The organism is Bradyrhizobium sp. Kon10 (genome assembly GCF_055807395.1).
Genome location: NZ_JBVVOZ010000013.1, coordinates 57202 through 172544, shown reverse-complemented (window position 1 = coordinate 172544; position 115343 = coordinate 57202). Strand labels below are relative to the sequence as shown.

Genomic DNA, 115343 nt, shown 5'->3' with positions numbered 1-115343 from the left:
GTCGCGGATGAAAGAAAGGCCGAGCACCGGTGCGTTCTTGCGATCGTCGGTGCATTTCGCGCAGACCTCGTTCGGATCGTCGCCGGGACGCGGAAAGGTTTTCGCGATCACGCCTTCGAATACGCCGTTGTGGTCGATGAAGAGGAACCATCCGACCGTTTTGCCGTCTTCCACCTTCTGCCAGAGGCCTGCGGCGGTCGGCTGGGCCGGCGCTTGCGCCGCGGCCGGGTTCGTCGCACCGAGCGACAGCGCGAGCGCGAGAAACGGAAGCAGCCGAATGCCGGTAAAGAGAGTCCGCATTATGATCACCCTGCTGAGCCAACGACCTTGCTAGCCAAGACTGAATGGCCGGACACTACGGCGATTTCGCGAACGATTCCAGCACCCGAAACATGGGGCGTGCCCTCTCGCTCCCGCGGCGGTTAGTTGACACCAAGCTTCTTTTGCAGGCTGGACGACGAGGTCGTGTACTGGAACACCAACCGCTTCTCCGGATAGACGTAGCGGTGGGCTTTTTGCGACATCAGCGCGCCTTCGTGGAAGCCGCACAGGATCAGCTTGATCTTGCCTGGATAGGTGTTGATGTCGCCGATCGCGAAGATGCCGGGCACGTTGGTCTCGAACGCTGACGTCTCGACAGGCACCAGATTATTTTCGAGCGCGATGCCCCAGTTCGCGACCGGACCGAGCTTCATTGTCAGTCCGAAGAACGGCAGCATGGCATCGCAGGCGACCTCGGTGATCGCGTTGTCGTTGCCCTTGACGGTGGCGCCGGCCAGCTTGCCATCGGCGCCGGAGAGCGCAGTGACCTGGCCTATCCGGAGATCCATCTTGCCGGCCGCGACCAGCGCACGCATCTGCTCGACACTGTGGGGAGCCGCGCGAAAATCGTCGCGCCGATGCAGGAGCGTGATGCGCTTGGCGAGCGGATGCAGATTGAGCGTCCAGTCGAGCGCGGAATCGCCGCCGCCGACGACCAGCACGTTCTTGTCGCGGAAAATCTCCATCTTGCGCACCGCGTAGTGCACCGAGCTTCCTTCATAGGCCTCGATGCCGGGCACCGGCGGGCGCTTGGGCTGGAACGAGCCGCCGCCGGCCGCGATCACCACCACCTTGCACTCGAACACCTTGCCCGTGTCCGTGGTGCAGCGAAACAGGGGATCGCCGATCTTCTCCACGGTTTCGACCATCTCGCCGAGATGGAAGGTCGGGTGGAACGGCTTGATCTGCTCCATCAGCGCATCGGTGAGGCCCTGGCCGGAGACCTGCGGAATGCCGGGAATGTCGTAGATCGGTTTTTCCGGATAGAGCTCGGCACACTGACCGCCGACCTTGTCGAGGATGTCGATGAAATGCACCTTCATGTCGAGAAGGCCAAGCTCGAAGGCGGCGAACAGACCGCAGGGGCCGGCGCCAATAATCAGCACATCGGTTTTGATCACGTCGCTCATCTCGTCTCTTTATCGGTCATTATCGGTTGGACGGCGCCCGGCGGGCAGAGGTGACCCTGCCTGTCTAACCAACGGGGATGGATCAGGGAAGGCATAAAAGCAGGAGCGCCCCGCAACCGCCCCCACTTGCCCGCTCAAAACAACTGGGATGTAAGGTGGATGGATATGACGGAGATCAATCGGTGAACGCACCAAGCCGCCTCGATACGACGCCGCGCCTGGAGGACTTTCCGTTTCGCCTCAGCGACAACGTCCGCTTCGGCGACCTCGACCCCAACCAGCACGTCAACAACGCGGTCTACGCCACCTATTTCGAGACCGGCCGCGTCACGCTGATGAAGCTTCCCGAATACGGGCTGACCCCGCCGGGCCTCGCCTGGATCATGGTGCGGCTCGACATGCATTTCCGCGCCGAGCTGCGCTGGCCGGGCACGATCGAGCTCGGCCTCGGGGTGGTGAAGCTGGGACGAACGTCCGTGACCTTCGAGCAGGTCGTGTTTTCGGAAGGCAAATGCATCGCGTCGGCGGTTTCGGTCGGCGTCATGCTCGACGAAGCGACACGGCGGCCCGCGCCGCTCACCGCAGAGGTGATCGAGAAACTGAGACCCTGGCACAAGCGCGGCCTCGAGGTCGCGCCGCCAGCCGCATAGAACGGAAGAGAGGCGTGCTCAGGCCTGACGTTCCGGCGTCGACACCACGAGCCCGTCGAGCTCGTCGCTCACCTTGATCTGGCAGGACAGCCGCGAGTTCGGGCGCACGTCGAAGCCGAAGTCGAGCATGTCCTCTTCCATCGGCGTCGGGCTGCCCACCTTCTCGCGCCAGGCTTCGTCGACATAGACATGGCAGGTCGCGCAGGCGCAGGCGCCGCCGCATTCGGCTTCGATGCCGGGAATGCTGTTGCGGATGGCGGCTTCCATCACGGTCGCGCCGTTCTCGACGTCCACCGTACGGGTTTCGCCCTTGTGATCGACAAAGTGAATTTTGGCCATGTGTGCTCGTGCTGCCGCGATCTTGGGAAAAAGGAGGGTCCGGGCTGTCCTATAACGGGTCGGTCAGGCCGGCGCTAGTGCGCAAGCCATCCGTACACGGCGGGTCGCCGGCCTAATGCTTCAGGATGGCGGCGATCGCGGCGCGGACCTCGGCCACCGCCTCTTTCAGCGCGGCGAAGGCATGGGGCCGGTTGTGGCCGGTCCGGATCGCGGTCTCGAGGCTTGCGGCCGCATCGGCGACTGCAAAGGCGCCGATCCCGCGCGCCGAGCCCTTGAGCTTGTGCGCGAGCGCGCCGGTCTCGGCCGGCAGTGCCGTCATCGCCGCAAGCAGGCGGACCGCCTGCTCGGCGAACATCGCAAGCACTTCCTGTTCCAGCTCGGTGTCGCCAAGCGTCATGCGCGAGAGGTGGTCGAAATCGAGCGGGCGGTCGATGGGCGCAAGCGGGGGCGAAGGCATCCAGTCCATCCGTTGCAGTTCAGGCGTCATGGCGCGGGCCCCGGCATCGCGGATGTCCGCCGGTCCGGCGGTGAGCTTTGGCCTCACCCAAGCATGGAAATGGTTAACGAAGCGTTGGGGCGGTTTTACTCAATTCCGCCGGTTTATTGACGAAAAGTTGCCGCAATCCGCCGAGTTCGGTGGAAAATTTCATTCAGGGCTAAGGCGTTACGGCCCGATCCTGTTAACGATGATTAAGATTGTCTTAATCGCAGCCATTTCATTCGCGACGCTCTGCCAATAGGATGTTGGAGAAATTGGCGGACAAGCCGTCCGGGTGGGGACGGCTCGGAGATCCGCGCAAGCGGCATGATCCGGTCTGTGGGCTTGCGTAGCGCGCAGGGCTCGCGGGGGGACGCGTACAAGTAACGAGGGCTCGGACTGAACATGGCGAACACTCCGAAAAAGGTCAAAGACCCCACAGAAGTTGCGCTTTCTGCGATCCAGGAAGCTCTGAACATCAGCGACACGGCCGCGGATACCAGCCGCAGCGCCTCGGCGCGGAACGAATCGGCGCCCTCGGTGGCGCCGCCGATGCCGCCCGTATTCGACGAGCCGGCGTTCGACACGCGGCCTGCCGCGAACGAGCGCAACGTGTTCGATCCGGTCGAGGAGCCGCGCGCGTCGCGTCGCGCCGCCAATGACGACCGCGAGACCATCGGCCAGCTGCTCCAGTCCTTGCAAACCGGACGCCCTGCCCGCAGCGTCTACACGGGCGCAACGATCTTCACCGTGATCTGGCTTGCGGCTTGCGCCGCGCTGACGGTCGGTTTCCTGCCCTCGATCCAGGCCGCCATGGGCCAGAGCGGCGGCGTGCTGGCCATCGCCGGCCTCGTCACGATGTTCTTCGCGCCGATCATGCTGTTCTTCTTCCTGGCGAGCCTCGTCTGGCGCGGCCAGCAAATGAGCTCGGTCGCGCAGGCGATGGCGCAGGTAGCGATCCGCTTCTCCGAGCCGGAAGGCTCGGCCTCCGATTCCATGGTCACGGTCGGTCAGGCGATCCGCCGCGAGGTCGCGGCGATGGGCGACGGCATCGAGCGCGCGATCGCGCGCGCCGGCGAGCTCGAGACACTGGTCGCCAACGAGGTCGCGGCGCTCGAACGCGCCTATTCCGACAATGAAGTGCGCATCCGCGCCCTGCTCCAGGACATCGCGCACCAGCGCGACAACCTGGTCGGCCAGGCCGAACAGGTCCGCAGCGCCATCTCCGGCGTGCAGATCGATTTGCGTCACGACATCGCGCTGATCTCGGATGCTATCGCCTCGCGCGTCGACGAGGTTGCCAAGTCCATCACCGGCGCGCTGGAAGAGCGCGGCGCCCACATCACGGGGGCACTGAGCAACGCCGGCGACAACATGATCCTGGCGCTCGGCGAGCGCGGCGGCGACCTGCTCGATCGCCTCGAGGAAGCCAGCGCCGAGACCACGCGCGCGGTGCTCGACGCCAGCGAGCGGCTGACCACCAGCCTCAACTTCAAGACCGGCCACGTCCACGACGAGTTCGTCGACCTCGCCGACCGCGTCCACGAGATGCTCAACGAGCGCATCGACCGCATCACCGGCGAGTTCGAGCAGCGTTCCGCCGCGATCGTCGACGGCATCTCCGAGCGCACCGAGCAGGTGCACGACAGCCTGAAGAATTCGTCGGACTCGCTGCTGCTCGAGCTCGAGCTGCGCTCCAACGACATCTCCGCCAAGATCGACGACGCCGGCAACCGGCTCGCCGGCCAGATCATGACCTCCGGCGACAAGGCGAGCGAGGCGCTCGACGCCACCGTCAACACGCTGGTCGCCAAGGTCGTCAGCCAGACCGAGACCGCGCACGACTCACTCTCGCTCCAGATGAGCGCGTTCGATGAGCTGGTGAAGAACCAGGGTTCGGAGCTGGTCGAGAAGTTCGCCCGCGATTCCGGCACGCTGGGTGCGCTGATCACGCGCCACATCTCCGAGTTCGACCGCACCGTGAAGACCTTCGGCGGCGAGATCGTCGACCGCATGGGCCAGCGCACGCAGGACATTGCCGAAACCCTGAAGACCTATGTCGATAATTTCGACACCCGCTTCACCTCGAACGGCGGCGCGATCACGGCTGTGCTCGACCAGCGCCTGGTGCAGTTCGAGACCACGATCGGCGAACGTGTCACCAACCTCGATGCCTCGCTGAACGGCAAGATCGCCAGCCTCGACGGCACGATCGAAGGCCACATCAAGACGTTCGACGAGCAGCTCGTCGGCCGCGTCGCCGCGCTCGAAGAGTCGTTCGACACCCGCGCCAAATCCGTCACCGAGACCATCGACGGGCGTCTCAACACGCTGGCGATGTCGCTGACCGATGGTGCCGCGCAGGCTATTCAGTCGGTCGACACCCGGTTGACGCACCTCACGACGACGCTCACCGGTGGCGCATCGCAGGCCCTCGAATCCATCGACTCCCGTCTCACCAATCTCACGACGACGCTCACCGACGGCGCCTCGCAGACGATCCAGGCGATCGATACGCGGCTGACGCATCTCACGACCACGTTCAACAGCGGCGCATCGCAGGCGCTGGAGTCCGTCGACAGCCGCCTCTCCTATCTGACGAGCGCCCTGAGCAACGGCGCCTCGCAGGCCGTGCAGTCGATCGACACCCGCCTGACCCTGCTGACCTCGACGCTCACCGACGGCACCGCGCAGGCGATCGAAGCAGTCGACCGCCGCATCACCAGCGTCGCCGAACTGATCGACGGCCGCAGCATGCATCTGACCGACACGGTCACGGCGCGCTTCCAGGATATCCAGCACGCCATCGAGACCAAGGTCGGCTCTGTCGCCAGCGACATCGACGTCCGCGTGGCCCAGTTCGAAGACCTGCTCGGCTCGCGCGTCGAGGCGGTCGCCGGCCGCATCGAGAGCAGCGGACGCCAGGCCAGCGAGGACATGATGTCCCGCGCCGAGATGATCTCGACCGCGATCCGCTCGCATGTCGAGGACGCCGAGCGCTCGCTCACCAACCTCGTGGTCAACACCAGCGAGACCATCCAGACCGGCGCCCGCACCGCGCAGCAGTCGCTGATGACGGTCTCCTCCGACGTCAACGCCCAGCTCAAGATGACCTCCGCCGAGGTCGAGCGCGCGCTGACCGCGGTCGGCACCGGTGCTGCGAACTCGATCCTGAGCAGCGCCCGCGAGGCGCAGTCGACCCTGGTCGCGGCGTCAGGCGATGCCTCGAACCAGATCAAGGGGCTCGCGGCCGACGTCGAACGCACGCTGTCGGCGGCAGGTTCGGCCACCGCGGCCTCGATCCTGGCCGGCGCGCGCGAGGTGCAGACCACGCTCGTCACCGCCTCCTCGGACGCAGCCAACCACGTCAAGACGCTGACCGCAGACGTGCAGCGTTCGCTGTCGCTGGCCGGCAGTACCACGGCGGAATCGATCACCGCCGGCGCCCGCGACGCACAGAGTGCGCTGATCGCGGCCTCGAGCGAGACCGCCAACCAGATCAAGGCACTCTCCTCCGACGTGCAGCGCTCGCTTTCGATGGCGGGTACCGCCACGGCCGAGACCATCACGAGCGGCGCCCGCGAAGCGCAGAACACACTCGTCACGGCATCCTCGGATGCGGCTAGCCAGGTCAAGTCGCTCGCGGCCGAAGTGCATCGCTCGCTCTCGCAGGTCGGCCAGTCGACCGCCGAGACGATCACCACCAGCGCCCGCGACGCCCAGAGCACCCTGCTCTCGGTCTCGGCAGAGCAGACCAGTCAGGTCCGCTCGCTCGCAGCCGAGATGCAGCGCGCGCTGGCCACCGCCGGCGGCGCCACCATCGAGGCGCTCACCAGCGGCGTGCGCGAAGCCCAGGGCACATTGATCTCCGCGTCGACTGACGCGGCGAGCCAGATCAAGTCGCTGACCACGGATATCGAGCGCACGCTGACCTCGGTCGGCGCCGACACCGCCTCGACAATCCTGAACAGCGCGCGTGAGGCGCAGAGCTCACTGACCTCGACATCGGCCGACGCCGCCAGCCAGATCCGCACGATTTCGACCGAGATCGAGCGCACGCTGAGCACGGCCACGACCAACGCCACCAACGACATCCAGACCAGCGCGCTGAATGCCCAGAACGCGCTGATCAATGCCTCCAACGAGGCGAGCTCGCGGGTCAAGTCGAGTTCGGCGGACGTCGAGCGCTCGGTGCTCGCCGCCAGCTCCAGCTTCGGCCAGGCCATGACCGGCAAGACCGACGAGATCGTCACCTATGTGCAGCAGCAGGCCGACCGTCTCGCCAACATGATCGACGCCAAGCGCGGCTCGCTCGTGGACGCGATCGGCTCGAAGACCAGCCAGCTCACGCTCGACATCGACCGCGTCACCTCCGACGCGCTGAAGTCGATCGAGACGCGCGGCCACGCATTCTCGCAGACCATGATGGGCAACGGCTCCGAAGTGGCGCGCACCATCAACGCGGCGAGCGAGATAGCGACCGGCGCGGTCAACAAGTCGCTCAAGGACCTCGAGCAGTCCTCCCGCGCGGCGATCGACCAGTCGCGCCAGGTCTCGATCGCTGCGGTCACCGAGATGCAGGAGACCAGCAAGATCCTGCGCACCGACACGGTCGCCCTGTTCGAGCGTCTGCGCGAAGGCAATATCCTCCTCCAGGAGGTGCTGACCGGTGCGCACGACAACCTCAACTCGCTCGAGCGGGCGCTGGTGACGCGTGTCGCCGACTTCGTCTCGGCGATGAACGACGTCACCTCGCGCAACGGCGCGGCGACGCAGAACCTGGAAGACCAGCTCAACGTCTTCAACACGAAGACGACGCGGGCGCTGCAGGATCTCGGCGAGCTGTCGACCCAGTTCGACGCGCACGGCAAGGCGCTGGTCGATGCCGCCCAGGTCGTCGAGCAGAGCAACAAGAACACCACCGCCTCGCTCGCCGAACGCAAGCTGGCGCTGGAATCGCTCGTCACCACGATCGACCTGCGCACGACCGATCTCGACCAGCGGCTGTCGCGCTTCACCGGCCTGCTCGATGAATCGCTGGCCGCCGCCGAAGAGCGTGCCCGGGACATCGCCCGCGTGGTGGCGGAGACCGCCGGCGCAGGCTCCGCCGCGATCACCCGCCAGTTCGAGGCGGTACGGTCGGCATCCGAAGAGGAGCATCGCCAGACCATCGAATCGATGCACGACATCTACCGCCAGACCACCGACGAGGCGGATGCGATGTTCAAGCAGTCGGCCGAGAAGTTCGGCAACCTCGTCGCCAGCATGAAGCAGATGGCGTTCGAGATGCACAACGAGCTCGAAGCCACCCGCAACGAGCTGCGCCGCGGCGTGCTCGAAATGCCGCAGGAGGCCGCCGAGAGCACCGCGCAGATGCGCAAGGTGATCGTCGACCAGATCGAGGCGCTCGCCGAGCTCAACCGCATCGTGGCCCAGCATGGCCGCGGCCTCGACGTCACCACGACCGGTCGGGCCACCGTGCAGCGCCAGGAAGAGCCGATGCTGGCAACGGCTGGCGGCCGCGGCAGCGAAACCCGCATCCGCGAGAGCGCCAGCGCCGCGACGCTGCCGCCGCCGGACCTCGGCGGACCTGCCGCGCGCCGCACCGAAGCGCCGCCGGTCGCGCCTGCCGGCAATAGCGACCAGGGCCGCGACGGCTGGCTGTCCGACCTGTTGAACCGCACCGACGGCAACCCGGCCGCTCCGAGCGGACGTGAGGCCCCGCGTGGCCGCGCGGCACCCGCTCCGCAGTCCCCGCAGGGTGGCAGCAATCCGCTGGAATCGCTGTCGCTCGACATCGGCCGGCTGATGGACCGCAACCTCGCCGCCGAGATGTGGGACCGCTACCAGCGCGGCGAGAACAAGGCCTTCACCAAGCGCCTCTACACGCCCGCCGGCCAGAAGGCGTTCGACGAGGTCGCCCGCAAGTATCGCTCCGACCGCAACTTCAAGGGAACGGTCGACCGCTATGTCGTCGAATTCGAACGCCTGCTCGACGAAGTCGCCCGCGACGGCCGCGGCCCGCAGGAGCTGCGCAACCACCTGACCTCGGAGACGGGCCTGGTCTACACCCTGCTCGCGCACGCCGGGGGACGGCTGGGGTAAGACGCGGATAGCGCCGAATAGGAATGAGAAAACGGAGGCCTAACGGCCTCCGTTTTTGTTTGGGCTCGTCATCGGAGCAGCGACGCCTGCGCGTTGGGAAATTACAACGCCCCCACAAGCTCGGTCATTGCGAGGAGCCCTTGCGACGAAGCAATCCAGGCTGCCTGCCTCCTCGGAGACAGTCTGGATTGCTTCGCTTCGCTCGCAATGACGGAGGAGAGAGATGCCCTACTGCCGCCTGCGCTCGTTCGCCGGCGCCGGCTTCGGCGGCTCGGCCGGCGGCGGAGCTGCGGCTGGCGGCGCGTTGTTACTGGCGCCGAACAGCACGCGGGTGGGGTTGCGGTCGAAATTGTTCACGGCGCGGCTGATGTCGCCGAGCGTGCGGCGGCCATCGGTCATCAGTGCGCCGGAGCGCTTGTCGAAATCGTCGGCGAGTTCGCGGATCGACTTCACGGCCAGGAACAGCTCGCCCCCGTCTTTGCCGCCGGCGAGCGTGTTGAGCCCGAGCATGAGGTTGTCGGCCTTGAGCATCACGCCGTCGACCTTGGCCATGACGCCGTCGATCTTCTCGGAGTTGCGGGCGAGCGAGTTGGTGAAGGTCTCGAGGTTCTTCAGCGAGTTCTTCACCGATTCCTGATTGTCGGCGACGATCTTGTTGATGTTCTGGAGCGTGCCGCGGATCGCCTCGGTGACGTCCTGGAGCTTGTTGGGATCGGCCGTCAGTGTCGGGATGCCGTCCTCGTCCAGCGGGGGCGGCGGTGCCGCCTCCTCGCCGCCCTTGAGTGAGATCGCGGCAACGCCGGTCAGGCCCTGGAATTCGAGGCCGACCAGGGTGTCCTTGCGCAGCGGCGTGTTGTTCTCGATCATGGCGAGTGCGACAACCCGCCGCGGGTTGTCGAGCTTCACCGAGACCACTTCGCCCACCCGGATACCGTTGAAATTGACGCTGCCGCCGTTGCGCAGGCCCGCCGCCGGGCCCTCGAACACGACGCGGAAGGGGCTGCGCTGCTTGGTGGTGTGCAGCGACTGGAACCACAGCACGAAGCCGATCGCGGCGGCGATGACAGCCAGCGTGAACGACCCGATCAGCACGTAATTTGCGCGCGTTTCCATCAGCTACTCCGGCACCTCAGCCCATCACCGCGCGAGCGCGCTTGCCATGGAAATATTGCCTCAGCCAGGGATGCTGCGAGGCCTGCATGTCGGCGATCGACCCTGCCGCAATGATCTTACCGTTCCCTAAAACGGCGATGCGGTCGCAAGCTGTGTAAAGGCTGTCGAGGTCGTGCGTTACCATGAAAACCGTCAGGCCCAAAGTCCGCTGCAGCGTCCTGACCAGTTCGTCGAAGTCGCCGGCGCCGATCGGATCGAGGCCGGAGGTCGGCTCGTCAAGGAAGACGAGGTCCGGATCGAGCGACAGCGCACGCGCCAGCGCCACGCGCTTGATCATGCCGCCGGACAGCTCCGAGGGAAAGCGCTCGGCCACTTCGGGCTTGAGGCCGACCATGGTGAGCTTGGCGATGGTGATCTCGTCCATCAGCCGCTGCGAGACGCGCAGATATTCGCGCATCGGAAACTGGATGTTCTGCCGCACGGTCAGCGAGGAGAACAGCGCGCCTTGCTGGAACAGCACGCCCCAGCGCCGCTCCACATTGCGCCGCTGCGACGTGCTGGAGGAGTCCAGATCGACGCCGAAAACTTCGATCCTGCCGGCGACTTTCGGCACCAGGCCGATGATGGTGCGCGTCAGCACCGACTTGCCAGCGCCGGAGGGTCCGACAAAGCCTAGGATCTCGCCGCGCCTGACGTCGAGGTTCAGCCCGTCGAGCACGCGCGTCGCGCCGAACTGCACGGTGATGTCGCGGACGCGAATGATGGGATTTTGGATCGCGTTTTGAAGTTCTTGCGCCATCGTCACATCCCGATCGAGGCGAAGAAGATGGCGAACACGCCGTCCATCACGATGACGAAGAAGATGCCCTTCACGACGGATGCCGTCGTGTGCTGTCCGAGCGATTCCGCGCTGCCCTGCACCGCAAGCCCCTCGACGCAGGCGACGATGCCGATCACGGCGGCCATTACCGGCGCCTTGACGATGCCGACGATGAAATGGTCGATCGAGATGGCGTCGCGCAGGCGCAGCAGGAAGGCTTCGGGATCGACGCCGCCATAGAGCCAGGCGACGAGACCGCCGCCATAGAGCGCGGCCATGGCGCCGAGGAAGGCCAGAATCGGCAGCGCCAGCACCAGCGCCAGCATGCGCGGCAGCACCAGCACCTCGATCGGGTCGAAACCCATGGTGCGCAGCGCGTCGATCTCCTCCCGCATCTTCATCGAGCCGAGCTCGGCGGTGTAGGCGCTGCCCGAGCGGCCCGCGACCATGATCGCGACCAGGAGGACGCCGATCTCGCGCAGCACCAGCACGCCGAGCATGTCGACGACGAAGATGTCGGCGCCAAACCTGCGGAAATGGAAGATGCCTTGTTGCGCAATGATACAGCCGATCAGGAAGGTGATGAGCACCACGATCGGCACCGCGCGCCAACAGACCTGCTCGAGATGATGCACGGTCGAGGTCAGGCGGAACGACCGCGGGTGAATCAGGGTGCGCCCGGCCGCCGCGAGCACTGCGCCGAGCATGTCGAGAAGGCCGGCAACCGTCTCCGCGACGCCGGCCACAGCGCGGCCGATCTGCTCCAGCATGCCGGTGATGGTGATCGAGGTGGCGTCGATCACGGGCGTCGCCCGGACCCGGCGCACCTCGTCGACGAGGCTCGCATAATTGGTCGAGAGGCCGGCGATCTGCGCCTCGACCGTGCCTTTCGTGAGGCTGCGGCGCAGCCGCTCGATCAGCCAGGCGCCGAAGGTGTCGAGCTTGGAGACCTCGGAGACATCGATGAACACGCTCTGCGGGCCGCCGGCAAGCTTCTCCGCGTCGGCGACCATCCGCTCCAGGACCGGCGCGAAGCTCGCGGTCCAGGTTCCAGTGGCGCAGAGGGCCAGCGCGTTGCCCTTGGCAATCCGTTCCAGCTTCGGATCGCCGCTCAAGATCTCCGCTCCCGTGCCGAGGCGGACAAAATCGGATGGTTGCGCACGCGCCCTTACCTGGAAAGGTATCCCCAACTGGCCATTGTTAGTTGCTAGAGGTAACCAGCAGGTTCAGATTTCGCCAGAGTTCAAAATGACTTCCAGCAAAGTTCCAGCCCTGATCGCCCGGATCGAACGCTTCCCGATCGCGGGGACCTTCACGATCAGCCGGGGCGCCAAGACCGAGGCCGTGACCGTCGTGGCCGAAGTGAGCCAAAACGGCCTGACCGGCCGCGGCGAATGCGTGCCGTATCCCCGCTATGGCGAGACCCCCGAGGCGACGCTCGCGGCCATCCAGGCCATGCAGGCGGCTGTGGCAAACGGCCTTAACCGGGAGGCGCTCCAGGCCGCCATGCCGCCTGGGGCGGCCCGCAATGCGCTGGATTGCGCCCTGATCGACCTGGAGGCCAAGGCCGCGGGCCTGCGGGCGTGGAGCCTCCTGGACCGCCCGGTGCCGGGCGAGCGCACCACGGCCTACACCATCTCGCTGGCCACCCCCGAGGCCATGGCGGCGGCGACGGCGAAAGCGGCGCACCGGCCGCTGCTCAAGATCAAGCTCGGCGGCGAGGGTGATGACGCCAGGATCGCGGCGGTGCGCAAGGCCGCGCCCGAGTCCGAGCTGATCGTGGATGCCAACGAGGCCTGGACCGAGGCCAATCTGGAGCACAATCTCGCCGCCTGCGAGGCCGCAGGCGTCACCCTGGTGGAGCAGCCGCTGCCGGCCGGCAAGGACGGGCGGCTCGCCCGGATCAAGCGGCCGCTCGCGGTCTGCGCCGACGAGAGCGTGCATGACCGTAACTCGCTCGCACCGTTGCGCGAGCGCTACGACGCCGTGAACATCAAGCTCGACAAGACCGGCGGCCTCACCGAGGCCCTCGCCATGGCCGATGCCGCGCAGGCGCTCGGCTTCGAGATCATGATCGGCTGCATGGTCGCAACCTCGCTGTCGATGGCGCCGGCGATGCTGGTGACGCCGCAGGCGCGCTTCGTCGATCTCGACGGCCCCCTGCTGCTGGCGCGCGATCGCGAGCACGCCCTGCGGTACGACGACAGCCTCGTCTATCCGCCGGCGCCCTCGCTCTGGGGCTGAGATTTCAGCCGCTGCCGCGCCGACCAGATCAGCAGCGCGCCGGCACCGGCCATCGCCGCCATGACGTAGTACACGCCCTCGCCGATCTGGGCGTAGATCGCGCCTGACGCGATCGAGGTGGTCGCGCCCAGCAGCCCGCTGCACGCCGCATAATAGCCCTGCCCGCGCGCGATCTGATGTGAGGGCACGCGCTGCACCAGCAGGGTCATGGTGCCGACGATGGTCACGCCGAAGCTGAGCCCGTGTCCCAACTGCACCACCGCAAGCAGCGCGAGCGGCGGATCCTGCGCTGTGATCACCCAGCGCAGGACGGCGCTTGCACCACCGATCGCCATGAGCGACGACGGATGCAGCGAAAAGCGCGGCGACAGCGCGAACACGACAATCTCGGCGATCACACCCAGCGTCCAGAGCCCTGCGATCGTGAGCCCACCGAGGCCCCGGGCCTGCCAGCTGATCGCGGAAAACGCGTAATAGGCGGCATGGCTGCCCTGGATCAGCGCGGCTGACACGATCACCAGCCAGAAGCCGGCATCGCGCAGCAGCGCCTTGCCGGCGTCCCTGTCGGCGACCTTTCGCCTGACATCGACAAGCGGCTCGAGCAACAGGCCGGCGATCGCAGCTACAACAGCCCATGCGACGATGACCCAGATCAGCTCGCGCGCAGCGATGCTGTCGACGAGATAGCCGCAGGCAAGCGACCCGGCGGCGAAAGCTGCCGATCCCCACAGCCGCACCGGCCCATAGTCGAAGCCGTAGCGAACGACCCCGCGCAACGCGTACGCATCGGTCAGCGGAACTGCCGGCGTCCACACGATGCAGATCAGCCCATAAACCACGAGCAGCGCCAGCGGCTGGTGCAGCACGCCGAGCAACGCAAATCCCACCGCGGTCGCAAATACCGAAGCCACCATCCCGGCGCGAATCGCATGGCGCTTTTCCGCAAAGGCGGTCGCGTAAGGCAAGGTGGTGAAGCGCGTGATTCCCGGCACCGCGTTGATGATGCCGATCCAGGCCGCATCGACGCCGACCGCCTTCAGCCAGACCGGAAAGAACGGCAGATGGGTGCCCGAGACCGCGAACATCGCCGAATAGAACAGCGCCAGGCGGACGGCGAATCGCCGCTTCTCGGACGCTGTGGTGGGGATTTGTGATTCGGGTAGCATCAAACCAATTGCGATTCGGTCGATATCGTGGTGATCGTTACTGTAACGCGCCGTGATTTGCGCGACGAGATTGACATGGCCTCTGAAGCATTCGCCCTCTCGCCTATGTCTGCCCGTGCGGCCGAGCCGAACGAGCAGGATTACGACGCGATCCGCGAAGCCTTTATGGAGACCGCGCGCGGCCGCTGGTTCCTCGGCGAATTCGCCAAGCGCAACCGCAACGCCGATACCAGCATGGTGCTCGATGCCGTCGCGAAAATCGAGGAAACCCTTGCGGCACAGCGGCAACCGGTCGTCGAGGACCGCCTGCCCGAAGCGCTGGTCGAGATTCGCCGCGCGATCCGCGAGGCTGAGACGATCGCGATCGCGGCCGTCGATCCCGCGGCGATCCAGGCCAGCCTCGCGGCGATCCCGCGCGGGGTGCGTATCATCAAGGAGATCTCGTGGCGCTGGCGCGAGATCGGCGCCGACAGCCGAATCTGCGACCTGATTGATTCGCAGCTCGCCTCGATGGAGGCGGCCTGCGCCCAGGTTTCCACGATGGACCCGCGCGGCGACCTCAAGGTCGCCTTCGATCTGTTGAGAGACCGGGTCGAGCAGACCGACGCAGGCGGCTTGGCGGTGGAGCCTGGCCCGGCTCCCGTGCAGGAATCGCAGCCTCCGGTCGCGGAAGCGCCGACGAGCGAAGCACCCGTGGCTTTTACGGAGGCGCCGCAGGATGTCGCTGTCGCTCCTGAGCACGAACCCGCCGGCGCTGCTGACGCGATGTCCCTCGCCGAGGAAGCGACGGACGTCACCGTCGCCGAGGAAAGCCTCGCCGAGCCTGCCGCTGTCGCGGAGATCACGGACGAGTTCTCGCTCGACGCCGCTGCGGAGGCCGAAGACGACGCCGTGCTCGCGGCGATCGCGATGGAGATGGCCGCGCCCGATCCGGAGTTCGACGAAATCGTCGAGCCCATGGAGATGGCTGCGGAGATCCCGGAGCCTGTGGCCGCGGACGTCGCGCCGCCGGTTGCCGTCGACGTTCCTGAGCCGGTCACTGTGGAGCCGGCCGTCGCACCGCAGGTTGAGGAGCCCGTCATCGAGGCGCCGATCGCAATGGAATCGCTCGCCCGCCTCACCGATGCGATAGCAGAAGCCGCCGCCGAAGTGATGGAGCAGCCGGCCATGGCAATGGCGGCCACGGCAACGTTCGGCGCGGCGCCGACCGCGACATTGCCCATGCCCTCGCCCCTGCCCGAGCAATCACTCGGCGCAACCATCCTGGCCAGCGGCATGCTGCAAAAGCCCCGCACTGCGGCCAACGACGCACTGGCGCCAATCCGCAGGATGACGCAAGCCGAAAAGATCGCGTTCTTCTCGTAAGCGGCGCTCGCTCTCCTGCAACCCCCTATGCTCATGATGGCGGGACCAGCGTGATTCAGATCACGCATGCACCCAGAGTGATCGCAATCACGGACCCAAGGCTCGAACGCGGCCAAGCTTCGGCGCAACCAATCTCGCATCGAGATGAGTGCCAAAGGAGCACGCCATGTTCCGCCTAAAGCCTTTCCTGATGATCACGGGCCTGCTGGGAAGCCTGTTCGGCTTCGCCTGCGGCCCTGTTTCCGCACAAGTCGCCCCGGTCGAGCCGGCCCCGACCGCGCTGCAAGGCCCGGAGCAGCGGGTCGCGCTGGTGATCGGCAATTCGAACTACCAGAACGCGCCGCAGCTGGCGAACCCCGACAATGACGCGCAATCGATGGCGCAGTTCCTGAACTCGGCCGGCTTCGAGGTGATCTCGGCGACCGATTTGACCCAGAACGACATGCTCCGCGTCGTCCAGGATTTTTCGGCAAAAGTCTCCGCGCGCGGTCCGAATACGGTGGCGATGGTCTATTACGCCGGACACGGCGTGCAGCTCGCCGGCGAGAACTATCTCGTTCCCGTCGACGCGAAGGTCTCGAACCAGACCGAGCTCGTCAACAACTCGGTGCGTCTGGTCGACGTGATGTCGACGCTGGAGACGATCCCGAGCCGGATGCGCATCGTCATCCTTGATGCCTGCCGCAACAACCCGTTCCCGAACGTCAACGACGCCAGCCGCGGTCTCGCCATCGTCGATGCGCCGAACGGCTCGATCGTCGGCTATTCCACCGCGCCGGGCGCCGAGGCGCTCGACGGTGCCGGCGGCCACAGCCCCTACACACAGGCCTTCCTGAACATCGCGCGCGAACCCAACGTGCCGATCGAGCAGCTGTTCAAGCGCGTGCGTCTCGAGGTCAACCAGACCACCAGCGGCGCGCAGATTCCGTGGGAGAGTTCGTCGCTCACCTCCGACTTCACCTTCTTCGGCGACACCGCCGTCGCCGCCAACCGCGCGCCGGTGAATGCGCCGGTGGTGCAGATGGCCTCCAACCTGCCGAGCCGCTCGACCCGCCAGGCCTATGATTATGTGCTGTCGGAAGGCCGGCCCGAATACTATCAGGAGTTCATCGAGATGTATCCGCACGACCCGCTGTGCGACCACATCCGCTGGCTGCTGTCGAACCTCCTGATCTCGCAGGCCTGGCACAAGGCGGTGCTTGCGAACTCGCCGCTCGGCTACAAGAGCTTCTACGACAGCTACGGCAACAGCCCCTATGCGCAGGTCGCGCTGAAGCTCGAGAAGCAGCCGAAGCTGATCCCGCTGATGCAGGCGACGAAGTTCTTGGCTCCGCAGAATATCGCCCCGACCTTGAAGCTCGGCAATCTCGGCCAGCCCAAATACATGCCGCTGATGCAGCAGGGCAATGATCATGCGCAAGCAAACGGCAGTCTGCCGGTCGTGCAGAAGCAGGGCGAGGGCAATTTGATCGGCACTGGCGGCGCTGGCGGCAAGATCGTCACCCTGCCCGCGCCGACCAACACGACGACGAACAACGGCAGCATCGGCAAGATCGTGACGCTGCCGGTGACCAACACTACGCCAAATGCCGGCAACGCCAACGCTAACCCGGGCAAGATCGTGAGCATGCCGGTGAATGTCGGCAAAGGCGGCTCGAACATCGAGGTCAAGACGACCGACGTGAAGACGACGAATGTCCAGGCGCAGACCAATCCAATCCACGTCAACAACGACGTGAAACTGAACAACAACCCGGTGAACAAGGTGCAGGTGCAGAACAACCAGCAGAACAACCGTCCGCAGTTCAATGCGATCGGCAATGGTGGCGGCAGCAACTTCCGCCAGTCGATGAACCAGTCGCCAGTCATGAATGGCGGCAACAACCACCGCGGCTTCATGCACTGATCACGACAAACCCCAAAGACGAGAAAGGGGCAGCGCCGCAACGCGCTGCCCCTTCTTCATGTGAGATGATCAGGCCACCAGCTCGGCGAACAGATCAGCATCGACATTGCCGCCGGAGAGCACGATGACGACATTCTTGCCGGCGACGTCGAGGCGGCCGGCGAGCAGCGCGGCGAGGCCGACGGCGCCGCCGGGCTCGACGACCAGCTTCAGCTCGCGATAGGCGAAGGCGACCGCCGCGCCGACTTCCTTGTCCGAGGCGGTGACGCCGCGCGCCAGTAGCTTGCTGTTGATGGCAAAGGTCATCTCGCCGGGAATCAGGGCCATCAGCGCGTCGCATATGGTGCGGCCTGCCGGCGCATGCGGCTCGCGGTGGCCTGCGGTCAGCGACAGCCCGTGATCGTCGAAGGCCTCGGGCTCGGCCACCACAATCTCGGCGAGCGGAAAGCGCGCCTTCACCGCAGTCGCAACGCCGGCGATCAGGCCGCCGCCGGAGGCCGGCGCGACCACGATGTCCGGCTTAAGGCCGAGCGCTGCCATATCCTCCGCGATTTCGCGGCCGGCAGTGCCCTGCCCGGCGATGACGAAGGGATCGTCATAGGGCCTGACCAGCGTCGCGCCGCGCTTCTCGGCGATACCGCGCGAGATCGCCTCGCGGTCGTCGCGGTCACGGTCATACAGCACGACCTCGGCGCCGTAGGATTTGGTGCGCTCGCGCTTCGACAAGGGCGCGTCTGCCGGCATCACGATGGTCGCGTGCATGTCGAGGATCTTTGCCGCGGCCGCCACGCCCTGGGCGTGGTTGCCGGAGGAGAACGCGACCACGCCGCCGGCGCGCTTGTCCTGCGGAATCGAGGCGACCTTGTTGAAGGCGCCGCGGAACTTGAAGGAGCCGGTGCGCTGGAGCATCTCCGGCTTCAGAAAGACCTTCGCGCCGACGCGCTCGTTGAGCACGGGAAAGGACAACAGCGGGGTGCGGACGGCGAAGGGTGCGATCACGCGCGCTGCGGCATCGATATCGGCTGGGCCGATCGGGAGGAGCTGTTCGGTCATGTCAGATGTTATCGCGGCGGACGAGCCGCGGGCAAGACATCTCCGCGCGAGGATTTCGCCTGGTCAGGCGACGAAGCGTGGCTGATCCGCGCTGTTCCGGCCGGGCAGCACCGCGCCGACCGCCAGAATGCTGTCGACAAAAGCCCGGGCCGAGGCCTCCCAGGTGTAATTGGAGGCGAATTGGACGCAGGCCTGGCGGGAAACGTCGAGCGCTGCCAAGCAGGCATCGCGCAGATCATGATCCAGCGCGCCGACCGGCGCATCGCCTATGACGTCGCGGGGACCCTTCACCGGAAACGCCGCGACCGGCAAGCCGCTTGCCAGCGCCTCGAGCAGGACTAGGCCGAAGGTGTCGGTCTTGCTGGGAAACACGAAGACGTCGGCGGCCGCGTAGATGTCCGCCAGTTCCTCGCCGTGCTTTTCCCCCAGAAAGATCGCATCCGGATATGCCTCCTCCAGCGCGACGCGGGCGGGGCCATCCCCGACGATCACCTTGGTGCCGGGCAGATCGAGGTCGAGGAAGGCTTCGAGATTCTTCTCCACCGCGACGCGACCGACCGAAAGGAACACCGGGGCCGGAAGGCACAGGTCGATCGCACGCGGGTGGAACAAATGGGTGTCGACGCCGCGCGGCCACAGCACGACCTTGGCGAAGCCGCGCTCGGTCAGTTCGCGGGCGAGCGCCGGGGTTGCCGCCATCACCGCTCGGCTGGCGCTGTGGAAGCGCCGCAGCGCGCGCCAGATCAGGGATTCCGGAACCGGCACCCTGGCGCGGACATATTCGGGGAAGCGGGTGTGGAAGCTGGTCGTGAACGGCAGCCTGCGCTGGCGACAGAAGCGGCGGACCATCAGGCCGATCGGCCCCTCCGTCGCAATATGGATGCTGTCGGGCTGGGCCTGTTCGATCAGCTTTGCAATCCGGGCCGGGCGCGGCATCGCGAGCCGCACGTCGCGATAGCTCGGCATCGCGAAGGTGCGGAACGATTGCGGCGTCAGAAACGTGAGCTCGACGCCGAAGCCGTTCGCGGCGTCAGCGAGCTTGGTCAGCGTCCGAACCACACCATTGACTTGCGGGTGCCAGGCGTCGGTCGCGACCAGGATGCGCATCAGGCCGCCCTTGCCGCCACCTGGGGGACTTCCGCCGGCTTTTGCGCGTGATCCGCCCAGGTGATGATCTCGAAATGGCCGTCGTCGTGCTCGACCAGCGCGGTGCAGCTCTCCACCCAGTCGCCGCAGTTCATGTAGCGGATGCCGCCCTCGTCGCGGATCACGGCATAATGGATGTGGCCGCAGATCACGCCGTCGGCGTCGTGGCGGCGCGCCTCGGCGGCGAGCGCCTGCTCGAACGCGCCGATATAATTGACGGCATTCTTGACCTTCTGCTTGGCCCATTGCGACAGCGACCAATAAGGCACTTTGAACATGCGCCGGAAGAAGTTGACGAAGCGGTTCATCTGGATGGCGAAGTCGTAGGCCTTGTCGCCGAGATGGGCGAGCCAGCGCGCGTTCTGCACCACGAGGTCGAAGATGTCGCCGTGGATCACCAGAAACCGCTTGCCGTCGACGCCGGTGTGGACGGTGTTTTCGACCACATCGATGCCGCCGAAATGCGTGCCGTAATAGTTGCGCAGGAACTCGTCGTGATTGCCGGGAATGTAGATGACCTTGGCACCCTTGCGCGCCTTGCGCAAAAGCTTCTGCACCAGGTCGTTATGCGATTGCGGCCAGTGCCAGCTCGATTTCAGCGCCCAGCCGTCGACGATGTCGCCGACGAGATAGATGGTGTCGGCATCGTGGTAGCGCAGGAAATCCAGCAGAAGGTCGGCTTGCGAACCGCGGGCTCCGAGATGAACGTCGGAGATGAACAAGGTGCGAAAGCGCCTTTCAGGGCTCTCGTCACTCATATCGTAACTTCCCATGCGACAGCCTGTAACAATATCCCGTGACAGGGGGATGACCGATCGAAACCTTTGAGGCACCCTCAGATACGAATCAAACTCGCCTCGCCCTCCCTGCGAATATCAGCCGCATGCGACAATCAGGCGACATGCGCCGCAGACGCCCCGCCCAGGATCAGATTCACACTGTAAGTCACGATCGCAGGTGCGCTCCCTCGCCCGCTTGCGGGCAGGGCAATCGCATATGGTATTTTGGGAGGGCTGAACGCACGCCTCGTCCTTCGAGACGACCGCTTCGCGGTCTCCTCAGGATGAGGCTAAGCGGCATCGGTGCCCGTTGAAACTGCTGCCGCACACTCGGTCCTCATCCTGAGGGCCCGCCAACGGCGGGCGTCTCGAAGGATGGCCGCGAGGACCCATATGCGATTGCCCTACCCGCAAGCGGAAGAGGTCGAACTCGCCCGCGTCAGTAAAATTTGTAGAAATGATGGACCGGCCCATGGCCATGACCGACGCTGAAGCGGTCGGCGGCGGCGATCGCGGCGCTGATCCAGGCCTTGGCGTTGCGCACCGCCTGCTCAAGAGTGTCGCCCTTGGCGAGACCTGCCGCGATCGCCGAGGACAGCGAGCAGCCGGTGCCGTGGGTATTTTTGGTCGCGACGCGCGGCGCGGCGAGTGCGATCGTGCTTTCCGCGCTGACGAGATAGTCGATGCTCTCGGCACCCTCGCCGTGGCCGCCCTTGATCAGCACCGCGCGAGCGCCGAGCGCGAGCAGGCGCCGCCCCTGGCGCTCGATCTCGGCTTGGCTACGCGCGACCGGCTCGTCGAGCAGAGCGGCGGCCTCCGGCAGATTCGGCGTGATCACCGAGGCGAGCGGCACCAGCTTGTTGCGCAGGGCCTCGACGGCCTGCGGTGACAGCAGCCGATCGCCGGAGGTTGCGACCATCACCGGATCGAGCACCACATTTCGCGGAGCCCAGCGCGACAGCGCGGTTGCGATCGCATCGATGCTCAAGGCTTGCGCCACCATGCCGATCTTCGCCGCCCCGACATCGAGATCGGCGAACACGGCGTCGATCTGCGCGGTGACGAATTCGGCCGGCACCGCGTGAATGCCGGTGACACCATTGGTGTTCTGCGCCGTCAGCGCCGTGATGGCCGAGGCGCCGTAGACACCGAGCGCGGCAAAGGTCTTCAGGTCAGCCTGAATGCCGGCGCCGCCGCTCGAATCGGAGCCGGCAATGGTGAGCGCCACGGGCGTGGTCATCGCGGGATACGCTTGCTTGAGGGGGACACCGCCATGGCCTGTCCTACCGCGCTCAGGGAGCCCCAGCAAGCCGCACCGGCCGCCATTCGCGGCGCGCAAAACCGGCCCCGGCGAATCAGCCAGTCGCGATCCGGCGCGGCATTGTCGTCCCCGCAGTCGTGCAGAGGTTGCAAAAAATGGCCTTGATCCCGCTGCGGGCCTTGGCGTCCAGATCGATGAGTGACACGTTGGTGCCGGAATCAGTCCAGCGACACCAACGTTGCGGGCCGACCTCGGCCCGCAAGCCTCTCGGAGTGGAATCATGTGGGCCTACTTCGAACGCATCCTCGACTCCTCGATGTTTTCACCGCACGGCATCTGCCTGTTGTGGGAGCCCGAGTTGATCTGGCTCCACGTCGTCTCGGACGCCTGTATCGCGGCTGCCTATTTCTCCATTCCGTTTGCTCTCGCAATTCTCGTCATCAAGCGGCGCGACCTCCAGTTCGGCTGGGTGTACTGGGCGTTCGCGGTATTCATCACGGCGTGCGGCCTGACGCACCTGCTGTCGATCTACACGCTCTGGGTCCCGGCCTATGGCATCGAGGGCATCGTCAAGGCGGTGACGGCGGTGGCGTCGGTCTTCACGGCCGGCGCGCTCTGGCCGCTGCTGCCGAAGATCCTGACGATCCCCTCGCCGTTCCAGCTTCAAAAGGTCCAGGCCGCGCTCGAACAGGAGGAAATCAAGAGCCGCGACGCGACGCTGCTGCTCCAACAGCTCGGAGACGCGCAGCGCGCGATGCGAGAGAGCATGACGCGCCTCACCGCTGTCGTCGAGACCGCGGTCGACGGCGTGATCCTGTTCGATGCGCAAGCCCGCATTCTGCTGTTCAATCCGGCCTGCGAACGGTTGTTCGGCTATCGCGCCGACGAGGTCATGAATCTCGACGTCAGCATGCTGATGTCCAACGAGAGGCCCTCGTCCACAGCTCATGCGCGGCGCTTCGCAACCGGGGAATCCGTCGGCCTGCGCAAGGACGGCTCGACCTTTCCGATGGATCTGTCGGTGGGCCAGGCGTGGCAGGACGGCGATCTGATCTACGTCGGCATCGTCCACGATCTGACCGCGCGCAAGCTGACGGAGCAGCAGCTCCAGCAGGCGCAGAAGATGGAGACGGTCGGCCAGCTCTCGGGCGGCATCGCCCACGACTTCAACAATCTCCTCACCGTCATCATCGGCAACGCCGAGCTTCTCAGCGAAGAGCTCAAGACCCGGCCGGACCTGCGGCAATTTGCCGACGACATCTGCGAGTCCGGCGAACGCGGCGCGGAGCTGACGCAGCGGCTGCTCGCGTTCAGCCGCCGCCAGCTGCTCCGGCCGAAGGCGATCGATTGCCGCGAGCTGCTCGAATCCATGCTCAAGCTGTTCAAGCGCACCTTGCGCGAAAACATCGAGATCAAGACGGCATTCGGACCCGGCACGATCCAGACATTCGCGGACCGCGCCCAGCTTGAATCTGCCTTGCTGAACCTGGTGCTCAACGCGCAGGACGCCATGCCGGCCGGAGGGCATTTGACCCTGAGCACGGAGTTGGCTGCAATCGACGAGCATTATCACGCGCTGCACCCGGAACTCGCATCCGGCAGCTACGCGTTGATCTCCGTCACTGATGACGGCGAAGGCATGACGCCTGACGTCATCGAGCACGCCTTCGAACCATTCTTCACCACCAAGGAAGTCGGCAAGGGCTCGGGGCTCGGGCTGAGCATGGTCTATGGTTTCGCCAAACAGTCCGACGGCCATGTCTCGATCTATAGCGAGCCGGGCCTTGGGACGACGGTCCGGATCTACCTGCCGCGCGCCGGCGCGGGCGAATCGCCGGCCGATACGCCGGACAATGAGGAGGCGGCGCCCCGCGGGCGCGAGACGATCCTGATCACGGAAGACGATCCGTTCGTGCGCTCCTCGGTGACCCAAAGGGTCGAGGCTCTCGGATATCGGGTCGTCGCCGCCGTCAACGGCACGGAGGCCCTGCAGCGGCTGCGCGACGATCCCCGCATCGACATGCTGTTCACCGACATCATCATGCCGGGTGGCATGAGCGGCTGGGAGCTCGCCGAACAGGCCCGGCGGATTCGTCCGGGTCTCCCGGTCCTGTTCACCTCCGGCTACGCACTGGAGACGCTGGTCGAGCAGGGCCGTGTCCAGGCGCGGGCGGTCGTTCTGAGAAAGCCCTATCGCAAGGCCGAGCTGGCGCAGCGGCTCAGGGACGCATTCGCGGCCGCGACCGTGACGCCCTAGCTGTGGTCTGTCAGGAGGTTGTCCATCTGGTCTGAACCGAGGAAGCTGAGGTTGCGAAGCTTCAGTGTTCCGAGGAGAGACCAGATGAACGTCCACAAGAATGCGCCTTTGACGCCCAAAGGTCGAGAGGCGATGGTCCGAAGCGTGGTCGAGGGCGGGCTGACGCAAGCCGCCGCGGCTGACCTGTTCAACATCTCGTCGAAGACGGTTGCCAAATGGGTCAAGCGGTTCCGCGCTGAAGGTGTTGCTGGGTTGCGAGATCGTTCCTCCAAGCCCCATTCATCGCCGAGCCAAACCCCGCCAGCCACGTGTACAGTCGTCGAGGCGTTGCGACGGCAGCGCCACACCGGCAAGCAGATCGCAGCCGAGGTCAAGGTATCACCTGCCACCGTCAGCCGCGTCCTTCGCCGCTTGGGACTCAACCGGATACACGATCTGGAGCCGGCCGAACCGGAACGCCGCTATGAGCGCGAGACCCCAGGCGAGATCATTCACATCGACATCAAAAAGCTCGGACGTTTCGCGCGTATTGGTCATCGCATCACCGGCGATCCGAGTGGTCCGCACAAGAGCCGCGGCGCTGGTTGGGAGTTCGTCCACGTCTGCATCGACGACCATTCCCGCGTCGCCTTCTCCGAGATCAAGCCCGACGAGACGGCCGACAGCGCTGTTCCCTTTCTTAAGGCAGCTGTGGCGTATTACAAAAGCCTCGGCGTCACCGTCACGCGCGTCATGACCGACAATGGCAGCTGCTACCAGTCCTTTGCCTTCCGCGACGCCTGCCGGGACCTGGGCATTAAGCACATCCGTACCAAACCCTACACGCCGCGAACAAACGGAAAAGCCGAGCGCTTCATCCAGACCGCGCTTCGGGAATGGGCTTACGCCAAAGCCTACCCAACATCAGATCGGCGCGCTCAAGAGCTGCCGATCTGGCTGCATCAATACAACTGGCACCGTCCCCATGGTGGTATAGACTCACAAATCCCGATCAGCCGACTTGGTTTGACCAGGAACAACCTTTTGAGGCTCCACACCTAGCGCAGGACTGGTATCTGCGCGCAAACTGGTATCTGCGCGCAAAACGCCTGCTGCTGCCTGCAGCCGCAAGTCCGCTTGCTATATTCGGCCGGGTTTGGCCTATTAGCCGCCAGATATGCCTTCGGAGTGACTGCAATGGTTCCCTTTTTCGTCCAGATCAAATGCAAGCTCGGCCAGTCCTACACGGTGGCCAACGCGCTCGCCGAAGCCGAGATCGCCTCCGAGATCTACTCCACGGCCGGCCAGTACGATCTTCTGGTGAAGTTCTACGTCGACAACGACACCGACATCGGCCACTTCGTCAACGAGAAGGTGCAGGTGCTGCCGGGCATCCAGGACACCCTCACCATCATCACCTTCAAGGCGTTCGGCGCGAGCTAGCCGCCGCCCTCTTTGCGCTTGGGCGGCGTCGGCCCGTCGACCGGCGGCAGCGACTTCAAATAAGCGGCCATCGCGGCGCGATCCTCAGGTCTGAGTTGCGCCAGATTCTTGATCACCGGCCGCATCGCGCCGGAGGCGCTGTCGCCCTCGGGCATGTCGCCGGTTTCGAGGAAATCGGCGATGTCGTTCTCGCTCCAGCTACCTATGCCCTTCTGCGTGATGTTCGGCACCCAGCCCTCGCCTTCCGGATTGGGACCGCCGGCGAACCGCTGCGAGGTGATGACGCCCCCGAGAAAATTGCGCGGGCTGTGGCATTCGGCGCAATGGCCAAAGCCGTTGACGAGATAGGCGCCCCGATTCCATTGCGCGGAGCGCGTTGCATCCGGCGCGAACGGCCTGACATCCATGAACAGCAATTTCAGGATGCCGACGTTGCGGCGGATGTTGAAGGGAAACGGCAGATCGTGGTCGCGCACCCGGCCCGACACGGCCGGCAGCGTCTTCAGATACGCGAAGAGATCGCGGACGTCGTCGATCCTCGCCAGGTGGTAAGAGGTGTAGGGAAACGCCGGAAAATAATGCGTGCCCGCCGGCGAAACGCCGCGCATCACGGCGTTGACGAAATCAGCCTCGCTCCAGCGGCCGATGCCGTCGGTGGGATCGGAGGAGATGTTCGGCGCATAGAACGTCCCGAACGGTGAGCCGAGCGCCAGGCCGCCACCGAGCCGCAGGCGGTCGGGCTGGTTGGGCACGGCATGGCAGGACGAGCAGCCGCCGACATTGAACAGCTCCTGGCCGTTGGCGAGATCGGGCTCGCGCGTTGGTGCCGGCAATGCCAGCGCGGTCGGCGCGGTCAACCACCAATAGACGGCGAAGGCCGCGACGGCGGCGATCAGGATGACAGAAATAATTCGTCGCGGCATCGAGAATCCCATCGCGCTCGAACTTACGGATCATCCGGTGTCCGCTCCAGCCACGAATAATTTAGATGGTTTGATCGGAATCCGGGAATAAAGTCCGAACTGCACTGTTTGCAAATCGACAGCAATCAGATGTCAACAGGGAGAGACCCATGAACAAAGTCCTTTTTGCCACGCTGGCACTCGGAGCCGCCGTCGCATTCGCCGCCCCGGCCAGCGCGGAGAAACTGAAGGCGACGCTTGACGGCAAGTCCGAAGTCCCGGCGACCACCAGCAGCGGCACCGGCACGGCCGATCTCGACTATGACGCCGCCAGCAAGAAGCTCTCCTGGAAGGTGACCTATTCCGGCCTGTCCGGCCCCGCCACCGCCGCCCATTTCCACGGCCCCGCCGAGCCCGGCAAGAATGCCGGCGTCGCGGTCCCGATCCCGGGCATCGCATCGAGCCCGGCCGAAGGCTCGGCCACGCTGACCGACGCGCAGGCCTCCGATCTGTTGGGCGGCAAGCTTTACGTCAACATTCACACGGCGGCGAACCCGGGCGGCGAGATCCGCGGTCAGGTGACGAAGTAAGCCAACGCTGCTTCGTCAGACGGCTGCCTCGTCGACAAAAGGCCGGACGCGCGGAGGGCGCGTCCGGCCTTTTCGAGTCAGAGCATCGCGCTTTGGCAACCAGGCCTAAGCCGCACTCAGCGCCTGCGTGAGGTCCGCGATCAGGTCTGACGGGTTCTCGATGCCGATCGAGAGCCGGATCGTGGAATCCAGGACGCCGATTTTTTGGCGGATGTCGGCCGGGACGCCGGAATGGGTCATCGTCGCGGGCAGGCTCGCCAGCGACTCCGTTCCGCCGAGGCTCACCGCCAGCTTGAAGATCTGCAGCGCGTTGAGAAATTTCATCGCCGCCGCCTTGCCGCCGACGATGTCGAACGAGAATGTGGATCCCGCGCCGAGGCATTGCCGCGCGAATACGCGTCCGGCCGCTGAACCCTCTTCGTGGTGGCCGAGGTAATGGACCTTGGCGACCTTGGAATGGTCGCGCAAATAGTCCGCCACGAGGCGCGCGTTGCCGTCGGCCTTCTCCATGCGCAGGCTCAAGGTCTCGAGCGAGCGGTTGATCATCCAGCATGTGTGCGGATCGAGCTGGGTGCCGATGGCGCCGCGGAGCGCCTTGATGCCCTTCATGATCGCCTTCGCGCCGAGCGCGGCGCCTGCGATCAGGTCGGAATGACCGCCGACATATTTGGTCAGCGAGTACAGCGAAACGTCCGCGCCCTGCTCGATCGGCCGCTGAAACACCGGTCCGAGCAACGTGTTGTCGCAGGCGATGATCGGCGTATGTCCCTGGGCCTTGCCGATCGTGTCGGCAATGCAGCGGATCATCGCGATGTCGACCAGGCCGTTGGTCGGATTGGCCGGGGTTTCGATGAGGACCATCGCGACCCGTCCCTTGCGCATGGCCTCCTCCGCGGCCTGCCTGACCGCCGCTTCGTCGACGCCATCGGCAAAGCCGACGGCGCCGATCGAGAGACGCGAGAGCGTGTTCGTCAGCAGGGTTTCCGTCCCGCCATAGAGCGGCTGGGAGTGCAGAATGACGTCGCCGGGGCGGACGAACGCGAGGATCGTGGTCGCGATCGCCGACATGCCGGACGAGAACAGCGCACAGCTCTCGGTGCGCTCATAGACCGCGAGCTTGTCCTCGACGATTTCACTGTTGGGGTGGTTGAAGCGCGAATAGACCAGGCCAGCGCCCATGCCTTCCGGCGGCTCGCGCCGGCCGGCGACGTAGTCGAAAAAATCCTGCCCGTCCTCGGCCGTCTTGAACACGAAGGTCGATGTCAGAAACACCGGCGGCTTGATGGCGCCTTCCGACAATTGCGGATCGTAGCCATAGGTCAGCATCAGCGTTTCCGGATGCAGCAGATGGTTGCCGATATGGGTTTTCGACGGGAACGGTTTTGCCATGGCCTGTCTCGCTGTTGACTAGGATCCTCGCCGCGCGTCGGAACTCCAGACCTCGTGAGGCATCGACGCAGCGACCGCGCGAGCAAACATAACCACTCCGACGGCGATCCGTCAGGCCATGCGAGCAGAATTTGCCAACGCGGTCAGACCAGCATGATTCCCGTAGCCCGGATGGAGCGCAGCGCAATCCGGGACAGCTATCGAGCTCGACAGCTCACCCGGATTTCGCTTTCGCTCCATCCGGGCTACGAACGCCCAACGCCTATTTCAGCTTGACCCGATAGGTCTCGTGGCAGTCGTTGCAGCGATCGTTGATGCTGGTGTAGGCGGCCTTCAGGCTCGCGACATCGGTGATCTTGCCCTTGACCTCGGCGATCGCCTTCTGCACCGGCGGGATCTTGGAATCGAAATCGGCCTTGTTCTGCCAGACCTTCGGCGATGCACCGTAGGTCGCGTTCACCACGTCCTGCTTGGGATTGACCTCGAAGGTCTTGGAAATCTTGGCAACGTCGGCTTCGAGACTGGCAATCGCCTCGTCGACGGCCTTCTGGTTGTAGGGAATGTCGCCCTTGGTCATCTTGAGGATTACGCTGTAGAGGCTCTTGGCCTGCGAGCGCATCAGATTGTCCTGTTGAACCGCGACCTGCTGCTGTGCCATCACGGCGCCGGCGCCCAACAGCAGGATCGTCGCGACAATCATCGTCCGTTTCATTCTTTGTTCTCCGGATCGCAGATTTTGGGACAGACGATCCACCCGGTTCACGGGTGTCCGTCCGTCCAGATTAGAACCCCGCGCGCGAGGTTTATTCCCGCGCGGGCAGATTGGGGATTGTCAGAGGCTGTGGCGGCGATGGTGCTCGTTGATCGCGATCCACACCCGCTCCGGCGTCGCCGGCATGTCGATGTGATCGATCTTGTATTCGCGCCACAGGGCGTCGACGATGGCGTTGACGACGGCCGGACAGGAGCCGATCGCACCGGCCTCGCCGGCGCCCTTCACGCCCATCGGATTGGTCTTGCAGGGGACGTTGGCGGTCTCGAACACGAAGGCGGGACCATCAGCTGCACGCGGCAGGGCATAGTCCATATATGTCGCGGTGATGAGCTGCCCGTCACCCGCGCCATAGACCACCTGCTCCATCAGCGCCTGGCCGATGCCCTGCATGGCGCCGCCATGCACCTGGCCGGCCAGCAGCAGCGGATTGAGCGTCATGCCGAAATCGTCGACGATCACGTAGTTGACGATCTTGATGATGCCGGTGGCCGGATCGATCTCGACTTCCGCTACATGGGTGCCGTTGGGATAGGTGCCGTCGGCGCTGGCAAAGGTCGCGCTGCCGTTCAGCTTTGAGGGATCGGCGCCCGGGCGCTTGGCCAAATCGGCAAACGAGATGGAGCGGTCGGTGCCGGCGATACGGATCACGCCATCGGTGATTTCAAGATCGCCGATACTGGCTTCCAGGGCCTGCGCGGCGAACTCCTTCAGCTTGTTGCCGAGTTCGCTCGATGCGCGCTCGACGCAGACACCGCCAGTCGGAATCGAAGCCGAGCCGCCGGTACCGAGACCGGTCGCGATCTCACCGGTGTCGCCCTGGCGGACATGCACGCGCTCGGGCGGGAGGCCGAACTGCTCGGCGACGATCTGCGCATAGGCGGTCTGGTGGCCCTGCCCGCTCGACTGTGTGCCGATCAGGACGGTAACGTCGCCATTGGGATCGAGCCGCACATTGGCGGTCTCTTCGCCCATCACGCCGCAGACCTCGACATAGCTTGCAAGGCCAATGCCGCGGATCAGGCCCTGCTTTTTGGCGAGCTTGGCGCGCTTGCCAAACTCCTTCCACTCGGCGATCTCCATCGCGCGCTTGAGATGCGCGGCGAAGTCGCCGGAATCATAGACCTTGCCGGTGGCGGTCTTGTACGGCAGCGCCTTGGGCGGAATGAAATTCTTGCGGCGGACGGCGTCCACCGTCATGTCGAGTTTTCGCGCGCAGGCGTCGACCAGGCGTTCGATGACATAGGCGGCCTCGGGCCGGCCCGCGCCGCGATAGGCATCGACCGGCACGCTGTTGGTGAAGATGGTGCGCACCCGGCAGTGGAACGCCTGGATATCATAGAGGCCCGGCAGCATGCCGGCGCCGCCATGCGGAATGTAGGGCCCGAAGGTCGAGAGATACGCGCCCATGTCGCCCATCAGGTCGCAATCCATGGCGAGGAACTTGCCGTCTTCAGTCAGCGCCATCTTCGCGGTGGTGACGTTGTCACGGCCCTGCGCATCGCCCATGAAATGCTCGGAGCGATCGGCCGCCCATTTCACCGCCTTCTTCAGTTTTCGCGCGGCGACCGCCAACAGCGCATATTCGCGGTACGGAAACAGTTTTGTGCCGAAACCGCCGCCGACATCAGGGCAGATCACCCGCATCTTCTCGGTCGGGATATTGAGCACGTTCTGGCAAAGGATGTCGCGCAGGCGATGGCTGCCCTGGCTGCCGACCGTCAGCGTCAGATGATCGGCCTTCGGGTCGTATTCGCAGACCGCCGCGCGCGTCTCCATGAAGCTTGCGACCACGCGCGGATTGACGATGGAGATTTCGGCCACCGCATGCGCCTTGGCGAATGCGGCTTCGGTCGCCTTCTTGTCACCGATCGAGACGTCGAACAGCACATTGCCGGGCTTGTCCGGCCAGACCTGCGGCGCCCCCTTCTTGATGGCGTTGACGACGCCGGTCACCGCCGGCAGCGGCGTCCACTTGACCTCGATCGCCTCGATCGCGTCGCGGGCCTGGTCGATGGTCTCGGCGACCACGAAGGCGACGGCATCGCCGACATGGCGCACCTCGTCCTTGGCAAGGATCGGATAAGGCGGTCCGGTGAACGGATCCGTCTCGAGGTTGAACAGGCAAGGCAGATTGCCGAGCTCCTTGACGTCATCCGCAGTCAGGACCAGCGCGACGCCGGGAAGGGTGCGGGCGCGGCTGGCATCGATGCTGTATTTGGCATGCGCATGCGGCGAGCGCAGCACCAGGCAGCGCAGAGCGGCCTGCGGCGCGTAGTCGTCGGTATAGCGGCCCTTGCCGCGGATGAGCGCGTCATCCTCCTTGCGCAACACGCTTTGGCCAACGCCGAATTTGATGGGAGCCGCCATTTTCTCTTCCCGTTCTCATGGTTGTTTTGCCGGCATATTGCCGTGGAAAAACAGGCAAGGCAAACGGCTTTAGAGAGGCGGGTGATTGCAGGCAAGGGAACGCGCCGCGCCCCGGTCGCCACCGGACTATCGCATATGGCAACCGGTGACTGTAGAACGAACTCGCCTGCATGGTTCGAGACCCGCTTGGGCGGGCTCCTCACCATGAGGGTCTAATATCTCGCCGCAAACACGACCTCATCCTGAGGGGCCCGCCATAGGCGGGCGTCTCGAGATGGGCCGCGAAGAAGCAGTCAGCCAAGCTCCTCAACACCTACATCCCTCCACGGCTCCATAGATGGATTGCGCTATTTCTCAACGTATCGATAGCCCGGTCCGGCGTGATGTAGTCGATCTCGCCACGCGTCAGGCCGATATCCATCAATTGCCTGTCACTCAGATCCTGCAAGGTGACGTCTGGGCCCCGCCGCGAGCGCCGGTCCTGAAACGCGCGCCAGTAATGCTTGATCAGGCTCAATATGCTCCTCGGCAGTGCGATGTCGGAGCGCAGCGCCGTGGCATCGCGCTCGGTCGCGGGTGCGATGTTCGTCTGTTGGGGTGGCATCGGATGCTCCTGCTGCTGTGCCGGCAAGGAGCATGGCCAAACAAAAGGCCCCGTCCGATGCCGGCGGGGCCTGGTGGAAGAGATGTTGTCGTCGAATTCCTAGCGCACGACTCCTTCCACGGCCCGGCCGAAGCGGGTCATGTGAATGCAGTTGAGTTTGCGCATTGATTTGAACATAGGCCGCCAATAGCACGGCAATCGCGCAAAATCAAGAGATGTATGGATTGAAGCTACATCCTGGAGGCGAGCACTTCGCTCCCGCGCATTTGAAGCTCGCCTAGCCGCGCACCAGCGAGACTAGCCAGCTGCGGCCGAACAGCGCGAGAATCGCGAGCGCGTAAACGATCGTGCCCCCGAACGCCAGCAGGACCAATATCACTTCATCCCGGAAGTGCATCGAGCCGAGAGAAGAACCGCCGAAGCGCGTGATCAGCCAGAAGCTCGCGGCCAGGATGATGCCGGTCAGCAAAAATTTGGCGAGCGACAACAGCCAGCCGCGGTCCAGCACGAGAAAGCCTCGGCGCACGGCGAAGAACAGCACCAGCAGCAGATTGGTCCAGACGCCGATCGCGGTCGCCAGCGCCAGGCCGATCTGGGCCAGCGAGCCCATCAGGGCAATTTTCAGGGCGACATTGACGGCGATGCCGGTCAGCGAGGCCCGGACGGGCGTCGCGGTGTCCTTGCGTGCATAGAAAGTCGCGACCGCGCTGCGGATCAGCACGAACGGAATGAGGCCGATCGCATACGCCGCGAGCGTCGCACCGGCAGCGGCCGCATCGGCCTTCGAGAATGCGCCACGGGCGAACAGCGCGCGCATGATCTCGTCGGGCACGGTGAGGAAGGCGGCGACGAAGGGGATCGAGAACAGCAATGTGAAGTCGAACGCACGGCGCTGCGCCTTCATCGCGCCGTCTTGGTCATTGGCCGTGATCCGCCGCGACATCTCCGGCAGCAGCACGGTGCCGATGGCGATGCCGATGACGCCGATCGGGAGCTGATTGAGCCGGTCGGCATAATACAGCGCCGACAGCGCGCCCGCCGGCAGGAAGGTCGCGATGATGGTGTCGGCGAACAGCGCGAGCTGCGTGCCCATCGAGCCCAGCGTCGCAGGCCCAAGCGCCCTGAAGAAGCCGCGAACGTCTTCGTCGAGCTTGAGCGGCGCAAAACGCGGCAGGCCACCATGGCGCGCGAGATCGCCCGCAAGCAGAAAATATTGCAGGAAGCCGGAGATGAGGACGCCCCAGGCCGCGGCATGACCTGCGGTCGGAAACCAGGCGGCGAGCGCCAGCGTCATCATCATCGCCACGTTGAGGAAGATCGACGCGGCGGCAGCGCTGGCGAAGCGCTGCATCACGTTGAGCATGCCGCCATAGAGCGTCACCAGCGTGATCAGCAAAAGATACGGGAAGGTGATCCGGGTCAGCTCGATCGCGAGCTTGCGCTGCTCGGCATCTTCGCTGAAGCCGGGCGCAAGTAAGCTCATGGCCTGCGGCATGAACAGCCAGGCAACGATCAGCAGCACGACTTGCGAGGCCAGCAGCAGCGTGAAGATGCGATCGGCGAACAGGCGCGCTGATGCCTCCCCGCGCTCGCCATGAACGTGGGCGTAGGCCGGCACCCAGGCGGCGTTGAACGCGCCTTCGGCGAAGATCGCACGAAAATGATTGGGCAGCCGCAGCGCCACGAAAAAGGCGTCGGCCACGGGGCCTGCGCCCAGGATCGCCGCGAGCATGATGTCGCGGGCAAATCCCGTCAGCCGCGACAGCAGCGTATATCCGCCAACCGTGAAGATACGTCCGAGCATGCGTCTGCTTTAGAGACTTATCGAACAGAGGTCGATTGCATCTTGCGATGCGCATGGCTGTGCCCTCTCCCCTTGTGGGAGAGGGCAGCGCCGCGAGTAGACACAAACTCATTGGGGTGAGGGGTCTCTCTCCGCGCATTCCGTGCGGACAGAGACCCCTCACCCGTCTCGCCGCTATCGCGGCGAGCCACCCTCTCCCACAAGTGGAGAGGGGAAGAACGGCCAGATCAGCCCGTGATCGCGCCGCGCACGGCGGCGATGATTCGCTCCTGATCGGCTTCGGTCAGATAGGGGTGCATTGGCAGGCTGATGACGTCCTGCGACAGGCTTTCGCAAGCAGGCAGCCCGCCTTCGGCGACCGGGTACTGCTTGTAGGCCGTCTGCTGATGCATCGACTTGCCGTAATAGATCGCGGTCGGCACGCCCTGAGCCTTCAGCGCGGCGGCAAAGCCATCGCGGTCGGTACCCCTGGGCAGGCGGATGGTGTACTGCGCCCAGACCGAGGTGTTGCCTGAGCTGAGGCGCGGCACGGTGACCACGTTGGACAGTCCCCGCGCATAACGCTCCGCGACCCTGTTGCGGGCGGCGATCTCGTCGTCGAAGATCTTCAGCTTCTCGATCAGGATTGCGGCCTGCATCGTATCGAGCCGGCCGGTCAGGCCGAGGCGGACGTTATCGTATTTGTCGACGCCCTGCCCGTGCACGCGGATGCTGCGCAGCGTCGCCGCGAGCTCGTCGTCATCGGTCAGAATCGCGCCGCCGTCGCCGAAGCAGCCGAGCGGCTTTGCCGGGAAGAAGCTGGTGGTGGTGGCGAGCCCGAAGGTGCCGAGCTTGCGACCCTTGTAGCTCGCGCCAAAACTCTGCGCGGCGTCGTCGATCACGAACAGGCCTTCGGCCTTGGCGATCTCGGCGATGGCATCGTGGTCGGCCGGCTGGCCGAACAGATCGACCGGAATCACCGCCACGGGCGTCAGGCCGGCCTTGCGCGCGGCCGCAATGCCGCGCTTGAGCGATTCCGGGCTCATGTTGAAGGTCGTCTCATCGACGTCGACATAGACCGGCGTGGCGCCAGTCCGCGCCGCCGGCGACGCGGTCGCAATGAAGGTGAAGGAGGGACACAGCACGGCATCGCCGGGCCCGACATTCTTCGCCATCAGCACCATCAGAAGCGCATCGGTGCCGCTGGAGCAGGCCACGACGTGCTTGGCGCCGCAATATGCCGCAAGCTGCTTCTCGAGCTCGAAGACCTCGGGTCCATTGACGAACTGGCAATGATCCATCACGCGCTTGACTGCGGCATCAAGCTCCGCGCCGAGCCGGACGCGCTGCGAGCCGACGTCGATGAAGGGAATGGGTTCGGAACGCAGATGCTGGTTCATGGCGCCTTGTCGATTTTCTTGCGGGTTTGAAGCAATCGGCATGGAGGAGGATCAGCCGGCGACGCGGCGCGGGCCCTTGCGGGCCGCCGACGAATTGGCCGCGGGCCGCGCCGGTGTTTCGAGGCACTGCGTCGCGATCTCGAGGCTGGCGACACCCTCGTCTCCGGTCACCGCCGGGATCTCGCCATGGCGCACGGCCTTGAGGAACGCGATCAGCTCGGCGCGCAGCGGCTCGTCGTGCCCGACCGGCAGATGCCGCATCGAATAGCTGCCGTCCGGCTTGAAGCCGAAGCATTCGGTGACCTGGCGCGTGAGAAGATCGCCCATCACGTATTTGCCGCGGGTCGCCACCGTGACGCTACGCGCCTTGAACGGTGTCAGCCAGTTGGTGTTGATATGGGCGAGCACGCCGGAAGCCGTGCGGAACTGCAACAGCGCGATGTCCTCGCGCTCGGCCACCGCGCTGGACAATTGCGGCTGCACCTCGACGATGTCGGATTCGGTGAACCAGCGGATCAGGTCGATGTCGTGCACGGCGAGATCGATGACGACGCCGACATTGGACATGCGCGGCGGGAACGGACCCACGCGCGTGATCGCGATCGAGAGAATGTCCTCGCCCGCGATCGCCTGCTTGACCGCGGCGACCGCCGGATTGAACCGCTCGACATGGCCGACCATCAACGTGACGCCGGCCTTTTGGGCGGCGGCGACGATCTCGCGGCCCTCGGCCACGGTGGAGGCGATCGGCTTCTCGACCAGCACGTGGATGTTCCTGGCGATGCAGGCGAGTGCGACCTCGTGATGCAGATGAGTTGGCGCCGCGATGGTGACGGCATCGACGCCTTCGGCGATGAGCTGGTCGAGCGTCTCAAAACCCCGGCAGTTGGCGAGCTCCGCGGTGCGCGCCAGATGCGCCGGCGACGGATCGACCACACCGACGAGGCTGACGCCGGGAAGCCCCGCGAGCACGCGCGCGTGGTTGCTGCCCATCACGCCCGCGCCAATGACACCGACTCGCAAGCCGGCTTTTGCCGGTGCAGACACTTTGGAACTCATCTGATCGAACCCCGATTCACCGCAAATCCCCGGGCCGCTTCTAGCACGGTCGCCACATTTGTGGCGAATGCCGGCCGAACCGACAGGACACGATTTGATTCAAAAAATTACACGTTCCCCGGGCCTTAGCGCCAAAAGGCAGCGCCTCCTGGCCCGGATCGCGTGATTCGGAGTTGGCTGGTTACGACCTTTGATAGTCGTCTTCAATCCGGATGATGTCGTCTTCCCCGAGATAGGAGCCGGTCTGGACCTCGATCAATTCCAGCATGATTTTACCGGGGTTCTCCATCCGATGCACCGCGCCCATCGGGATGTAGATCGACTCGTTCTCGTGCACCGTCTTGACGGTCTCGTTGACGGTGACACGGGCCGCGCCGCGGACCACGATCCAGTGCTCGGCGCGATGATGATGCTTCTGCAGCGACAGCCGCCCGCCCGGCTTGACTACGATGCGCTTGACCTGGTGGCGCTCGCCGTTGTCGACGGACTGATAGCTGCCCCAGGGCCGATGCACCTTGAGGTGCTCCTCGGTGACCTTCGGCGCGATTGTCTTGAGCCTGGTCACCAGCCGCTTCAGGCCGTTGGCATCCTTCTGGCGCGAGACCAGCACCGCATCGGCGGTCGCCACCACGATGAGATCGTCGACGCCTTCGAGCGCTACCAGCGCGGAATCGCTGGTGACGTTGCAGTTGCGCGAATCCTCGAACACCGCAGTGCCGTGCGCGGCGTTGCCGTGCCCGTCCTTGTCCGACAATTCCCACACCGCGTGCCAGGAGCCGACGTCGGACCAGCCGCAGGACACCGGCACCACTGCTGCGCGCGATGTCTTTTCCATCACCGCATAGTCGATCGAGATCGCCTTCGCCGCGCCAAACGCCTGCGGCTCCAGCGTCACGAAGCCGAGATCGCGGCCGGCATTGGTGACCGCATCGGAGATCGCCTGCACGCTCGCCGCATCCACTTTGCGATATTCATCGAGCAGCAGGGTCGCGGGAAACATGAAGTTGCCGCTGTTCCAGAGATAGCCCGAATTGACGTAGTCGGCGGCCTTCACCGCATCGGGCTTCTCGACGAAGCGCGCGACCGCGTGCACTTCGCCCGAGATCAATTCGCCCGGGCTGATATAGCCGTATTCGGTCGCCGGCCGCTCCGGCTTGACGCCGAAGGTGACGATGCGCTCGGCCTTGGCCGCAACAAGGCCTTCGCGGCAGGCGGCGACGAAGGCGGCATTGTCCTGCACCACGTGGTCGGCGGCGAGCGCGAGCACGATCGCGTCCTTGGCGCGGTTCTGCGCGAACACCGCGCCCGCGGCAATCGCCGGCCCGGAGTCACGCCGCATCGGCTCGAGGATCACGTCGGCCTCGATGCCGATCTCGGCCAGCTGCTCCAGCACCATGAAGCGATAGGCCGCATTGGTGATGACGATCGGACGATCGAATAGCGAGGGATCGGAGACGCGCGAGAGCGTGTCCTGAAAGGTCGAGCGCGTGCCGAACAGCGGCAGGAATTGCTTGGGGCGTACCTCGCGCGAAGCCGGCCACAGCCGCGTGCCGGCACCGCCGCACATGATCAGGGGGATGATGCGTTTGTCCATCGTCATTTCAAACCTTGAAATAGTCGCGATACCAGGTGACAAAATTATGAATCCCGTGCGCGATCGGCGTTGACGGTGCAAAGCCGGTGTCGCGCATCAGATCCTCGACATCCGCGAACGTTTCCAGGACATCTCCCGGCTGCATCGGCAGCAATTCTTTGACCGCCGTCCGACCCAGCTCGTGTTCCAGAAGTCCGACGACATGCATCAGCTCTTCCGGATGGTGATTACCGATATTATAGAGCTTAGACGGCGCATTTGCGGCAGCCGGGTCATCCGCGGGCACCAGATCAATCAGTTTGGATACCACGCGGGTGACGTCGCCAATATAGGTGAAGTCGCGACGCATTTTGCCATGGTTAAAGAGCCGGATCGGCTTGCCCGCGATGATGGCGTTCACGAACAGAAACATGGCCATGTCGGGCCGGCCCCACGGGCCGTAGATGGTAAAGAAGCGCAGCCCCGTGACCGGCAGCCGATACAGATGGCTGTAGGACTGCGCCATCACCTCGTTCGCCTTCTTGGTCGCAGCGTAGAAGCTGACCGGATGATCTGTGCGGTCCTGCACGGCAAATGGCAGCTTGGCGTTGGCGCCATAAACCGAGGACGACGAGGCGTAAACGAGATGACGGCAGCCGTTGTTGCGGCAGCCCTCGAGCACGTTGAGAAAGCCCTGGAGATTGGACTCGACGTAGGTCTGCGGCTGCTCGATCGAGTAGCGCACGCCGGCCTGCGCGGCGAGATGCACGACCTCTGAAAATCCATGCCGCGCGAACAGCGCCGCGATGGTCTCGCGATCGGCGAGATCGGCCTTGACGAACGAAAACCGGGAATCGGCACGCAGCAGTTCCAGGCGGGCCTGTTTCAGCGCCGGATCGTAATAGCTGTTGAGATTATCGAGCCCGACGACGGCCCGGCCTTCGGCGAGCAGTTGCCGGGCGACGTGAAAGCCGATGAAGCCCGCGGCTCCCGTGACCAAAATCGCCTGATCCGTCATCCTGTTCCCAACAGCCGCCTCAGCCTGTACCGCCTGTTTACCCGCCGCATCGCGGGGGCCGCAATAGCTCCGCTGCAGTTCGCTTGGCTCCCCTTCACGACAGCTATTGCAAGATCGGCGCCAAAACCATACCAAAGCGGCCGAATTCGACGCCTCGCGTCGGGTTGCCTCAAATCTTCGCAAACCCTGTTCATGCGGGCGAGATGCGCCGAATCCTGTTGTCGACGGCCAAGATCCTGATTTCCGCGGCGCTGCTGTACCTGGCGTTGCGCAAGGTCGATCTGACCGAACTGTTTTCGCGCTTCACCGCGAACAGCCTGTTCTGGATTGCGATGGCGATCGCGGTCACATTCCTGCAAATCTTCGTCGGCGTGCTGCGCTGGCGCGAGATCAGCTCCGCATGCGGCGCGCCGCTCGAGCTCGGCCGCGCGATGCGCTACAACGTGATCGGCGCATTCTTCAACCAGACCCTGCCGTCGGCAATCGGCGGCGACGCGGTCCGGCTGTGGCTGGTTGCGCGCGCCGGCGCGGGATGGCGCGCGGCGACCTATTCGATCTTCGTCGACCGCGCGATCGGCCTGATCGCGCTCGCCATCATCATTGTCGCGAGCCTGCCCTGGAGTTACGCCCTCATCACCGATCCGAATGGGCGTTCGGCGCTGCTGCTCCTCGACCTTGCGGCGCTCGCGGGCGGCCTCGGCTTCCTGGTGTTCGGCGCGCTGAAATGGCCATGGCTGAAAACCTGGTGGGCGACCCATCACCTCCACGCCTGCGCGGTGATCGCGAACCGTGTGATCTTCAACGCCCAGCGCGGACCGATCATCGCGATCCTGTCGCTGGCCATTCACGTGCTGGCCGTCGTCATCGCCTGGTGCGTGGTGCAGTCTATCGCCGCTCCAGTCAGCTTCGGCCAGGTCTTCCTGCTGGTGCCGCCGGTCATGCTGATCACCCTGATGCCGATCTCGATCGCCGGCTGGGGCGTGCGTGAGGCCACCATGGGCCTGGCCTTCGGCTTCGCGGGACTCGCCGCCACCGAAGGCGTCAACGTCTCGCTGCTGTTCGGCGCGGTCTTCTTCATCGTCGGCGCGTTCGGCGGCCTGGTCTGGATCCTCAGCGCGGAGAAAGCCGCGCAAGGATCGGCCCCGCTCGGGGTGCCGGAGTGAGCACCCTCGCCGTCGTGCCGTCGCTGCTTGCCCTTGCGATCGCCGCGCTGATTTCGGCGCTCATCACCTGGACCAGCCGCCCCCTGCTCCAGCGCTACGCGCTGGCGCGGCCCAACGCGCGATCCTCGCATCGCATTCCGACCCCGCAAGGCGCGGGCATCGCGGTGATCTCGGCGACTCTGCTGGTCGCATCGGCCTGGGGTAGTTTCGCAGATGTTGCGATCCCGCCGGCACTGGTGGGCGCGACGGTCGCGATCGCGCTGGTCGGATTTGCCGACGACATCAAGTCGCTTCCGGTGCTGGTGCGGCTCGTGCTGCAAGCCGCAGCGGTCGGCACCGTCGTGTTCACCGCGCCAGAGACCGCGCGCATCGTGCCGGCATTGCCGCTTGCGCTGGAGCGCGGCGTGATCCTGCTCGCCGGAATATGGTTCGTGAACCTCGTGAACTTCATGGACGGGCTCGACCTGATGACGGTGGCCGAAGTGGTGCCGGTCACGGCGGCGCTGCTGCTGCTGGGATGGCTCGGCGAATTGTCCCGGCCGGCCGCGCTGGTCGCCGCGGCGCTGTGCGGCGCCATGCTCGGCTTTGCGCCTTTCAACAAGCCGGCCGCAAAGGTTTTCCTGGGCGATGTCGGCAGCCTGCCGATCGGGCTTCTGCTCGGCTGGTGCCTGCTCGAGCTTGCCTGGCATCGGCAGCCGGCGGCGGCGCTGCTGCTGCCAGCCTACTACCTCGTCGATTCCACCGTCACGCTGGTCCGTCGCATCGCAAGGCGCGAACCATTCTGGTCAGCGCACCGTTCGCATTTCTACCAGCGCGCCACCGACAACGGCTTCACGGTCCCCCGCGTGATCGGCGCGGTGTTCGCGCTCAATGTCGTGCTCGCGGGCCTTGCCATTGCCACCGTACGCGCCGGCTCATTGGCGATCACGCTGGTTGCGCTGCTGGCAGGCGCGTTTGCGATCGGCTACGTGCTGATGCGATTCTCCCGCCCTCAGGCGTCCTGAGCCGACAGAGCGAGCCGCAAGCCCTCATCGAGGGAGACCTGCGGCTGCCATCCGGTTGCGAGAGCCTTGGAAACGTTGAGCTCGAGCGAACCGATCAGGCTGTCATGCATCTCCTGCCGGCCGATCGCGCAGAGAAGCCGGCTCAACAGCTCCGGCGACACGCCGAACAGCCGCGAGCTCCTACCGGATGCCTTGGCGAGACGCTCAATGAATTCGGGGGTCGAGACCTGCTCTCCGTCGGCCACCAGAAATATCTCGAAATTGCTCGTGGAATCGGGGTGGGAGAGCCGGCGCAGCATGAAGGACGAGAGATTCTGCACGGCCAGGAAGGCGCGGTGGTTGCGGATTGCGGCGAAGGGCAGCGGCAGTCCAAGGTCCACCGCGCGCGTCAGCAGCGCAAAATTGCCTCTGGCGCCCGCGCCGTAGACCAGCGGCGGCCTGATCACCGAGATCTTCATGTCGCTGTCGCGCGCGAGCGTCCGCAGTCCGGCCTCGGCTGCGGCCTTGGACATGCCGTAGAGACCGCGCGGCGTGAGGATGTCGTCCTCGCTGAACGGGGCGCGGCCCTCATTGCTGCGGCCATGCACGAGAACCGTGCTGATGAAGATGAACTGGCGCGCGCCGGCCGCGGCGGCGCCGCGCGCCAAATGCAGCGTGCCGGCGATGTTGACGTTGCGATAGAGCTGGACCGCATGCTCCTCGTACTTGTGATGCACGCGCGCGGCGAGATGGACCACGGCATCGACGCCGTCGAGCGCGGCCTGCCAATCGGTGTCGGGGCCGATCGTCTCGATCACGACCTCGTCGGCGAGGCCTTCCGGGTTGCGGACCGCGCGGCGGACCGACCATCCCGCACGCATCAGCGCAGGCACAACGTGACGGCCGAGAAAGCCGCTCGCTCCCGTCACCAGCACGACCGGCTTGTTCTCGCTCATCGTTGCTCCCTGAGGTCCGGGTTGCGCAGCAGTTCGTCTGCCAGCGCGGCATAGGCGTTCATCGCGACGGCGCGATCGAACTTCGATGCCGCCTTCACGGCACGCTCCGCAATGCCGGTGTTGTCGGAACGGGACGCGGCACGGATGGCCTCGGCGAGCTGATCGGCGCGGCCCGGCGTCACGACCCAACCCAGCCGGTTCTCCACGACCGTCAAGGCAGCTTCGGCCTGCGGCTCGGAGACCAGCACGACCGGACGCCCGACCGCCAGCAGATTATAGAAACGGCTCGGCACCGACACCCCCGCGACGTCTTTCCGGTACGGAATGATCCAGAGATTGGCCGCAGCCAGAAACCGCTCGAGCTCGGAATCCTCGACCCGCGCCACGAAGGAAACGTTGGGCAGGCTCAAAGCCGCCTGCAACTGCTTCAGCCGCTCGAAGCCGATGCCCCAGCCGGAGAGCAGGAAGTGAATATCCGGCTCGTCCTTGAGCAAGCGCGCCGCCTCGAACACGATCCCCGGATCATGGGTGAAGCCGAGATTGCCCGACAGGCCGACAATGAAGCGGGCCGCGAGCGACTTGCGGAACGGATTGTCCGGCGTCACCGGCCGCGGCGCCGGCACGAGCGTCGCCCAGTTCGGGATGAAGCGGATCTTGTTCCGGGTCATGCCGGAATAGCTCAGCAGCGGCCGCTCGGCATCGCGGCCGATCGTGATGACGGCGTTGAGGGCGCGGAACATCAGGCCGTTGGCGGCGCGCATCGTCCTCGCCACGATCGAACCGGGCTTCAGCAGCCCGGCCATCACCAGCACGTCCGGAAAAAGATCGTGCATGATCAGCGCCGAGCGCGCGCCCCTGAGCCTTGCCGCCGCCGCCACCGCGTAAGGCAGCATGAACGGCGCGGTGACGGTGAGCGCGACGTCACCTCGCCGAAGCTCCCGCATCAGCGCAAAGAAGGTGCGCAGCACGAACAGCAGTTCGGACAGACCGCGTTGCACCAGTGCCGCCTTCTCCGCCATCCGGTTCCTGACAGCAACGACGCGCGGCTTGCCCGGACCGGTCTGCGAAACCGGCAGCGTGCCGGGTGAGCCCGACAGCACGACCACGTCGTGGTCGGCAGCGAGGCGGCAGGCGATCTCGGCCATGATCGCCGCGGTCGTGCTCGGATCCGGCGGGTAATGCTGGCTCGCGACCACGATCTTGCCTCGAGACTGCATGATCAGGCCGCGGTCGACCCGAATTCAGGGACCGCATCCTTCAGGATGGTTCTGATGGTCGCCCGATCGTCCCGTGCGATCGCCTGCTCGAGCGCCGTGATCCATTTGCGCAGGGTCTGCATCGGCGGCTCGTTCGGCTGCGCAGCCATGATGCCGGCAACGCCGATCTCGCGGGTGGGCTCCTCGGACGCGAACAGGATCTCATGCAGGCGCTCACCCGGCCGCATGCCGGTGAACACGATCTCGATGTCGTAGCCGGGCTGCAGGCCGGAGAGGCGGATCATGCGCTCGGCGAGATCGACGATCTTCACCGGCTGGCCCATATTGAGCACGTAGACCGAGACGTCCGGACGCTGTGTACCGAGCGCGTGCGTTGCCGCCGTGATGACGAGATCGCAGGCCTCGCGGATGGTCATGAAGTAGCGGACCATGTCGGGATGCGTCACCGTCACCGGGCCGCCGGCGTCGATCTGGGCCTTGAATTTCGGCACCACCGAGCCGTTCGAGGCCAGCACATTGCCGAACCGGACCGAGATCAGCCGCATCGGCGGCTTGGCGCCGCCGTGACCCGCCGCAAGATCATGGTCGAGCGCCTGGCAGTACATCTCGGCGAAGCGCTTGGTCAGGCCGAGCATCGACACCGGCTCGATCGCCTTGTCGGTGGAGATCATCACCATGGCTTCGGCGCCGGCATTGTGCGCGGCATCGGCCACGTTGATCGAACCGAAGATGTTGGTCTTGACGCCCTCGCTCCAGTCGCGCTCCAGGATCGGCACATGCTTGAGGGCGGCGGCATGGAACACGATATCCGGTTTGAACTCGGCCATCAGGCGCATGATGCGCTCGCGATCGCGGATGTCGGCGATCCGGCCTTCGATCGCGGCAGCCGCGCCATGCGCCGCGAGCGCCTCGGTGACCGCGTACAGCGCCGGCTCGGAATTTTCCACGATCAGGAGGCGCGCGGCGCCGAAGGCGACGACACGCTCGCAGATCTCGGAGCCGATCGAGCCGCCGCCGCCGGTGACGATCACCGCCTTGCCCTTGATCAGCGCTTCGAGGCGCGCATAGTCGATGATCTCGCTCGGGCGCAGCAGCAGGTCCTCGACCGCCACGGCCGTCAGCCGCGGCGTATCGCCGCTCTCGAGCGAGGGCATGCGATTGACGATCACCCCGAGCTTGCGCGCCCGCATCAGGATCGATTCCGGATGAGCCTCCGGCTCGAACGCCGACGGTGTCATCACGATGCGTGCGATCGCCTTGTTGCGCTTGGCGAAGTCGGCGATGACGTCCTCGATGTCGTCGATGCCGCCCAGCACCGGCACGTTGCGGATCGACTGGCCGCGATCGGAGTGCGACGGCGACAGCACGCCGACCGGCCAGATGCGCTTGATCGCGCCGCTTTCGATGCCGCGCAGCAGCACCTCGGCGTCCGCGGCACGGCCGATCAGCAGCGTCGGCGCGGCATCCGTGGTCCTGGCACGGCGTCGCACCCGCGTATAGCGGAAGTAGCGATAGGTCATGCGCAAGGCGCTGAGAAAGGAGATTTCAAGGAACCAGTAGAGAACGATCGTGACCTTGCCGAGAAAGAAGGCGCCGCGAACGTTGGGGGCGACGAAGATGTAGTCGAGCGCGAGGAGCGCAACCGTCAGCACGCTTGCGACGCGGATGATGTTCAGCGCGTCCGGCAGCGAGATGAAGCGCCATTTCGTCGTGGTCAGGTTGAAGATGAAGAACACGACCACGCTGAAGGCGAGGAAGTAGGGCAGGATCTGCAGCAGCAGCGGCAAGCGGTCGTAGAAGCCCTCACCGCCCTCGAAACGCAGGTAAAACGCTACGAACAGCGCCGCCGTGGTCGCCAGCAGGTCGTGGAGCGCGATCAGATAATTGCGCGAGGTAAGATGCGAAAGACGCCTCATCCGCCGACCGATGAATATCCCGTGAGTTGCAACCTGACCGCGCTGATAACCCATCTCGACGGGAGTTGCCAGCACAAGACTTGCCATCACAAGACTTGCTCGAAAAAGACTTGCCAGCAAGAGACTTGCCAGCAACAGACTTGCCAACAACAGACTTGCCAGCCGCGGCCGTTCAGGAACCTGCTTCCCCCAGCTTCGTCTCGGCCAGTTGAGCCCGGATCACCATGCCGCCGGCGACGCCGACGCCGAGGACGTACATCCAGCCCTCGTGGAAGTCGAACAGATGGGAGTTGAACAGCGAGGTGAAGATGTTCTGCGCCACGACCAGCAGACCGACCCAGTTGGCAAGTCCATCGCCGCGAAACAGCCGAAGGTGCAGAATCCAGATCGCATAGAGGACGACGACGCCGATGATGCCCCATTGCACGGCAACGTTCAGCGTCTGGTTATGCGGGTTGCCGATCACCTCGGCGGAGGCCCGGTACTGACCGCCGGGGGTTGCGACGCGCTCGAACAATCCGCGCGTCGAGCCGGTGCCGTGCCCCATGATCGGCGCCTCCGCGAAGAAGCCGAGGGACTTTCGCCAGAATTCCAGCCGCAAGCCGGCCGAGGTCGGCTCGCCCCTTTCCTTGTAGCGGGTGTAGTCGCTCACGAACGTGTCGGCGGTCTTGCGCAGCTGCGGCGAGGCCTGCCAGGCGACAGCGGCGCCCGCAAGCAGAGCGACGGAGATGATCGCGATACTGCGCCATCTCAGGTGCAGCAGCGCGAACACGCCGAACAGGATCGGGATGGTAACGAGCGCGGTGCGCGACACCACCACGAAAGCCATGTTGACGAAGAAGCTGAGTGCCAGCGCCGTGAGCAAACCGGCGATCCAGTAGCGCTTCTGGCGCAGCAGCATCACGATCGGATAGGCCAGCGCGACCGCGCACAGGGTGAACTCCTGGCTTTGGTCGATGTAGTTCTTGACGAAGATGCCGCGTTCGGCGGGATCGGTCTTGAGCGCGAGGTTGGGGTAAAAGGCGACCAGCCACGACATCACCGACAACAGTGCGCAGGACGCCAGGAAGGCGACGAACACCCAATGCCCGCGCCGCGACCGCGTGAAGTGAAACAGCAGAGCCGGAAGCATCAGCAGCTTGACGGTGGGATTGACCGCGTAAAAGCGCGCGCCCCAGGCCGCGTCCGACCACAATGTCCCCACCAGCGCGAGCAGGACCAGCGCGATCGGCGCGGCGCAGATCGGACGTTTGAGTGATTGCAGGAACTCGCGAACGTCGAGGAACGGCACCATGCAGAGCAGCATGAGCGCGTTGAATATGCCCGCAAGCGAGGTTGACCAGGGCAGCGACGCCGCGGTCAGGATCGCGAACAGGTCGACCGTCTCGCCCCAGGCCGCCGGACTGCGCAGACGCTGCCACAGCATCTGACCGGTGGTCTCGCGGGCCAGCATCGTCACTTGCCATCTCCCCGCGCGCGATGAACCAGCGCCGTCGTGCTGAAGCCCTGGAGAATGTCGACCAGCACGACGCTGCCGCCTGCGGCCTCGACGACCTCGTAGCCGACCACCTGCTCGCGGGTGTAGTCGCCGCCCTTGACCAGCGCACTCGGCTTGATCCGGGTGATCAGTTCGATCGGCGTGTCCTCCTCGAAGATGACGACGAGATCGACCGCTTCGAGCGCCGCCAGCACTTCGGCCCGCGCGCGCTCGTCCTGGACCGGACGGTCCGCGCCTTTCAGGCGCCGCACCGAAGCGTCGCTGTTGAGCCCCACGATCAGGCGATCGCAAGCGGCGCGCGCCGCGGTCAACACCTTGACATGGCCGGGATGCAGGATGTCGAAACAGCCATTGGTGAAGCCGACCCGCAAGCCCAGCCTGCGCCATTCCGCAAGCTGCGCATCGAGTGCTCCGGCCTCGAGCACGATCTTCTCCTCGGCCGCGAGATAGGCGTGCGGCAAGATCTTCCGCCGCAGCTCGGCAGCGCTCACGCTCGCCGTGCCCTGCTTGCCGACCGCAACGGCGGCTGCCGCATTTGCGATCCGCAACGCGGTGTCCCAGTGCGCGCCCGCCGCGAGCGAGACCGCGAGCGCGGCGGCGACAGTGTCGCCGGCGCCGGACACGTCGCGCACCTTGACCGGAAAGGCGGGAACGTGGACGGCCTCGCCGTTGCGCGGCACCAGCGTCATGCCGTGCTCGCCGTGGGTGACGAGGATCGCCTCGCAATCGGCAAGCCGCATCACGTCTTCCGAGGCAGCGACGATACTCTGCACCGTGTCGGCGCGGCTGCGGGTGGCTTCCGAAAATTCCTTGCGGTTGGGCGTGAGCAGCGTGGCGCCGCGATAGATTGCCCAGTTCAGGCTCTTGGGATCGACGATCACGGGCTTGCCGAGTTTTCGCGCGGCGTCGATGGTGTGGCGGATCACGCGCGCGGTCAGCACACCCTTGGCATAGTCGGACAGCAGCACGACGTCGGCGCGCGCGATCTGCGGCAGGATCGTCTCGATCAGCCTGGTCTCGACGGCATCGGAAGCAGGCGCCGCCTGCTCCCAGTCCGCGCGCAGCATGTGCGTGGAAAAATGCTCGGAGACGAAGCGCACTTTTCGCGTGGTCGGCCGCGACGGATCGCAGACCAGCAGGTTTTCGATGTCGGCCTGGTCGGCAAGCGCGGCCGCGAGCCGCCTGCCCGGCTCATCGTCGCCGACGAGGCCGACAAAGACGCAGCGCGCGCCGAGGGAGGCGATATTGCGCGCGACATTCCCCGCACCGCCGATATGGATTTCGCTGCGCTGGGCGCTGATCACCGGCGTCGGCGCTTCCGGTGAAATCCGCGACACGTCGCCATACACGAACTCGTCCAGCATGATGTCGCCGATGCACAGCACCGTGCGGCGCGTGAAGTCTTGCGCGAGTGCATCGAAATCGAGAATGGGCGTCGGCATCATCAAAGGGCCTCAGCGGAAGCGATCGGGCCGGTCGAGATAATCCCCGACATAGGCCTTCACCGCATCCTCCAGCGTCGTGAAGCCGCCATTATAGCCGGCGCGGTGGAGACGATCGACCTTGCTCTGGGTAAAGTACTGATAGCTGCCGCGGATCTGTTCGGGCATGTCGATGTAGTCGATGTTGGGCCTGGTGCCGAGCGCCGCATAGGCGGCCAGCATCAGGTCCCTGAAGCTGCGGGCCTTGCCGGTGCCGACATTGAAGATGCCGGAGACCGATGGCGTTGCCAGCAGCCACATGATCACGCGCACGACGTCGTCGACATAGATGAAATCGCGGCGCTGATCGCCGTCGGCGATGCCTTCGCAGTGCGACTTGAACAATTGCACGACACGGCCCGCCTTGACGTCGTCGAAGCGGCGCGCCAGCACGCTCATCATCGCGCCCTTGTGGTACTCGTTCGGGCCGAACACGTTGAAGAATTTCAAGCCAGCCCATTGCGGCGGCAGCTTGTCGCCGTTCGCGACGCGCTCGGCAACAGTAAGATCGAACAGATACTTGCTCCATCCGTAGAGGTTCATCGGCCGCAGTTGCTTCAGCGCAGGCAGCGAAGCATCGTCGTCGAAGCCTTCCGTCCCGTCGCCATAGGTCGCCGCCGACGAAGCGTAGATCAGCGGCACAGCATTGGCGGTGCACCAATCCAGCAGGCGCATCGAGAGGCGGAAATTGGTCTCGATGACGAGATCGCCGTCGGTGGCTGTGGTCTCGGAAATCGCGCCGAGATGGATGACCGCATCGAGCTTGCGGCCCTTGAGCCAGTCGAGCAACTCAGCCGGCGGAACGATATCCACAAGCTGTCGCTTGGCGAGATTGCGCCACTTGCCGTCGGTACCGAGGCGATCGCAGACCACGACGTCGCTGCGGCCGGCGTCGTTCAACGCGGCCACGACATTCGATCCGATAAAACCGGCCCCGCCGGTCACCAGCAACATTCCAGCATCCCTGCCCGAGTTTTAAGGTCCGGTTCTGCCCTAGCGCATGATCTGCCAAAGTGTAAGCGGTTTTGGGATCGGCGCTGCCGCCGCTTTACCCGGCGCCCCGGAGCAGCTAACCGAACCGCCACATCAGAGCACCCGTGGTCTCCCTAAGAATGAACAAAGATTCGCAATTCGGCGGAAATGAGGACCCGAGCGACACGCGCCCGATCCTGATCGTCCCCTATATGTGGATCGGCGATTTCGTCCGGAATCACACCGTCGTGCGGGTCCTGAAGGAGCGATGGCCGAATCGGCCGGTCGATCTCCTGACCACCTCGCTATGTGCCCCGCTGGTCGATTATATGCCCGGCGTGCGCGAGGGCATCCTCTGGGACCTGCCGCGCAGCCAGCTTGCCGTAGGCCGCCAGTTCGGGCTGGCAAAGCTCCTGCGCGCGCGGAACTACGGTACCGCCCTGGTGCTGCCCCGGACCTGGAAGGCGGCCATCGCGCCGGCGCTGGCCGGCATCCCCGAGCGGGTCGGCTTCGTCGGTGAGTTCCGGTTCGGCCTGCTCAACCGCTGGCGCTGGGGGGAGAAGAAGCTTCCCCGCTTCATCGACAAGAACGCCGCGCTGGCCCAGCCCGACGGCGCGCCGCTGCCGCCGGAATGGCCGGTGCCGCAATTGCGGGTCCCGTCCGAGGACATCGCCCGCTGGCGGCAGGCCAACGGCTTGAGTGCGGGCGCCGCCGTGGCGCTCGCCCCCGGCTCGGTCGGCGTCTCGAAGCGCTGGACCTCCTATCCGGAGGCCGCCCGGCTGCTGGTCGAGCGCGGGCTGGAGGTCTGGGTGGTCGGCGGCCCCGCGGAAAAGGGCCTCGCCCAGGATATCGTCGCGGCAGGCGGCCCGGGTGTCCGCGACCTCACCGGCACCGACCTGCGCAACGGCGTGCTGGCCATGGTCGCGGCCGGCGCCGCCATCTCCAACGATTCCGGCCTGATGCATATCGCAGCCGCATTGGGGACGCCCACCATGGGCATTTTCGGCCCGACCAGCCCCTATCTCTGGGCCCCCCTCAACGGCCTCGCCGCCACTGTCGTGCAGGACAAGAGCGTGCTCGCCTGCCAACCCTGCCAGAGCACGATCTGCAAGATGAACGACCACCGCTGCATGCGGGATATCGCGGCAAGCGAGGTGGTGGCGATTGCGGAGCGGGTGTTGAGGGAGGCTGGGGCCTAGGTGGGGCACCCTCTCCGTGGGAGAGACGACGGCAGGAGTTTGTGGCAACCTTGTCGGTTGTCGCATGGGACTTTAATTCCTGCCCAGGCGACACCGGCGAAGGAGATCAGTCCATGCAGCGGAAAAGTTGGGCCTCGTACGAGTGCCCCATGGCCCGCTCCGTTGACGTCATCGGCGACTGGGGCAGTTTGATGATCCTGCGCCAGGCCTTTGGCGGCACGACCCGATTTGACGATTTCCAGAAGGAGCTGGAGATGTCGCGGAACCTGCTGACCGCCCGACTGAAGAAACTCGTCGCCTCTGGCATTCTCGAACGCCGGCCCATCGCCGAGGAAGCGCGGCGGCACGAGTATGTTCTGACCGAAATGGGCGAGGATCTCTTTGCGACCATCATCGCACTGCGCCAATGGGGTGACCGATGGCTGTTCCGGCCCGATCCGCCCCCGATTCAAATGCTTGACGGCGTCGACGGCAGCGAACTGGACCCGATAAAGGTCCGCTCCTCCCTTGGGCGCGAGATCACGCTTGCCGATCTTCGCTTGCGCCGGCGCGCCGCGGGTAAGCCGAAGGCCCGGGCCGGCAACCTCTGAGCTTTTCGGTTCTGAGTGAATCAGAACCTAAGCTCTAAAGTCTTGTTTTGGCGCGTGTTCTTCACGCGAATCGGCATTCACTTCGCTCGAAAACGCTCTCATTCACGCCGGCGCCCCGACGGGGCTTGCCAACGTTCATTCAAGCGCATAAAAGTTCAATAATGAGACTAATTGGTCGGACGACCTAGCGCGAGGAGAATGAAATGCGGGCAGCGTACATCACGGGCTATGGCGACAATTCCGTGGTCGGCTACGGGGAGGTCATCGATCCTGTCCCGGGCGCCGACGAGGCGTTGATCGAGGTCCGGGCCGCCGGTGCGAATCCCGTCGAGATCGCCATGCGGCAGGGTCTGTTCCATGCCGCCTTTCCATTCACCTTTCCGCAGGTGTTGGGCTACGACGTCGCCGGCGTTGTTGTCTCCGCGCCCTCGGGCGGGGCGTTCAAGGCAGGTGCCGAGGTTTACGCCCGCCTGCCCAACCGGCGTCCCGGCGCCTATGCCGACCGCGCAGCCGTTCCACTCAGTCTCCTGGCGCACAAGCCGCGCACCCTTTCCTTCGAGGAGGCGGCGAGCCTGCCGACGGTCGCCTTGACCACCTGGCAGGCATTTGTGGAGCGCGCGCAGCTCAAGGCCGGCGAAAGGATCTTGATCCAGGCAGGCGCGGGCGGCGTCGGCGCCTTCGCCATCCAGCTCGCGAAGCACCTGGGGGCCTACGTCGTTGCGACGGGCGGACCGGACAGCCAGGCGTTCATGGCTGGGCTCGGAGCGGACCGCACGATCGACTACACGACCGAAAGCTTCGAGGCTGCCGGCCCATTCGACGTCGTCTACGACGGTGTGTGCGGTCCGCTGATCGAGCGTGGCATCGACACCCTGCGCGAGGGCGGCCGCTATGTCGGCCTGGTGCGCACCGCCGATGCCCAGAGCTATCGCGAAATCGGCTTCCCGCCTCCGGTGGCCGAGCAAGCTTCGGCGGCCATTCGACCGTTCATCGCGCGCGCCGCCGCCCGCAAGGCGGAGTTCCATGGCCCCCTCACCCGGCCGGACGGCGCTCAACTGGCGGAGATCGCGGCCCTGATCGACACCGGCGCCATCCGCGCCTCCGTGAGCGCGACCTATGGCTTCGATCAGCTCGCTGCCGCCTACGAGATTCTAGCCGGCGGACATACGCGCGGGAAGCTCGTCATCGTCCCCTGACGCAAGGCTCACTCAACAAGTCCATGGAACGGAGGCAACCATGAGCGACATCCCCACCAGGATCAGCATCGACAAGTCCACGCCGGGCTATTGGCGCGTGACCTTCAACAACCCGCCGATCAACGCGATCGATGATCGCACCTACGACGAGTTCTACGATTTGGTGGAGGAGATCGACGCGGACGATGCGCTGAAGGTCGTGACCTTCGAGAGCGCCAACCCGGACTTCTTCATCGCTCACTACAGCACGGCCGAGCCCCGCAGCCGGTTCGGCGCGCCACGCTGGATCGAACCGGCCACCAAGCTGGCTCATAGCAACGTCCTCAGCGTTGCGGTGATCCGCGGCCGGGCGCGCGGCGGTGGGAGCGAGTTCACCCTGGCCTGCGACATGCGCTTCGCCAGCAAGGAAAAGGCGATCTTTGGCCAGCCTGAGGTCGGATGCGGCCTCATCCCAGGCGGCGGGGCGCTTCAACGCCTGCCGATCCTGGTGGGCCGCTCGCGCGCGATGGAGATCATCCTCGGGAGCGACGATTTCGATGCCGAGACCGCCGAACGATACGGCTGGATCAACCGCGCCATCCCCGAAGCCCACCTCGATGAGTTCGTCGCGAATTTCGTGGGGCGCATCCTGTCGTTCGACAAACAGGCGCTGAGCACCTGCAAAGCGACCATCAACCAGCACGGCCTGCCGGACCCCGCTCAGCTGCAGGCGACGCAGGACACCTTCTTCACCACGTTCCGCTGGCCAGGCGCAGCCGAGCGCATGCCGAAGCTGCGCGCGCGAGGCATAGGAAGCGCCGGCGACTTTGAGCTGAACCTCGGCCGCGAAGTCGGTAATCTTTAGGCGACATGGCGACCCTCCCGCAGCCACTCGGGGCTCCGTATTGATCCCTCGTGTCCTGGGGCGCGTACTCATAAATCGGTGTGATATCCGCTTTGCTTTGACACCGACCGCACCCGCGCGCCAGGACAAATTGCCCTTGCGAGCGGGGTTGCGGGACCATCCGCAAGCCTGCGTTGGGTCACTCGTGTTGCGGGACCTCACTAGAAATTCCCGCAAGACGAGCCAAGCCCGCCAAGGATGTCGTGGCAGGTGTCACCAGTTTCGGGATCAATCCAGGTCTGTGGGTGGGTGGAGCGCCTGTACCGCCAACCCCGGCCGAGCATACATTTCTTATAGGCGGCTGAAGTTGCGGCGCCGTCCAGCACCACTCCGAAGCGCTGATCGCAATATTGTGCATCGGCATGGAGGGCATCATCCCCGCGCCACTGTTTTTGGGTGTTCGCATACTCTGAGTCGGCTTGGGCACCGACTAAAGCGCTCATCAACAATATCGCCGCAAGAACGAGACGCTTCATCGGAAATTCTCCACTGAATATCGATGGTCACAAATCTCAGTTGCGTCCGACGACTGCATTGGTTCACCAATGATCGATTACAAATTGGAAATGAAGCCTGGTCGCACGTCTCACGGGTGAGTTTGACGAGGTTGGATCGCGGGCCAGGCTCGGTGAAGTCGCCGCGCATCTCCAGATTGAACCCGACAGCGACCGAACCGGAAAAGACGCCGAAGGTCGGCTATGCTTGTACTGCCGAACTGTTCGGTTGCGGGCGACTTCCATCAAGTCGTCGAGCGGCCCGGTATCGGCCGGGCGACAGTCCGTGATGCCGGTGAAACAGCTTTGAAAAGGCCGCCGCTGTCTCGTAACCAACCCGGCTGGCGATGCGTGCGATGGGCTCGTCGCTGGTTTCCAGCAGGAACGCCGCCTCCGCCATCCGGCGTTCGATCACATAACGTTGCATGGGCTGGCCGACGAGCCTGCTGAAGCGCGCCGAAAATGCCGAGCGGCCGAGCCCGACGCGACGGCCAAGATCGCTCAGCGTCCAAAGCTGCTCCGGACTTTTGTGAATCAGCTTCAGCGCCGGTCCGATATGGGGGTCAGAAATGGCCCCGATCCAGCCGCCTTGTCCGGGACTGAGAGACGCGATCCAGCTTCGGAGCACCTCGACAAACAGCACTTCCGTCAGTCGTGAAAGCGCGACGCCTTGGCCAGGACGCTCGAGCGCGGACTCGCTCATCATGCGGCGCAGGATGGCTTCGAGCCAACCACGGTCCGAGGTCGGCTTCAGCAAGAGCACGGGTGGAAGCAACTCCAGCACGCTGCCAAACATCGGCCGCGACACCGTAAAATTGCCGCAGAGCATGGTCGAGAGCGGTTTTGCACCGTTGCCGTGGCGAAGGAAGCCGAGGCGTGGCGACGACCGTTCGATATCCACGATGCGCAAAGGCTCGGCCCGGCGATCCGAATAAAACACATGGGGCTCGCCACGTGTGATCACGACAAAATCGCCCCCGGTGATCTGGATTTCCTCTCCCTGTTCGAGCGCGAGGGTCGCCGAACCCTGGCTGAGATAGTGAAACAGGGCGTAGGGGCGCGCCGGCAATTCAAGATGCCAGGGATGGCCGAGCTCGAAATGAAAGAGCAGCGTCCCGCCGAGACGAACCCGATCGAGCACCTGGGTGAGTATATCCATCCACCGAGACTAGAGCAGTGGACGATCGGACACAAGATCCGGACGATTGGTCCCTATCGTCCGAGAGGTCCGCGGAATAGGTCATGCCACGGCGGGCCGACGTGACGTGCGGCAACCATTTCGCCAACGGCAGATGGAAGAACCGCGACCTTGCTGGAAACGCCTGTCCATTTCCCCGGACCGTGTTCGTCCGACATACCAACAGGAACAATCAATGCGAAATATCCTCCTCTCCGCCGCCACCGTACTGCTGGCCGGCACGACATTGGCCGGCTCCGTCCACTCCGCCGAACTGCCCAAGGGAGCAGCCCACAATATCGTGCTCGTGCACGGCGCTTTCGTTGACCAGACGAGCTGGCAGCCCGTTGCCGATATTCTTACGAAAAAAGGCTACCACGTCACGCTCGTCGAAAATCCGCTCACTTCGCTCGCCGCAGACGTTGATGCCACCAAGCAGGCGCTCGCGAAGCAGGACGGCAGGACCGTTCTGGTCGGCCACTCATGGGGTGGGATCGTCATCACGCAAGCAGGGAACGATCCCAAGGTTTCGGCGCTGGTTTATGTCTCCGCGTTCGCGCCCGACGTCGGAGAGTCTCTGGCGTCGCTGTCCAAAGCCGGCCCGCCGACCGAAGGCGGCAACGCTATTCATCCCGACGACAAGGGCAACCTCTACATCGACCCGAAGGTGTTTCCTTCCGCGGTGGCGGCCGACCTTCCCCCGGAGATCGCCGCGCATCTGGCCACCTCGCAACTTCCGCTGAACCACGTTGCATTCGAAGCCCCTGTCGACATTGCGGCTTGGCATCACAAGCCGAATTTCTACGTCATCAGCACGAAGGACAAAGTCCTCGCGCCCGAGGCCCAGAAGTCGTTCGCAGCCAGGATCCATGCTCAGACGACGGAAGTCACCGGCAGCCATGCCTCGCTCGTTGTCCATGCGAAGCAAGTCGCTGAGGTCATCGAAAAGGCGGCGCTCGCGAGGTGACTGTACCGCTCCCGGCGCTTTCGCGCCGGGAGCGCGCACGCTCGCTCAGAGGAATGCAGAACGCCTCAGACCGCGATGGCGCAAACCCGGCAAAGGCGCAGAAGCGCCAGTGGCATCCTAGAGGAATGCCTCGCTCGCCGCGCTCGCGGGTCACCCGCTCGATCATTTCATGCCAAGCATTCGGAGTACGATATGACTCAACTCGACATCGCGAACCAGGACGGTCCCACACTCGAAACGGCGCGAACCCGTTACATCGAAGGCCACGGAATCCGCTTCGCCTATCGCCGTCTCGGCCCCGCGACCGGAACTCCGCTGGTTCTCCTGCAGCACTTCTCGGGCAACATCGATGCGTGGGATCCCGCCGTCGTCAACGCTCTCGCCACCGATCGCCCTGTAATCGCATTCGACAACGCCGGGGTCGGTCGCTCGACCGGCCAAACGCCTGACAATATCGCAGCGATGGCGAGAGATGCAGTAGCCTTCATCAACCTACTCGGCGTTTCTGAAGTCGACCTGCTGGGCTTTTCTCTCGGCGGCTGCGTTGCCCAAGAGATCGCCGCCGAGCACGAACGGCTTGTCCGCAAGCTCATACTCGTCGGTACCGCCCCGAAAGGCGGAGAGGAACACCTGTTAGCGGTTCTGCAGCAGGCGTTCTCTCAAACCGATGCGCCGGACCCCCGCCTGCCGCTTTTCTTCACGAATTCGTCCGCCAGCCGGTTGTCCGGCCTGGCATTCCTGAAGCGGACGAAGGTGCGTAAGGACGATCGGGACACCGATAACGGCAGCGCAGTGACCGATCCGCAAGCTAGAGCGCTGATCACCTGGTGCGCCACGCCGGATCCCGGGCACGCCATTCTTCGCGCCATCCGCCAGCCGGCTCTTGTGGTCAGCGGCAGCGACGACACCATGCTGCCCGCGAGCAATGCCTACGCGATGTCTAGGGAACTAAGCAACGCTCAACTGGTCCTCTATCCCGATTCAGGGCACGGCGCCCTGTTTCAGCACCACGAGATCTTCGTCAGCCACGTCCGGACTTTCCTGGACGCTCGGCCCTCGGTTGCGTGATCCCCGATACTTCTGATGCGATCGAGCCACTTCAATCATGAGCGTTGGGACGGAAGATAAGATGACAATCCAAAAAATCGAAGTTGAGCGCTTCAGCCTCACGAGTTCAAAACCTTTCGACGCTGTCGTGGCTGCGCTCAAGTCGGCGGTCGGTCAGCCTGACATTGCCGAATTTTTTAGGGCGACGAGGGCAGCAAAATCCTTCCCGGATTTTGAGCGCATTGTCCAAAGCGGCGTGGGCCGCACCGACCTTATGCTCTTCGCGGAGTTCGACTTGGGCGACATCTTGCGTCGCGAAACGGGATCCAAGACGCCTAAGATCATACGGCTTGTGGTCGGCAATCCGCTTATCATGAAAGAAATGGTCAGGCACGTGCCCGATGCTGGATCTTACGCGCCAGTCACGGTCCTCATTGATGAGCGTCCCGATAGCGTTCACGTCTCTTATGACAAAATGGAGAGTTACCTGCTGCATTACGGCAGTTCGGAAGCCCTCGCCGTCGCCCGAACTCTCGATGCGAAAATCGTAACTCTGCTACGCGAATGTACAAGTTAACGTCCTGAAGCCGTGCTCGGCCGATGGAAGTGAGTGTCTCATCTCCATCGCGCAAAGTGACTGGCATCGTTGTGATCTGAACCAGACCCATAGCCACCGACCTGGAAGCGAATTCCCGCATGTACAAGATACTTCTTACCACTCTCACCGCCATGGCGCTTTCCACGGGCACTGTCGGGGCTGCTTCCGCTGTCAAGGAGGAGCCGCTCGATTCTACGACCCTTGGTACCATCAAGTCGGAGTTCGGCAGGCTGATGGAATTTGCCAACAAGCACGATTTCAAGGCTCTGCATGAGATGTTCTGGCAATCGCCCTCGACCTTATTGGTGGCTAAGAGCGCGATCCAGTCCGAGGGCAACTGGGCCGGTTATTGGGGCAACGAGGCGATTGATCAAAAGCTGCATGATATCGGCGGCTCCGGTCCGGTCGTGCTCGATCCCGATTATTCGAAGCTCAAGGTTGTCGGCCTGACGCGCGACGTCGCCGAGTCCTACGTGCCGATGAACATCACGGTCTCTTATGCGGGACAGGATGGAACAGCCAAGCCGTTTCTTATGATCATCAATTGGCTTCGCGTCGGGAAGGACTGGAAGGTCGCTTCCGAAATCATTCTGCCGGTGCCGCCCGTACCCGCCGTGAAAGGTTAGGCGCGAGGCCACCACACCTAGTTCGCTGGCGCGGGATGCTTGCCTTGGCCAAGAGCAAGGAGCGCCAAGGGCGCCAACGGGCCAGCGACGGCGGCTATCCAGAACCAGGCTCGGGGCGACCTGTCGCGGACATGAGCCATATGGGTTGCAAGCGGTATCGAAGCCAGGGAAACGACGACAAATGTCCACGTCCACATTCGACGATCTCCGGACCATCTCCGATTGCCACAATTCACTATAACAGGGAACCAGCACGACAGACCGCGCCTCCGCAAATAAGTGAGGCCGCCAGGTTGGGCGGCCTCTTTCATTCTACAGGCCCTTGGCGAAATTCGATCTACACCCAGGATTGCCAGTGCCAAGCTCGACGACATTGATGCGCAGGCTTGGTGGCCGACGTGCCCGCCCGCTTGCCGGACCACCCCGCAAAGCGTATTCACGAACTTCTGCCTTGGAACTGGCGTCCTCAGAACGTCGCTCACGCTGCCTGAGCACAGCCAGCCATTCGCCCAAACCCCGGGGCCGTGACGGGATTCGTACACTGAATGTTGAGAATGGCGGACAGCAGCCCTCGGTTAGCTGAGAGGTTCGCCTCGAATCTGCTTTCCGAAGGCAAGGTCGTCGTTGAGGCACCATTGCTCCACAACGCGTCCTTCCTTGATTCGGAAGATCGACAATTCATCGACCTCAACACGACGACAGCTGGCGGGCATGCCCGCGAACGCACCGAGATGAGTGCCCGTAGAGTGATATCGAACGGCCACTCTGTCTTCATCTATGACAATGTCGTCAATGTGCTCGCGCCAGTCCGGAAAGCCGGAACGGAGCCGCTCGATTGCCTGTCGGATACCGTCGTGTCCGTCACGGGATGGGGCCGGCCCCCAACCCTTCGGCATGTGGGCGACGAAGCTTTCGGCATACACCTCGTGGATCGACCGGGTATCGCCCGTGCTCCAGATGTCGTGCAAGCGCTCGATCAGCACAAGCATCTCCCGCCTTGTCATTGTCAGGCTCCCTTTGGATGGCGCCGAGCTTACACCGGCCGCCGAGAATCCGACAAAACCGCCACTGTCGTCATCTGTGTCCGCTAATTTGTAACCTGCCATTTGTCGGGCTCACATCTTCGCGCGCGAGACCTCCGCGACTGTGAAATAAAAAAGGGCCGCATTCGCGCGACCCCCGCCGGAAAAATTTGCTCGGAATGAAATCGCAGCCCCGGCAGGAGCAATCCTGACTCCTCCAACGGAGCTGAGGAATCCGCAATAGCACGGTGTTCCTATACCGGAACCGAACGTGTCCTAATTTCCCGGAACGACATTAAAAAGGGCCGCTGCGAGAGCGGCCCTTCGTTCTCCTTCGCGGGCAGGATCAATCGATCTCTTCGATGATGCGACGCTCCTGCGGCTCCACGATATAGGTGTGGCTGTCGCGGTTGATGTAGCGGTACTCGCGCAAGGTCGGCGCCTCGGGATAGACCTCCTCGGGGAAGCTCTCGACCTCCACGCCCTCCGGCACGCGCTCGCCGGTGCGGATCAGTGAGCCGCGGGACTAGATGGAATTGGAGCCGAGATCGGTTGGCGATCGCTGCGATGACGGCGCGGCCTCCACCTATAGGCCGCGGCCGGCGCGATGCGAACTTGCGACGATCTACTTCTACAGGTGTTTTGCCCGACGCGTCAAATTGATTTCGAAAAATCCGCAAAGACATCGCGCCGCCGCTCAAACCATTGATTTCGCAGTCACCGTCTACTGTGCATGGGGTTGTTTTCGCGGTTTTTGTTCGCGACCACGCGCCGGCACTGGCTCAGAGCAGCGGCCGGTAGACCTCGCCGATCCGCGCCGCTTCGGCATCGAGGCTGAACTGCGCAAGCACCCGTGCCCGTCCACGCATCCCCATGGCGAGCGCGGCGGCGGGATTGCGCATCAGCGGCTCCAGCGCCGCAACGAGCGCATCAGCATCACCAGTGGGGATCAGCACGCCAGTCACGCCATCCTCGACCGCGAGCTCGGCTGCACCGGCGCGCGCTGCGACGAGCGCGCTGCCCGCCGCCATCGCCTCGATCAGCGTCAGGCCGAAGCCTTCGTTGCGCGACGTGAAGGCGTAGATCGTCAGCCGCTGATACCAGCGCTGCACGTGTTCGATCGGCAGCTCGCCGGTGATGACGATGCGCGATTGCAGGTTGGCAGCCTCGATGCGCTTCTTGAGATCATTCGCAAAGGCGGTCTGCTCCGCCGTGACCTGCCCGACGATGACAGCGGTGAAATCGGGATAACGCGGCAACAGCCGGCACATCGCGTCCACGAACACGTCCGTGCCCTTCTGCGCACGCACCCGGCCGAAGCAGCCGATCGCGTAAGCGCCCGGCAGCGCGGCTTCCGCGAAGGCAGCCGTGCGATCCGCTGGCGGCGCGTAGATTTCGGTGTCGACGCCGTGCGGGATCACGGTCGCCTTCACCTTCAGGAACGACGCCGAGATCTCCGAGGTCGCGATGATCGCATCCATGCGCCGGATCAGCCAGCGCGTGATCCAGCTATGGTGCCGCTGCGCCGCCGAGGTGAAGACGAGCTTGAGCGGCCAGCCGAGCGCGCGCAGCACCACGCCTGCGATCATCTCGTTGTTGCGGCGCGCGTGCCAGATCAGCGGCGCCTTGCGGCGCCATAGCTTCAGGAAATCGGCTGTGCTCAGCCGCGCGATCCCCTCCGGGGCGTCGGAGCCGAACCACGCCGCGCGATAGAGCTTCGCCAGCCGCGGCGCCACCATCCGGTTGGTCGCGGTGACCCCGGAATAGCGCCTGTGCAGATTTGGCACGATCACCTGGAGATCACCGGGGAAGTTCGCCACGTCACGCTCCGTTTCGGAAGTCCCCTATACTCAACATTAAGCATAGTGACCAGTTCAGCGGCGCCGATACCCCCTCTTCACCACGTAAACGTTAGCTTACAGCATCGATTGGAAGACGGGTGAGAGCATGACTGTGCTAGTCACCGGCGGCGCCGGTTATGTCGGAAGTCACACGGTCCTTGCGCTGGCGGAAGCCGGCGAGGACGTCGTCGTCATCGACGATCTCTCCACCGGTTTCTCCACCTGTCTGCCCGAAGGCGTGCCGCTGTTCATTGGAGACGCCGGCGACGAGAACCTGGTCGAAGGCGTGATCGCCCAGCACGACATCGAGAGCATCATCCATTTCGCCGGCTCGGTCGTCGTGCCGGAATCGATGCGCGATCCGCTTGGCTATTACCGCAACAACTTCATGACCGCACGCAGCCTGCTCAACGTCGCAGTCAAGCGCGGCATCGACCGCTTCATCTTTTCCTCGACCGCGGCTGTCTACGGCGACCCGGACCAGGTGCCGGTGCCCGAGCATGCACCGACGCGGCCGCTGTCGCCCTACGGCTCGTCGAAGCTGATGACCGAGATCATGCTGCACGACGTCGCCGCCGCCTACGGCATGCAATATGTCGTGCTGCGCTATTTCAACGTTGCGGGTGCCGATCCGCAGGCGCGTATCGGGCTCGCCACCGTCGGCGCGACGCATCTGCTCAAGATCGCGGTTGAAGCCGCGACCGGCCAGCGCGCCAAGATCGACGTGTACGGCACCGACTACCCGACTCCGGACGGAAGCTGCATCCGCGACTTCATCCACGTCACGGACCTTTCGCAGGCCCATCGCTCGGCGCTTGCTTATCTGCGCAATGGCGGCGCCTCGACGACGCTGAATTGCGGCTACGGCCGGGGCTATTCGGTGCTGGAGACGATCGATGCGGTGCGGCGGGTATCGGGCCGCAGCTTCGCCGTGCAATACGCTCCGCGTCGCCCCGGCGACATCATGACCATGGTCGCCGATACCAGCCGGATCCGCGGCCTGCTCGACTGGAGGCCGCAATACGACGACCTCGAGACCATTGCAGCGCATGCGCTGGCCTGGGAGGACAAGCTGTTCCGGGAGTCCCATGGCGAACTCCGCCACGCCGCCTCGGCCTAGATTCCATCCGGACGCAAGCCCCTAATTGGGCTTGAAAACCGTGGCTTTAGCGGGCACAGAGGCCGTTCGATCCCTGACGCGCGGGCAGGCGTTTCCCTGCGCCGTCAATGGACACCGGATGGCGCAGTTTCCAAAGAAAATCACCGACGATCCCTACGCGGCAGCGGTCCTGATTCGCCGCCTGGTCACGGAACAAGGGTTCGTCTACTGGCGGCGCTACCTCGTCGCCTTCGCGCTGATGGCGCTCGCTGCCGGATCGACCGCGGCCGCGACCTACGTCCTCGGCCAGGTCATCAACCAGGCCTATGTCGACAAGAACATCCCGGGCATCGCGATGCTCTCGGGCGTCACGGTCATCCTGCTCTTCGTCAAGGGCGTGGCGACCTACGGCCACATGGTGATCCTGACCAAGATCAGTAACGCCATCCTCGCCACCAACCAGCGCCAGCTCTTCACCAAGCTGATGCGCGAGAGCATCGGCTTCTTCTCCGAGCGGCACTCCTCTGAATTCCTGGCGCGGCTGACGGCCGGCGCAAAGTCCATCACCGACGTTCTCAACATGCTGGTCAACGCCATCGGGCGCGACCTCATGATGCTCCTCGCCATGATCGGCGTGATGGTTTGGCAGGATCCGCTGATGTCGTTCATCGGCCTCGTCGCGGTGCCGCCGGCGATGCTGGTGCTGCGCAAGCTGGTCAAGCGCATCAAGGGCCTCGCCTTCAACCAGTTCACCGGCACCGCCGACATCATGGAGACGATGCAGGAATCGCTCCAGGGCATCCGCACGGTCAAGGCGTTCACGCTCGAAGAGACGATGCAGAACCGCATCGACGAGAACATCGCGATCGTCGAGCGCAACGCAAACAAGATGGCCCGCGTCGCCAACCGCTCCAATCCACTGATGGAGATGCTCGGCGGCTTCGCGGTGGCCGGCTGCCTGCTCTATGGCGGCTACAGCGTGGTCGCGCTCGGTGCCACACCCGGCCAGTTCTTCTCCTTCATGACCGCCTTCCTGATGGCGACCGAGCCAGCCAAGCGGCTGGCGCGGCTCAATATCGATCTCAACAGCCAGCTCGTCGGCGCGCGCATGCTGCTCGAGGTCGTCGACAGTCCGGCGAGCGAGCATTCCGACGACGACAAGCCGGCGCTGAAGCTCTCTGAAGCGAAGATCGAGCTGCGCGACGTCAGCTTCTGCTATCGCTCCGGCGAGACCGTGCTCAACCACATGAGCTTTGTTGCCGAGCCGGGCAAGGTCACCGCGCTGGTGGGCCCGTCCGGCGGCGGCAAGTCGACCGTGCTGGCGCTACTGCTGCGCTTCTACGAGGTGACGCAAGGAGCGATCGTGATCGACGGTCAGTCGATCGGCGCGATCTCGCGGAAGTCGTTGCGCGAGCAGACCGCCTATGTCGGCCAGGACGTCTATCTGTTCCGCGACACTATTCGCAGCAACATCGCCTTCGGCAGGCCGGGCGCGACAGAACAGCAAATCACCGATGCCGCGAAGGCGGCCTGCGCGCATGATTTCATCATGAGCTTCCCGCTCGGCTACGACACACCCGTCGGGGAGCACGGCACGCAACTCTCGGGCGGCCAGCGCCAGCGCATCGCGGTCGCGCGCGCGCTGATCAAGAACGCGCCGATCATCCTGCTTGACGAAGCCACCGCCGCGCTCGACTCCGAGTCCGAGAAGCAGGTGCAGGAGGCGATCGAGCATCTGTGCCAGAACCGCACCACCATCGTGATCGCGCATCGCCTGCACACCATCATGCACGCGGATGCGATCCTGGTGGTCGAGGGCGGCGAGATCATCGAGCAGGGCCGGCACGACGAGCTGTTGCGCCGCTCGGGACGCTACGCCTCGTTCTTCCGGCTGCAACATCACGACGCCGGCGCTCTGGCGCCGATCAGCGCAACCGCATAGAGTTCGTTTCACCCCAAGAGCAGCGAGACCGCTTCATGAACGCCGCCTCCTACGTCATCCCGCCTCCGTCGCAGCCGTCGCTTCCCGTCGTCGGAGAGCCCGGCCGCTATCCGGTGCGCCGCATCTGGTGCGTCGGTCGTAACTATCTCGAACACATCCGCGAGATGGGCAATGACGAGCGCGCGCCGCCGTTCTTCTTCGCCAAGCACGCCGACATGCTGGTGCCCGATGGCGCCACCATCCCCTATCCGCCGCTGACCAAGGATTTGCATCACGAGGTCGAGCTGATCGTCGCGATGAAGAGCGGCGGGCTGAACATTCCGGCCGACAAGGCGCTGGACCATGTCTACGGCTATGCTGTCGGCATCGACTTGACCCGCCGCGACCTCCAGATCGCCTCGCGCAAGAAGGAACGTCCGTGGGAGGTCGGCAAGTCGTTTGACTATTCCGCGCCCTGCTCCGCGGTGCAGCCGGCATCGAAGATCGGCCATCCCGCCAAAGGCAGTATCTGGCTCACAGTCAATGGCAAGGAAGCCCAGAAGGGCGACCTCACCGAGTTGATCTGGAACGTGCCTGAAATTATCTGGCAGCTCTCGCAGCAGGTGAAGCTCGCCGCTGGCGACATCATCATGACGGGCACGCCGGCTGGCGTGTCGCAGCTCCAGCCCGGCGACAAGCTCGAATGCGGCGTCGACGGAGTCGGCTCGCTGAAAGTGTCGATCGGCCAGCCCGAGTAGCTTATTTCAGCGAGTGGAAATCGGAAGGCCCCGGGCATGTCCGGGGCCTTTTCATTTCGATTGCCGACGATCCCGATCTACCAGGCCTTCACCGGCCGATCGGCATGGCTTGTCTGCGGCACACCGCGATTGAGCGACATGTGCGAATGGATACACAGCCAGCCATCGCCATGTCGCGAAAACACCATCGTCGCACGGCCGGGACGCGGAAACGGGGTGCCGTCGGGATGATAACCCGTGCTCGTCCATGGCGCGACCACCGTCGTCATCGCGCCATCGGGTGAGGTCAGAATCGCGGTCTGCTCGAGCACGAATCGGAAGTCGGTCGTCTTTGGCCAGACGTTGTTCCATTGCGTGGCAACCCATTGGTCCAGACCGGGGATGACGTCGTTATGCGTACCGAAGGCAAGCACATCCGGATGGAACAGCGGTCGCGCCGCGGCGTAGTCGACCTCGCGGACATAGCCCGCGAAGGTTTCCAGCCACACGTGGAAGAACTGCGCAATCTCGGCATTCGCGGCCGGCAAAGGCGCGGCTATCTGCTCCATCACCGCAACGCCGACACCACGATGAGGCCGAGGATCAGGGCCGTCAGCGAATATTTCAGCGTGTAGTACACGCTGCGATTCCATTCCTTGACCTTGCGGCTCGCAAGATGGATCTCGTAGAGCTTGCCGAACACCTTGTTGAGCACACCGACGCTCTCGCCGTCGACGTTCTGGGTTGCCGACGCCTTGACGATGTGGTGACTGACCCAGCGGTTGATCGCGGTCATGAAGCCGTACTTCATCGGACGCTCGACGTCGCAAAACAGAATGATGCGGTTGACGTCGGTCGCATTCTCGGCGCTGTGGATGAAGGTCTCGTCGAACATGAAGGCCTCGCCGTCGCGCCAGACGCATTCGACTCCGTCGACGAGGATGCGGCATTTGTTCGAGTTCGGCGTGACCAGCCCGAGGTGATAACGCAGCGAGCCCGCGAAGGGATCGCGATGCGCACCCAGCTTGCCGCCCGGCGGCAGCATCGCGAACATCGCGCCGTGGACGCTCGGAATCGAGTTGAGCAGTTGCACCGTCTTCGGGCACAAGGTGCGCGCGGAGGGCAGGAAGTCGTCGTACCATTTCAGGTAAAAGCGCTTCCAGCCGCTCTTGAAGAAGGAATAGAAGCCCCAGTCATTGTTCTTCGCAGCCGCGCGAATGAAGCCCTCGTCGAACAGGCGCACCGCCTCGTCGCGAATGGTTTCCCAGTTGTCGCTGAGCGGTTTCAATTCGGGGAAGTTCTCGACCGCAATGACCGGCCTGTTCGGCACCGCCGAGCCCGCATACATCAGCACGTTGTAGGGGGCGAGATAGGTCGAGTGGTCGCCGAGCTGGCGCGCGAAGCGCAGCCGCTGCTTGCCCCGGAAGTGAACGTAAATCGTCGATGCCGCCAGCACATAGAGAATGACGAGTTGCGGCGCAAAAAGCTGTTTCAGCATTTCCCCAGTTCCCGAGTGAACCGGGGACGTGATCTACTCCGACATAGCCGCAGCGGCAAGATATTCACCGCACCGTTGCGTTCACGCGGGGGAGCAAAACGAGGGAACTGAGCGCCGAAACCAGCCGGATCAAGCCCGTGACAGCGCCTGAAGACCCTTGAAGGTCAGGCGCTTGGGGTCGGTGACGCCGGCCATATAGAGCCGGCGGATGAAGGCGATGACGGCGTCGCGGTCGCAATCGGTCAGCGCCACGACGGCGTCGACCGCGATCTTCTGGGCTTCCATTGGGCTCACCTCGGCCTCGCGAGTAACCCGGCCGAGACAGCCTAGGACTCACCGGTTAATCCGGCGTTAACCGTTTGGGCAGGATGGCCGATTCAGCCTGGAGGCCCGAATACGCAGAACAACGTATTTGTGGTTGCAGCGCGGTACCGGTCCCAGCCGCTCAGCGCGCCCCAATGCTCACATGATGGCAGTGATCAGGAATACTGCATCACACCGTCGTCGATCCGGCCGAAGCGCAGCGAGACGATATCGAAGGCGTAGTTCTGGTAAAGCCGCCACGGCCGCTTCGAGCCTTGCTTCGGCATCTTAGCGACCGAGCGCTGCACATAGCCCGAGCTGAAATCGAGCGACGGCTGCGCGGTGATGGTCGGATCGTCATTGTGCGGCATGCACTGCCGGAAATTATGCCGGTCCATGTAGTTGATCAGCCGGCAGACATATTCGCAGGTGAGATCGCATTTCAGCGTCCAGGACGCATTGGTATAGCCGAAGGCCGAGGCCATGTTCGGCACGTCGGCATACATCATCCCCTTGTAGGTCAGCGTGTTGGCGAAATCGACGGCGCGGCCGTCGACGCTGACCTCGAGCCCGCCGACGACTTGCAGCACCAGACCGGTGGCGGTGACGACGATGTCCGCCTCCAGCTCGCGACCGTCCTTGAGGCGGATTCCCCTCTGCGTGAACGTATCGATCTCGTTGGTCACGACCGCGGCGCGCTGTTCGCGGATGGCTTTGAACAGATCGCCATCCGGCACGAGGCACAGCCGCTGATCCCATGGATTGTAGCGCGGCGTAAAATGCGTCGCGACATCGTAATCGGGACCGAGCGCCGTCTGCACGCCCTTGAGGATCAGGTCCTTGACCTTGGCGGGCTTGCGCCGGCTGAGCTGGAAGAAAAACATTCCCCACAGCACGTTGCGCCAGCGGATGACGTGATAGGCAAGCCGCGTCGGCAGGTTGCGGCGCAATTTGTTGGCGACGGGATCCTGCGCGGGCCGCGACACCACATAGGTCGGCGAACGCTGGAGCATTGTCACCTGCGCCGCCTTCTTGGCGAGCTCTGGCACCAGCGTGACCGCGGTCGCGCCGGAGCCGATTACGACCACGCGCTTGCCCGAATAGTCGATGTCATCGGTCCATTTTTGCGGATGCACGATGCAACCGGCGAAATCCTCAGCGCCCTTGAACTCCGGCGTGTAGCCAGCTTCGTATTTGTAGTAGCCGGCGCACATGAACAGGAAATTGCAGGTCAAGCGCACGAACTCGGTTGCGCCATCACCGGCAATGCGCTCGGCCTCGACGGTCCAGCGCGCCTCGCTCGTCGACCACGCCGCGCGCCTGACGCGGTGGCGGAAGCGGATGTGCTTCTCGATATCGTTCTCGGCCGCGGTCTCGCGCACGTAGTTCAGGATCTGCGCGCCGTCGGCGATCGCTTTCGGATCGGTCCACGGCTTGAAGGAATAGCCCAGCGTGAACATGTCGCTGTCGGAGCGGATACCGGGATAGCGAAACAGATCCCAGGTGCCGCCGATGCAATCGCGGCCCTCGACAATGACGTAGCTCTTCGTCGGGCACTTGCTCTGCAAGTGATAACCCGCGCCGATACCGGACAGGCCGGCACCGACGATCAGCACGTCGAAATGGTCTTGGGACATGATTTTCTCCGCCGTCGAGGATTGTCCGACCGGCGGCAGCGCCCGTCAACTAGCAATCGGCTCCGGCCACACGCGCACGCAGACGTGTGCGCCGCCGCCAAACAACGAAGCCCCGGATCGCTCCGGGGCCTCGCGTCGATGATTCATGTAATCAGCGGATCAATAGCGGTAGTGATCCGACTTGTACGGACCTTCCTGCTTCACGCCGATGTAGTCGGCCTGGTCCTTGCGCAGCTCGGTGAGCTTGACGCCGATCTTGGCGAGGTGCAGCCGGGCCACCTTCTCGTCCAGCGACTTCGGCAGCACGTAGACTTCCTTCTTGTATTTGCCGTCCTTGTTGTTGGCGAAGAGTTCGATCTGCGCCAGCGTCTGGTTGGTGAAGGAGGCCGACATCACGAAGGACGGATGGCCCATCGCGTTGCCGAGGTTCACGAGGCGGCCTTCCGACAGCAGGATGATACGGTGCTTGTCGGGGAATTCGATCTCGTCGACCTGCGGCTTGATGTTGGTCCACTTCAGGTTACGCAGACCCGCGATCTGGATCTCGTTGTCGAAGTGGCCGATGTTGCAGACGATGGCGCGATCCTTCATCGCACGCATGTGCTCGATGGTGATGATGTCCTTGTTGCCGGTCGCAGTGACGAAGATGTCGGCGCGCGGCGCGGCGTCTTCCATGGTCACGACTTCGTAGCCTTCCATCGCCGCCTGGAGCGCGCAGATCGGATCGACTTCAGAAACCATCACGCGGCAGCCGGCCTGGCGCAGCGAGGCGGCCGAACCCTTGCCGACGTCGCCGAAGCCCGCGACCATCGCCACCTTGCCCGACATCATCACGTCGGTGCCGCGGCGGATGCCGTCGACCAGCGATTCACGGCAGCCATAGAGGTTGTCGAACTTCGACTTGGTGACGCTGTCGTTGACGTTGATGGCTGGCCACAGCAGCGTACCGGCCTTCTGCATGTCATAGAGACGATGCACGCCCGTGGTGGTCTCTTCGGAAACGCCCTTGATGCTCTTGGCGATCTCGGCGAAGTAGCCCTTCGGCTTTTCCTTGAGCTGCTTCTTCAGAAGCGCGAAGAAGACTTCCTCTTCTTCCGAACCCGGCTTGTCCAGGAACTTGGTGTCGCCGTTCTCGGCGCGCAGACCGAGATGGACGTACATGGTGGCGTCGCCGCCGTCGTCGAGGATCATGTTGGGGTGACCGCCGCCGTGCCAGTCGAACAGCTTGGCGGTGTAGTCCCAGTATTCGGTAAGGCTCTCACCCTTGACGGCGAACACCGGAATCCCGGCGGCCGCGATCGCGGCGGCGGCGTGATCCTGCGTCGAATAGATGTTGCAGGAGACCCAGCGGATGTCGGCGCCGAGCGCTGCCAGCGTCTCGATCAGCACGCCGGTCTGGATCGTCATGTGCAGCGAGCCGGCGATGCGCGCGCCCTTCAGCGGCTGCTTCGGGCCATACTCCTCGCGGGTGGCCATCAGGCCGGGCATCTCGGTCTCGGCCAGCGAGAGCTCCTTGCGGCCGAAATCGGCGAGCGAAATATCCTTGACGATGTAATCGGTGAAGCCGGGCTTCGCGTTCATGTCTGTTTCCTAGTCGGTGGGTCTGGCGTGTCAGTAACGAAGCAAACGAAGCGCCTTGCGGCACAGTCTTCTCCCTCTCCCCAATTCGTATGGGGAGAGGGCTGGGGGTGAGGGGCTCCATCCGCGCAACTCGGCCAGTGGAGAGTCCCCCTCACCGCCGCTTCGCGGCGACCTCTCCCCGCAAGCGGGGCGAGGTAAGAGCGTTTAGAGCGCGCGCTTGAGCGGCTCGACCAGGTCGGTCTTCTCCCAGGAGAAGCCGCCCTCGTTGTCGGGCGTGCGGCCGAAATGGCCGTAGGCCGAGGTGCGCGCGTAGATCGGGCGGTTGAGGTCGAGATGGCTGCGGATGCCGCGGGGAGTGAGGTCCATCGCCTGCGCCGCCGCCTTCTCGAGCTGGTCCTCCGACACCTTGCCGGTGCCGTGGGTGTCGATGTAGATCGAGAGCGGACGCGCCACGCCGATGGCGTAGGCGAGCTGCAGCGTGCAGCGGTCGGCGAGACCGGCGGCAACGATGTTCTTGGCGACGTAGCGCGCCGCATAGGCCGCGGAACGGTCAACCTTGGTCGGATCCTTGCCGGAGAACGCACCGCCGCCATGCGGAGCCGCGCCACCATAGGTGTCGACGATGATCTTGCGGCCGGTCAGGCCGGTGTCGCCGTCGGGACCGCCGATGTAAAACTTGCCGGTCGGGTTGATGTGCCAGATGGTCTTCGGCGTGATCCAGTCCTTCGGCAGCGCCTCGCGGACATACGGCTCGACGATGTCGCGGATCTGCTTGGACGAGATGTCCTCGACCAGATGCTGGTGCGACACCACGATCTCGCGCACGCCGACTGGCTTGCCGTTCTCGTACTGCACGGTGACCTGGCTCTTGGAGTCCGGACCGAGCACCTTTTCGCGGCCGGAGTGACGCGCTTCGGAGATCAGGCGTAGGATCTTGTGGGCGTAGAAGATCGGCGCCGGCATCAGATCCGGCGTCTCGTTGGTGGCGTAACCGAACATGATGCCCTGGTCGCCCGCGCCTTCTTCCTTAACCTCGCCCGGCTGAAGCGCATCGACGCCCTGCGCGATGTCGGCCGACTGCGGATGCAGGAGGATCTCGATATCAGCGGTGTTCCAGTGGAAACCGTCCTGCTCGTAGCCGATGTCCTTGATTGCGGCACGAACGACAGCTTCGATCTGCTCGTTGGTGACAGATGCGGGGCCGCGGGTCTCACCCGCGATCACCACCTTGTTGGTGGTCGCGAGCGTCTCGCAGGCGGCGCGGATGGCCCAGGGATCGATGCCAGCTTTGGGCCCTTCGCGATAGAACAGATCCACGATCTCATCGGAGATCCGGTCGCACACCTTGTCCGGATGGCCCTCGGACACGGACTCGCTGGTGAAGAGATAGGACGCGCGCATCAGTAACCCCTTGTTCCGCCACATCAGGGCGGGCGTTTGCGATGTTTACTCTCGGATGATGTCAATCACGCCGGCGCGAGATGACGTAGGATTCGTCAAGAAACCAGAGCCCGTTGTACTTTCGCAGCACGTCCCTGGCGGCATCCAGAGTACGGCCGTTTTGAGTCATATCTGCCAAACGGTCGTCCTCGATCTGGGCGACATACACCGCCGCATTCCACGCTGCAAAGGCCGTCGAGGTTCCGATGGTACCCGTCACCTCGTTGGGCAGCGCTTCCATATCATACCTGAAGATCGAGCGGTTATCCGCATAAACATTAAAGTTTAGGTCGCGGCCCAACGATCCGAGCTCATACTTAACGGCGCGCAATAGCTCATGACGGCTGACGGCGAAAGGATTTTCTCCAGGCCAGACGGCCTGGATCATTTCCATGCCGGGATCCTGGCCATGGGAGTGGATTCCGATCAGACGCCCCCCTGCCCGCAATGCCCGTGCCAGCGGTGCAATGATCCGCTTTGCCCTGAAATTGACCGAAGACAGGGCCCGGTATGGCTGGGATGCAATGACAAGGTCGAAATTCGCCTCGGCCTGTCCGGGGCGGGGAATGGTCGAATCCAGCAGAAATCTGTGGTCCTCGCGGTAGAGCACCAGCACGACCGGCCGCTCGTATAATGGCATGCCGGTACGCGGGCTGATCGCCGCGCGCCAATTCTGCTCCAGAAACGGCTTCAGCTCGGCAATCTGGGTCTCGAAATCGCCGGATGAGTCTCCCCGCAGCGGCACCTCGTGCCAGACGACGGCGGCAGCGGCCGCGGGCGAGGCCGGCGTGAGCCAGGGCGCCTCTGCATAGAGCATGTTGGTGAAGACGAACACCGAGGCCGGATGCTCGAACAGGCGGTCCGGCACCTTGTCCAGGGTCAGGCGCACGTCCTCGAGACTGAGCTCCTTGCCGGCGACATAGAACGGCATGTGCGGAAAGCGCTGGTGCATCGAGCGCAGCACCCGCGCCAGCACCGTGCCGTCGCCGACACCGGCGTCGAACACGCGCAGTGCCGGGGGCCGCGGATGGATGCTGGCGAGTTCGAGCGCCACGCGCTCGGCGACCACCCGCTTCTCGCTACAGGTGTGCACGAACAACAGATATTTCTGCCGGTTCTCGAAAAAGCGGAAATTGCCGCGCGGATCACGCTTCTCCGGCGGCACCTGAAGTCCCCGCGGCGGCGGCAGGCCGCCGGTCGTTGACGCGGCCATATAGGCCTGGATCCGGTCCAGCGTGTCGATGGTGATCCGCTTGCCCTCGCGCAAGCGATGCACCAGTTTCCCATCGTTCACCGCGCGCCGGCCAAACGTCGATTCCGCCATGTCCGCCTGACGGCAGAACTGGGTGATTTGGCTGAGGATTTCGTCGTTTTTCATCAGTGGGACGGGAGTGGGCAGAATGGGTGGGGACAGCCTCTTAGCAAATTCTGCCCACCAGGGAAATAGGGGACGAGATCCCTCCCCGCTGCGTTCCCGGGAACGGGAGCGATGAACCGTGGCTCTGTCCGGGGCAACCAACAAGAGCTCCTCCCTCTCACGGACCCCTGCCATGCGCCGCCTGCTCGTCGCGCTCTCGCTCCTCGTCGCAACCCTGTCGACCGCGCCGGCCCTGGCACAGGCACGCAACCAGCTCGGGCCGCTCTGCACCAGCGATACGGCGGCTGCGGACCAGATGGTCGACGCCTGCACCAAGATCATCGCGCTGAAGGTGTTCAAGGGCGAGCAGCTTGCGACGGTCTATTTCTGGCGCGCAGTCGGCTGGAACAAGAAGGGCGATTACGCAAAGGTCATCGCTGATGCCACCGAGGCGATCCGGCTCCAGCCGGGCCAGGCGGTCTACAATCTCAGGGGATCGGCCTATTACGATAAGGGCGACTACGACATTGCGATCGCCGATTTCGACGATGCGCTCAAGATCGGCCCGCCCAGCGGGACCATCTTCCACAACCGCGGCAACGCCTGGCGCGGCAAGGGCGACTACGCCAAGGCGATCGCCGATTACGACACGTCGATCAAGGCGGATCCGAAATCGGCGTTCTCGTTCCAGAACCGCGGCCTCTCGAAGGAGGCGCTGGGCGATCTCGACGGCGCGCTCGCCGACATCAACCAGGCGATCCGGCTCGACCCGACGCTGCCGCAACCGCTGATCAACCGCACCGCGATCTGGCGCGCCAGGGGCGATCTCGATCGCGCCATTGCCGACGGCAGCGAGGCGATCCGTCTTGCCAAGGAGAAGCCGCCGGTCAACATCATGACACCGCCGAACAGCGTGCTGATCTCGGGCTACACCCAACGCGCGCTGGCCTATGAGGCGAAAGGCGACTACGCGCGGGCGAGAGATGACTACAAGGCGACGCTGGCGATCATGGCTTCGGACGCCGGCAGCAAGTCCAACCAGGCGACGGCAAGGGTGCGCCTGTCGCTGCTGACCGATGCGAGCGCGCCGAGTCCGCGTGACGCTCCCTCTCCACCGACACAGCAGGCGGCCGTACCAGCCCCGCAGCAGATCGGCGCGGCACCAGCGCCCTCGCCCGCTCCGACTGCGCGTGGGACGCGCATGGCGCTGGTGATCGGCAACGGCGCCTATGCGCACGTCAAAGCGTTGCCCAATCCGCCGAACGATGCGCGCGCCGTTGCCATGAGCTTGCGCGACATCGGCTTCACCGTGTCCGAGGGAGTCGATCTCGACCGCGCGACGATGCAGAAGATGACGCGCGACTTCCTGCTTGGGGCGGCGCGAGCGCAGGTCGTCGTGGTGTATTATGCCGGGCACGGTGTTCAGGTCGACGGCCGCAACTATCTCATTCCCGTCGACGTCGAGCTCAAGCCGGGCACCGGCATGACCGAGTCGATGATCGACATGGACACGATCATGGCGGGGCTCGACGATCAGGTCCGCACCAACATCCTGATCTTCGACGCCTGCCGCAACAATCCGATGGCGCAACAGGTCGCAGCAGCCGGTAGCAGTCGCGGCATCGAAGGCACATCAGGCCTCGCCGCGCCGTCGAGCCTGGGCTCCGGCGCGATATTGGGTGCCGGCACGCTGATCGCCTTCGCCACAGCACCAGGCCAGGTCGCGCTCGACGGCGAAGGCGCCAACTCCCCGTTCTCCGCAGCGCTGTCCCGCCACATCGGCACGCCGGGCCTGGAAGTGCAGCAGATGCTGACGCGCGTGCGAGCGGAAGTGGTCTCGACGACGAAGAACAAGCAGGTGCCGTGGTCGAACTCGTCGCTGCTGGGCGAGGTTTACCTGGCGGAGAAGTGAGGGGGCGCTTGGGCGCTGCGTATCAGAAGCGTCGCTCGACGCGCCACACACTCAACTGTCATCGCCCGGCTTTGACCGGGCGATCCAGTATTCCAGAGAGGGCGAGAGGTACGGAGAAGCTGCGGCGTACTGGATTCCCCGCCTGCGCGGGGAATGACAGCGAGCTAGCGGGGACCTACTGGCCCCACACTTCCTTCGCGATCTCGACCGCCAGGCTCAGCTTGGCCCATTGCTCTTCCTCGGAGAGGATGTTGCCCTCTTCGGTCGACGCGAAGCCGCATTGCGGGGAGAGCGCGAGCTGCTCCAGCGGGACGAACTTGGCGGCTTCTTCCAGACGGCGCTTGATGGCGTCCTTGCTCTCGAGCTCGCCGAACTTGGAGGTGATGACGCCGACCACGACGACCTTGTTGCCCTTGGGCAGGAAGCGCAACGGCTCGAAGCCACCGGCGCGATCGCTGTCGTATTCCAGGAAGTAGCCGTCGTAATTGGTGCCGGCGAGCATGGTCTCGGCCACGGGCTCGTAACCGCCGGAGGAAATCCAGGTCGAGCGGAAATTGCCGCGACAGACATGCGTCGTCACGACCATATCCGCAGGCTTCTCGGCGAGCGCGTAGTTGATGATGCGCGCGTAGATCTGCTGGAGGCCTTCCGGATTGTCGCCGCGCTCACGCGCCTTCTGAAGTTCGTCCTGCGAGCAGAGATAGGCCCACACGGTATCGTCGAACTGGAGATAGCGGCAGCCGGCATCGTAGAACGCCTTAACGGCTTTCCGGTAGGTCTTGCCGAGGTCTTCGTAGAAGGCGTCGAGATCGGGATAGACGTCCTTGGAGATCGCCTTGCGGCCGCCGCGGAAGTGCAGCACCGCCGGCGAGGGGATCGTCATCTTGGCGGTGACGTGGGCCTGGTCGGCGCATTTTTTCAGGAAACGGAAGTGATCCAGCATCGGATGATCGTCGGGGAAGTCGAGCTTGCCGATCACACGCACCGCATCGTGACGGGTCTGCACGCCCGCGAACTGGATGCCGGTCTCGGGGTGGAACAGCTCACAGCCGGTGAGCTTCGCCAGGAAATCGAAATGCCACCAGGAGCGACGGAATTCGCCGTCGGTCGCGAGCTTCAACCCGAGCGAGGCCTGCTTGTGCACGACCTTCTCGATCTCCATGTCCTCGATCTTGCGCAGATCGTCGGCCGAGATATCGCCCTTCTCGAGCCGGCTGCGGGCTTCCTTGATCTTGGCCGGACGCAGGAGGCTGCCGACCTCGTCGGCGCGGAAGGGGGCTTTGGTTCGCTGCATTCTTGTCTCTCCCGAAGTTCTAGTGGGCCGCCGCCCCTGAGACGCCGAGGTGGCGCTCGAGGACCGACGGGTCGGCCTTCAGCGCGGCGCTCGGGGCGTCGTGGACGATCGTTCCGCGCTCCAATATCACAACACGGTCGGCCAGCCCCAGAATCTTTTGGGCATTCTGCTCGACGATGATGGAGCAGATGCCGCCGGCCCGGGTGATAGTGCCGATCGCCTTCAACAATTCCTCCACGATGATGGGCGCAAGGCCCTCAGTCGGCTCGTCCAGCAGCAGGACCTTCGGATTGAGGGTCAGCGCGCGTCCGATCGCCAGCATCTGCTGCTCGCCGCCCGAGAGCTGGTTGCCGAAGTTGCTGCGCCGCTCCTTCAGCCGCGGGAACATCTCGTAGACCCGCTCGACCGTCCAGGGGCCGGCTTGCGCCACCGCGGTCATGTTCTCCTCGACCGTGAGGGAGCGGAAGATGTTGCGCTCCTGCGGCACCCAGCCGATGCCGGCCCGCGCCCGCTGGTCGGGCCGCAGACTCGTGACGTCAGTGCCGGCGAGCACGACCGAGCCCGAGAAGCGGCGGGTGACGCCAACAATCGAGTTGATCAGCGTGGTCTTGCCGGTGCCGTTGCGTCCCAACAGCGCCAGCACCTGTCCCTCGGCGAGACGCAGGGACATGTTGGGCAGCACCACCGCCTCGCCATAGCCGGCGCGAAGCGCGTCGATCGCGAGCAGGTCAGACATTGACCGCCTCCTCGCCGAGATAGACGGCCTTGACCTGCGGATCGCGCGCGACCTGCTCGGGTGGGCCCTCCGTGAGCAGCGCGCCCGAGACCAGCACCGAGATGCGGTCGGCAAAGGAGAACACGAGGTCCATGTCGTGCTCGATCAGCAGCACGGTGACATCGCGCGGCAGGCTGCCGACCACGGCGAGAATATCGTGGCGCTCGCTCTCGGGCACGCCGGCGGCGGGCTCATCCAGCAGCAGCACGCGCGGCTTGGCCGCGATCGCGACCGCGATCTCGAGCAGGCGCTGCTTGCCGTAAGGCAGCGTCACCGTCTGCTCGTTCATGACGTCGAGCAGATGGAAACGCGTGAGGAGATCGGCGATCTCGCCGTTGACGTCGCCGCGCGTGCCCATCCGCCGCCACCAGTCGCCGCCATGGCCGAGACGTTCGGAAACCGCGAGACCGATGGTCTCGAGCGGGGTCAGGTCGGGATAGAGCTGGTTGATCTGGAAGGTGCGCGACAGGCCGCGCAGCACGCGCTTGTGCACGGGAAGGTCAGTGATGTCCTGGCCTTCGAGCAGGATGCGCCCACTATTCGGCTTGAGCACGCCGGTGAGCTGGTTGATGACGGTGGTCTTGCCGGCGCCGTTCGGGCCGATGAGCGCATGACGTGCGCCCTGCTCGATCTTCAGCGACAGGTCGCGGGTGACGCGCAGCCCACCGAACTGCTTTTCGAGATTCTGGGTTTCGAGCGCGATGGTCATGCGTCGCTCTCCGGCACGGCGACGACGGCCCTGCGGCCAGCGACCTGCCTGATGACCAGGTTGGGTAGGTACAGCGCCCAGCGGTGCAGGCGCTGGCGGCCGACCAGCACTATCACGACCAGCACGAGGCCGATCCAGAACTGCCAATATTGCGGCGTGATGGTGGAGAACAATTCCTGGAGCATGCGGAACAACACCGCGCCGATCAGCCCGCCATAGAGATAGCCGGTGCCGCCGATGACGAGCACGAGCATCAAGTCAGCGGAGCGCTCGAAGGCAAACACGTCGAGCGACGCGATCGCCGTGGTCTGGGTGAACAGCGCTCCGGCGATGCCGGCATAGAACGCCGCGAGCGTATAGATCGCGATCAGGCGGCGATTGACGGGAATGCCGATCGCGGCGGCGCGCAGCGGATTGTTCTTGATCGCGCGCAACGACAGGCCGAACGGCGAGTGCACGATGCGGCGGGCGAGCAGGAACAGGACAAACAGCACGGCGAGCGAATAGAAGAAGCCGGCCTTGCCGAACATGTCGAACGGAATTTGGCCGAAGATCGGCTGCATCTCGATGCCTTGCAGGCCGTCGGTGCCGCCGGTGATACCCGAGAAGCGCTCGGCGAGCGCCTCCAGCAGCAGTGCGATGCCGAGCGTCACCATCAGCCGCGTCAGGTCGACGCCGCGGATCACCAGAAAGCTCGTGGCGAAACCGAGCACCATCGCGGCCAGCCCGGCGACGATCAGCGCCAGCACGGGCTCGTTGACGATGCCGTGCAAGGCGAGAAGGCCCGCGGCATACGCCCCGACGCCGAAGAACGCGGCATGGCCGAGCGAGACGATGCCGGCATAACCGAGGATGAGATCGAGCGACATCGCAAACAGCGCCAGCCGCAGGATGTCGGTCATGATCAGGTAGCGCGTGGGAAATGCGAAACCGCAGGCCAGCACGATGAGCCAGAACGCGGCCTCGCCATAGTGCCAGCGTGCCTGGCGCTGGGCGTGAGAACCGACATCGGAAGCAGCGCTCATCGGCGAACTCAACGCGCGGCCGTGCGGCCGAAAAGGCCGTTCGGGCGCCAGATCAGGATCACGATCATCATGGTGTAGATCACGAAGGGGCCCATCTTCGGCACGTAATATTTGCCGGCGACGTCGCCGATGCCGAGCAGCAGTGAGGCGAGGAACGGTCCGGTGATCGAGGACGAGCCGCCGACCGTGACCACGATCAGGAAGTAGATCATGAACTTCAGCGGGAAATACGGATCCAGCCCGAGGATCTCGGCGCTGAGCGCACCGCCGAGACCGGCGAGCCCACATCCAAACGCGAATGTGAAGGCGAACACCTGCGGCACGTTGATGCCGAGACCGCTGGCGGCACGGGGATCATCGACCGCGGCGCGCAGGCGGCTGCCGAAACGGGTCTTGGCCAGCACCATCTGGAGCGCGATGGTGAGGAGGCCGCAGATCACGATGATCATCAGCCGATAGCGGCCGATGCCGACGCCGAACAGGTCGAACTGGCCCTGAAGCGCGGCCGGCAGATTGATGAAGACCCGCGACGATCCCTGGATGTAGTCGACGGCTGCGACGGACATGAAGGTCAAGCCGATCGTGAACAGAACCTGGTCGAGATGGCTGCGCGCATAGAGATGACGGTAGAGCAGCCGTTCGAGCACGATGCCGATCAGTGCTGCCGAGACGAAGGCGAGCGGCAGCGCGGCGAAGAACGGCCAGCCCATCCGGTTGACCAAGACCATGCAGACATAGCCGCCGGCCATGGCGAAGGCGCCATGGGCGAGATTGACGAAGTTCATCAGCCCGAGCGTGACCGCGAGCCCGCAGGCCAGCACGAACAGCAGCATGCCGTACGCAACGCCATCGAACAGGTTGGTGAGGATTGAGGTCATTGTCGGTCGAAAATCATCTCATGTGTAGCCAAATGTCGTGCTGCGCTCCCTCCCCCGCTTGCGGGGGAGGGCTGGGGAGAGGGTGCCTCAACAACGAAGACTCCCCCAGAGGAGAGAGCCCTCACCCGGCGCTTTGCGCCGACCTCTCCCGCAAGCGGGAGAGGTGAGCAGAGACGGCTCCCGGGATGACGCACGTTCGGCGTCATTTCTTGGTCTTGCCGAGATCCTTGACGGCCTCGAAGGTCTGGAACTCGACGTTGTAGAGTTCGCCGTCGACCTTTTCGACCTTGCGGATGTAGACGTTCTGGATGATATCGCGCGTCTCCGGATCGATCGAGATCGGGCCGCGCGGGCTCTCCCACTTCTGGCCCTTCATGGCTTCGACCAGCTTGGTGCCGTCGGTGTCGCCATTGGTCTTCTTGAGCGCCTCGTAGATCAGGTGGATGCCGTCATAGCCGCTCACCGCCATGAAGCCGGGACGCGTGCCGAACGCCTTCTTGTAGGCGGCGACGAAGTCCTTGTTCATCTGCGAGGGATGCGCCGCCGAGTAGATGTGCGCGGTCACGGTGCCGAGCACGGCGTCGCCCATGTTGTTGAGGAGATCGTCGTCGGTGACATCGCCCGGTCCGATCACCTTGATGCCGGCCTTGTCGAGACCGCGCTCGGCATACTGCTTCATGAAATTGCCGCCTTGGCCGGCCGGCACGAAGACGAAGATCGCGTCCGGCTTGGCATCCTTCATGCGCTGGAGGAACGGCGCGAAGTCCGGATTGGCAAGCGGCGTCTTGACCTCTTCGACCACCTCGCCGCCGCCAGCGGTGAAATGCTCCTTGAAGAAGTTGAGCGCGTCATTGCCTGGCGCGTAGTCCGAGGTCAGCGTCGCGACCTTCTTGATGCCGTTCTTCACCGCCCAGTCGCCGATGATGGTCGAGGACTGCGCCAGCGTGAAGCTGGTGCGCACGATATAGGGCGAGCGCTCGGTGATGATGGAGGTGCCGGCCGCCATCACGACTTCCGGAATCTTGGCCTGGGTTGCGAGCGGAGCAGCCGCGAGCGCGGCCGGCGTGACGCCGAAACCGGCGATGAAATTGACTTTATCGTTGACGATCAGTTCCTGCGCGGCGGTCTTGGTCTTGTCCGGAATCGCCGCGTCGTCCTTGAGGATGATCTCGACCTTCTTGCCCGCGACAGTGTCGCCCTTCTGCTGCATATAGAGCTTGATCGCGTTCTCGATCTGCTTGCCGGTCGAGGCCTGGCCGCCGGTCATCGGCAGGATCAGACCGACCTTGACGGTATCCTCAGCCTCGGCGGGCGCGGCGGCCGCGAGGCCCGCGACAACCGCAACGGCTGCGATCATTGAAAGCGGCTTGCGTTCGAACATCAGACGTCCCTCCCCTTCATTCCTGTCCTCTTGTGTGCCGGACCGAGTGCCCGATCCTTGGCCTCACTCTAGCTCACGCGCGAGTGATGTCGCGCGCCACATGGCGTCCTTGGTGCCGTCCTTGTCAATCGGACGTTTGGCGACCATTCGGCGCAAGCCGAGCGTCCCGATTTCCAACGGCAAGAAGCCATGTCGCGGTTGTGTCGAGGTGACCCACGCCCTCGTGCTCGACCCTCGTCCTCGACCCTCGCCATTCATTTGTACGATTGTACAAATGAAATGGACCTGTCAACGAAAAAGCCCTCGCCGATCAAGCCATCTTGTCGCGAGGCTTTGCCGAAAAGTCGGTGCCGCAGTCTAGAAGCGCGATGGGCAGCGGGGATGGAGGATTCCGTCTTTCTTTTGCAGAATTTGGACATCGCAAAAGCCGCATTGACCATAGCTCGGTAGCTTATTACCTACCTCGAATAAGTCTATTTTACCTTGTTGAAAGCTACTGTCCCGGCACCAGCCTGACCTCTGGCGTCTAACCAGACCGAACCCGCGTGCCGACATAATGCCGAAGTCCCTCCGTTCCCTCCTGATCCTCCCCGCGCTCGCCGTGGGGCTGTCCGGCTGCGGCACCGTCAACGAAAAACTCTCGGCAGGCATGGGCGACTACGTCCCGCAATGGGCCGGCGGCTTGCCGGCGGACGCTCCGCCGAGACCAGGCACACCGCAATACGACGCCTACATGAGAGAGCGCGAGCGCAAGCGGCTGCTGCCGGCCGCCGATCGCGAGAAGGAAGAGCAGGCGCAGAAGGGCTCGACGGGCTCCACGTCAGGCGACGCGGTGCACTGAGCCACACGCCGTCATTCCGGAGCGCCTCGAAGAGGCGAACCCGAATCTCGAGATTTCTCAGGTGCGCAATTGCGCACCATAGCTCGATGCTGACGCATCGCGCCGGAATGACGGTGCCTAATCCATGAACACCACGGTCTTGCGGCCATTGGGAATGACGCGGTCGTCGAGGTGGTAGCGGATTGCCCGGGCGAGCACGCGGCGCTCGATGTCGCGGCCTTTGCGCACGAGATCTTCCGGCGTGTCGCGATGGCTGATGCGCTCGACGTCCTGGTCGATGATCGGACCCTCGTCGAGGTCGCGGGTGACGTAATGGGCGGTGGCGCCGATCAGCTTGACCCCGCGCTCGTGGGCCTGGTGATAGGGTTTTGCGCCCTTGAAACCCGGCAGGAACGAGTGGTGGATGTTGATGCAGCGGCCGGACAATTTTGCCGACAGGTCGTCGGACAAAATCTGCATGTAGCGGGCGAGCACCACGAGATCGGTGCCGGTCTCGGCGACCAGATCCAGGATCCGCCCCTCCTGCTCGCGCTTGGTCTCCTTGGTCACCGGCAGATAGTGGAACGGGATGGTACCGAAATCCAGCCCGGCATAAACCTCGCGCGGATGGTTGGAGACGATCGCGGCCAAGGTCATCGGCAGCTCACCCGTACGCCAACGGTAGAGGATGTCGACGAGGCAGTGGTCGGACTTCGACACCAGCAGCATCACCTTGCGATGCGCGGCGCGGTCGCGCATCTGCCATTCCATGCCGAAACGCTCGGCGATCGCGGCAAAGCCGGTCTGGAGCGCTGCAAGCTCCACCGCGAGATCGGCCGCCGTGAACACCACGCGCATGAAGAACTTCTTGCTCTCGACGTCGTCGAACTGTTGGGCGTCGAGAATGTTCTGTCCGTTGTGGGCGAGAAACGTCGAGACCGCCGAGACGATGCCGGGGCGATCCGGACAGGACAGGGTCAGGACATACTGATGATCAGGCATGGCTGTTGAAAAATAGCTCTTGATGAAGGTTTGGGCAAAGACCGCGGAACACCCGCGATTTGCGCCCTGCTCTAGCACCGACGCGACCCTTGCGCCAATCCCGGCGACCGAGTCAGGATGAACCGACGATTGCGATCGACTGACCGGAGCACACCAATGGCCGACCGCTTGAACGGCTACTGCATCCTGATCCTGGAAACGCGCGAGGAGGCGCAGTTTTCGAAACTTCTGGCCGAACAGGGCGCCGAGGTCGTGCAGTGCCCGATGTTCACCATCCATGACGCGCCGGACCCGGCCCCTGTCGAAGCCTGGATTCGCCGCGCCATCGACAAGCCCTTTGACGATCTCGTGCTGATGACCGGCGAAGGCCTGCGGCGGATGATGAAGCTCGCGCGCGCGTGCGGGATCGACCAGGCTTTTGTCGCCGCACTCGCCAAATCGCGAAAATTCACCCGCGGCCCGAAGCCTGGCAAGGCACTGCGCGAGATCGGACTTGAGGCACAGCAGACCACGGAGAAGCCGACCACCGAAGGCGTGATCGAGATGCTGGGCAAGCTCGAACTGAAGGGCCGGCGTCTCGGCCTCCAGCTCTATCCAGACAAGGACCACAGCGCGTTGATCGGGGCGCTCTCGGCGCAAGGTGCCGAGGTCGATACCGTGCTGCCGTACGTTTACGATCCGAAGGCGGCGGACACCAACGTAGTCGCCGCAATCGACGACATGGCGGAGGGACGGATCGATTGCATCGCGCTCACCAATCTCGGCCAGGTCCGCCGCCTGATCGATACATCGAAAGCGCATGGCAGCGAGGGGAAGTTACGCGAAGGATTGGAGCGGACGCTGATTGCGTCGGTCGGGCCTGCAGTCTCGGGCGAACTCGCCGCGCACGGCTTGCGTGCCGACATCTTGCCGGTGGAAGATCACTATTTCATGCGGCCGCTGATCTCGGCGATGGCGGCGGCACTCGCGGAGAAGCGTCCCCCGCGAGCGACGTAAGTCTCCTATCCGCGCATCACACGGTACACGTTGGCGTTTCCTTCAACTCCGCGAAGGGGCGCGTCGAACGCTGCGATTGTATGCCCGGACAGGAGATCGCTCACTCCAGGCGCCGAATACAGCGCCTCGGAGATACAAATTTCACCAGCGTCCGCCAGCGACTGGACACGCGCGGCCACATTTACGGTCTGGCCGAAATAATCCAAATTGTCGTTCAGGGTTACAGCGATGGAGGGGCCGCAATGGGCTCCGATCTTCAGGATGATGCTCGGATCGCCATGCTCGGAATTGTAGCGCTCGATTTCCCCGAGTATGTCGAGCGCCGCCGAAACCGCGTCGGTCGGGCGAGAGAAGACAGCCATGACCGCATCGCCGATCGTCTTGACGATAGCCCCGGAATGTTCCTGGACGGTCGCGCCGAGTAACGCGAAATGTTCGCGGACCAGCGCGTAGGCATTGAGATCGCCAAGCCGTTCGTACATGGCGGTCGACCCTTTCAAATCCGTGAACAGCAAGGTCACCTGCCGGATACCCAGGCCCTCCCTTTCGTCCACGCGTTCTGACCGGAACAGCCGCCGAAACGTCTGTCTCGCGAGCAACATCCCGCCAGACATGTAGGGCTCGAAATCAAGCGGCGGCTTAGTCGCTTGAGCCAGAACTTCAGGCGGCCAGTTGATCAGGAGCAAGGAGCCTCGCATGGCTCCGCGATTCACCGTCTCGATAATCACGGGACCGGGCGGTACAGCGGCCAGAGAGGAGAAAAAGCGCTGCCCATCATATCCAATTCGCAAGATTGTCGGCGTGGTTGTCGGCTCGCCGGCCACCGCAACGACGAACGCAGCCTGGGTTTGGATATTGACCCCCGCCAGAGCGCCGGGACCGAGTTCGCAACGAATGGTCGTGGCGGAGCCTGGCGGCAAGAACGAAAGGCCGCGAACGAACACATGCAAATAGTCGAGAAATCGGATTTGCTGGCCTGGTATCCGCGCGCCATTCAGAAATCGAAGCTTCCAGTGGAAATCCTCGACCGAGAGGGAGTCAGGATCATGAAACGGAATCCGCCGAAGTTGGGGCGACACCGTAAACGTGACCTCTATGAAGTCGTCGAGATCGGTTTCACCACTGACGTCGCACAAACCACAGACATAGTGGGTTTTGAGCGTGCGCAAGGCGCCGAAGCTATCGAGCACCATGCCGGATTGGGGACAAACAACATCCCAGCTCATTTCGAATAACCCGCTTGTCGCTGCATAGAGAAACAGGTCTATGCTTTCCGGCTCCGCTATCGCGCGGTCACGCGCGAATGCCAGTGGATTGATGCGATAAAGCGATGAATCGTCACCGCTCCTGATGAGCGTCTCGAATTTGGAGATCACGCGGGGGCTCCAGGATCGGGCCCGCTCGATCTCGGTCATCTTGCTTTCGAGGAGCCTCTCCTGAATGTTGGTCATTGGTGCACTCAGGTCATTACGTTCGTGATGCCCAGGCGTGGTCGGGAAAGTGGCGGCTGCACCTCAAGCGCACAGGCCCCAGCCGTCTGCGGCAAGGGCAGCACGCCGACTGGGCGACCATGCTAGCCTGCCACCTGCGAGGCAGCAGACATCAACTCACCCGGGCTCGGCATCCCGAACATGCGCTGGCCGCCTTCGGGAACCTCGGTAAAGCTCCAGCGCACGACGCCTTCCCGATCGAGCAGGAATTGGCCGAACAGCTGGCCCTGGCCGGTTGCGGCCATGCGCTGATCGGCTTCCATCATCTCGTAGTTATCCTTCTTGTTGAGCTGCTCGGCAGCCGCCAAACGATTCATCGGCCCGGACAATTCTCCGGGAATGTCCACTTGCATGCTCATGACCACATCCATGCCCACCTTGCGCGGCCACTCGGTTTCCTTCTCCGTGAACTCGATATTGGGCAGGCCGAACGCGCGGTGCGAGACCCGCTCGGGATCGGAGGCGGCGAGCAGATTGGGCAACGGGTGATAACGGAAGTAGAGCCGCGCGCGATCGATCGGCGTATTGACGACCGTCAGACTTTCGATGCCCTTGTCGCGCAGAGCCGCGTCAAGCTGCGCCTGTGCCGCGATGTGGCGGCGACAGAACGGGCAGTGCAGACCTCGAAACAGGCCGACCAATATCGGACTTTGCCCGCGAAAATCCTCGAGCGCGACCTTCCCTTCGCGCGTGATGGCGTCCAGCACGATGTTCGGTGCACGATCACCGGGTTGCAGCGGTCCATCGACATGACGTTCTGACATGGTTGAACTCCTTCACATGATCTAGTCAAGAAATGGCAGTACAATCAGTCCGGCGGGATCAAGCCCGTGCCTCGTACAGACGTCATCGGCCAGCGCGAAATACCGCTCGGCCTCGGGCATGTCGCCGCGATCCAGGTTCAGCGTCGCGAGACCATCATAGCATGGAAAGAGCTGCTGCGGCTCGCCAGTTTCGCTCGCGACCTCGATGGCCTCATTGTAGCAGCGAGCGGCCTGATCGGGCCGGAAATGGCATTGGTGGATTTGCCCGAGCACGATCAGGGGCACGGGGAGATGCTCGCGCTGATCGAGCGCACGGTCGATCTCGATCGCCTTTTCGGCAGCCGGCACACCTTGGTCGGTGCATTTGTCTGTGAAGGTGCAGCAGGCAACGGCAAAATTGGCAAGAAGGCGCGCCTGGAACCCGAGGTCGCCGATACGACGCGCGACATCCAGGCCGCGCCGACAAACTTCCATGGATTGGGCCGGGTCGATAATCGTGTAGAGCACGCCGAGATTGGTGTAGCCGCGGCAGGCCACATTGAGAAGGCCGGCGGCTTCGGCTGCTGCGACACTTTGCTCCACCTCGCGCACCGCGTCCTGGTGCCGTCCAAGCCGCGCCAGTGCAACCGCCTTTGTGTTGAGGGCCTCGGCAATGGCGCGTGCCGCCTCGAGTCCCGCCTGCTCGTCCGCGTCCGCTGGCACGGACCGGGCGTAACCCAGCGCCTCGTCCGCCCATTTCGCGGCGGCCACGTGATCGCCCATGCGAAACGCGAGACGGCCACGCTCCTGCAAAAGGTTCGCCCACTCGATGGGCGCATCGATCCCTCCGAGCAGTTCAGCAGCGTCGGCGTAATGCGTCTCTGCCTTGGTCCGCTTGCCGGCGTCCCATAATAGCCGGCCAAGCTTGCGAAGGATTCGCGCTTCGCCGATGCAGTCCTCTGCGGAGCGGTGCCCCTCCAGCGCGCTCTGGTAGTGCTCCTCGGCCGTATTGCGCCGGCCCACTCCGCCGCAGAGATCCGCGATCCGCTCGTACAGGACCAGGTGCTCCGGCTCGCATTCCCCGCTGGTCAACAATACGGCGAGGGCCTGCTGGTAGAGTCGGATGGCATCGTCATTGGCATAAGTCGCGCGTGCGCGATCGCCGGCTGCCCGCAGATAGCGCGCGCCTTTCGACTTGCGCGCACTCAGGCTGAAGTGATGCCCGAGCAGGATGTGGCCTTCGAGTCGTTCGGGCTCGCTGCCATAGAGCCGTTCCAGCGCAGCACCAATCCGTCCATGGAGTTCGATCCGCCGCTGCAAGAGCAGGTTTTGATAGATAACGTCCTGAAGCATGGTTTGCGTGAAGCGGTAGGATCGCAGCGAAATCGAATTCGTGCCCGCAACCTCCTCGACAATCTCGGCGTCGCACAGAAGTTCGAGGCCCGCTTCGACCTTCGCCGGCTCGGTTGCCGTCGCACCGAGCAGCGCCGCGTCGAAGCGCGAGCCGATCACCGCGGCCTCCTGGGCCAGCCGGCGCACCTCATGCGACAGCCGATCCAATCGCGCCAGCAACAGCGCCTGAATGCTTGCCGGAATATCGGCGGCGGCTTCATCCGACTTCATCCGCCACTGCGGGCCGTCGCGCTCCAAGGCGCCGGCTTCGATGAGACCGCGGATGATTTCTTCGAGGAAAAGTGGATTGCCACTCGCGCGTTCCAGGATACGGCTGGACAGGTTTCCCGGCGGCTCGCGCCAACTGAAATAGGCCGTGAGCAGCTTCTGTCCGTCAGCGTCCCCGAGCGGAGGCAATCGAAGGATTGTGTGGCTGATCCGACCCGAACCGAACTGATCCAGCTCCAGCATTGGTCGATGCGTAAACAACAGCATCAGTCGCGTGCGCTCCAGCCGATCCATCAGGAACCGGAGCGCCTCAAGAGACACGGCATCGGCCCAATGCAGATCCTCGACAATGATCAGAAGCGGTGACAAGGCCAAGCGACGTTCGAAGACGGTCCGGATCGCAAAGAATATCTGCCGCCGGAGCTGTTCTGGCTCGACATGCCCGAGCACGGCCTTCGGCCCGCCGAGGCCGAGAACGTGGACATAGAGCGGCATCAGCCGCTCTGCCTCTTCGGGCGTCAGGCCAAGCTCCGACAGCGCTTCAGCCAGTTTGGCCTCAGCTTCCGCGACGCTGGCCTTCTGTGCGATGCCATAGGCGCCGCGCAGCACCGCAGCGAGCGTGCCGTAGGATTGCTCGCCGAGCGGCGAGCAGATGGCCTGCCGGATCGCCACACCTGCGAAGCGCTCCTCATCGCGAATACGGGCGACAAATTCGTTCACCAGGCGGGTTTTGCCGATGCCTGCTTCGCCGACCAGCCGCACCAGTTGCGCCGCGCCGCCGCACGCGCGATCGAGGCTGCCGATCACACGAGCAAGCTCAGCGTCCCGCCCGATCAGCGGCGCACTGAGGCCCAGCGTGTCGAGGCCTCGCGCCGGACGCGGCATGTCGAGCGGCCCCTTCAGACGATGGACCAGGACACTGCCCATCTTGCCCTTGAGCGAAACCTCGCCTAGCGATTCATACGAGAATGCATGGCGGGTCAGACGGTAGGTCAAGGGCCCGACCAGCACCTCGTCCGGCGGCGCCATCGACTGCAATCGCTGGGCGGTATTCACCGTGTCGCCGGTCACCGAATAGGACTTGGCAACGCCCACACCCAGTCCGCCTGCGACCACGTGGCCGGTGTTGATACCAATGTGGAGCAGCAGCGGTGCGCCGGCATAGATCTTCGCACGTTCGCTGAGCTGCTCCGTCCGCTTGATCATGTCGAGGGCAGCGCGGACTGCCCGCTCCGGATCGTCCTCATGTGCAGCCGGCGCGCCGAACAGCGCGAGCAGCGCATCGCCGATGAATTTGTCCACGAAGCCGCCAAAGCCTTGCACCGCTTCCGTCAGTTCCTCGAACAATTCGTTCTGAAGCGTCTGCATGACCTCTGGGTCGAGGCGTTCGCTCATCGCAGTGAAGCCGCTGAGGTCGGCAAACAGCACGGTTATGGTGCGGCGGTTGGCTTCGTTGTCGAGCTTGTCCGGCTGCGGTCGAGATGCCTGTTGAGAGTCGGCTGTCGGCACCAGCGGCGGTGAGGAGGCCCTGATCGATGCTGCCGGCCGGCTCGGTCGCGCCGATCCCCCGGCTTTGGAGGCCTCGCAGATGAGCGCGCCGCATTTCGGGCAATACGCGAAATCGGGTGCGCATGCATAGCCGCAGCCGGGGCACGCGTCCGGCTGCTTGGTGCCGCATTTCGGGCAGAAAGCAAAGCCGCTCTGAACCTCGGAACCGCAGCAAGGGCAGTTCATGCCTCAAGTCCTCGCGGAAGCCGCGATGGCGCGATCGACTGGACCTGCCGGAGGGCCCAGGGAGCTGGCAAGCATGGGCTCGTCGCAGAGGAAGAGCAAGCGGTGGTTGGTTAACGGCCGGGAACGGGGTTTCACTCCTCCCCGTAACTGCGCAGCTTCTCGATATCGAGAATGGTGACGCCGCCGTAGTCCAGCCGCAGCAGCCCCTCCTTCTCCAGCCGGTTCAGCGCGCGGTTCGCATTCTGGCGGGACATGCCGGAGAGCGCGCCGATCTCCTCCTGGGTGATCTCCAGATGCGCTGTCGATTCCGGATAGAGGATTGGATTGAACAGCGAGGCGATGCTCCGGGCAAGCCGCGCGGTAGCGTCGAGCGTGCGATTGACCTCGAGCATGCCGATGAACTGGCCGAGCCGTTCGTTGAGCTGGCGCACCAGAAAGCGGTTGAAGCCGACGCTGTTCTCGAACAGCCACATGAAGGCGGCACGCTCCATCAGCGCCACTCGACTGTGGCGGAGCGCAACGACGTCGTAGCGGCGCGGCTCGTTCTTGAGCACGCTGCCCTCGCCGAACCAGGCGCCGGCGGTGAGCCCGGCAAGGCTCGTCTCCTTGCCGTCGCGCGAGACCCCGCCCATCCGTGCAAGACCGCTCACCATGCCGGCCCAGTAGGCGAACGTGTCGCCGCGCATGAACACGGTTTCGCCGGTGCGGTAGGACCGCTCGGTGATTCCGGCGCGAGCGGCCTCGATCTCCGCTTCCGTGAGTTCGCGCGACCACGCGGCAACCCGCTTCAGTTGATCCTCTGAAATCATGATCCGGAAGCCAGCCGCACCGTTTCGTCACTCCGCTCTTCTGCTGCACTGCAACACATTGCTTCGGCCGTCATCCGGCGAAAGAAGGTGGTCGCCGCCGCCCGAAAATACTTTGTCGCAGAATTGTCAGGTGCGGGACATTTCAAAATAGCGCTTTCCCCTATTGAGGACCACCTTGGGCGATGCGGCTTTTGATCCCGATCGGGAGCGAGAGCCGCGCGGTCCCGGTCGAGACCATCTGCTGCATGGCCTCACCGGCACGGCCGTACTAGGATCGCCCGACAGGAACGCACGAAGAGCGCCAATCAAGCGCCATCACCGGGGAGGGATTTGTTTGGTGGCGACCAGTCTTGAAGTGCGCGGCGTGTCCTTGCGGTTTGGCGGTGTCCGTGCGCTGACCGATGTCGGCTTCGCCATCAGGAAGGGCGAGCTGTTCTCGATCATCGGCCCCAACGGCGCCGGCAAGACCTCGATCGTGAACTGTATCTCCGGCCGCTACAAGCCGACCGAAGGCCAATTGTTCTACCAGGGCCGCGACATCACCGACCTGACGCCGAACGCGCGTGCTTCGCTCGGTATCGGCCGCACCTTCCAGAATCTGGCGCTGTTCCACCATATGAGCGTGCTCGACAACATCATGGTCGGGCGCCATCACCTCCTGAAGAACAATTTCTTGACGGGCTCGCTGTACTGGCTCACCGGCGCACGCGAGGAAGAGCTCGAGCACCGCCGCAAGGTCGAGGAAATCATCGACTTCCTCGACCTCCAGTCGGTGCGAAAGGCGCAAGCCGGCACGCTCTCCTATGGCCTGCGCAAGCGTGTGGAACTCGCCCGCGCCATGGCGCTGGAGCCGCACCTCATCCTCCTCGACGAGCCGATGGCCGGCATGAACTTCGAGGAGAAGGAGGACATGGCCCGCTACATCGTCGACCTCAACGAGGAGTTCGGCATGACGGTGGTGATGATCGAGCACGATATGGGGGTGGTGATGGACATCTCCCACCGCGTCATAGTGCTGGATTTCGGCCGCAAGATCGCCGAGGGCGATCCGGCCGCCGTGCTCGCCGATCCCCACGTCAGGCGCGCCTATCTCGGCGAAGAGGACGAGGTGCTGGTCGATCCCGACGATGCCCCGGCGGCGCAGGAGAGCGCGGCATGATGGATTACGCGGGCCGTGTCGCGCAGGCCGATACCTATCCAAAGATGCTCCGGCTCAATGCGAAGGAGCACGGCAACGAGATCGCGTTGCGCGAAAAAGATCTCGGGCTCTGGCGCCTCTTCACCTGGAATGATTACCAGATGCGCGTGCGCGATTTCGCGCTCGGCCTCGTCGAACTGGGCTTGGGGCGCGACGATGTCGTGGGCATCATCGGCGACAACCGGCCGGACTGGGTCGCGGCGGAAGTCGCCACCCATGCCATTGGTGGATTGAGCCTCGGGCTTTATCGCGACGTGCTGGACGAAGAGGCCTCTTATCTCCTCACCTATGGCGAGGCGCAACTCGTCTTCGCGGAGGACGAGGAGCAGGTCGACAAGCTTCTCATGCTCGCCGAGCGCGTGCCGAGACTGAAGCACATCATCTATTCCGACCCGCGCGGCATGCGGAAGTACGATGATCCACGGCTGATGTCGGCGGAGGCATTCGCCGAGCTCGGCCGGGCGCGGGCCGCACGCGAACCGGAGCTTTACGACCGGCTGGTGGACGCGACCAAGGGCGAGGACGTCGCGATCCTCTGCACGACGTCCGGCACCACCTCGCATCCGAAGCTCGCGATGCTCGCCGCCGGCCGCGTGCTCGGCCATTGTGCGACCTATCTCGCCTTCGATCCGAAGGGACCGGACGACGAATACGTCTCGGTGCTGCCGCTGCCGTGGATCATGGAACAAGTCTACGTCCTGGGCAAAGGCCTGCTGTGCCGGATGAAGATCAACTTTGTCGAAGAGCCGGACACGATGATGAACGATCTGCGCGAGATCGCGCCGACGTTCGTGCTGTTTGCGCCGCGGGTGTGGGAATCGATCGCCGCCGATGTCCGCGCCAAGGTGATGGACGCGACGCCGTTCAAGCAGCGCCTGTTCGAGATCGGCATGAAGCGCGGGCTTGCCGCGATCGAACAGGGCAAGCGTTCGGGCTTTGCCGATACGATCCTGTTCCGCGCGCTGCGCGACCGCCTCGGCTTCACCCGCCTGCGTTCTGCCGCAACTGGCGGCGCGGCGCTTGGGCCCGACACCTTCAAATTTTTCCAGGCGATGGGCGTGCCGCTACGCACCCTGTACGGCCAGACCGAGATGTTGGGGGCCTACACGCTGCACCCTGAGGGCAAGGTCGACCCTGATACCACCGGCGTGCCGATGGCCGACAGCGTGGAGATCCGCATCGACAATGCCGACGTCCACGGCGTCGGCGAGATCGTGGTGCGGCATCCCCATATGTTCCTCGGTTACTACAAGAACCCGGAGGCGAGCGTCGCTGACATCAGGGATGGCTGGATGCTGTCGGGCGATGCCGGCTATTTCAACGCCAGCCAGCAGCTCGTCGTAATCGATCGCATCAAGGATCTCGCCGAGACCTCGCGCGGCGAGCGCTTCTCACCGCAGTTCATCGAGAACAAGCTGAAATTTTCGCCCTATATCGCGGAAGCCGTGGTGCTGGGCGCCGGCCGCGACGCGCTCGCGGCGATGATCTGCATCCGCTATTCCATCATCTCGAAATGGGCGGAGAAGAACCGGCTCTCGTTCACGACCTACAGCGATCTCGCCTCTCGGCCTGAGGTGTACGCGCTGCTCCGCAAGGAAGTCGAGACCGTCAACGCCACGCTGCCGCCGGCGCAACGCATCTCGCGCTTCCTGCTGCTCTACAAGGAGCTCGATGCCGACGACGGCGAGCTCACCCGCACCCGAAAAGTGCGTCGCAGTGTCATCAACGAGAAATACGCTGAAATCATCGACGCGATCTACCGCGGCGACGCCGACATCCCCGTCGACACCGTGATCCGTTTCCAGGACGGCACCACGCAGAGGGTGCGAACGACACTGCGGGTGGTGGACCTGGGTGGGCATGGGCACATGGCGGAGGCCGCGGAGTGATCAGTTTGCTTGCGCTGCCGTCATGGCCGGGCTTGTCCCGGCTATCCACGATACTGCCGCGGGCGGGAGGAAAGACGTGGATGCCCGGGACAAGCCCGGGCATGACGACCGAGAATTCGTCGCCAGCCATCATTGATCGAGCTACCTGCACATGAACACCGCCTTCCTCATCCAGCTCCTGGTCAACGGCCTCGTGGTCGGCACGCTCTATGGCGTGGTCGCGATGTCGTTCGTGCTGATCTACAAGGCGACGCAGGTTGTCAATTTCGCTCAAGGCGAGCTCTTGCTGGTCGGCGCCTGGGTGTGCTGGGCGCTGCTTGCGAAGTACCAAGTACCGTTCTGGATCGGCATGCCCATGACACTGGTGTTCATGTTCGTGTTCGGCATCGCGATCCAGGTGCTGATCCTGCGGCCCATGATCGGTGAACCCATCATCTCGGTCATCATGGTGACGATTGGGCTGTCCACCGTGCTCCAGGCCACGCTGAAATGGATGTTCGGCGTCAATCCGCAGCCGTTCCCGCGCGTGTTCGAGAGCCAGTCGGTCAGCCTGTTCGGGCTCCAGATCCAGACCGTCTATGTCATGAGCCTGGTGGTATCGGTCGCGATGATGATCGGCATGGCCTGGTTCTTCCGCGCCTCCAAATACGGCCTGGCGATGCGCGCCACCGCGTTCAACCAGCAAGTGGCGCAGTCGCTCGGCATCTCCGTGAAGAGTGTATTCGCAATGGCCTGGGCAATCTCCGCCACGGTCTCGGCGGTCGCGGGCGTTGTGGTCGCGGTGGTCAACGGCGTGTCGTCGGGCCTGGCCGGCTACGGCATCAAAGTGTTTCCGGCGGCGATCCTCGGCGGGCTCGATTCCGTCGGCGGTGCCGTGCTCGGCGGCATCATCATCGGGCTACTCGAGAACGTGGCGCAATATATCGACAGCGAGTATCTGCACTGGGGCAATCTTTACGAGATCGCGCCGTTCTACGTCCTCATCATCGTGCTGATGATCAAGCCCTACGGCCTGTTCGGCACCCACGACATCGAGCGAATCTGATCCATGGCCGGCCCTGCCCTCATCCCTGCTGGTGATTTCCGCACCTCCTATGCGGCCGACACCACGATCTTCCCGACCACGACCAGCCGCAACTTTGCGATAACGGGCGTGTTGCTGCTTTGCCTGGTGCCGCAAGTCCTCGGTGGCTACTGGCTCAGCATCCTCATTCAGATCGGCATCTTCTCGATCGCAGCGCTGGGGCTGAACATCCTGGTCGGCTTCACCGGGCAGATCTCGATCGGGCATGCCGCTTTCTTCCTTCTCGGCGCTTTCACCTCGGCCTACATCTCCAACAACGCCCCGATGCCGGTGTTTTTTGCGATCCCGCTCGCGGGCGTCGTCACCGCGCTGGTGGGTCTGGTGTTCGGCATCCCGGCGGCGCGGCTGAAGGGGCTCTATCTCGTCATCGCAACGTTGGCGGCGCAATATATCCTGCTCGACTTCTTCTCCCGCGCGGAGTGGTTCACCGGGGGCTCGGTGCCGGCCAGCGCCGAGCCGTTTTCCATCTTCGGCTACACGCTGCGCGGCGACAAACAATATTTCTACGTCGTGTTGGCTTATGTGATCGCGAGCTACGTCCTCGTCACCAATCTGATGCGCACGCGCGACGGCCGCGCGCTGGTGGCGATCCGCGACCATTATCTCTCCGCGGAGATCATGGGCATCAATCTCGCCAAGTACCGCACGCTGTCGTTTGGCCTCGCCGCTTTCTTCGCCGGCATTGCCGGCGCACTCTACGCTCATTACCAGCTCGTGGTCTCGCAGGAAGGCTTTGGCATCGAGCGCTCGATCCTGTTCCTGGCGATGATCATCATCGGCGGCACCGGCTCGATCATGGGCACGCTGATGGGCACCGCCTTCGTGGTGCTGTTGCCGGAATCGATGGAATTTCTCAGCGTGGCGCTGAAGGGCGGCGCGATCGACAAGGCGCTCTCGCTCAACAACAACATCACCTTCCTGCGCGAAATCGCGATCGGGGCGATCATCATCGCCTTCCTGATGTTCGAGCCGGACGGACTCGCGCATCGCTGGCGGCAGATCAAGGCTTACTGGAAACTCTACCCGTTCTCGCATTGAGCGCGGGCAACTCTCTGACCAACAAATAAACAGAGGAGGCAACCCATGAAGACAAAATCCCTTTTGAGTACCGCATCGCTCGCGCTTGTGATCGCCGTAGTCTCGGCGGGCGCGCAGGCACAGATCGCGATCGGGCATCTCGCCGATTATTCCGGCGGCACCTCCGACGTCGGCACGCCCTATGGTCAGGCCGTCGCCGACACCTTTGCCTGGGTCAACAAGAACGGCGGCGTCGGCGGCAAGCAGCTCAATGTCGACACCAACGATTACGGCTACCAGGTGCCGCGCGCGATCGCGCTCTACAAGAAGTGGTCGGCGCCGGACAGCAAGGTCGCCGCGATCATGGGTTGGGGCACCGCCGATACCGAGGCGCTGACCGGCTTCCTCGCCCAGGACAAGATTCCGGACATGTCCGGCTCCTATGCCGCAGCCCTCACCGATCCCGAAGGCGTCAGCGGCAAGGCCAAGCCCGCGCCCTACAATTTCTTCTACGGCCCGAGCTATTCGGATTCGCTCCGCGCGATGCTGATGTGGGCGGCTGAGGACTGGAAGGCCAAGGGCAGGCCCGGCAAACCGAAATTCGTGCATATGGGCGCCAACCACCCCTACCCGAACGCGCCGAAGGCCGCCGGCGAAGCCATGGCGCAGGAACTCGGCTTCGAGGTGCTGCCGCCGCTGGTGTTCGCGCTCGCGCCAGGCGATTACAGCGCGCAGTGCCTGAGCCTGAAATCCTCGGGCGCCAACTATGCCTATCTCGGCAACACCGCCGCCTCCAACATCTCGGTGATGAAGGCCTGCAAGACCGCCGGGGTCGATATCCAGTTCATGGGCAATGTTTGGGGCATGGACGAGAATGCCGCCAAGACCGCAGGCGATGCCGCCAACGGGGTGATCTTCCCCTTGCGCACCGCCGTGAGCTGGGGCGGCGATGCGCCCGGCATGAAGACGGTGATGGAAATCTCGAAGATGTCCGACCCCACCGGCAAGGTCTACCGTCCGGTGCACTACATCGCGGCGGTCTGCTCGGCGCTCTACATGAAGGAAGCGCTCGACTGGGCCGCCAAGAACGGCGGCGCCACCGGTGACAACGTCGTGAAGGGTTTTTACCAGAAGAAGGACTGGGTGCCATCAGGCATGGAGGGCGTCTGCAATCCCTCGACCTGGACCGACAAGGACCATCGCGGCACGCTGAAGGTCGACCTCTATCGCACCAGGATATCGGGCGCGACCGACGGCGACCTCAACGACCTCATGGCCAAGGGCACGATCAAGCTCGAGAAGGTCAAGACCGTGGAGCTGCCGCGCAAGCCGGAATTGCTGGGGTGGTAAAGCCAACCACGGGCGTCATGGCCGGGCTTGTCCCGGCCATCCACGTCTGACCAGTCGGCTCGAAGAACGTGGATGCCCGGGACAAGCCTGGACAAGCCCGGGCATGACGAGAGTATCAAATTGGCGGCAGACCCAATGACCGAAATCCTCGAAGCCATTCGTCCCCCTCCCAGTATCCTCCCCGCGCCGCCCCTCCTCGCCGTGCGCAACATCGAGGTCGTCTATGATGACGTCATCCTGGTGCTGCGCGGCCTCAGCCTCGACGTGCCAAAGGGCGCGATCGTGGCACTGCTCGGCGCCAACGGCGCCGGCAAGTCGACGACGCTGAAGGCGATCTCGGGACTGCTCAAGACCGAGGACGGCGAGGTCACGCGTGGCGAGATCCTGTTCGAGGGCGAGCGGATCAATGGCATCGACCCCGACAAGATCGTGCGCCGCGGCATTTTCCAGGTGATGGAGGGCCGGCGCATCATCGCCGACATGACTTCGCTGGAAAACCTCAGGCTCGGCGCCTTCACCCGCCGGGACCGTGAGGTCGATGCCGATCTCGACATGGTCTTCAATTATTTCCCGCGCCTGAAGGAGCGCACCGGCCTTGCCGGTTATCTCTCCGGCGGCGAGCAGCAGATGCTCGCGATCGGCCGCGCGCTGATGGCGCGCCCGAAGATGATCCTGATGGACGAACCGTCGATGGGCCTCTCGCCGCTGCTGGTGAAGGAGGTGTTTTCCATCATCCAGAAGATCAACCGCGAGCTCGGCGTTACCATTCTTTTGGTCGAGCAGAACGCGCGCGCCGCGCTGTCGGTGGCGAGCCATGGCTACATCATGGAGCAGGGTAAGGTCGTGCTCGACGGCACCGCGGACGAATTGCGCGACAATGAGGACGTCAAGGAATTCTATCTCGGCGGCGCCGGCGACCAACGCAAGAGCTTCAAAAACCTCAAGAGCTTCAAACGGCGCAAGCGCTGGCTGTGACCAACAAGGCTTTCGAGCCTAACCCAGCACCTGCTCCGCTTCCGTGACTGCGCAGAGAACATGATAGAACGACGACGCAGGAATCGTGTCGATCAGCGAATTGCCGTCGCGGTCGAACTGATCGTACCAGCCGCCCCTCACGGGATGGCTGAGATAATGCCGTTCGAGCAGCACCAGCGCCGCGCGCGCCTCCTCCGCCGCGCCCGCCTCCCCGGACTCGGCCTGCGCGATCCAGGCCTTCGCAATCTCGGTCTGCGGCCACAGCCGGCGCGTGCTGCGGCGGATGTTGCCGGTATCGTCGCCCTCGTCGATGAGGCAGCCAGTGGCCTCGTCGCGATAGCGCTGCGCGGTGGCCAAGAGCTCGGCGCGCCGCTGTCCGGTCGGACATCCCGTGATGCGCTCAAAGCCCTTCAGCAGCCAGACCCACTCCGCCTGATGACCCGGCTCGACACTGACCGGTTCGATCTTCGACCAGTCCTCCTCGAAATATTCGCCGAGCGCACGCTTCTGCTTGTCGTAGAGATTGGCGAGGAACAGCGCGAAGAACTCGCCGGCGCGGTTCTGGAACGACAGATCGTGGGTCGCGTCGAAGCACGCAATCATCGCCTCGAACAGATGCATGTGCGGATTCTGCCGGCGCGGCAGCGAAACCGGCAGGCCTTCGTGGACGCCGCCATGCGGCGAGCGCAGATGGCCGTCGAGGAAGGAAAGCAGGGCATCGATCTCGGCGCGAATCTGCGCATCCTTGTCGAGCGAATAGACGGTCGCCAGCGCAAACAGGATGAAAGCGTGGTCGTAGGCGTCGCGCCGCGAGTCCAGCACCGTCCCCTCCGGCGTCAGCCGGTGCACGTAGCCGGGCCGGCCGTCGGGTGCTTTGGCTTTGGCCAGCATGTGCTCGAGCCCCTTCAGCGCGATGGCGCGGCCGTCGGGATACCAGCCCATCTGCGCCGCCTTGGCGTAGCACCAGATCTGGCGCGCCTGTACGAACACGCGCCGCGGCGCGGCCACATCAGCTGTACCGTCACGGTACAACCGGTCGATGAATCCCCCTGCCGCGTGGTCCCAGCCCACCGTGGACCACAACGGCATCGCCTCATCGATCATACGGCCCTTCAGGCGCGCAACGACATCGGCCGCCGCTTCTGCCGGAATGATGCGTTCGTCCGCCATCGTGCCCTCTTCAAGCCCCGCCAATGGACGTCTGATACCCATGCAAGTGGCGGCGCGCAACAGATCCCAACGCGGAAAGACCAGCCATGACCGCCCATTACGACGCCCTCGAGACGCGCGACCAAGCCGCGCGCGAGGCCGAACTGTTTTCCGGTCTGCCCGGCGTCCTGCGCAGCGCAATGGCCGCGCCCGCCTATGCCGAGCGGCTCAAGGGCGTTGATCCAGGCGCAGTGACCTCCAGAACGGCGCTGGCGCGCCTGCCGGTGCTGCGCAAATCGGAACTGCCGGCCCTGCACAAGGCTTCCACGCCCTTCGGCGGCTTCGTGGCGGCGGCGCCCGGCTCGTTCGCCCGTCTCTTCACGTCGCCCGGTCCGATCTTCGAACCGGAAGGGCGGCAGGCCGATCCCTGGCGCGGCGCGCGGGCGCTGTTCGCGGCAGGGTTCCGGGAAGGCGATGTCGTGCTCAACACATTCAGCTACCATCTGACGCCGGGCGGCTTCATCTTCGATTCCTCCGCACGTGCGCTCGGCTGCGCAGTGATCCCCGCCGGTCCGGGCAACATCGAGCAGCAGTTCGAGTTGATCGAGGCCTATAAGCCCATCGGCTATAGCGGCACGCCTGATTTCTTGAAGATCCTGCTCGACGGCGCCGCGACCGCAGGCCGTGACGTCTCCTCGATCAAGCGCGCGCTGGTTTCGGGCGCCGCCTTTCCGCCTTCGCTCCAGGCCGAAATCAAGGCGCGGGGCATTGACGCCTACCAGGGCTTCGGCACCGCTGACCTCGGCCTCATCGCCTTCGAGACCGCGGCGCACGACGGCATGGTCGTGACCGAGGACCTGATCATGGAGATCGTCAAACCCGGCACCGGCGATCCCGTCGTTGCCGGCGACGTCGGCGAGATCGTGGTGACCTCGCTCGATCCACATCATCCCTGGATCCGGCTTGCGCTCGGCGACCTCACCGCGGCGCTGCCGGGCCCGAGCCGTTGCGGGCGCACCAACATGCGCATCAAGGGCTGGATGGGCCGCGCCGACCAGACCACCAAGGTGAAAGGCATGTTCGTCCGTCCCGATCAGGTCGCCGAGATCGGCAAGCGCCACCCCGCGCTCGGGAGATTGCGCCTGGTCGTCACGCGCCAGGCCGAGACCGATGCGATGACATTGAAGGCCGAAACAAATGCATCGAGCGACGTGTTGCGCGAGGAGATCGCCGCCAGCTTGCGCGCGGTGACGAAGCTCGGCGGCAATGTCGAGCTGGTCGGCCTCGGCGCGCTGCCGAACGACGGCAAGATCATTGCGGATGAACGGTAAGCAATGACAGACGAGCCCTCGGGAAATAACAGGGCAAATTCAACAAACGCGGCGCCTTTTGAGAATGTACCTGCGCAAGAAACAGGAGAAAACAAGGGGGTTGGCGGCCTAATTCCCGCGATCGGAAACCGGGAAATCGACCGAGTCTGTGCGGGAAAATGGCCGATGCCCGGTCAAGTCTTGCTGCATGCGCCGCGGCCGGCTCTCACCTCTGACGGACCAATGCAGCGTCTCATGCGCCCAAATATGTTTGACCGCTGCGATTTTCCTGCCTAAGAAAGCGCTAGCGATGTGGTCTGAGCGACCTGCATTCGCCCGCTTCAGAAACCCAGAAAGCGAGCCCAGCATGAACGAGTTGCGCGAGACCCGCGCCTCGGCGTGTGGTGCCTTTTTGTGGTCGTCTGCCGCATAACAGGTCTCACTCCGAGGCGTTAGCCAAAATGGAGGTGAGACAATGCGATCCAACGAGAACGACGATCCGAGCGATGGCGCACCTGGCGCGCGCACCTACGAAGTCGGCTACGGCAAACCGCCAAAGGACACGCGTTTTGGCTCGCGGCCGCAGCCGCAACGAACGCTGACCAAGCGGACCTCGGCAAATCGCCCCGACATCGCAGCGCTGTTGGATAAGCCCGTCGAGGTCAAGCTCAGGGGGAAGGCCAGGAAGGTGCATCCGCACGAGGCGCTGCTCCATGGCCTATTTGCTGCGGTCGTTCAGGGGCGGCTCCGCGCGATCAAGCAGTTCTTACGTGAATGCGGCCGCGCCGGCCTGCTCGACCCTGAGGTCGCGCAGCTCGCCGTCGTGATCCACCTCCCGAATGAGCTGCCCGCGGACCTCGCCGGCTACATTTTGATGCGAGAGGGACCGCCGCCCTGGGACGAAGCAACCTTGACGCCGTATTTGGCCGAATATGACCGCGATCTCGCGCGGCTAAAAACATTAAAGGACGAGGCTCTCGCACAAGCACGCGCGGAGGGTCAAAATGTCTTCTAGCACCACGAGGCAAAATGGCGGCTCTGCATCCGGACGCAAGCCACCGCCGGAGACAACGCGTTTCCAAAAAGGCCAATCCGGCAATCCCGCAGGCAGGCCGAAGGGCACGGTCAGCATGGCCGCGATCACAAGAAAGGTCGCGCTGTCGAAAATCCCGCTGACCCTGAACGGCAAGCGGCAAACGCTGACGCGTCTCGAGATTGCCGTCCTCAAGCTCACGGCGCTCGCGGCGCTCGGCTCGCCCGCCGCAGCGGAGGAGCTGCACAAGATTAGAAATCAAACAGCGCCCGGCCCGGCCGACCGCCAAGGAGGCGTATTGGTCGTGCCGGCTGAGATGTCGATGAAAGAGTACATCAGCGCCGAGATGGAGCACAACAAGAACAAAATCGAGCCCGGCACGGCCATCAACCTTGATGCGGAGGAGTTCATCAAGGCGGTCCGCGGCGAGCCTTCGGCTTACGGCAACGCACTGCTGGCGCACGATAGAAAATACCGGGGCGAACATGACTGACGACAGCCCGACCCTTTACGATCTCTATGATGAGACCAGCCTCACCTATTGGGCACGGCTCGTTGCAACGGGCGTCCAGCCCAATCGCGAGCAACTCGCCGCCCTGGTGGAAGCCAATCTCGCCGCGCCGCTGCCGAGTTGGCTCAACCCGTTGATCCTCAAGGGCCTGCGCGGCGAATTGAAAGGCAAGCCCGGGCGGCCGAAGAAAGCGGCACTCGATCAATACCGCCTCGCCCTTGCCATCCGGGACTATAGGCGCTTGCTCCAAGAGCTGCCTCAATCCGAGCAGACCGAGACCAAAGGCCGCTCCAAACAAAGCCACGGGCGGGTCTCCGAGCCGCTGCACGAACGCGCAGCCAAGATCGCCATCAAGAGCTGGGATCTGCGGATGAGCGCAAGATCGTTTCTCAATGAGGCCGCTTCAGAAAAATACCGCCTGGTTTGATCTGAATGAGCCGGCCCCTGCTGCTCGCTAAGAACTCGTTTTGTAACCAGCAAAGGGAGTTCTTCATGTTGCAAGCCACCCCAAAGCACCGCGAGCTCGCGATCGTCTACCAGGATACATCCGCCCTCAACCCTCGCGCGTCCAACCCGCGCACGCACTCCAAAAAGCAAATCGAGCAAATCGCAAAGGCGATCGAAAAGTTCGGCTTTACCAATCCGATACTGATCGACCCGGACAACGGCGTGATCGCCGGCCATGGCCGGCTCGCGGCGGCGACGCTGATCGGGATTGCCCAGGTTCCGACGCTCCGCCTGGCGGATCTGAGCGAGGCCGAGATCCGCGCCTACGTGATCGCTGACAACAAGCTTGCCGAGAATGCGGGCTGGGACAAACGGCTGCTCGGGCTCGAGCTGCAGTACCTCCACGAGCTCAACATCGATCTGGACCTCACCATTACCGGCTTCGAAATGCCCGAGATCGACATCCTGATTGGCGAGGCCGCTGAGGCGGCAAGCGAGACCGATGATGCGGCCGACGGGCCCATCGAGCCCGCCGCCGGAGCACCGATCACTCAGAGCGGGGATCTTTGGCGAATCGGCGAGCATCGTCTGATCTGCGGCGATTCAACCGAGCTTGAGACCTATCGCTCTCTGCTCGGCGACAAGAGGGCGCAGATGGTGTTTGCCGACCCGCCCTATAACGTTCCGATTGCAGGGAACGTCTCTTGCCACGGCGAGATCATGCACGGCGAATTCGCCATGGCTTCCGGCGAGATGTCCCGGTCCGAATTTACCGCCTTCCTCAACTCCGTGTTCCGCAACCTAATAACCTGCACGATTGACGGCGCGATTCATTTCCAGTGCATCGATTGGCGGCATATCCAGGACATGCTTGCGGCCGCCGAGGGCGTCTACAGCGAGCTCAAGAACCTGTGCGTCTAGGCCAAGACCAACGCGGGCATGGGCTCGTTCTACCGCTCCCAACACGAGCTCGTTTGCGTGTTCAAGTCCGACGCCGCGCCGCACATCAACAACATTGAGCTCGGCAAGCATGGTCGCAACCGCACCAACGTCTGGACCTATGCCGGCGTGAACGCCTTCGGGGAGGCCCGGTCGGACCTTGCGTTGCATCCGACCGTTAAACCCATTGCGATGGTCGAGGATGCCATCCGCGACTGTTCGCGCCGCAAAGCAATCATCCTCGATCCGTTTCTCGGCTCAGGCACGACGCTGATCGCCGCCGAGCGAACCGGCCGGGTCGGTCACGGCATCGAGATCGACCCGCGCTATTGTGATGTCGCGCTGCGCCGCCTCAAGACGGTGTGCGGCCTGGATGCAATCCTGGAGACGACGTCCGAGACGTTCGAGCAGGTTGCGGCCCGACGTCAGGTACAATCTGAAACGCGACAGGCTGCCGAATAGCGAACTTGCCCGGCCGGCGACCACCACATCCACCGCCGGCCGGGCGGCGCGAAGTCTAATCGCACCCGCCCGTCTTCGCTCACCTCCAGTGCGCGCTCGCTCAACCAGCCGAATAGCCCGGCCTCGACCGCGGCGTTCGCGACCTTCACGGGAGACGGCCGTCATGATCTCGTCATCAGCCGCCAAAATCAAAATCGCGCAACGACACTCTAAGCTCATTCCCAACCGCTGCCCTTGCTGCCCGCAGCCGTCGAGTCTGGGCAGATGAGCGGTCGAGGCGGGCTTCGGACCAGCAAGCTTCACAAAGATCAGCGCTTCGCCGCATCCTTGGCCAATTCCATTGCGAGATCTAGAGCTGCAACCCCAATTTGATCTGAAGGATTGGAGCTGCAGCGCCGCTCCATCCAGGCGACAATCGCTGAGAAATCGCCGCCGCCGACAATCTCTCTGTCGCCGCTGACATTTAGCCCGCTGACGAAGCCCATGACCCAGGATTCGAAGGTTTCCTTCACGACCGGGTTCTTCTTCCTGTTGATCCAAGCTTTGCAAGACTGAGAGCCGGCACCAACGATCGTTGATCCGGCCTTCAGACACGTTGTCGGCAGAAGCAGCATGGCGATGACGACTAGCGCTCTTATCATCTTTTGCTCCGACCGAAACGGCGATGGTCGAGCAACGTACGTCCGAAAAAGGCTTGTGTCAGCTTAGCCGTGGGCTTCCAAAACAAGCCACCGGCTGTGCGAATCGGCGCAAGCTCCGCCGAGAATGGGAGAGGCGAGCACCTCGGCTTCGGGTCGGCGCCGGCAAGCCGCTGCCTGTCCTGGGCCAGGTTGAGGACCATACCGGGAGGCGCAAATGGTCCGCGCCTCCTGTCGCACGTAGCCTCCCCGCTTAGTCCAGGGCAGATGCACCACAACGAAAAAGCCCCGGGCGATGCCGGGGCTTTGTCGTTTGAACTTGCGTTCGGATCAGTACTTCGCGACGACCGGACCGGTCCAGTTGAAGCGGTAAACCAGCGAGGTCGAGATCGTCTGGTTCCAGCTGTTGGCACGGACGCTGTTGCCAACCGGAACATTGCCGACATCGAGCAGCTCGTCCTGAGTTTTGGCGTTGTAGAAGGCCGAGCGATATTCGGTCTTCATGAACCAGCCGGGCGAAGAGATGCCGAAGATGTTCAGGCTGTTTTCGACACCACCGCCGACGAACCAGCCGTTGCGGTTGTAGCTGTTGAGGTGGGCACCGGCGGGGACGCCGGCCAGCGTCAGGAAGTTGGTCTGGCCGAAGTGAGCGCCGGAGTAACCACCATTGACGTAGGAGAGAACGTTAGGAGCAACCAGCCAGCCCAGGCGGACACCAGCGGCCCAGGAGTCTTCCAGCTTCTGAGTGCCGGTGATGCCGAGGGTCGGATCCTGGACCGTGGCGCGGATGCTGCCGAACTGACCGTCGGCGAACACGCCGGCCACCCAGGTGCCGCTGAACTGCCAGTCGTAGCCAAGACCGACGGTGCCGAACCAGCCCGAACCACCCTGACGCTGATCGATCGTCAGCGGAATAGCGCCGACCGTGGTCTGGACATGCTGGTCGGCAGCCGAAAGGCCACCGCCGCCGCCGCCAAAAATGTAGAAGCCAGTCCAGTTGGCAACCGGGGCCGCCATCGGCGCCTTCACATAGGGACGGGCCGCGAGGTCAGCCGCCGAAGCCGAACCGGTCATCGCCGCCACCGCGGTGAGAGCGAGCAAAATCTTCTTCATCACAAAATCCCCAAGCAGTGTGCGTCGATGTCTTAGCTAATCTAGCCTGAACGGCTAAAAATGCTGTAACTCACGGGCCACAGTGACGGGCAATCGATCGGCGATGCTGGCTAGCAATAAGGCAATCCTGGCTGAACTATTCCGCGACAATCCGGCGGCAATCGCCGGCTATCTAACTGAAAAGATGAGAAAAAATGACTTTGATGCCACGCGGACGAGTCTGAGCCTCGTTATGCAGGCTCAAAACGTGCAGATGTTAGCGCGAGATGCCGGTCTAAGGCGGGATACCCTGTACAGAACATTTGGTGGCCGAATCGACCCTCAGCTCAGCCGAATCCTGAGGCTGTTCGTTGCGCTCAACCTGCGAGCCGGCGTGGTGCTAGCGGATCCTTCCGAGGTGCAGACTGCACCCGGCTGGGCGTCGCCCGATGCATCCGAAGCGTTCGCAAAGCGACTAACGCAAGGCTTCGCCGGCAATAGCTTCGAGGAGGCACTCCTCGCATTGAGAGAAGCTGTGCTCTCGCAGAATGTCTCCGCCCTTGCGCGGGGTGCAGGCATCGAGCGGAGAACGATGTACAAGACATTCGGGGGCGCCGTGGACCCACATCTCAGTCGAATCTTGAAGGTCCTCGCGGCGATGCAGCTTCGGCTCCTTATCGTCGCGCTTCCACACAGGTCGGAGCTACCGCGACCCAAACTTGGTCGGCCCTCAAAGGCTTTAAAAACCTCCAAGTAGAGTGCCGCCGATCTTCAAGACCCGCCATAAATATTTGAATCTCGACACCTGGTGCGCCGCTCACTTCTCGATTCGCGTACGCTGCGGTAGGCTCTGCAATCGACTTGGACAAACGGTCGACACGTGCCGGCTCGTGAAAGATAGTGCGGATGAAGGCAGAGAATGGAGGTGGCAGCAAGCGGAGCGTCAAAAGAGCGTCGCAGACACGGCTTATCGCAAAGCCGTCGCGCACCTTGCCTGAAACTGCGGCAGTCGCAAAACCCGCACCGCCACAGCCGCCGCTTGTTTCGGCAGATCTGTCCCACTCGCTGATCTATCGCATCCGGCGGGCCCAGCTCTGGATCTTCAAAGATGTCAGCCGGCGGCTAGCCGCCTTTGAGATCAGCCCGTCGCAATTGTTCGCGCTGTCGGTGATCGAAGCCAATCCGGGCCTCAATCAGCTCGCGATCGCGCAATCGTTGTCGATTGAGCGCGCAGGGCTCGGCAGGCTGGTGGATCAGCTGGAGCGGCGCGGATGGGTGCAACGCTCCGCCTCCGCCGTCAACCGCCGCTACTATGTGCTCTCTTTGACGGAAACCGGGGCCGCACTCTTGGGGCACTTGCGGCCCGCAATCGTCGAAAGCGAGAAGGCACTAGCGGAAAGCATTGGGCCGCGATCGTTCCGCGAATTGCAACGGGCACTGGACCGGATGCGGGATCGCTGAAAGAAGTGCGCGCGAAAACACGTGATCGTGGTCCGGCGCGCCGCGAAGGAGATCAACCGCCCAGGACAAGCAAAACCGGCCACAGCTTCGCAAGCAGCCACAGCATCAGCGCGAAGCAGCCCCAGATGCCCATCAACGTCAATACGGCTCGTGGATCCCTGACGATCATCATGCGCCAAGGTACCATCATAGGAGCCGCCCGAACAGAGCCGATGAATTGAGAGCGATGGGCGACCCAGGAGGCTCCGAGAACAAACCTGCCGAGAGGGGTTCTGGAAGGAGGCGACCGGAGGCACATGGTTAGGGATCACAGGCTGGGCTGCCCAAACCTGAAGTGGATGTTCGACACATTCTAGTAGATAGAGTCGACCTGTATTCTTCGCGAGCTTCAATCAGACGGGACTAGCCACTACGGTACAAGGCTCGGTATCCGCACGATCTGCTCGCCGAAGGATGTCGGGCGGGCTCCATCGGGTCGAACGATTGATCCGGCAGCAAGCCAGCTCGACTAGACCGCCGCCCGTTGCTGCGGAAGATGTCACTCCGTCCGAAGGGGCAGAGGCGGCGGTCTGTCGGCGCGCAACCGAGAGCCTAACGAGCGCAGATGACCGGGCGATGACTGGGCCCTTTGTTCGCACCCGCAGTGAACATCCATGCACCGCTCGCTGCCACCTCGGATGGTCATCTGTTGTCCCTGTTGAGGCGTTTGAACCCACGTCGCTGCCTCGACCGGGCAGCCTTCTCGTAGCGTTCCAGAGCCAACAAATCTCTCATCTGCTTTTGTTCTGGACACTCAACGAGGGCGAAGATCAGATCTAGCCGAACAGTTCGGATCTGCGCCTGCCGACTTCTCGCTTGAGCAAGATCTTGCAGCCCCAGCTCCATCGAGGAGCCGTTGAATTCCCTCATGAGGGCTGCATTGAGCGCCTCGAAATCCGGACCAGCAGCTTCATCCCACCGAGACAAGCCGTGTCGATAAGCATTGCGGCTCGACCTCGCTTTGCCGGCGCTTGTCTGAGGGCCTCTGCTCTTCGCGGCGTTCGCCCGGTTGGCTTCGATTTGTCGTTTTGATGCGATTGCGGCCTCCTCGATCTTCCGGCACAGCCTTCGCTAGACACCGATGCCATCCCCCTCCGCCAACGAGTAAAAAACTTGATGAGAGGCGGAGTGGCAGTCCTTGGTTATTGCTTCCGCTAATCACTCTTTTTCGTTGTGAGATGAGGATGGCAGTGCTGTGCCATCAGCGGTGTGATAAAGGATTGGAGGTTATCCCCATCAAACAGATAGGCCTTAATACCAGCCGCTTTCGCCGCATCCAGATCGCTCTGCTTGTCACCTATCATGAAGCTATCGCTCATGTTCACCGGATAGCGCGCAAGCAGCGCATTGATCATTCCAGGCTGCGGCTTGCGGCAGCTGCAGAGGACTCGGTATCGCGCAATCAGGGCATCGGGATGGTGTGGGCAAAATTCGAAAGCATCAATATGCGCGCCAATCATGGCGAGTTGATGCGACATCCATTCATGCAGACTTCGAACATGATGCTCCTGATAAAGTCCCCTGGCGATTCCTGATTGGTTCGTCACAACAAATGCGAAATACCCAGCATCATTGACAGCCTTGACAGCCTGCTGGGCCCCTTCCACCCAGCGGATCTTATTCGGATCAGAGGCATAGCCGTCGTCCTCATTGAGGACACCGTCACGATCAAAAAACACTGCCGGACGCATAAGTCCTACTTCCCCCAAATTCGACCGAGCTCATACAACATCTTCCGATAATCACCGCTTCTTTTCAATACACCGCATGGGCAGGACTCCCTGCTCAACAGCGTGGCTGCTCATTCACCCGATTGGGTTCGTTTTGTCGCTTGCTGCAATCGCGAAGTTGCTTCGCTCTTTTCCCTCAAGCGCTCGAGAATAAGAGCCACTTCGGTCGTCAAAACGAGCAACATTCTTGCTGCAGAAAGGACTGGCATTCGTCCGCAATTGGAGCGTTACTGATTCGACCGGGTGCGAATGCTGATCTCAGCGCCGGTATCTCGCCTCGCCAATGCGGGGCTCGCGGCAGTGCGGCGAAAGAACGCCGCTTGTTCTTGCGTAGGAGATATCGGTGACAACGGTTCAAACAAATGGCGCGCCAAATCACAGCATCAGATTCAACCCGAACGACCGCCGTCATTTCATCGGCGGCTCGGACGCGCGGACCATCATGGGAGACGATCAGGATGCCCTCGTGCGGCTCTGGCGGGAGAAGCGGGGCGATGTCGAACCGGAAGACCTCTCAGACAACTTGATCGTTCAACTTGGGACGGTGACCGAGGTTCTCAATCGCGCCTGGTACCAGAAGTCATCCGGCCAAACCATCAAGGACATACAGAAGCGCGTTCGCCATCCCGTCCACAAATGGATGGGAGCGACCCTCGACGGCATGGTCGAACAAACCGGCGAAGTGTTCGAGGCCAAGTTCATGCTGCCTTGGGCTTTTACGGAGGAAACGGCGGCCGACAAGCACATGGCGCAGTTACAGCACAACATGTGGGTCATGGCGGCGCGCAGCTCGGTGCTCTCAATCATCACCGGCGGCGGCAAATGGGTCGAGATCAAGATTCATGCCGATCCGCTCTTCCAACATCTCCTGCTTACGGCCGAGAAGAAGTTTTGGCGCTGCGTTCAGAGCGGCGAGCCGCCCGTCCTGCTCAACATCGAAACGCCACGGCCCCGGCTGGAGGCGGTGAAGGTCGTCGATATGTCGACGTCCAATCAATGGGCGGAGCTGGCGGCCACGTATCTTCGAACCCGCGAGGCGCACGGGGAGCATGAGACCGCCAAGGCGGACCTGAAGAAGCTGATACCGGAGGATGCCAAGGAGGCGACGGGCCATGGCATCAAGGCCAAGCGCTCGAAGTCCGGGGCCGTCAGCTTCGACGCTCAGGCCGTGGAGGTGCCCCATGCACGAATCCAGTGAGCACATCGGCACCATTGCGGCCGCCCTCGCCCGGGCCCAGGCCGAACTGATGAACCCGGAGAAAACCTTGACCGCCGTGATCCGGTCCCCCTTCCCGCGCGAGGACGACCGGGCCTTTCGCTACGCTTCCCTAGCCTCTGGGCTGGACATAGTCCGAAAGACGCTGAGCCAGCAGGAGATCGCAACGATCCAGACCACCCGGGTCGAGCAGCCTACCGGGCACATCCATCTGACCACCCTGCTCGCCCATGCCTCCGGAGAATGGATCTCCTCAGACTGGCCGGTCTGCGCCAGCAAGGACGTCGAAGCGCCGCACCGGATGGGTGCGGCGCTGACCTATGCCCGGCGCTACGCCCTGTTTGCTCTGGTCGGGATCGCGGGAGAGGACGACATGGATGCACCGGATGCGCTTGCCGGGCCTCCCGCGGCTGCCGAACCAGAAGCCGTCCCGAGACCGAAAGGGAAACCGTCCAGAGACATGCTGAACCGGCCGCCGGTTCTGCCGCCGGACCGCTCCGCAGGGCTGTTGGAGCGGCTGCTTGGCGAGCTGATCTCCAAACAAGACGGCGACAGCCTGCTCACCTGGGCCAAAGCCAACCTGCCCCTAAAGAATACGCTCCTCTCGGCGGACGCTCGCATTCTTGAAGCTGCCTACCAGAAGCGGGTCGAGGAAGCGGCCATTGCCGAACTCAACGCTGGCGAGCAACAGCCGGCCTCCCAGTCCGGCCTAGCTCTGACCGACCATCAGCTCTCCGGCGATGCCGCGGCGGGCGGAGCCGGTATGTCCTCGCAACCTGAGCGGCAACAGGCCGGCGTGGCCTTTCCGAAGGGACCCCCGCGCAAGCGAAGCAAGACGCATCTTGCTTTCGTCCGCAGCCAATCCTGCCTCGTCTGCCAGCAGAGCCCCGCGGATGCCCATCATCTCAAGTTCGCCCAGGCGCGAGCCCTCGGTCGCAAGGTCAGCGACGAGTTTACCGTCCCGTTGTGCCGCAAGCACCATCAAGCGCTCCACCGGCACGGCGACGAAAAGGCGTGGTGGGCCGACATGCAGATCTCGCCTCTGCCGATTGCAAAGGAGCTGTGGGAAGCAAGTCCGGTCCACGAGACTGACCAAGCAAGCACAATCAATCAAGTTCCTCGATCGCTACACGGCTCGGGGACACCTCGTCAATGAATGGGTCATTGGACAGCCGCGAACCACAAACTGTCGTCGCTGTACCCATCGAGTTCGAGGCGTTATGTCCCGCACCTCAACTGCTGCCCGGCGAGAGGCTTGAACACTATCATGCGCTTCAAGCCGCAATCTTTCAGGACATCAAGCCACGGTCAGCTATCGAATGGCTCCTTGCCATCGACATCGCCGAATTGTCTTGGGAGATGCAACGCTATCGAGTACTTCGACATCGCCTTCTAAAAACCTATAGACAAAAAGCGATAGAGCTGGCGCTTCGACGTATCGACATGGTTGGCATCGCTCCGAAATTGCAAGACATGGCCGAATTCTACACTCTGCAGAATGCCCTGGACTGGCAGCTTGATCCGATTGCCGCGGCAGACATCGAAACAAGGCTCGCTTCGTACGGTTTTGATCAACACGCCGTCAGCATGGAGGTCTATGTCCAGGCCCGCGAGGCGTTCGCTATCTTTGAAGCGTTGCTGAATAGCTCTCAGCTTCGACGCCTTCTGTTGCTGAAAGAGCTCAATAATTTTCGACGAGATCGACCGGAAGGGATATTCCCCGGGAACCGGTTCAACGCGGCCACTCGACGACCGGCACTTCACTCACCACTCGCAGGTGAGACCGAATTATGATCAAAGCTCGTGGCGGCTGCGGCCGCATCAAGCCGATCTAGGGGCCGTAGACTTCAAAGTGCCCAACGCGCGCTTCAAGTTTACTCAACCGCACACCCGGGAGGCCTCGATACCAAAGTCTCGGGATCTGATCCGTAAAAAAACGTAATGCTAAATGGTCGGCTAACTTCGGCTCTAATCTGCAAGACTCGCGCCCTGTGGCTATCAAGCGAGACCGGGCCGTGCTTGCTCGGGAACATCCCGGTGGTGGCCCGCCGAATTCGCGCCAACGCCGCTGGCGCATTCTCAATCGTTAGCGCACCCTCAGTGATCGCGAGTGGCGCGCTCTGCGTCGCGGCTGAAAAGCACGCCGCCAACGCAGCCTTGTTCTTCATGCTCGGCGCGATCGAGTGATCCTTTTGGCAGTTCCGCAAACAGCGTTTGCTCGCCAATGTTCGTCTCGCTGTTCTGAGCAAACTAGGGCCTGATGGAATCAGCCCGGAGTTCCCGCGGACTGCTGTGCATCAAATACGCGCAGCTCGCGAGCGCGCCGCTTTCGGGAGTACCTCGCTTGGGCTAATTGCTTCGACCGACTTTCTCAGCGAGCATTCTGTCACAACCAAAGCTCATCGTGGCTGGCTTCTTAAACCGGAAGCTATCGGCCAAGCGGGCGCGGGGCTGCAGGTAGGCTTACGGCGGCTTTTTTGTAGAGTTGGAAGCGAGGTCATGCGAACGCCCATTCGGTCTTTTTCGAGCCCTTCGTGGCTGGCTTGGAACCGAAGCCTTCTGCCGACCAGCACCGTGATCTCCCATGCGTCGACTGTCTTCGATCTGTCCACGCGTCAGAAGGATTCCTCTCGCGCAAGCAAAGTGCAAGCGCCGCGGACTCGCGGCGGAATTGCAAATCAGGCCGCAGTGATGGCGCTGCCGACCACTGAGTCCACCATTGAGACGGAGTTGTCGGGTCCATCGGTCACAGCGGCCAAGGTAGGTCGAAACTATGTCGCCATGATTGATGGGTCGCAGATCGAATGGACGGATCTGAACGGCGGATCACCGACGCAGCAATCTGTGTTACAGCTCCTTCTCCCCGTTATCGCCCGTCCACCGCGTGGCTTCGGCGGAGAGACGAATGCAAAGAGCAGCGCACGTTGATGAAAAATGTTGCGCGCATCGAACCGCAATGGAGGACCGACGATCATGACCGCATCTCCGAGCCACATCGTCGTCCTTTCCCTGGAAAACGAGAACTACGCCGACATCGTAGGTAATCCGCAGGCGCCTTACCTGAACTCGCTGATCGCTCAGGGTATGCTGCTCACCAACGACTACGGTGTGACCCATCCGAGTCAGCCCAATTACATTGCCCTGTTTTCCGGCTCGACGCAGGGCGTCACCACCAATGGCGCCATTACCCAGCTTCCGGCCAGCGTCCCGACGTTGGCGAGCACGCTTGCCGCCAGCGGTTACACCTTCGGCGGTTACGCCGAAACGACGGCGGCCCCCGAACGCCAACCTTGGATCCACTTCGCCAATTCGGCCAATGACGGTCACGATTTCAGCGCCTTTCCTCAGACCGCGGCCGGCTTCGCCAACCTTCCGACCGTCTCCTTTGTTGCCCCCAACGACGCCGACAACATGACGCCGACGAGCGACAATGGCGGCGGGATCCCGGCGGGCGACGCCTGGGTCCAGGCCAATCTTTCCGCCTACGCTGCCTGGGCGCAGGCCAACAATTCGCTGCTGATCGTCACCTTCGACGAAAACAACACTAATCCAGCGGTGACCTACCCCGACCACGTTGCGGCGATCGTCGTCGGCGCGGGCGTCCCGGCCGGGGCCGTCAACGACTCGCCGGCTGGTCCCTATTCCTTGCTTGCCACGATCGAAAGCCTTTACGGCGCTGCGCCGATCGGTGCCAGCGCCGGCGTGCCGGCGCTCAACTTCTACTCGGCGACGCCACCGACGTCCTCCACCTCGGTCGACCATTCATTTTCCGGATTGTCCGATCCGAACAACACTCCGCCCCAAAACGCGTTGGCGGTCGGGCCGAATTACATTCTCACCGCGGAAACCACTCACTACGAGATAACCGATCTCAGCGGCAATCCAATCGTATCTAACGGATCATTGCACACCTTGTTCTCGCCACTGGGCGCCACGCTTGACAACCTCCTTCTCGACGCGCGCGCCGCCTATGACAGTTCGACCGGCCACTTTGTGGTCGTCGCGAGCAATTTTCAGCCGGGAACCGGGAACTTCGCCACCAATATCGATATCGCCGTGTCGGTGGACAGCAATCCGAGCGACGGCTGGTATCTGACTTCGATCGATACGTCCAACAGCGGCACGACCCAATCGGACATGCCCTATCTGTCGGTCAGCAACGGCAAAATCTACATCTCCGCGCCCGAATATCCCGACGCGGGAGGCGCCTACAGCAACGGCGAATTCGTCGTCAACGAAAGCAGCGTCATAGCCGCTGCAAACGCCGCGATCACACCCGACGCCAGCGCTATCGCCTCAGGGAGCGGCGGCATCATGCGTAATGTCGCTGGGGGCAACGGGGTGACCTACTATTTGAGCGCATATTCGACCGGTAATGACACCGCGCTCACATATCAAACCTACGATCCGACGCACGGCTTCAGCGGGACCCAAACGCTTTTCCTCCAGGACGCCGACGTCGGTGGGGCCGGAAGCAACTACACCGCCGCGCAGTTGGGCACGACCAAGACGCTTGACATTGGCGACGGGCGTATCCAAGGCCTTGCCTACACTTCCTCGGGAGGACACAACTACGTCTATGGCGTGAGCGAAACCAAGCCGAGCGCAGGGTCGCCCGCGCAAATCGAGTGGTTCAAGCTCGATGTCACCGATCCCACGAATCCGCAATTTGTCATCGGGAACGTGATTTCCGGCGCCTCCATCGGCACTGGAGTCGCGGTGTTCGATCCTTCGATCGCAGTCGACCAGAACGGCGACGTGCTCATCAATTTTTCGGCCTCCGGGCCGAACATGTACCCTTCCGACTATTATACCGTGCTCGGCGCCGGCGCTTCCGCCTTCACCGCGCCGACGCTTTACCAGGCGAGCAGTGCGTTTTTCGATTCCGGTGCTCTGAACGACCAGCGCTGGGGCACCTATTCGACCGCAATCGCCGATCCGAACAACCCGAACGGGTTCTGGATATCGAATGAATATATCGCCAACGGATGGTGGCAAACGGCGGTAGCTCAGGTCAGTGTCCATCCGGACACGACGGCGCCCGCCCCGCCGACCGGCCTGTCGCTCGACGCGACGACGGACAGCGGTACGGTCGGCGATGGCATCACCAGCTTTGCGCACGTCAAGATCGACGGCACGGCCGAGCACGGCAGCACGGTGACGCTGTATGATAGCAATGGCGCGACCGTGCTTGGCACGGGCACGGCGGACCTGGCGACTGGTGCGTTCAGTATTGCGACATCGGCGCTAGCCGGGGGGACGCACAATATCACCGCGAAAGCGACCGATGCGTGGGGGAATACGAGCACTCCGTCTGCCGCCCTGGCCGTGACGGAGGACACCACGGCGCCGCTCCCGCCGGCCGGGCTGTCTCTCGACGCGACGACAGACAGCGGTACGATCGGCGATCGCATCACCAACGTCGCGCACGTCAAGATCGACGGCACGGCCGAGCACGGCAGCACAGTGACGCTGTATGATAGCAACGGCACCACAGTGCTTGGCACGGGCACTGCGGACCTGACGACTGGCGCGTTCAGTATCGCGACATCGGCGCTGGCGCAGGGGACGCACGACATCACCGCGAAAGCGACCGATGCGGCAGGGAATACCGGCACGGCGTCAGCGGTCCTTGCCGTGACAGAGGACACCACTGCGCCGGTTCGGCCGACCGGCCTGTCGCTCGACGCGACGACGGACAGCGGTGCGATCGGCGATGGCATCACCAGCTTTGCACAGGTCAAGATTGACGGCACGGCCGAGCACGGCAGCACGGTGACGCTGTATGATACCAACGGCATTACGGTGCTCGGCACGGGAACTGCGGACCTGGCGACCGGCGCCTTCAGTATTGCGACGTCGGCGCTAGCTGAGGGGACGCACAATATCACCGCAAAGGCGAGCGATGCCGCGGGGAACACCGGCACCGCCTCGATCCCCCTTAAGGTGACCACGCTCGACCTGGTCGCCAGTTCGGATTTTGACGGTAATGGCCGTAGTGACGTTCTCTGGCACGAGGACAACGGCGCGGTGTCGATCTGGGATAATGGCGACATCAACGGGGCTCATATCATTGCAGGACCTGGCGTCGTGCCCGATAGCTGGCATATCGCCGAGACCGGCGACTTCGACGGCAATGGCCAGAGCGACATCCTCTGGCGCAACGACAATGGCGCAGTATCCATCTGGGACAACGGTGAT

At 63.7% G+C, this 115343-nt stretch carries 100 protein-coding genes and 1 pseudogene (2 of these 101 only partly in view); 45 read left to right on the top strand and 56 right to left on the bottom strand.

All coding sequences use genetic code 11. The annotated features are described in order from the left end of the window. Window positions 1-300, bottom strand: partial view of a DUF2147 domain-containing protein gene (locus tag AC0L2O_RS19865; protein WP_473370884.1) — the start only. 306 nt of this gene lie to the left of the window's left edge; the window shows 300 of its 606 coding nt (coding positions 1-300); it begins with the start codon at window positions 298-300; the stop codon falls past the left edge of the window. 122 nt (window positions 301-422) lie between these two features. Beyond that, on the bottom strand, window positions 423-1451 hold the full coding sequence (locus AC0L2O_RS19860) for an NAD(P)/FAD-dependent oxidoreductase (RefSeq protein WP_369722625.1): 1029 nt from the start codon (window positions 1449-1451) through the stop codon (window positions 423-425). Between the two features lie 182 nt (window positions 1452-1633). Between AC0L2O_RS19860 and AC0L2O_RS19855 the strand changes: the two genes are divergently transcribed. Further along, window positions 1634-2101, top strand: a complete 468-nt coding sequence (locus AC0L2O_RS19855; protein WP_409188052.1) for an acyl-CoA thioesterase — start codon at window positions 1634-1636, stop codon at window positions 2099-2101. Window positions 2102-2119: 18 nt separating this feature from the next. Here AC0L2O_RS19855 and AC0L2O_RS19850 read toward each other — a convergent pair whose 3' ends face one another. Further along, entirely contained in the window at window positions 2120-2440 is a 321-nt protein-coding gene (locus AC0L2O_RS19850) for a 2Fe-2S iron-sulfur cluster-binding protein (RefSeq protein WP_237864982.1), read from the bottom strand. A 112-nt stretch (window positions 2441-2552) separates the two neighbouring features. Continuing rightward, the gene (locus tag AC0L2O_RS19845) at window positions 2553-2897 is read right to left on the bottom strand and encodes an Hpt domain-containing protein (RefSeq protein WP_473370883.1); all 345 of its coding nucleotides are present in this window, start codon (window positions 2895-2897) and stop codon (window positions 2553-2555) included. 52 nt (window positions 2898-2949) lie between these two features. On the opposite strand from AC0L2O_RS19845, the gene AC0L2O_RS19840 reads away from it, so the two are divergent. Continuing rightward, window positions 2950-3180, top strand: coding sequence for a hypothetical protein (locus AC0L2O_RS19840; protein WP_409188050.1), 231 nt, complete (start codon window positions 2950-2952; stop codon window positions 3178-3180). A gap of 143 nt (window positions 3181-3323) precedes the next feature. After that, window positions 3324-9023 carry an apolipoprotein A-IV repeat region-like domain-containing protein gene (locus AC0L2O_RS19835; protein ID WP_473370882.1) on the top strand — a complete coding sequence of 1900 codons (5700 nt, stop codon included), beginning with the start codon at window positions 3324-3326 and terminating at the stop codon, window positions 9021-9023. A gap of 228 nt (window positions 9024-9251) precedes the next feature. Here AC0L2O_RS19835 and AC0L2O_RS19830 read toward each other — a convergent pair whose 3' ends face one another. From AC0L2O_RS19830 to AC0L2O_RS19820, 3 genes are read right to left on the bottom strand one after another with little or no spacing between them, the layout of a single operon-like run. Beyond that, entirely contained in the window at window positions 9252-10136 is an 885-nt protein-coding gene (locus tag AC0L2O_RS19830) for an MlaD family protein (RefSeq protein WP_409188049.1), read from the bottom strand. Between the two features lie 16 nt (window positions 10137-10152). Next, window positions 10153-10935, bottom strand: a complete 783-nt coding sequence (locus tag AC0L2O_RS19825) for an ABC transporter ATP-binding protein (protein ID WP_369722621.1) — start codon at window positions 10933-10935, stop codon at window positions 10153-10155. Between the two features lie 2 nt (window positions 10936-10937). Beyond that, window positions 10938-12071, bottom strand: a complete 1134-nt coding sequence (locus AC0L2O_RS19820) for an MlaE family ABC transporter permease (protein ID WP_369722620.1) — start codon at window positions 12069-12071, stop codon at window positions 10938-10940. A 133-nt stretch (window positions 12072-12204) separates the two neighbouring features. Between AC0L2O_RS19820 and dgcA the strand changes: the two genes are divergently transcribed. Then, the gene (gene dgcA, locus AC0L2O_RS19815) at window positions 12205-13200 is read left to right on the top strand and encodes an N-acetyl-D-Glu racemase DgcA (protein ID WP_369722618.1); all 996 of its coding nucleotides are present in this window, start codon (window positions 12205-12207) and stop codon (window positions 13198-13200) included. Here dgcA and AC0L2O_RS19810 read toward each other — a convergent pair. Continuing rightward, window positions 13170-14366, bottom strand: coding sequence for an MFS transporter (locus AC0L2O_RS19810; RefSeq protein WP_473370881.1), 1197 nt, complete (start codon window positions 14364-14366; stop codon window positions 13170-13172). The genes dgcA and AC0L2O_RS19810 overlap by 31 nt on opposite strands. 75 nt (window positions 14367-14441) lie before the next feature. On the opposite strand from AC0L2O_RS19810, the gene AC0L2O_RS19805 reads away from it, so the two are divergent. Both AC0L2O_RS19805 and AC0L2O_RS19800 read left to right on the top strand, forming a co-directional pair. Further along, the gene (locus AC0L2O_RS19805) at window positions 14442-15731 is read left to right on the top strand and encodes a hypothetical protein (RefSeq protein ID WP_473370880.1); all 1290 of its coding nucleotides are present in this window, start codon (window positions 14442-14444) and stop codon (window positions 15729-15731) included. A gap of 166 nt (window positions 15732-15897) precedes the next feature. Next, on the top strand, window positions 15898-17637 hold the full coding sequence (locus AC0L2O_RS19800; RefSeq protein ID WP_473370879.1) for a caspase family protein: 1740 nt from the start codon (window positions 15898-15900) through the stop codon (window positions 17635-17637). Window positions 17638-17706: 69 nt separating this feature from the next. Here the strand turns inward: AC0L2O_RS19800 and AC0L2O_RS19795 are convergent, their stop codons facing one another. The 4 genes from AC0L2O_RS19795 to thiD form a co-directional block, all read right to left on the bottom strand. Continuing rightward, entirely contained in the window at window positions 17707-18690 is a 984-nt protein-coding gene (locus tag AC0L2O_RS19795) for a threonine/serine dehydratase (protein WP_473370878.1), read from the bottom strand. A gap of 63 nt (window positions 18691-18753) precedes the next feature. After that, a complete protein-coding gene (locus AC0L2O_RS19790) occupies window positions 18754-19797 on the bottom strand; it encodes a glycosyltransferase family 4 protein (RefSeq protein ID WP_473370877.1) in 1044 nt (347 codons plus the stop codon). Continuing rightward, entirely contained in the window at window positions 19797-20609 is an 813-nt protein-coding gene (locus AC0L2O_RS19785; RefSeq protein ID WP_369722614.1) for a UDP-2,3-diacylglucosamine diphosphatase, read from the bottom strand. The genes AC0L2O_RS19790 and AC0L2O_RS19785 overlap by 1 nt, the downstream gene beginning before the upstream one ends. Before the next feature lie 445 nt (window positions 20610-21054). Further along, window positions 21055-21855, bottom strand: coding sequence for a bifunctional hydroxymethylpyrimidine kinase/phosphomethylpyrimidine kinase (gene thiD / locus AC0L2O_RS19780; RefSeq protein ID WP_473370876.1), 801 nt, complete (start codon window positions 21853-21855; stop codon window positions 21055-21057). Between the two features lie 301 nt (window positions 21856-22156). Here thiD and AC0L2O_RS19775 point away from each other — a divergent pair, with 301 nt between their 5' ends. The 3 genes from AC0L2O_RS19775 (at window position 22157) to AC0L2O_RS19765 (ending at window position 25555) form a co-directional block, all read left to right on the top strand. Next, window positions 22157-24133 (top strand): ATP-binding protein, encoded by a 1977-nt coding sequence (locus AC0L2O_RS19775; protein ID WP_473370875.1) that lies wholly within the window; start codon window positions 22157-22159, stop codon window positions 24131-24133. A gap of 84 nt (window positions 24134-24217) precedes the next feature. After that, complete coding sequence (locus AC0L2O_RS19770) at window positions 24218-25174, top strand: IS481 family transposase (RefSeq protein ID WP_473370874.1); 957 nt, start codon at window positions 24218-24220, stop codon at window positions 25172-25174. 135 nt (window positions 25175-25309) lie between these two features. After that, a complete protein-coding gene (locus AC0L2O_RS19765) occupies window positions 25310-25555 on the top strand; it encodes an Lrp/AsnC ligand binding domain-containing protein (RefSeq protein WP_106951518.1) in 246 nt (81 codons plus the stop codon). Here the strand turns inward: AC0L2O_RS19765 and AC0L2O_RS19760 are convergent. Continuing rightward, complete coding sequence (locus AC0L2O_RS19760; protein ID WP_473370873.1) at window positions 25552-26478, bottom strand: c-type cytochrome; 927 nt, start codon at window positions 26476-26478, stop codon at window positions 25552-25554. The genes AC0L2O_RS19765 and AC0L2O_RS19760 overlap by 4 nt on opposite strands. A gap of 149 nt (window positions 26479-26627) precedes the next feature. Here AC0L2O_RS19760 and AC0L2O_RS19755 point away from each other — a divergent pair, with 149 nt between their 5' ends. Then, window positions 26628-27047 carry a CHRD domain-containing protein gene (locus tag AC0L2O_RS19755; protein ID WP_369722610.1) on the top strand — a complete coding sequence of 140 codons (420 nt, stop codon included), beginning with the start codon at window positions 26628-26630 and terminating at the stop codon, window positions 27045-27047. Window positions 27048-27152: 105 nt separating this feature from the next. On the opposite strand, the gene AC0L2O_RS19750 is transcribed toward AC0L2O_RS19755, so the two are convergent. The 9 genes from AC0L2O_RS19750 to AC0L2O_RS19710 all read right to left on the bottom strand — a co-directional run bounded on the left by AC0L2O_RS19750 (window position 27153) and on the right by AC0L2O_RS19710 (window position 39015). After that, a complete protein-coding gene (locus AC0L2O_RS19750) occupies window positions 27153-28436 on the bottom strand; it encodes a cystathionine gamma-synthase family protein (protein WP_473370872.1) in 1284 nt (427 codons plus the stop codon). A 262-nt stretch (window positions 28437-28698) separates the two neighbouring features. Next, window positions 28699-29148 carry a cytochrome c gene (locus AC0L2O_RS19745; RefSeq protein WP_473370871.1) on the bottom strand — a complete coding sequence of 150 codons (450 nt, stop codon included), beginning with the start codon at window positions 29146-29148 and terminating at the stop codon, window positions 28699-28701. A gap of 120 nt (window positions 29149-29268) precedes the next feature. Beyond that, window positions 29269-31578, bottom strand: coding sequence for a xanthine dehydrogenase family protein molybdopterin-binding subunit (locus tag AC0L2O_RS19740; RefSeq protein ID WP_473370870.1), 2310 nt, complete (start codon window positions 31576-31578; stop codon window positions 29269-29271). Window positions 31579-31891: 313 nt separating this feature from the next. Continuing rightward, window positions 31892-32182: a DUF1127 domain-containing protein gene (locus tag AC0L2O_RS19735; RefSeq protein ID WP_473370869.1), complete on the bottom strand. Its 291-nt coding sequence runs from the start codon at window positions 32180-32182 to the stop codon at window positions 31892-31894. A 277-nt stretch (window positions 32183-32459) separates the two neighbouring features. After that, on the bottom strand, window positions 32460-33986 hold the full coding sequence (murJ, locus tag AC0L2O_RS19730; RefSeq protein ID WP_473370868.1) for a murein biosynthesis integral membrane protein MurJ: 1527 nt from the start codon (window positions 33984-33986) through the stop codon (window positions 32460-32462). Window positions 33987-34213: 227 nt separating this feature from the next. After that, entirely contained in the window at window positions 34214-35365 is a 1152-nt protein-coding gene (locus tag AC0L2O_RS19725) for a DegT/DnrJ/EryC1/StrS family aminotransferase (protein WP_473370867.1), read from the bottom strand. Window positions 35366-35416: 51 nt separating this feature from the next. Continuing rightward, on the bottom strand, window positions 35417-36424 hold the full coding sequence (locus AC0L2O_RS19720) for a Gfo/Idh/MocA family oxidoreductase (RefSeq protein WP_409188034.1): 1008 nt from the start codon (window positions 36422-36424) through the stop codon (window positions 35417-35419). 181 nt (window positions 36425-36605) lie between these two features. Further along, a complete protein-coding gene (locus tag AC0L2O_RS19715; protein ID WP_473370866.1) occupies window positions 36606-38018 on the bottom strand; it encodes a mannose-1-phosphate guanylyltransferase/mannose-6-phosphate isomerase in 1413 nt (470 codons plus the stop codon). A gap of 7 nt (window positions 38019-38025) precedes the next feature. Beyond that, a complete protein-coding gene (locus AC0L2O_RS19710; RefSeq protein WP_473370865.1) occupies window positions 38026-39015 on the bottom strand; it encodes an SDR family NAD(P)-dependent oxidoreductase in 990 nt (329 codons plus the stop codon). Between the two features lie 203 nt (window positions 39016-39218). On the opposite strand from AC0L2O_RS19710, the gene AC0L2O_RS19705 reads away from it, so the two are divergent. Next, window positions 39219-40178 carry a lysylphosphatidylglycerol synthase transmembrane domain-containing protein gene (locus tag AC0L2O_RS19705; protein ID WP_369722600.1) on the top strand — a complete coding sequence of 320 codons (960 nt, stop codon included), beginning with the start codon at window positions 39219-39221 and terminating at the stop codon, window positions 40176-40178. Beyond that, on the top strand, window positions 40175-41182 hold the full coding sequence (locus tag AC0L2O_RS19700) for an MraY family glycosyltransferase (protein ID WP_369722599.1): 1008 nt from the start codon (window positions 40175-40177) through the stop codon (window positions 41180-41182). Before AC0L2O_RS19705 ends, AC0L2O_RS19700 begins: the two co-directional genes overlap by 4 nt. Here the strand turns inward: AC0L2O_RS19700 and AC0L2O_RS19695 are convergent. From AC0L2O_RS19695 to rfaD, 6 genes are all read right to left on the bottom strand, one after another. Then, window positions 41170-42117, bottom strand: coding sequence for an NAD-dependent epimerase/dehydratase family protein (locus AC0L2O_RS19695; RefSeq protein ID WP_369726712.1), 948 nt, complete (start codon window positions 42115-42117; stop codon window positions 41170-41172). The two genes, AC0L2O_RS19700 and AC0L2O_RS19695, sit on opposite strands and share 13 nt — an antisense overlap. Then, entirely contained in the window at window positions 42114-43334 is a 1221-nt protein-coding gene (locus AC0L2O_RS19690) for a glycosyltransferase family 4 protein (protein ID WP_473370864.1), read from the bottom strand. The genes AC0L2O_RS19695 and AC0L2O_RS19690 overlap by 4 nt, the downstream gene beginning before the upstream one ends. 2 nt (window positions 43335-43336) lie before the next feature. Further along, window positions 43337-45250 carry an SDR family NAD(P)-dependent oxidoreductase gene (locus AC0L2O_RS19685; protein ID WP_473370863.1) on the bottom strand — a complete coding sequence of 638 codons (1914 nt, stop codon included), beginning with the start codon at window positions 45248-45250 and terminating at the stop codon, window positions 43337-43339. A 172-nt stretch (window positions 45251-45422) separates the two neighbouring features. Beyond that, complete coding sequence (locus tag AC0L2O_RS19680) at window positions 45423-46709, bottom strand: O-antigen ligase family protein (protein WP_473370862.1); 1287 nt, start codon at window positions 46707-46709, stop codon at window positions 45423-45425. Further along, entirely contained in the window at window positions 46706-48190 is a 1485-nt protein-coding gene (gene rfaE1 / locus AC0L2O_RS19675) for a D-glycero-beta-D-manno-heptose-7-phosphate kinase (RefSeq protein WP_473370912.1), read from the bottom strand. Before rfaE1 ends, AC0L2O_RS19680 begins: the two co-directional genes overlap by 4 nt. Before the next feature lie 12 nt (window positions 48191-48202). Then, on the bottom strand, window positions 48203-49183 hold the full coding sequence (gene rfaD, locus AC0L2O_RS19670; RefSeq protein ID WP_473370861.1) for an ADP-glyceromanno-heptose 6-epimerase: 981 nt from the start codon (window positions 49181-49183) through the stop codon (window positions 48203-48205). Window positions 49184-49341: 158 nt separating this feature from the next. On the opposite strand from rfaD, the gene waaF reads away from it, so the two are divergent. From waaF to AC0L2O_RS19650, 4 genes are all read left to right on the top strand, one after another. Continuing rightward, a complete protein-coding gene (gene waaF / locus AC0L2O_RS19665) occupies window positions 49342-50400 on the top strand; it encodes a lipopolysaccharide heptosyltransferase II (protein WP_473370860.1) in 1059 nt (352 codons plus the stop codon). A gap of 149 nt (window positions 50401-50549) precedes the next feature. Continuing rightward, window positions 50550-50990, top strand: a complete 441-nt coding sequence (locus AC0L2O_RS19660; RefSeq protein WP_369722595.1) for a winged helix-turn-helix transcriptional regulator — start codon at window positions 50550-50552, stop codon at window positions 50988-50990. Between the two features lie 203 nt (window positions 50991-51193). Beyond that, entirely contained in the window at window positions 51194-52186 is a 993-nt protein-coding gene (locus tag AC0L2O_RS19655; protein WP_369722594.1) for an NADP-dependent oxidoreductase, read from the top strand. Window positions 52187-52226: 40 nt separating this feature from the next. Continuing rightward, window positions 52227-53030 (top strand): enoyl-CoA hydratase/isomerase family protein, encoded by an 804-nt coding sequence (locus tag AC0L2O_RS19650; RefSeq protein WP_369722593.1) that lies wholly within the window; start codon window positions 52227-52229, stop codon window positions 53028-53030. Window positions 53031-53230: 200 nt separating this feature from the next. On the opposite strand, the gene AC0L2O_RS19645 is transcribed toward AC0L2O_RS19650, so the two are convergent. Next, window positions 53231-53545 (bottom strand): hypothetical protein, encoded by a 315-nt coding sequence (locus tag AC0L2O_RS19645; protein WP_473370859.1) that lies wholly within the window; start codon window positions 53543-53545, stop codon window positions 53231-53233. Window positions 53546-53765: 220 nt separating this feature from the next. Further along, window positions 53766-54722, bottom strand: a complete 957-nt coding sequence (locus AC0L2O_RS19640; RefSeq protein ID WP_369722590.1) for an AraC family transcriptional regulator — start codon at window positions 54720-54722, stop codon at window positions 53766-53768. Window positions 54723-54936: 214 nt separating this feature from the next. On the opposite strand from AC0L2O_RS19640, the gene AC0L2O_RS19635 reads away from it, so the two are divergent. From AC0L2O_RS19635 to AC0L2O_RS19620, 4 genes are all read left to right on the top strand, one after another. Beyond that, complete coding sequence (locus AC0L2O_RS19635) at window positions 54937-55707, top strand: alpha/beta fold hydrolase (RefSeq protein WP_473370911.1); 771 nt, start codon at window positions 54937-54939, stop codon at window positions 55705-55707. 192 nt (window positions 55708-55899) lie between these two features. Next, entirely contained in the window at window positions 55900-56775 is an 876-nt protein-coding gene (locus AC0L2O_RS19630) for an alpha/beta fold hydrolase (protein WP_473370858.1), read from the top strand. Window positions 56776-56836: 61 nt separating this feature from the next. Further along, window positions 56837-57331 (top strand): DUF302 domain-containing protein, encoded by a 495-nt coding sequence (locus AC0L2O_RS19625; protein ID WP_473370857.1) that lies wholly within the window; start codon window positions 56837-56839, stop codon window positions 57329-57331. 119 nt (window positions 57332-57450) lie between these two features. Continuing rightward, window positions 57451-57978: a hypothetical protein gene (locus AC0L2O_RS19620; RefSeq protein WP_473370856.1), complete on the top strand. Its 528-nt coding sequence runs from the start codon at window positions 57451-57453 to the stop codon at window positions 57976-57978. A gap of 575 nt (window positions 57979-58553) precedes the next feature. Here AC0L2O_RS19620 and AC0L2O_RS19615 read toward each other — a convergent pair. The 3 genes and pseudogenes from AC0L2O_RS19615 to AC0L2O_RS19605 all read right to left on the bottom strand — a co-directional run bounded on the left by AC0L2O_RS19615 (window position 58554) and on the right by AC0L2O_RS19605 (window position 60820). Further along, complete coding sequence (locus tag AC0L2O_RS19615) at window positions 58554-59084, bottom strand: ester cyclase (RefSeq protein WP_473370855.1); 531 nt, start codon at window positions 59082-59084, stop codon at window positions 58554-58556. Between the two features lie 262 nt (window positions 59085-59346). After that, window positions 59347-59511 (bottom strand): annotated as a pseudogene (locus AC0L2O_RS19610) (DUF1236 domain-containing protein); the annotation flags it as partial. A 271-nt stretch (window positions 59512-59782) separates the two neighbouring features. Further along, on the bottom strand, window positions 59783-60820 hold the full coding sequence (locus AC0L2O_RS19605) for a glycosyltransferase family 4 protein (RefSeq protein ID WP_473370854.1): 1038 nt from the start codon (window positions 60818-60820) through the stop codon (window positions 59783-59785). 127 nt (window positions 60821-60947) lie between these two features. On the opposite strand from AC0L2O_RS19605, the gene galE reads away from it, so the two are divergent. From galE to AC0L2O_RS19590, 3 genes are all read left to right on the top strand, one after another. Then, entirely contained in the window at window positions 60948-61961 is a 1014-nt protein-coding gene (gene galE, locus AC0L2O_RS19600) for a UDP-glucose 4-epimerase GalE (RefSeq protein ID WP_369722583.1), read from the top strand. A 118-nt stretch (window positions 61962-62079) separates the two neighbouring features. Then, the gene (locus tag AC0L2O_RS19595; protein ID WP_369722582.1) at window positions 62080-63882 is read left to right on the top strand and encodes an ABC transporter ATP-binding protein; all 1803 of its coding nucleotides are present in this window, start codon (window positions 62080-62082) and stop codon (window positions 63880-63882) included. Window positions 63883-63917: 35 nt separating this feature from the next. Continuing rightward, complete coding sequence (locus AC0L2O_RS19590; protein WP_473370853.1) at window positions 63918-64619, top strand: fumarylacetoacetate hydrolase family protein; 702 nt, start codon at window positions 63918-63920, stop codon at window positions 64617-64619. 77 nt (window positions 64620-64696) lie between these two features. Here the strand turns inward: AC0L2O_RS19590 and AC0L2O_RS19585 are convergent, their stop codons facing one another. From AC0L2O_RS19585 to AC0L2O_RS19555, 7 genes are all read right to left on the bottom strand, one after another. Beyond that, entirely contained in the window at window positions 64697-65167 is a 471-nt protein-coding gene (locus AC0L2O_RS19585) for a YybH family protein (RefSeq protein WP_369722580.1), read from the bottom strand. Beyond that, a complete protein-coding gene (locus AC0L2O_RS19580) occupies window positions 65167-66096 on the bottom strand; it encodes an aspartyl/asparaginyl beta-hydroxylase domain-containing protein (RefSeq protein ID WP_369722579.1) in 930 nt (309 codons plus the stop codon). Before AC0L2O_RS19580 ends, AC0L2O_RS19585 begins: the two co-directional genes overlap by 1 nt. Window positions 66097-66225: 129 nt before the next feature. After that, entirely contained in the window at window positions 66226-66381 is a 156-nt protein-coding gene (locus AC0L2O_RS19575; protein WP_369722577.1) for a hypothetical protein, read from the bottom strand. A gap of 194 nt (window positions 66382-66575) precedes the next feature. Next, entirely contained in the window at window positions 66576-68036 is a 1461-nt protein-coding gene (locus AC0L2O_RS19570) for a flavin-containing monooxygenase (protein ID WP_473370852.1), read from the bottom strand. Between the two features lie 159 nt (window positions 68037-68195). After that, window positions 68196-69617: an adenosylhomocysteinase gene (gene ahcY / locus AC0L2O_RS19565; RefSeq protein WP_369722575.1), complete on the bottom strand. Its 1422-nt coding sequence runs from the start codon at window positions 69615-69617 to the stop codon at window positions 68196-68198. 204 nt (window positions 69618-69821) lie between these two features. Further along, complete coding sequence (gene metK / locus AC0L2O_RS19560) at window positions 69822-71018, bottom strand: methionine adenosyltransferase (protein WP_409188010.1); 1197 nt, start codon at window positions 71016-71018, stop codon at window positions 69822-69824. A gap of 61 nt (window positions 71019-71079) precedes the next feature. Further along, window positions 71080-72435: a hypothetical protein gene (locus tag AC0L2O_RS19555; protein WP_473370910.1), complete on the bottom strand. Its 1356-nt coding sequence runs from the start codon at window positions 72433-72435 to the stop codon at window positions 71080-71082. 172 nt (window positions 72436-72607) lie between these two features. Between AC0L2O_RS19555 and AC0L2O_RS19550 the strand changes: the two genes are divergently transcribed. After that, window positions 72608-74326, top strand: coding sequence for a caspase family protein (locus AC0L2O_RS19550; RefSeq protein ID WP_473370851.1), 1719 nt, complete (start codon window positions 72608-72610; stop codon window positions 74324-74326). A 175-nt stretch (window positions 74327-74501) separates the two neighbouring features. On the opposite strand, the gene AC0L2O_RS19545 is transcribed toward AC0L2O_RS19550, so the two are convergent. From AC0L2O_RS19545 to AC0L2O_RS19520, 6 genes are all read right to left on the bottom strand, one after another. Next, window positions 74502-75620: a cobalamin-independent methionine synthase II family protein gene (locus AC0L2O_RS19545; protein WP_473370850.1), complete on the bottom strand. Its 1119-nt coding sequence runs from the start codon at window positions 75618-75620 to the stop codon at window positions 74502-74504. A 19-nt stretch (window positions 75621-75639) separates the two neighbouring features. Further along, the gene (locus AC0L2O_RS19540) at window positions 75640-76356 is read right to left on the bottom strand and encodes an ABC transporter ATP-binding protein (protein ID WP_369722572.1); all 717 of its coding nucleotides are present in this window, start codon (window positions 76354-76356) and stop codon (window positions 75640-75642) included. Then, entirely contained in the window at window positions 76349-77104 is a 756-nt protein-coding gene (locus tag AC0L2O_RS19535) for an ABC transporter ATP-binding protein (RefSeq protein ID WP_369722570.1), read from the bottom strand. Before AC0L2O_RS19535 ends, AC0L2O_RS19540 begins: the two co-directional genes overlap by 8 nt. Next, on the bottom strand, window positions 77101-78129 hold the full coding sequence (locus AC0L2O_RS19530) for a branched-chain amino acid ABC transporter permease (protein ID WP_369722569.1): 1029 nt from the start codon (window positions 78127-78129) through the stop codon (window positions 77101-77103). Before AC0L2O_RS19530 ends, AC0L2O_RS19535 begins: the two co-directional genes overlap by 4 nt. 8 nt (window positions 78130-78137) lie before the next feature. After that, complete coding sequence (locus tag AC0L2O_RS19525) at window positions 78138-79007, bottom strand: branched-chain amino acid ABC transporter permease (protein ID WP_369722568.1); 870 nt, start codon at window positions 79005-79007, stop codon at window positions 78138-78140. Between the two features lie 202 nt (window positions 79008-79209). Further along, window positions 79210-80388 carry an ABC transporter substrate-binding protein gene (locus AC0L2O_RS19520; RefSeq protein ID WP_473370849.1) on the bottom strand — a complete coding sequence of 393 codons (1179 nt, stop codon included), beginning with the start codon at window positions 80386-80388 and terminating at the stop codon, window positions 79210-79212. Between the two features lie 556 nt (window positions 80389-80944). On the opposite strand from AC0L2O_RS19520, the gene AC0L2O_RS19515 reads away from it, so the two are divergent. Then, window positions 80945-81229: a hypothetical protein gene (locus tag AC0L2O_RS19515; RefSeq protein WP_473370848.1), complete on the top strand. Its 285-nt coding sequence runs from the start codon at window positions 80945-80947 to the stop codon at window positions 81227-81229. 117 nt (window positions 81230-81346) lie between these two features. On the opposite strand, the gene purU is transcribed toward AC0L2O_RS19515, so the two are convergent. Then, on the bottom strand, window positions 81347-82210 hold the full coding sequence (gene purU / locus AC0L2O_RS19510; RefSeq protein WP_473370847.1) for a formyltetrahydrofolate deformylase: 864 nt from the start codon (window positions 82208-82210) through the stop codon (window positions 81347-81349). Window positions 82211-82366: 156 nt separating this feature from the next. Here purU and AC0L2O_RS19505 point away from each other — a divergent pair, with 156 nt between their 5' ends. Continuing rightward, entirely contained in the window at window positions 82367-83206 is an 840-nt protein-coding gene (locus AC0L2O_RS19505; protein WP_473370846.1) for a uroporphyrinogen-III synthase, read from the top strand. A 5-nt stretch (window positions 83207-83211) separates the two neighbouring features. Here AC0L2O_RS19505 and AC0L2O_RS19500 read toward each other — a convergent pair whose 3' ends face one another. The 4 genes from AC0L2O_RS19500 to AC0L2O_RS19485 form a co-directional block, all read right to left on the bottom strand. Continuing rightward, window positions 83212-84657 carry a DUF5939 domain-containing protein gene (locus AC0L2O_RS19500; RefSeq protein ID WP_473370845.1) on the bottom strand — a complete coding sequence of 482 codons (1446 nt, stop codon included), beginning with the start codon at window positions 84655-84657 and terminating at the stop codon, window positions 83212-83214. Between the two features lie 122 nt (window positions 84658-84779). Further along, window positions 84780-85460, bottom strand: a complete 681-nt coding sequence (locus tag AC0L2O_RS19495; protein WP_473370844.1) for a redoxin domain-containing protein — start codon at window positions 85458-85460, stop codon at window positions 84780-84782. 21 nt (window positions 85461-85481) lie between these two features. Next, window positions 85482-88793 carry an adenylate/guanylate cyclase domain-containing protein gene (locus tag AC0L2O_RS19490; RefSeq protein ID WP_473370843.1) on the bottom strand — a complete coding sequence of 1104 codons (3312 nt, stop codon included), beginning with the start codon at window positions 88791-88793 and terminating at the stop codon, window positions 85482-85484. Window positions 88794-88924: 131 nt separating this feature from the next. After that, window positions 88925-89602 (bottom strand): Crp/Fnr family transcriptional regulator, encoded by a 678-nt coding sequence (locus AC0L2O_RS19485; RefSeq protein ID WP_473370842.1) that lies wholly within the window; start codon window positions 89600-89602, stop codon window positions 88925-88927. Between the two features lie 337 nt (window positions 89603-89939). Here AC0L2O_RS19485 and AC0L2O_RS19480 point away from each other — a divergent pair, with 337 nt between their 5' ends. The 6 genes from AC0L2O_RS19480 (at window position 89940) to AC0L2O_RS19455 (ending at window position 97115) form a co-directional block, all read left to right on the top strand. Further along, window positions 89940-90761, top strand: a complete 822-nt coding sequence (locus AC0L2O_RS19480) for an ABC transporter ATP-binding protein (RefSeq protein ID WP_473370841.1) — start codon at window positions 89940-89942, stop codon at window positions 90759-90761. Then, on the top strand, window positions 90758-92689 hold the full coding sequence (locus tag AC0L2O_RS19475) for an AMP-binding protein (RefSeq protein WP_473370840.1): 1932 nt from the start codon (window positions 90758-90760) through the stop codon (window positions 92687-92689). The genes AC0L2O_RS19480 and AC0L2O_RS19475 overlap by 4 nt, the downstream gene beginning before the upstream one ends. Window positions 92690-92840: 151 nt before the next feature. Beyond that, complete coding sequence (locus tag AC0L2O_RS19470; protein WP_473370839.1) at window positions 92841-93734, top strand: branched-chain amino acid ABC transporter permease; 894 nt, start codon at window positions 92841-92843, stop codon at window positions 93732-93734. A gap of 3 nt (window positions 93735-93737) precedes the next feature. Further along, the gene (locus tag AC0L2O_RS19465; protein WP_473370838.1) at window positions 93738-94811 is read left to right on the top strand and encodes a branched-chain amino acid ABC transporter permease; all 1074 of its coding nucleotides are present in this window, start codon (window positions 93738-93740) and stop codon (window positions 94809-94811) included. A gap of 45 nt (window positions 94812-94856) precedes the next feature. Beyond that, a complete protein-coding gene (locus AC0L2O_RS19460) occupies window positions 94857-96140 on the top strand; it encodes an ABC transporter substrate-binding protein (RefSeq protein WP_473370837.1) in 1284 nt (427 codons plus the stop codon). A 135-nt stretch (window positions 96141-96275) separates the two neighbouring features. After that, window positions 96276-97115: an ABC transporter ATP-binding protein gene (locus AC0L2O_RS19455; RefSeq protein WP_473370836.1), complete on the top strand. Its 840-nt coding sequence runs from the start codon at window positions 96276-96278 to the stop codon at window positions 97113-97115. A gap of 18 nt (window positions 97116-97133) precedes the next feature. Here AC0L2O_RS19455 and AC0L2O_RS19450 read toward each other — a convergent pair whose 3' ends face one another. Further along, window positions 97134-98285, bottom strand: a complete 1152-nt coding sequence (locus AC0L2O_RS19450; RefSeq protein WP_473370835.1) for an AGE family epimerase/isomerase — start codon at window positions 98283-98285, stop codon at window positions 97134-97136. Between the two features lie 86 nt (window positions 98286-98371). On the opposite strand from AC0L2O_RS19450, the gene AC0L2O_RS19445 reads away from it, so the two are divergent. The 6 genes from AC0L2O_RS19445 to AC0L2O_RS19420 all read left to right on the top strand — a co-directional run bounded on the left by AC0L2O_RS19445 (window position 98372) and on the right by AC0L2O_RS19420 (window position 102966). After that, complete coding sequence (locus AC0L2O_RS19445) at window positions 98372-99595, top strand: phenylacetate--CoA ligase family protein (protein ID WP_473370834.1); 1224 nt, start codon at window positions 98372-98374, stop codon at window positions 99593-99595. Between the two features lie 454 nt (window positions 99596-100049). Then, window positions 100050-100589, top strand: coding sequence for a hypothetical protein (locus AC0L2O_RS19440; RefSeq protein WP_473370833.1), 540 nt, complete (start codon window positions 100050-100052; stop codon window positions 100587-100589). Next, entirely contained in the window at window positions 100579-101100 is a 522-nt protein-coding gene (locus AC0L2O_RS19435; protein WP_473370832.1) for a DUF5681 domain-containing protein, read from the top strand. Before AC0L2O_RS19440 ends, AC0L2O_RS19435 begins: the two co-directional genes overlap by 11 nt. Further along, complete coding sequence (locus AC0L2O_RS19430; protein WP_473370831.1) at window positions 101093-101545, top strand: hypothetical protein; 453 nt, start codon at window positions 101093-101095, stop codon at window positions 101543-101545. The genes AC0L2O_RS19435 and AC0L2O_RS19430 overlap by 8 nt, the downstream gene beginning before the upstream one ends. A gap of 65 nt (window positions 101546-101610) precedes the next feature. Continuing rightward, window positions 101611-102486: a ParB N-terminal domain-containing protein gene (locus AC0L2O_RS19425; protein ID WP_473370830.1), complete on the top strand. Its 876-nt coding sequence runs from the start codon at window positions 101611-101613 to the stop codon at window positions 102484-102486. A gap of 18 nt (window positions 102487-102504) precedes the next feature. Further along, complete coding sequence (locus AC0L2O_RS19420) at window positions 102505-102966, top strand: DNA-methyltransferase (RefSeq protein WP_473370829.1); 462 nt, start codon at window positions 102505-102507, stop codon at window positions 102964-102966. 308 nt (window positions 102967-103274) lie between these two features. On the opposite strand, the gene AC0L2O_RS19415 is transcribed toward AC0L2O_RS19420, so the two are convergent. Further along, window positions 103275-103607 (bottom strand): hypothetical protein, encoded by a 333-nt coding sequence (locus AC0L2O_RS19415; RefSeq protein ID WP_473370828.1) that lies wholly within the window; start codon window positions 103605-103607, stop codon window positions 103275-103277. A gap of 327 nt (window positions 103608-103934) precedes the next feature. Then, window positions 103935-104717 carry an outer membrane protein gene (locus AC0L2O_RS19410; protein WP_473370827.1) on the bottom strand — a complete coding sequence of 261 codons (783 nt, stop codon included), beginning with the start codon at window positions 104715-104717 and terminating at the stop codon, window positions 103935-103937. A 103-nt stretch (window positions 104718-104820) separates the two neighbouring features. Between AC0L2O_RS19410 and AC0L2O_RS19405 the strand changes: the two genes are divergently transcribed. Continuing rightward, complete coding sequence (locus AC0L2O_RS19405; RefSeq protein ID WP_473370826.1) at window positions 104821-105453, top strand: helix-turn-helix domain-containing transcriptional regulator; 633 nt, start codon at window positions 104821-104823, stop codon at window positions 105451-105453. A 149-nt stretch (window positions 105454-105602) separates the two neighbouring features. Beyond that, a complete protein-coding gene (locus AC0L2O_RS19400) occupies window positions 105603-106157 on the top strand; it encodes a MarR family winged helix-turn-helix transcriptional regulator (RefSeq protein ID WP_473370825.1) in 555 nt (184 codons plus the stop codon). Window positions 106158-106209: 52 nt separating this feature from the next. Here AC0L2O_RS19400 and AC0L2O_RS19395 read toward each other — a convergent pair whose 3' ends face one another. Further along, window positions 106210-106347 carry a hypothetical protein gene (locus AC0L2O_RS19395; protein WP_473370824.1) on the bottom strand — a complete coding sequence of 46 codons (138 nt, stop codon included), beginning with the start codon at window positions 106345-106347 and terminating at the stop codon, window positions 106210-106212. Between the two features lie 1003 nt (window positions 106348-107350). Then, complete coding sequence (locus AC0L2O_RS19390) at window positions 107351-107887, bottom strand: D-glycero-alpha-D-manno-heptose-1,7-bisphosphate 7-phosphatase (protein WP_473370823.1); 537 nt, start codon at window positions 107885-107887, stop codon at window positions 107351-107353. Window positions 107888-108269: 382 nt separating this feature from the next. Between AC0L2O_RS19390 and AC0L2O_RS19385 the strand changes: the two genes are divergently transcribed. The 5 genes from AC0L2O_RS19385 to AC0L2O_RS19365 all read left to right on the top strand — a co-directional run. Next, on the top strand, window positions 108270-109124 hold the full coding sequence (locus AC0L2O_RS19385) for a YqaJ viral recombinase family protein (protein WP_473370822.1): 855 nt from the start codon (window positions 108270-108272) through the stop codon (window positions 109122-109124). After that, the gene (locus tag AC0L2O_RS19380; protein WP_473370821.1) at window positions 109108-110298 is read left to right on the top strand and encodes an ERF family protein; all 1191 of its coding nucleotides are present in this window, start codon (window positions 109108-109110) and stop codon (window positions 110296-110298) included. Before AC0L2O_RS19385 ends, AC0L2O_RS19380 begins: the two co-directional genes overlap by 17 nt. 8 nt (window positions 110299-110306) lie before the next feature. Further along, window positions 110307-110936 (top strand): hypothetical protein, encoded by a 630-nt coding sequence (locus AC0L2O_RS19375; RefSeq protein ID WP_473370820.1) that lies wholly within the window; start codon window positions 110307-110309, stop codon window positions 110934-110936. Between the two features lie 705 nt (window positions 110937-111641). Continuing rightward, complete coding sequence (locus AC0L2O_RS19370; protein WP_473370819.1) at window positions 111642-112070, top strand: hypothetical protein; 429 nt, start codon at window positions 111642-111644, stop codon at window positions 112068-112070. Between the two features lie 45 nt (window positions 112071-112115). Next, window positions 112116-115343, top strand: the 5' portion of a protein-coding gene (locus AC0L2O_RS19365; RefSeq protein ID WP_473370818.1) for an Ig-like domain-containing protein. It continues 651 nt past the right edge of the window; 3228 of the gene's 3879 nt are visible here — the first part of the coding sequence; its start codon is at window positions 112116-112118; its stop codon lies beyond the right edge, outside the window.

Coding starts and splice junctions, on each gene's coding strand:
- AC0L2O_RS19860 (WP_369722625.1), bottom strand. CDS start 1,451: ATGAGCGACGTGATCAAAACCGATGTGCTGATTATTGGCGCCGGCCCC.
- AC0L2O_RS19850 (WP_237864982.1), bottom strand. CDS start 2,440: ATGGCCAAAATTCACTTTGTCGATCACAAGGGCGAAACCCGTACGGTG.
- AC0L2O_RS19845 (WP_473370883.1), bottom strand. CDS start 2,897: ATGCCTTCGCCCCCGCTTGCGCCCATCGACCGCCCGCTCGATTTCGAC.
- AC0L2O_RS19840 (WP_409188050.1), top strand. CDS start 2,950: ATGTCCGCCGGTCCGGCGGTGAGCTTTGGCCTCACCCAAGCATGGAAA.
- AC0L2O_RS19835 (WP_473370882.1), top strand. CDS start 3,324: ATGGCGAACACTCCGAAAAAGGTCAAAGACCCCACAGAAGTTGCGCTT.
- AC0L2O_RS19830 (WP_409188049.1), bottom strand. CDS start 10,136: ATGGAAACGCGCGCAAATTACGTGCTGATCGGGTCGTTCACGCTGGCT.
- AC0L2O_RS19825 (WP_369722621.1), bottom strand. CDS start 10,935: ATGGCGCAAGAACTTCAAAACGCGATCCAAAATCCCATCATTCGCGTC.
- dgcA (WP_369722618.1), top strand. CDS start 12,205: ATGACTTCCAGCAAAGTTCCAGCCCTGATCGCCCGGATCGAACGCTTC.
- AC0L2O_RS19810 (WP_473370881.1), bottom strand. CDS start 14,366: ATGCTACCCGAATCACAAATCCCCACCACAGCGTCCGAGAAGCGGCGA.
- AC0L2O_RS19805 (WP_473370880.1), top strand. CDS start 14,442: ATGGCCTCTGAAGCATTCGCCCTCTCGCCTATGTCTGCCCGTGCGGCC.
- AC0L2O_RS19800 (WP_473370879.1), top strand. CDS start 15,898: ATGTTCCGCCTAAAGCCTTTCCTGATGATCACGGGCCTGCTGGGAAGC.
- AC0L2O_RS19795 (WP_473370878.1), bottom strand. CDS start 18,690: ATGACCGAACAGCTCCTCCCGATCGGCCCAGCCGATATCGATGCCGCA.
- AC0L2O_RS19790 (WP_473370877.1), bottom strand. CDS start 19,797: ATGCGCATCCTGGTCGCGACCGACGCCTGGCACCCGCAAGTCAATGGT.
- AC0L2O_RS19785 (WP_369722614.1), bottom strand. CDS start 20,609: ATGGGAAGTTACGATATGAGTGACGAGAGCCCTGAAAGGCGCTTTCGC.
- thiD (WP_473370876.1), bottom strand. CDS start 21,855: ATGACCACGCCCGTGGCGCTCACCATTGCCGGCTCCGATTCGAGCGGC.
- AC0L2O_RS19775 (WP_473370875.1), top strand. CDS start 22,157: ATGTGGGCCTACTTCGAACGCATCCTCGACTCCTCGATGTTTTCACCG.
- AC0L2O_RS19770 (WP_473370874.1), top strand. CDS start 24,218: ATGAACGTCCACAAGAATGCGCCTTTGACGCCCAAAGGTCGAGAGGCG.
- AC0L2O_RS19765 (WP_106951518.1), top strand. CDS start 25,310: ATGGTTCCCTTTTTCGTCCAGATCAAATGCAAGCTCGGCCAGTCCTAC.
- AC0L2O_RS19760 (WP_473370873.1), bottom strand. CDS start 26,478: ATGCCGCGACGAATTATTTCTGTCATCCTGATCGCCGCCGTCGCGGCC.
- AC0L2O_RS19755 (WP_369722610.1), top strand. CDS start 26,628: ATGAACAAAGTCCTTTTTGCCACGCTGGCACTCGGAGCCGCCGTCGCA.
- AC0L2O_RS19750 (WP_473370872.1), bottom strand. CDS start 28,436: ATGGCAAAACCGTTCCCGTCGAAAACCCATATCGGCAACCATCTGCTG.
- AC0L2O_RS19745 (WP_473370871.1), bottom strand. CDS start 29,148: ATGAAACGGACGATGATTGTCGCGACGATCCTGCTGTTGGGCGCCGGC.
- AC0L2O_RS19740 (WP_473370870.1), bottom strand. CDS start 31,578: ATGGCGGCTCCCATCAAATTCGGCGTTGGCCAAAGCGTGTTGCGCAAG.
- AC0L2O_RS19735 (WP_473370869.1), bottom strand. CDS start 32,182: ATGCCACCCCAACAGACGAACATCGCACCCGCGACCGAGCGCGATGCC.
- murJ (WP_473370868.1), bottom strand. CDS start 33,986: ATGCTCGGACGTATCTTCACGGTTGGCGGATATACGCTGCTGTCGCGG.
- AC0L2O_RS19725 (WP_473370867.1), bottom strand. CDS start 35,365: ATGAACCAGCATCTGCGTTCCGAACCCATTCCCTTCATCGACGTCGGC.
- AC0L2O_RS19720 (WP_409188034.1), bottom strand. CDS start 36,424: ATGAGTTCCAAAGTGTCTGCACCGGCAAAAGCCGGCTTGCGAGTCGGT.
- AC0L2O_RS19715 (WP_473370866.1), bottom strand. CDS start 38,018: ATGGACAAACGCATCATCCCCCTGATCATGTGCGGCGGTGCCGGCACG.
- AC0L2O_RS19710 (WP_473370865.1), bottom strand. CDS start 39,015: ATGACGGATCAGGCGATTTTGGTCACGGGAGCCGCGGGCTTCATCGGC.
- AC0L2O_RS19705 (WP_369722600.1), top strand. CDS start 39,219: ATGCGCCGAATCCTGTTGTCGACGGCCAAGATCCTGATTTCCGCGGCG.
- AC0L2O_RS19695 (WP_369726712.1), bottom strand. CDS start 42,117: ATGAGCGAGAACAAGCCGGTCGTGCTGGTGACGGGAGCGAGCGGCTTT.
- AC0L2O_RS19690 (WP_473370864.1), bottom strand. CDS start 43,334: ATGCAGTCTCGAGGCAAGATCGTGGTCGCGAGCCAGCATTACCCGCCG.
- AC0L2O_RS19685 (WP_473370863.1), bottom strand. CDS start 45,250: ATGAGGCGTCTTTCGCATCTTACCTCGCGCAATTATCTGATCGCGCTC.
- rfaE1 (WP_473370912.1), bottom strand. CDS start 48,190: ATGCCGACGCCCATTCTCGATTTCGATGCACTCGCGCAAGACTTCACG.
- rfaD (WP_473370861.1), bottom strand. CDS start 49,183: ATGTTGCTGGTGACCGGCGGGGCCGGTTTTATCGGATCGAATGTCGTG.
- waaF (WP_473370860.1), top strand. CDS start 49,342: ATGAACAAAGATTCGCAATTCGGCGGAAATGAGGACCCGAGCGACACG.
- AC0L2O_RS19660 (WP_369722595.1), top strand. CDS start 50,550: ATGGCCCGCTCCGTTGACGTCATCGGCGACTGGGGCAGTTTGATGATC.
- AC0L2O_RS19655 (WP_369722594.1), top strand. CDS start 51,194: ATGCGGGCAGCGTACATCACGGGCTATGGCGACAATTCCGTGGTCGGC.
- AC0L2O_RS19650 (WP_369722593.1), top strand. CDS start 52,227: ATGAGCGACATCCCCACCAGGATCAGCATCGACAAGTCCACGCCGGGC.
- AC0L2O_RS19645 (WP_473370859.1), bottom strand. CDS start 53,545: ATGAAGCGTCTCGTTCTTGCGGCGATATTGTTGATGAGCGCTTTAGTC.
- AC0L2O_RS19640 (WP_369722590.1), bottom strand. CDS start 54,722: ATGGATATACTCACCCAGGTGCTCGATCGGGTTCGTCTCGGCGGGACG.
- AC0L2O_RS19635 (WP_473370911.1), top strand. CDS start 54,937: ATGCGAAATATCCTCCTCTCCGCCGCCACCGTACTGCTGGCCGGCACG.
- AC0L2O_RS19630 (WP_473370858.1), top strand. CDS start 55,900: ATGACTCAACTCGACATCGCGAACCAGGACGGTCCCACACTCGAAACG.
- AC0L2O_RS19625 (WP_473370857.1), top strand. CDS start 56,837: ATGACAATCCAAAAAATCGAAGTTGAGCGCTTCAGCCTCACGAGTTCA.
- AC0L2O_RS19620 (WP_473370856.1), top strand. CDS start 57,451: ATGTACAAGATACTTCTTACCACTCTCACCGCCATGGCGCTTTCCACG.
- AC0L2O_RS19615 (WP_473370855.1), bottom strand. CDS start 59,084: ATGGCAGGTTACAAATTAGCGGACACAGATGACGACAGTGGCGGTTTT.
- galE (WP_369722583.1), top strand. CDS start 60,948: ATGACTGTGCTAGTCACCGGCGGCGCCGGTTATGTCGGAAGTCACACG.
- AC0L2O_RS19595 (WP_369722582.1), top strand. CDS start 62,080: ATGGCGCAGTTTCCAAAGAAAATCACCGACGATCCCTACGCGGCAGCG.
- AC0L2O_RS19590 (WP_473370853.1), top strand. CDS start 63,918: ATGAACGCCGCCTCCTACGTCATCCCGCCTCCGTCGCAGCCGTCGCTT.
- AC0L2O_RS19585 (WP_369722580.1), bottom strand. CDS start 65,167: ATGGAGCAGATAGCCGCGCCTTTGCCGGCCGCGAATGCCGAGATTGCG.
- AC0L2O_RS19580 (WP_369722579.1), bottom strand. CDS start 66,096: ATGCTGAAACAGCTTTTTGCGCCGCAACTCGTCATTCTCTATGTGCTG.
- AC0L2O_RS19575 (WP_369722577.1), bottom strand. CDS start 66,381: ATGGAAGCCCAGAAGATCGCGGTCGACGCCGTCGTGGCGCTGACCGAT.
- AC0L2O_RS19570 (WP_473370852.1), bottom strand. CDS start 68,036: ATGTCCCAAGACCATTTCGACGTGCTGATCGTCGGTGCCGGCCTGTCC.
- ahcY (WP_369722575.1), bottom strand. CDS start 69,617: ATGAACGCGAAGCCCGGCTTCACCGATTACATCGTCAAGGATATTTCG.
- metK (WP_409188010.1), bottom strand. CDS start 71,018: ATGCGCGCGTCCTATCTCTTCACCAGCGAGTCCGTGTCCGAGGGCCAT.
- AC0L2O_RS19555 (WP_473370910.1), bottom strand. CDS start 72,435: ATGAAAAACGACGAAATCCTCAGCCAAATCACCCAGTTCTGCCGTCAG.
- AC0L2O_RS19550 (WP_473370851.1), top strand. CDS start 72,608: ATGCGCCGCCTGCTCGTCGCGCTCTCGCTCCTCGTCGCAACCCTGTCG.
- AC0L2O_RS19545 (WP_473370850.1), bottom strand. CDS start 75,620: ATGCAGCGAACCAAAGCCCCCTTCCGCGCCGACGAGGTCGGCAGCCTC.
- AC0L2O_RS19540 (WP_369722572.1), bottom strand. CDS start 76,356: ATGTCTGACCTGCTCGCGATCGACGCGCTTCGCGCCGGCTATGGCGAG.
- AC0L2O_RS19535 (WP_369722570.1), bottom strand. CDS start 77,104: ATGACCATCGCGCTCGAAACCCAGAATCTCGAAAAGCAGTTCGGTGGG.
- AC0L2O_RS19530 (WP_369722569.1), bottom strand. CDS start 78,129: ATGAGCGCTGCTTCCGATGTCGGTTCTCACGCCCAGCGCCAGGCACGC.
- AC0L2O_RS19525 (WP_369722568.1), bottom strand. CDS start 79,007: ATGACCTCAATCCTCACCAACCTGTTCGATGGCGTTGCGTACGGCATG.
- AC0L2O_RS19520 (WP_473370849.1), bottom strand. CDS start 80,388: ATGTTCGAACGCAAGCCGCTTTCAATGATCGCAGCCGTTGCGGTTGTC.
- AC0L2O_RS19515 (WP_473370848.1), top strand. CDS start 80,945: ATGCCGAAGTCCCTCCGTTCCCTCCTGATCCTCCCCGCGCTCGCCGTG.
- purU (WP_473370847.1), bottom strand. CDS start 82,210: ATGCCTGATCATCAGTATGTCCTGACCCTGTCCTGTCCGGATCGCCCC.
- AC0L2O_RS19505 (WP_473370846.1), top strand. CDS start 82,367: ATGGCCGACCGCTTGAACGGCTACTGCATCCTGATCCTGGAAACGCGC.
- AC0L2O_RS19500 (WP_473370845.1), bottom strand. CDS start 84,657: ATGACCAACATTCAGGAGAGGCTCCTCGAAAGCAAGATGACCGAGATC.
- AC0L2O_RS19495 (WP_473370844.1), bottom strand. CDS start 85,460: ATGTCAGAACGTCATGTCGATGGACCGCTGCAACCCGGTGATCGTGCA.
- AC0L2O_RS19490 (WP_473370843.1), bottom strand. CDS start 88,793: ATGAACTGCCCTTGCTGCGGTTCCGAGGTTCAGAGCGGCTTTGCTTTC.
- AC0L2O_RS19485 (WP_473370842.1), bottom strand. CDS start 89,602: ATGATTTCAGAGGATCAACTGAAGCGGGTTGCCGCGTGGTCGCGCGAA.
- AC0L2O_RS19475 (WP_473370840.1), top strand. CDS start 90,758: ATGATGGATTACGCGGGCCGTGTCGCGCAGGCCGATACCTATCCAAAG.
- AC0L2O_RS19470 (WP_473370839.1), top strand. CDS start 92,841: ATGAACACCGCCTTCCTCATCCAGCTCCTGGTCAACGGCCTCGTGGTC.
- AC0L2O_RS19465 (WP_473370838.1), top strand. CDS start 93,738: ATGGCCGGCCCTGCCCTCATCCCTGCTGGTGATTTCCGCACCTCCTAT.
- AC0L2O_RS19460 (WP_473370837.1), top strand. CDS start 94,857: ATGAAGACAAAATCCCTTTTGAGTACCGCATCGCTCGCGCTTGTGATC.
- AC0L2O_RS19455 (WP_473370836.1), top strand. CDS start 96,276: ATGACCGAAATCCTCGAAGCCATTCGTCCCCCTCCCAGTATCCTCCCC.
- AC0L2O_RS19450 (WP_473370835.1), bottom strand. CDS start 98,285: ATGGCGGACGAACGCATCATTCCGGCAGAAGCGGCGGCCGATGTCGTT.
- AC0L2O_RS19445 (WP_473370834.1), top strand. CDS start 98,372: ATGACCGCCCATTACGACGCCCTCGAGACGCGCGACCAAGCCGCGCGC.
- AC0L2O_RS19440 (WP_473370833.1), top strand. CDS start 100,050: ATGCGATCCAACGAGAACGACGATCCGAGCGATGGCGCACCTGGCGCG.
- AC0L2O_RS19435 (WP_473370832.1), top strand. CDS start 100,579: ATGTCTTCTAGCACCACGAGGCAAAATGGCGGCTCTGCATCCGGACGC.
- AC0L2O_RS19430 (WP_473370831.1), top strand. CDS start 101,093: ATGACTGACGACAGCCCGACCCTTTACGATCTCTATGATGAGACCAGC.
- AC0L2O_RS19425 (WP_473370830.1), top strand. CDS start 101,611: ATGTTGCAAGCCACCCCAAAGCACCGCGAGCTCGCGATCGTCTACCAG.
- AC0L2O_RS19420 (WP_473370829.1), top strand. CDS start 102,505: ATGGGCTCGTTCTACCGCTCCCAACACGAGCTCGTTTGCGTGTTCAAG.
- AC0L2O_RS19415 (WP_473370828.1), bottom strand. CDS start 103,607: ATGATAAGAGCGCTAGTCGTCATCGCCATGCTGCTTCTGCCGACAACG.
- AC0L2O_RS19410 (WP_473370827.1), bottom strand. CDS start 104,717: ATGAAGAAGATTTTGCTCGCTCTCACCGCGGTGGCGGCGATGACCGGT.
- AC0L2O_RS19405 (WP_473370826.1), top strand. CDS start 104,821: ATGCTGGCTAGCAATAAGGCAATCCTGGCTGAACTATTCCGCGACAAT.
- AC0L2O_RS19400 (WP_473370825.1), top strand. CDS start 105,603: ATGAAGGCAGAGAATGGAGGTGGCAGCAAGCGGAGCGTCAAAAGAGCG.
- AC0L2O_RS19395 (WP_473370824.1), bottom strand. CDS start 106,347: ATGATGGTACCTTGGCGCATGATGATCGTCAGGGATCCACGAGCCGTA.
- AC0L2O_RS19390 (WP_473370823.1), bottom strand. CDS start 107,887: ATGCGTCCGGCAGTGTTTTTTGATCGTGACGGTGTCCTCAATGAGGAC.
- AC0L2O_RS19380 (WP_473370821.1), top strand. CDS start 109,108: ATGCACGAATCCAGTGAGCACATCGGCACCATTGCGGCCGCCCTCGCC.
- AC0L2O_RS19370 (WP_473370819.1), top strand. CDS start 111,642: ATGCGAACGCCCATTCGGTCTTTTTCGAGCCCTTCGTGGCTGGCTTGG.